This window comes from Paenibacillus lautus (assembly GCF_050482385.1).
GTDB lineage: Bacteria > Bacillota > Bacilli > Paenibacillales > Paenibacillaceae > Paenibacillus_AQ > Paenibacillus_AQ lautus_B.
In genome coordinates, this window is record NZ_JBCNHV010000003.1 from 1 (window position 1) to 115,343 (window position 115,343).

The 115,343-nt window shown below is 47.4% G+C and carries 106 protein-coding genes and 1 other RNA gene (1 of these 107 running past the window's edge); 83 read left to right on the forward strand and 24 right to left on the reverse strand.

Going from position 1 to position 115,343, the window contains the following annotated elements:
* Positions 1-241: 241 nt before the first annotated feature.
* Entirely contained in the window at positions 242-1,006 is a 765-nt protein-coding gene (locus ABEW73_RS05510; RefSeq protein ID WP_430162275.1) for a DeoR/GlpR family DNA-binding transcription regulator, read from the reverse strand.
* A gap of 252 nt (positions 1,007-1,258) precedes the next feature.
* Here ABEW73_RS05510 and ABEW73_RS05515 point away from each other — a divergent pair, with 252 nt between their 5' ends.
* From ABEW73_RS05515 to phnX, 5 genes are all read left to right on the forward strand, one after another.
* Positions 1,259-2,011, forward strand: coding sequence for an ABC transporter ATP-binding protein (locus ABEW73_RS05515; RefSeq protein WP_098741400.1), 753 nt, complete (start codon positions 1,259-1,261; stop codon positions 2,009-2,011).
* Entirely contained in the window at positions 2,004-3,620 is a 1,617-nt protein-coding gene (locus tag ABEW73_RS05520) for an ABC transporter permease subunit (protein WP_430162277.1), read from the forward strand. Before ABEW73_RS05515 ends, ABEW73_RS05520 begins: the two co-directional genes overlap by 8 nt.
* Before the next feature lie 298 nt (positions 3,621-3,918).
* Positions 3,919-4,914, forward strand: a complete 996-nt coding sequence (locus ABEW73_RS05525) for an extracellular solute-binding protein (RefSeq protein WP_430162279.1) — start codon at positions 3,919-3,921, stop codon at positions 4,912-4,914.
* Between the two features lie 22 nt (positions 4,915-4,936).
* A complete protein-coding gene (gene phnW, locus ABEW73_RS05530) occupies positions 4,937-6,031 on the forward strand; it encodes a 2-aminoethylphosphonate--pyruvate transaminase (protein ID WP_430162281.1) in 1,095 nt (364 codons plus the stop codon).
* Complete coding sequence (gene phnX / locus ABEW73_RS05535) at positions 6,028-6,846, forward strand: phosphonoacetaldehyde hydrolase (protein ID WP_430162283.1); 819 nt, start codon at positions 6,028-6,030, stop codon at positions 6,844-6,846. The genes phnW and phnX overlap by 4 nt, the downstream gene beginning before the upstream one ends.
* A gap of 98 nt (positions 6,847-6,944) precedes the next feature.
* Here the strand turns inward: phnX and ABEW73_RS05540 are convergent, their stop codons facing one another.
* Positions 6,945-7,892 carry an alpha/beta hydrolase gene (locus tag ABEW73_RS05540; RefSeq protein ID WP_430162285.1) on the reverse strand — a complete coding sequence of 316 codons (948 nt, stop codon included), beginning with the start codon at positions 7,890-7,892 and terminating at the stop codon, positions 6,945-6,947.
* A gap of 210 nt (positions 7,893-8,102) precedes the next feature.
* Between ABEW73_RS05540 and ABEW73_RS05545 the strand changes: the two genes are divergently transcribed.
* Positions 8,103-8,546: a DUF3888 domain-containing protein gene (locus ABEW73_RS05545; RefSeq protein ID WP_430162287.1), complete on the forward strand. Its 444-nt coding sequence runs from the start codon at positions 8,103-8,105 to the stop codon at positions 8,544-8,546.
* Between the two features lie 143 nt (positions 8,547-8,689).
* Here the strand turns inward: ABEW73_RS05545 and ABEW73_RS05550 are convergent, their stop codons facing one another.
* Together ABEW73_RS05550 and ABEW73_RS05555 are read right to left on the reverse strand one after the other, a co-directional pair.
* On the reverse strand, positions 8,690-10,438 hold the full coding sequence (locus ABEW73_RS05550) for a M28 family peptidase (RefSeq protein WP_430162289.1): 1,749 nt from the start codon (positions 10,436-10,438) through the stop codon (positions 8,690-8,692).
* A gap of 167 nt (positions 10,439-10,605) precedes the next feature.
* Complete coding sequence (locus ABEW73_RS05555; RefSeq protein ID WP_430162291.1) at positions 10,606-11,367, reverse strand: kanamycin nucleotidyltransferase C-terminal domain-containing protein; 762 nt, start codon at positions 11,365-11,367, stop codon at positions 10,606-10,608.
* 192 nt (positions 11,368-11,559) lie between these two features.
* Between ABEW73_RS05555 and ABEW73_RS05560 the strand changes: the two genes are divergently transcribed.
* Positions 11,560-12,273: an SAM-dependent methyltransferase gene (locus ABEW73_RS05560; RefSeq protein WP_430162293.1), complete on the forward strand. Its 714-nt coding sequence runs from the start codon at positions 11,560-11,562 to the stop codon at positions 12,271-12,273.
* A 126-nt stretch (positions 12,274-12,399) separates the two neighbouring features.
* Here ABEW73_RS05560 and ABEW73_RS05565 read toward each other — a convergent pair whose 3' ends face one another.
* Entirely contained in the window at positions 12,400-13,017 is a 618-nt protein-coding gene (locus tag ABEW73_RS05565; RefSeq protein WP_430162295.1) for a GyrI-like domain-containing protein, read from the reverse strand.
* 88 nt (positions 13,018-13,105) lie between these two features.
* The gene (locus ABEW73_RS05570) at positions 13,106-14,083 is read right to left on the reverse strand and encodes a helix-turn-helix transcriptional regulator (RefSeq protein ID WP_430162297.1); all 978 of its coding nucleotides are present in this window, start codon (positions 14,081-14,083) and stop codon (positions 13,106-13,108) included.
* A gap of 218 nt (positions 14,084-14,301) precedes the next feature.
* Here ABEW73_RS05570 and ABEW73_RS05575 point away from each other — a divergent pair, with 218 nt between their 5' ends.
* Both ABEW73_RS05575 and ABEW73_RS05580 read left to right on the forward strand, forming a co-directional pair.
* Positions 14,302-14,904 (forward strand): TetR family transcriptional regulator, encoded by a 603-nt coding sequence (locus ABEW73_RS05575; protein WP_430162299.1) that lies wholly within the window; start codon positions 14,302-14,304, stop codon positions 14,902-14,904.
* Positions 14,905-15,215: 311 nt separating this feature from the next.
* Positions 15,216-15,959 (forward strand): SDR family oxidoreductase, encoded by a 744-nt coding sequence (locus ABEW73_RS05580; protein WP_430162301.1) that lies wholly within the window; start codon positions 15,216-15,218, stop codon positions 15,957-15,959.
* 168 nt (positions 15,960-16,127) lie between these two features.
* Here ABEW73_RS05580 and ABEW73_RS05585 read toward each other — a convergent pair whose 3' ends face one another.
* Positions 16,128-16,706 carry a TIGR00730 family Rossman fold protein gene (locus ABEW73_RS05585; protein ID WP_430162303.1) on the reverse strand — a complete coding sequence of 193 codons (579 nt, stop codon included), beginning with the start codon at positions 16,704-16,706 and terminating at the stop codon, positions 16,128-16,130.
* Between the two features lie 219 nt (positions 16,707-16,925).
* Here ABEW73_RS05585 and ABEW73_RS05590 point away from each other — a divergent pair, with 219 nt between their 5' ends.
* Positions 16,926-17,243: a MazG nucleotide pyrophosphohydrolase domain-containing protein gene (locus tag ABEW73_RS05590; RefSeq protein ID WP_430162305.1), complete on the forward strand. Its 318-nt coding sequence runs from the start codon at positions 16,926-16,928 to the stop codon at positions 17,241-17,243.
* 179 nt (positions 17,244-17,422) lie between these two features.
* Here the strand turns inward: ABEW73_RS05590 and ABEW73_RS05595 are convergent, their stop codons facing one another.
* From ABEW73_RS05595 to ABEW73_RS05605, 3 genes are all read right to left on the reverse strand, one after another.
* Positions 17,423-18,400, reverse strand: a complete 978-nt coding sequence (locus ABEW73_RS05595; protein ID WP_430162307.1) for an electron transfer flavoprotein subunit alpha/FixB family protein — start codon at positions 18,398-18,400, stop codon at positions 17,423-17,425.
* A 201-nt stretch (positions 18,401-18,601) separates the two neighbouring features.
* Positions 18,602-19,369, reverse strand: coding sequence for an electron transfer flavoprotein subunit beta/FixA family protein (locus ABEW73_RS05600; protein WP_430162309.1), 768 nt, complete (start codon positions 19,367-19,369; stop codon positions 18,602-18,604).
* A gap of 38 nt (positions 19,370-19,407) precedes the next feature.
* Positions 19,408-19,998 carry a TetR/AcrR family transcriptional regulator gene (locus ABEW73_RS05605; protein WP_430162311.1) on the reverse strand — a complete coding sequence of 197 codons (591 nt, stop codon included), beginning with the start codon at positions 19,996-19,998 and terminating at the stop codon, positions 19,408-19,410.
* Positions 19,999-20,476: 478 nt separating this feature from the next.
* Between ABEW73_RS05605 and ABEW73_RS05610 the strand changes: the two genes are divergently transcribed.
* The 19 genes from ABEW73_RS05610 (at position 20,477) to ABEW73_RS05700 (ending at position 42,528) form a co-directional block, all read left to right on the forward strand.
* Positions 20,477-22,657 carry a heterodisulfide reductase-related iron-sulfur binding cluster gene (locus tag ABEW73_RS05610; RefSeq protein ID WP_430162313.1) on the forward strand — a complete coding sequence of 727 codons (2,181 nt, stop codon included), beginning with the start codon at positions 20,477-20,479 and terminating at the stop codon, positions 22,655-22,657.
* Entirely contained in the window at positions 22,654-25,095 is a 2,442-nt protein-coding gene (locus ABEW73_RS05615) for a 3-hydroxyacyl-CoA dehydrogenase NAD-binding domain-containing protein (protein WP_430162315.1), read from the forward strand. Before ABEW73_RS05610 ends, ABEW73_RS05615 begins: the two co-directional genes overlap by 4 nt.
* Before the next feature lie 236 nt (positions 25,096-25,331).
* Complete coding sequence (locus ABEW73_RS05620; protein ID WP_430162317.1) at positions 25,332-26,522, forward strand: acetyl-CoA C-acyltransferase; 1,191 nt, start codon at positions 25,332-25,334, stop codon at positions 26,520-26,522.
* Between the two features lie 625 nt (positions 26,523-27,147).
* Complete coding sequence (locus tag ABEW73_RS05625) at positions 27,148-28,938, forward strand: acyl-CoA dehydrogenase family protein (protein ID WP_430162319.1); 1,791 nt, start codon at positions 27,148-27,150, stop codon at positions 28,936-28,938.
* A 99-nt stretch (positions 28,939-29,037) separates the two neighbouring features.
* Positions 29,038-30,714, forward strand: coding sequence for a long-chain-fatty-acid--CoA ligase (locus ABEW73_RS05630; RefSeq protein ID WP_430162321.1), 1,677 nt, complete (start codon positions 29,038-29,040; stop codon positions 30,712-30,714).
* Positions 30,715-30,811: 97 nt separating this feature from the next.
* Complete coding sequence (locus tag ABEW73_RS05635) at positions 30,812-31,261, forward strand: PaaI family thioesterase (protein ID WP_430162323.1); 450 nt, start codon at positions 30,812-30,814, stop codon at positions 31,259-31,261.
* Between the two features lie 447 nt (positions 31,262-31,708).
* Positions 31,709-31,939, forward strand: a complete 231-nt coding sequence (gene secG / locus ABEW73_RS05640; RefSeq protein ID WP_009593367.1) for a preprotein translocase subunit SecG — start codon at positions 31,709-31,711, stop codon at positions 31,937-31,939.
* 195 nt (positions 31,940-32,134) lie between these two features.
* Positions 32,135-34,783 (forward strand): ribonuclease R, encoded by a 2,649-nt coding sequence (rnr, locus tag ABEW73_RS05645; RefSeq protein ID WP_430162325.1) that lies wholly within the window; start codon positions 32,135-32,137, stop codon positions 34,781-34,783.
* Between the two features lie 151 nt (positions 34,784-34,934).
* Entirely contained in the window at positions 34,935-35,414 is a 480-nt protein-coding gene (smpB, locus tag ABEW73_RS05650) for an SsrA-binding protein SmpB (RefSeq protein ID WP_009593386.1), read from the forward strand.
* 264 nt (positions 35,415-35,678) lie between these two features.
* Positions 35,679-36,043, forward strand: a transfer-messenger RNA (tmRNA) gene (ssrA, locus tag ABEW73_RS05655).
* Positions 36,044-36,137: 94 nt separating this feature from the next.
* Positions 36,138-36,335, forward strand: coding sequence for a hypothetical protein (locus ABEW73_RS05660; RefSeq protein WP_430162327.1), 198 nt, complete (start codon positions 36,138-36,140; stop codon positions 36,333-36,335).
* A complete protein-coding gene (locus ABEW73_RS05665) occupies positions 36,328-36,906 on the forward strand; it encodes a zeta toxin family protein (RefSeq protein ID WP_430162329.1) in 579 nt (192 codons plus the stop codon). Before ABEW73_RS05660 ends, ABEW73_RS05665 begins: the two co-directional genes overlap by 8 nt.
* A gap of 401 nt (positions 36,907-37,307) precedes the next feature.
* Positions 37,308-37,763, forward strand: a complete 456-nt coding sequence (locus tag ABEW73_RS05670) for an HNH endonuclease (protein WP_430162331.1) — start codon at positions 37,308-37,310, stop codon at positions 37,761-37,763.
* 126 nt (positions 37,764-37,889) lie between these two features.
* A complete protein-coding gene (locus ABEW73_RS05675) occupies positions 37,890-38,123 on the forward strand; it encodes a DUF6809 family protein (RefSeq protein WP_430163023.1) in 234 nt (77 codons plus the stop codon).
* 112 nt (positions 38,124-38,235) lie between these two features.
* Positions 38,236-38,400 (forward strand): hypothetical protein, encoded by a 165-nt coding sequence (locus tag ABEW73_RS05680; protein ID WP_430162333.1) that lies wholly within the window; start codon positions 38,236-38,238, stop codon positions 38,398-38,400.
* A 226-nt stretch (positions 38,401-38,626) separates the two neighbouring features.
* Positions 38,627-39,055, forward strand: coding sequence for a hypothetical protein (locus ABEW73_RS05685; RefSeq protein ID WP_430162335.1), 429 nt, complete (start codon positions 38,627-38,629; stop codon positions 39,053-39,055).
* 150 nt (positions 39,056-39,205) lie between these two features.
* Positions 39,206-40,159, forward strand: coding sequence for an AAA domain-containing protein (locus ABEW73_RS05690; protein WP_430162337.1), 954 nt, complete (start codon positions 39,206-39,208; stop codon positions 40,157-40,159).
* A 12-nt stretch (positions 40,160-40,171) separates the two neighbouring features.
* Positions 40,172-40,468, forward strand: coding sequence for a DUF2726 domain-containing protein (locus ABEW73_RS05695; protein WP_430162339.1), 297 nt, complete (start codon positions 40,172-40,174; stop codon positions 40,466-40,468).
* Positions 40,469-40,833: 365 nt separating this feature from the next.
* Positions 40,834-42,528 (forward strand): methyl-accepting chemotaxis protein, encoded by a 1,695-nt coding sequence (locus ABEW73_RS05700; RefSeq protein ID WP_430162341.1) that lies wholly within the window; start codon positions 40,834-40,836, stop codon positions 42,526-42,528.
* Between the two features lie 166 nt (positions 42,529-42,694).
* On the opposite strand, the gene ABEW73_RS05705 is transcribed toward ABEW73_RS05700, so the two are convergent.
* A complete protein-coding gene (locus tag ABEW73_RS05705; RefSeq protein ID WP_430162343.1) occupies positions 42,695-43,045 on the reverse strand; it encodes a hypothetical protein in 351 nt (116 codons plus the stop codon).
* A 339-nt stretch (positions 43,046-43,384) separates the two neighbouring features.
* On the opposite strand from ABEW73_RS05705, the gene ABEW73_RS05710 reads away from it, so the two are divergent.
* The 8 genes from ABEW73_RS05710 (at position 43,385) to ABEW73_RS05745 (ending at position 50,739) form a co-directional block, all read left to right on the forward strand.
* Positions 43,385-43,747: a hypothetical protein gene (locus ABEW73_RS05710; protein WP_076322596.1), complete on the forward strand. Its 363-nt coding sequence runs from the start codon at positions 43,385-43,387 to the stop codon at positions 43,745-43,747.
* A 69-nt stretch (positions 43,748-43,816) separates the two neighbouring features.
* Positions 43,817-44,623: a sugar phosphate isomerase/epimerase family protein gene (locus tag ABEW73_RS05715; RefSeq protein ID WP_430162345.1), complete on the forward strand. Its 807-nt coding sequence runs from the start codon at positions 43,817-43,819 to the stop codon at positions 44,621-44,623.
* Between the two features lie 444 nt (positions 44,624-45,067).
* The gene (locus tag ABEW73_RS05720; protein WP_430162347.1) at positions 45,068-45,976 is read left to right on the forward strand and encodes an ABC transporter ATP-binding protein; all 909 of its coding nucleotides are present in this window, start codon (positions 45,068-45,070) and stop codon (positions 45,974-45,976) included.
* Positions 45,977-46,002: 26 nt separating this feature from the next.
* Positions 46,003-46,746, forward strand: coding sequence for an ABC transporter permease (locus tag ABEW73_RS05725; RefSeq protein ID WP_430162349.1), 744 nt, complete (start codon positions 46,003-46,005; stop codon positions 46,744-46,746).
* The gene (locus ABEW73_RS05730) at positions 46,747-47,919 is read left to right on the forward strand and encodes a sensor histidine kinase (protein WP_430162351.1); all 1,173 of its coding nucleotides are present in this window, start codon (positions 46,747-46,749) and stop codon (positions 47,917-47,919) included.
* A complete protein-coding gene (locus ABEW73_RS05735; protein ID WP_430162353.1) occupies positions 47,920-48,525 on the forward strand; it encodes a response regulator in 606 nt (201 codons plus the stop codon).
* Between the two features lie 591 nt (positions 48,526-49,116).
* Entirely contained in the window at positions 49,117-49,977 is an 861-nt protein-coding gene (locus tag ABEW73_RS05740) for a hypothetical protein (RefSeq protein ID WP_430162355.1), read from the forward strand.
* A 165-nt stretch (positions 49,978-50,142) separates the two neighbouring features.
* Entirely contained in the window at positions 50,143-50,739 is a 597-nt protein-coding gene (locus tag ABEW73_RS05745; RefSeq protein WP_430162357.1) for a hypothetical protein, read from the forward strand.
* 568 nt (positions 50,740-51,307) lie between these two features.
* On the opposite strand, the gene ABEW73_RS05750 is transcribed toward ABEW73_RS05745, so the two are convergent.
* Positions 51,308-51,922: a DUF1796 family putative cysteine peptidase gene (locus ABEW73_RS05750; protein WP_430162359.1), complete on the reverse strand. Its 615-nt coding sequence runs from the start codon at positions 51,920-51,922 to the stop codon at positions 51,308-51,310.
* Positions 51,923-52,652: 730 nt separating this feature from the next.
* Here ABEW73_RS05750 and ABEW73_RS05755 point away from each other — a divergent pair.
* The 3 genes from ABEW73_RS05755 to ABEW73_RS05765 all read left to right on the forward strand — a co-directional run bounded on the left by ABEW73_RS05755 (position 52,653) and on the right by ABEW73_RS05765 (position 54,002).
* Positions 52,653-52,817, forward strand: coding sequence for a hypothetical protein (locus tag ABEW73_RS05755; protein WP_430162361.1), 165 nt, complete (start codon positions 52,653-52,655; stop codon positions 52,815-52,817).
* A gap of 119 nt (positions 52,818-52,936) precedes the next feature.
* Positions 52,937-53,161, forward strand: a complete 225-nt coding sequence (locus ABEW73_RS05760; RefSeq protein ID WP_430162363.1) for a hypothetical protein — start codon at positions 52,937-52,939, stop codon at positions 53,159-53,161.
* Positions 53,162-53,546: 385 nt separating this feature from the next.
* The gene (locus ABEW73_RS05765; protein WP_430162365.1) at positions 53,547-54,002 is read left to right on the forward strand and encodes a hypothetical protein; all 456 of its coding nucleotides are present in this window, start codon (positions 53,547-53,549) and stop codon (positions 54,000-54,002) included.
* Between the two features lie 265 nt (positions 54,003-54,267).
* Here the strand turns inward: ABEW73_RS05765 and ABEW73_RS05770 are convergent, their stop codons facing one another.
* Positions 54,268-55,203, reverse strand: a complete 936-nt coding sequence (locus ABEW73_RS05770) for an NAD(P)/FAD-dependent oxidoreductase (RefSeq protein WP_430162367.1) — start codon at positions 55,201-55,203, stop codon at positions 54,268-54,270.
* 588 nt (positions 55,204-55,791) lie between these two features.
* Between ABEW73_RS05770 and ABEW73_RS05775 the strand changes: the two genes are divergently transcribed.
* Together ABEW73_RS05775 and ABEW73_RS05780 are read left to right on the forward strand one after the other, a co-directional pair.
* A complete protein-coding gene (locus ABEW73_RS05775) occupies positions 55,792-56,586 on the forward strand; it encodes a sensor domain-containing protein (protein WP_430162369.1) in 795 nt (264 codons plus the stop codon).
* Positions 56,587-57,050: 464 nt separating this feature from the next.
* Positions 57,051-58,118, forward strand: coding sequence for an AI-2E family transporter (locus ABEW73_RS05780; RefSeq protein ID WP_430162371.1), 1,068 nt, complete (start codon positions 57,051-57,053; stop codon positions 58,116-58,118).
* 81 nt (positions 58,119-58,199) lie between these two features.
* Here the strand turns inward: ABEW73_RS05780 and ABEW73_RS05785 are convergent, their stop codons facing one another.
* Positions 58,200-59,540 (reverse strand): lytic polysaccharide monooxygenase, encoded by a 1,341-nt coding sequence (locus ABEW73_RS05785; RefSeq protein ID WP_430162373.1) that lies wholly within the window; start codon positions 59,538-59,540, stop codon positions 58,200-58,202.
* Positions 59,541-60,180: 640 nt separating this feature from the next.
* Between ABEW73_RS05785 and ABEW73_RS05790 the strand changes: the two genes are divergently transcribed.
* The 7 genes from ABEW73_RS05790 to ABEW73_RS05820 all read left to right on the forward strand — a co-directional run bounded on the left by ABEW73_RS05790 (position 60,181) and on the right by ABEW73_RS05820 (position 67,629).
* Complete coding sequence (locus tag ABEW73_RS05790) at positions 60,181-61,437, forward strand: DUF438 domain-containing protein (RefSeq protein WP_430162375.1); 1,257 nt, start codon at positions 60,181-60,183, stop codon at positions 61,435-61,437.
* Between the two features lie 403 nt (positions 61,438-61,840).
* On the forward strand, positions 61,841-62,872 hold the full coding sequence (locus ABEW73_RS05795; RefSeq protein ID WP_430162377.1) for a WXG100 family type VII secretion target: 1,032 nt from the start codon (positions 61,841-61,843) through the stop codon (positions 62,870-62,872).
* Between the two features lie 20 nt (positions 62,873-62,892).
* On the forward strand, positions 62,893-63,366 hold the full coding sequence (locus ABEW73_RS05800; RefSeq protein ID WP_430162379.1) for a DUF5381 family protein: 474 nt from the start codon (positions 62,893-62,895) through the stop codon (positions 63,364-63,366).
* Between the two features lie 24 nt (positions 63,367-63,390).
* Positions 63,391-64,200 (forward strand): hypothetical protein, encoded by an 810-nt coding sequence (locus ABEW73_RS05805; protein WP_430162381.1) that lies wholly within the window; start codon positions 63,391-63,393, stop codon positions 64,198-64,200.
* A 253-nt stretch (positions 64,201-64,453) separates the two neighbouring features.
* Positions 64,454-65,707, forward strand: coding sequence for a mechanosensitive ion channel family protein (locus tag ABEW73_RS05810; protein ID WP_430162383.1), 1,254 nt, complete (start codon positions 64,454-64,456; stop codon positions 65,705-65,707).
* Between the two features lie 176 nt (positions 65,708-65,883).
* The gene (locus ABEW73_RS05815) at positions 65,884-66,768 is read left to right on the forward strand and encodes a glycoside hydrolase family 43 protein (protein WP_430162385.1); all 885 of its coding nucleotides are present in this window, start codon (positions 65,884-65,886) and stop codon (positions 66,766-66,768) included.
* Between the two features lie 186 nt (positions 66,769-66,954).
* Positions 66,955-67,629, forward strand: coding sequence for a uracil-DNA glycosylase (locus ABEW73_RS05820; protein ID WP_430162387.1), 675 nt, complete (start codon positions 66,955-66,957; stop codon positions 67,627-67,629).
* A gap of 150 nt (positions 67,630-67,779) precedes the next feature.
* Here ABEW73_RS05820 and ABEW73_RS05825 read toward each other — a convergent pair whose 3' ends face one another.
* Positions 67,780-68,550: a response regulator gene (locus ABEW73_RS05825; RefSeq protein ID WP_430162389.1), complete on the reverse strand. Its 771-nt coding sequence runs from the start codon at positions 68,548-68,550 to the stop codon at positions 67,780-67,782.
* Entirely contained in the window at positions 68,522-71,488 is a 2,967-nt protein-coding gene (locus ABEW73_RS05830; protein WP_430162391.1) for a histidine kinase, read from the reverse strand. The genes ABEW73_RS05825 and ABEW73_RS05830 overlap by 29 nt, the downstream gene beginning before the upstream one ends.
* Before the next feature lie 231 nt (positions 71,489-71,719).
* Here ABEW73_RS05830 and ABEW73_RS05835 point away from each other — a divergent pair, with 231 nt between their 5' ends.
* The 3 genes from ABEW73_RS05835 to ABEW73_RS05845 all read left to right on the forward strand — a co-directional run bounded on the left by ABEW73_RS05835 (position 71,720) and on the right by ABEW73_RS05845 (position 76,499).
* Entirely contained in the window at positions 71,720-75,373 is a 3,654-nt protein-coding gene (locus tag ABEW73_RS05835; protein ID WP_430162393.1) for an S-layer homology domain-containing protein, read from the forward strand.
* Positions 75,374-75,602: 229 nt separating this feature from the next.
* Positions 75,603-76,022, forward strand: coding sequence for a DUF1259 domain-containing protein (locus ABEW73_RS05840; protein ID WP_215162800.1), 420 nt, complete (start codon positions 75,603-75,605; stop codon positions 76,020-76,022).
* Between the two features lie 54 nt (positions 76,023-76,076).
* Positions 76,077-76,499, forward strand: coding sequence for a DUF1259 domain-containing protein (locus ABEW73_RS05845; RefSeq protein WP_430162395.1), 423 nt, complete (start codon positions 76,077-76,079; stop codon positions 76,497-76,499).
* A gap of 182 nt (positions 76,500-76,681) precedes the next feature.
* Here ABEW73_RS05845 and ABEW73_RS05850 read toward each other — a convergent pair whose 3' ends face one another.
* Positions 76,682-76,858 carry a hypothetical protein gene (locus tag ABEW73_RS05850; RefSeq protein ID WP_430162397.1) on the reverse strand — a complete coding sequence of 59 codons (177 nt, stop codon included), beginning with the start codon at positions 76,856-76,858 and terminating at the stop codon, positions 76,682-76,684.
* A gap of 640 nt (positions 76,859-77,498) precedes the next feature.
* Here ABEW73_RS05850 and ABEW73_RS05855 point away from each other — a divergent pair.
* Positions 77,499-80,270: a glycoside hydrolase family 3 C-terminal domain-containing protein gene (locus ABEW73_RS05855; RefSeq protein WP_430163026.1), complete on the forward strand. Its 2,772-nt coding sequence runs from the start codon at positions 77,499-77,501 to the stop codon at positions 80,268-80,270.
* 184 nt (positions 80,271-80,454) lie between these two features.
* Entirely contained in the window at positions 80,455-80,685 is a 231-nt protein-coding gene (locus ABEW73_RS05860) for a hypothetical protein (protein ID WP_430162399.1), read from the forward strand.
* A gap of 229 nt (positions 80,686-80,914) precedes the next feature.
* Here ABEW73_RS05860 and ABEW73_RS05865 read toward each other — a convergent pair whose 3' ends face one another.
* The 7 genes from ABEW73_RS05865 to ABEW73_RS05895 all read right to left on the reverse strand — a co-directional run bounded on the left by ABEW73_RS05865 (position 80,915) and on the right by ABEW73_RS05895 (position 86,181).
* On the reverse strand, positions 80,915-81,304 hold the full coding sequence (locus tag ABEW73_RS05865) for a carboxymuconolactone decarboxylase family protein (protein WP_430162401.1): 390 nt from the start codon (positions 81,302-81,304) through the stop codon (positions 80,915-80,917).
* On the reverse strand, positions 81,301-81,534 hold the full coding sequence (locus tag ABEW73_RS05870) for a YgaP family membrane protein (RefSeq protein WP_430162403.1): 234 nt from the start codon (positions 81,532-81,534) through the stop codon (positions 81,301-81,303). Before ABEW73_RS05870 ends, ABEW73_RS05865 begins: the two co-directional genes overlap by 4 nt.
* A 49-nt stretch (positions 81,535-81,583) precedes the next feature.
* Positions 81,584-82,258, reverse strand: coding sequence for a Crp/Fnr family transcriptional regulator (locus tag ABEW73_RS05875; protein ID WP_430162405.1), 675 nt, complete (start codon positions 82,256-82,258; stop codon positions 81,584-81,586).
* A gap of 251 nt (positions 82,259-82,509) precedes the next feature.
* Positions 82,510-83,433: an aldolase gene (locus ABEW73_RS05880; RefSeq protein ID WP_430162407.1), complete on the reverse strand. Its 924-nt coding sequence runs from the start codon at positions 83,431-83,433 to the stop codon at positions 82,510-82,512.
* Between the two features lie 101 nt (positions 83,434-83,534).
* The gene (locus tag ABEW73_RS05885; protein ID WP_114149298.1) at positions 83,535-83,660 is read right to left on the reverse strand and encodes a paeninodin family lasso peptide; all 126 of its coding nucleotides are present in this window, start codon (positions 83,658-83,660) and stop codon (positions 83,535-83,537) included.
* Between the two features lie 16 nt (positions 83,661-83,676).
* Positions 83,677-85,626, reverse strand: a complete 1,950-nt coding sequence (locus ABEW73_RS05890; RefSeq protein ID WP_430162410.1) for an asparagine synthase-related protein — start codon at positions 85,624-85,626, stop codon at positions 83,677-83,679.
* Between the two features lie 84 nt (positions 85,627-85,710).
* Complete coding sequence (locus ABEW73_RS05895; protein WP_430162412.1) at positions 85,711-86,181, reverse strand: VanZ family protein; 471 nt, start codon at positions 86,179-86,181, stop codon at positions 85,711-85,713.
* Between the two features lie 244 nt (positions 86,182-86,425).
* Between ABEW73_RS05895 and ABEW73_RS05900 the strand changes: the two genes are divergently transcribed.
* From ABEW73_RS05900 to ABEW73_RS06040, 29 genes are all read left to right on the forward strand, one after another.
* The gene (locus ABEW73_RS05900) at positions 86,426-88,393 is read left to right on the forward strand and encodes a glycosyl hydrolase family 28-related protein (RefSeq protein WP_430162414.1); all 1,968 of its coding nucleotides are present in this window, start codon (positions 86,426-86,428) and stop codon (positions 88,391-88,393) included.
* 357 nt (positions 88,394-88,750) lie between these two features.
* Positions 88,751-89,503, forward strand: a complete 753-nt coding sequence (locus ABEW73_RS05905; RefSeq protein ID WP_215162813.1) for a YveK family protein — start codon at positions 88,751-88,753, stop codon at positions 89,501-89,503.
* Positions 89,484-90,125, forward strand: a complete 642-nt coding sequence (locus tag ABEW73_RS05910) for a CpsD/CapB family tyrosine-protein kinase (protein WP_215162814.1) — start codon at positions 89,484-89,486, stop codon at positions 90,123-90,125. Before ABEW73_RS05905 ends, ABEW73_RS05910 begins: the two co-directional genes overlap by 20 nt.
* Before the next feature lie 295 nt (positions 90,126-90,420).
* Positions 90,421-91,317 (forward strand): UTP--glucose-1-phosphate uridylyltransferase GalU, encoded by an 897-nt coding sequence (gene galU / locus ABEW73_RS05915; RefSeq protein WP_430163029.1) that lies wholly within the window; start codon positions 90,421-90,423, stop codon positions 91,315-91,317.
* A 7-nt stretch (positions 91,318-91,324) separates the two neighbouring features.
* Entirely contained in the window at positions 91,325-92,023 is a 699-nt protein-coding gene (locus ABEW73_RS05920) for a sugar transferase (protein ID WP_430162417.1), read from the forward strand.
* Between the two features lie 20 nt (positions 92,024-92,043).
* The gene (locus tag ABEW73_RS05925; RefSeq protein WP_430162419.1) at positions 92,044-92,973 is read left to right on the forward strand and encodes a glycosyltransferase family 2 protein; all 930 of its coding nucleotides are present in this window, start codon (positions 92,044-92,046) and stop codon (positions 92,971-92,973) included.
* Entirely contained in the window at positions 92,952-94,376 is a 1,425-nt protein-coding gene (locus ABEW73_RS05930) for an O-antigen ligase family protein (protein WP_430162421.1), read from the forward strand. The genes ABEW73_RS05925 and ABEW73_RS05930 overlap by 22 nt, the downstream gene beginning before the upstream one ends.
* Position 94,377: 1 nt before the next feature.
* Positions 94,378-95,163, forward strand: coding sequence for an SGNH/GDSL hydrolase family protein (locus tag ABEW73_RS05935; protein ID WP_430162423.1), 786 nt, complete (start codon positions 94,378-94,380; stop codon positions 95,161-95,163).
* Positions 95,160-96,311, forward strand: coding sequence for a glycosyltransferase family 4 protein (locus ABEW73_RS05940; protein ID WP_430162425.1), 1,152 nt, complete (start codon positions 95,160-95,162; stop codon positions 96,309-96,311). Before ABEW73_RS05935 ends, ABEW73_RS05940 begins: the two co-directional genes overlap by 4 nt.
* 32 nt (positions 96,312-96,343) lie before the next feature.
* Complete coding sequence (locus ABEW73_RS05945) at positions 96,344-97,669, forward strand: lipopolysaccharide biosynthesis protein (protein ID WP_430163032.1); 1,326 nt, start codon at positions 96,344-96,346, stop codon at positions 97,667-97,669.
* 30 nt (positions 97,670-97,699) lie between these two features.
* Positions 97,700-98,797 carry a glycosyltransferase family 4 protein gene (locus tag ABEW73_RS05950; protein WP_430162427.1) on the forward strand — a complete coding sequence of 366 codons (1,098 nt, stop codon included), beginning with the start codon at positions 97,700-97,702 and terminating at the stop codon, positions 98,795-98,797.
* Positions 98,798-98,825: 28 nt separating this feature from the next.
* Entirely contained in the window at positions 98,826-99,959 is a 1,134-nt protein-coding gene (locus tag ABEW73_RS05955; protein ID WP_430162429.1) for a glycosyltransferase family 4 protein, read from the forward strand.
* Entirely contained in the window at positions 99,956-101,143 is a 1,188-nt protein-coding gene (locus tag ABEW73_RS05960; protein WP_430162431.1) for a glycosyltransferase family 4 protein, read from the forward strand. Before ABEW73_RS05955 ends, ABEW73_RS05960 begins: the two co-directional genes overlap by 4 nt.
* The gene (locus ABEW73_RS05965; protein ID WP_430162433.1) at positions 101,140-102,336 is read left to right on the forward strand and encodes a glycosyltransferase family 4 protein; all 1,197 of its coding nucleotides are present in this window, start codon (positions 101,140-101,142) and stop codon (positions 102,334-102,336) included. The genes ABEW73_RS05960 and ABEW73_RS05965 overlap by 4 nt, the downstream gene beginning before the upstream one ends.
* The gene (locus ABEW73_RS05970; RefSeq protein WP_430162435.1) at positions 102,336-103,475 is read left to right on the forward strand and encodes a glycosyltransferase; all 1,140 of its coding nucleotides are present in this window, start codon (positions 102,336-102,338) and stop codon (positions 103,473-103,475) included. The genes ABEW73_RS05965 and ABEW73_RS05970 overlap by 1 nt, the downstream gene beginning before the upstream one ends.
* A 2-nt stretch (positions 103,476-103,477) precedes the next feature.
* Complete coding sequence (locus ABEW73_RS05975; protein WP_430162437.1) at positions 103,478-104,857, forward strand: sugar phosphate nucleotidyltransferase; 1,380 nt, start codon at positions 103,478-103,480, stop codon at positions 104,855-104,857.
* Positions 104,858-104,894: 37 nt separating this feature from the next.
* Positions 104,895-106,232: a UDP-glucose dehydrogenase family protein gene (locus tag ABEW73_RS05980; protein WP_430162439.1), complete on the forward strand. Its 1,338-nt coding sequence runs from the start codon at positions 104,895-104,897 to the stop codon at positions 106,230-106,232.
* 23 nt (positions 106,233-106,255) lie between these two features.
* Positions 106,256-107,428, forward strand: coding sequence for a nucleotidyltransferase domain-containing protein (locus ABEW73_RS05985; protein WP_430162441.1), 1,173 nt, complete (start codon positions 106,256-106,258; stop codon positions 107,426-107,428).
* 115 nt (positions 107,429-107,543) lie between these two features.
* Positions 107,544-107,834 (forward strand): lasso peptide biosynthesis PqqD family chaperone, encoded by a 291-nt coding sequence (locus ABEW73_RS05990; protein ID WP_430162443.1) that lies wholly within the window; start codon positions 107,544-107,546, stop codon positions 107,832-107,834.
* Between the two features lie 2 nt (positions 107,835-107,836).
* Complete coding sequence (locus tag ABEW73_RS05995; RefSeq protein WP_430162445.1) at positions 107,837-108,340, forward strand: lasso peptide biosynthesis B2 protein; 504 nt, start codon at positions 107,837-107,839, stop codon at positions 108,338-108,340.
* The gene (locus tag ABEW73_RS06000; RefSeq protein WP_430162447.1) at positions 108,337-110,142 is read left to right on the forward strand and encodes an ABC transporter ATP-binding protein; all 1,806 of its coding nucleotides are present in this window, start codon (positions 108,337-108,339) and stop codon (positions 110,140-110,142) included. Before ABEW73_RS05995 ends, ABEW73_RS06000 begins: the two co-directional genes overlap by 4 nt.
* Before the next feature lie 404 nt (positions 110,143-110,546).
* Positions 110,547-110,747 carry a cold-shock protein gene (locus ABEW73_RS06005; protein ID WP_006207692.1) on the forward strand — a complete coding sequence of 67 codons (201 nt, stop codon included), beginning with the start codon at positions 110,547-110,549 and terminating at the stop codon, positions 110,745-110,747.
* A gap of 100 nt (positions 110,748-110,847) precedes the next feature.
* The gene (locus ABEW73_RS06010; RefSeq protein WP_076322548.1) at positions 110,848-111,090 is read left to right on the forward strand and encodes a cold-shock protein; all 243 of its coding nucleotides are present in this window, start codon (positions 110,848-110,850) and stop codon (positions 111,088-111,090) included.
* Positions 111,091-111,157: 67 nt separating this feature from the next.
* On the forward strand, positions 111,158-111,406 hold the full coding sequence (locus ABEW73_RS06015) for a helix-turn-helix domain-containing protein (protein ID WP_430162449.1): 249 nt from the start codon (positions 111,158-111,160) through the stop codon (positions 111,404-111,406).
* Positions 111,407-111,656: 250 nt separating this feature from the next.
* Complete coding sequence (locus ABEW73_RS06020; protein ID WP_430162451.1) at positions 111,657-112,115, forward strand: Hsp20/alpha crystallin family protein; 459 nt, start codon at positions 111,657-111,659, stop codon at positions 112,113-112,115.
* A gap of 156 nt (positions 112,116-112,271) precedes the next feature.
* Positions 112,272-112,976, forward strand: a complete 705-nt coding sequence (locus tag ABEW73_RS06025) for a PspA/IM30 family protein (RefSeq protein ID WP_430163034.1) — start codon at positions 112,272-112,274, stop codon at positions 112,974-112,976.
* A 27-nt stretch (positions 112,977-113,003) separates the two neighbouring features.
* Positions 113,004-114,035, forward strand: coding sequence for a TFIIB-type zinc ribbon-containing protein (locus tag ABEW73_RS06030; protein WP_430162453.1), 1,032 nt, complete (start codon positions 113,004-113,006; stop codon positions 114,033-114,035).
* Positions 114,032-114,820, forward strand: a complete 789-nt coding sequence (locus ABEW73_RS06035) for a TPM domain-containing protein (protein ID WP_430162455.1) — start codon at positions 114,032-114,034, stop codon at positions 114,818-114,820. The genes ABEW73_RS06030 and ABEW73_RS06035 overlap by 4 nt, the downstream gene beginning before the upstream one ends.
* 21 nt (positions 114,821-114,841) lie before the next feature.
* Positions 114,842-115,343 carry the 5' portion of an SPFH domain-containing protein gene (locus tag ABEW73_RS06040; RefSeq protein ID WP_430162457.1) on the forward strand. Its footprint extends 533 nt past the window's final position, so only the first 502 of its 1,035 coding nucleotides appear in the window; it begins with the start codon at positions 114,842-114,844; its stop codon lies off the right edge, out of view.

The following is a 115,343-nucleotide window of genomic DNA, read 5'->3' on the forward strand; positions in this document are numbered from 1 at the left end:
CATCGAATCTTGAATTCAGCCCGGCCTAAGTAGAAGCTTCCGAAGCATGTTTCCTGCGGAAACATTTCAGGTGCTCACGTACCCAAAACAGCAGATGCTTTCGAAGGCGTTTTCTGCGAAAACGTGTAGCTCCACTCCTGACGTCCCTAGCTTCATCCAACTGAAGCGTTTTGAAAAAACGCACATCGGAAGCAGTAGCTTCGGTGCTGAAAATCGACCTTTTTGAACACGCACTTTTATTCTATTCATCTGCAATCACAAGCGTTGTATTGGTTCTCTTGAATTTTGGAATGAAGCTTGCATGGAGGTTCGCATCGGTCACGATCGTATCGATTTTGTCGAGCGACGCGATGGAAATGGTGACATCTTTGCCGAACTTGGTGCTGTCCGCCATGACAACCACCTCTTTGGACAGCTCGATCATTTTTTTGCGCGTAATGGCTTCTTCCAGGTTATAGTCGGAGATGCCTTTTTCAATCGTAATGCCGCTGCAGCAGATGAAGGCTTTCAGCACATTCAGCTCGTGAAAGTTGAAGATGTATTCATACGCGACGACGGATTGTTCCTCCCGCCGGATTTTGCCGCCGATCATAATTAGCTCCACATCGCTGTCCATCAGCTCGATCGCAACCGGCAGCGAGTTGGTAACGACCGTCAGCTTCTTCTTATGCTTCACGTATTTGGCCATCTGATACGTGGTCGAGCCGCTGTCGATATAGATGCAATCGCCGTCATGAATGAATTCGCTGCATTTGCGGGCGATCCGGTCCTTCTCTTCCAACTGGCTGACCATGCGCTCGTCCATGGAGGATTCGCCGAACCGGGACTCCACGAGCTTAACCCCGCCATATATCTTCTCGATCCGCCCCTGCTTGGTCAGGGTGTTCAAATCCCGGCGCAGCGTATCCACCGAAACGTTCAGCTCTTCCGTTAGCTCCGTGATCTTCAGTACTTTTCGAATCGTAAGCAGCTCAAGTATTTTCTTCTGCCTCTCCAGTGGAAACATTCGCTCACCCATTCAATCTGCATTAGTAGTTGATGCCTGTATTCATGTCTAGTCTACCGATTCGTCCGGCCATGTTCAATAGAGTTACCTATATTATTCGTAAGTTAGGCATAAATTAGGGATTAATATGGTCAATAGTTGGTATTGATATATGAATGATATATGCAAAATTTACTTACATTTAACAGTTTCCATGATTCTTATTTACATATGGTTTCTATACTGAGGATGTGTTTAAAGGAGGTGAGCCGTTTGCTGAAGCTAGAGCATATTAGCAAACAATTCGACGATAAAGTGGTTTTGGATGACATCAACGTAGAAATCGGTTCGGGCGAAATCGTGTCACTGCTCGGTCCGAGCGGCAGCGGGAAGACCACATTACTGAATATTATTTTGGGACTCACCCGGATGGATCAGGGAAAAATCGTGTTCCATGACCAAGATCTGAGCAACGTACCGATGAAGAAGCGCGGGTTTAATATCGTTTTTCAGGATTATGCCTTATTCCCCAATCTGAATGCCTACGACAATATCGTATATGGCCTGCGCAACAAGAAGGGGAGCGTGAGTCAGCAGGAGGTACAGGAATATATCGACTTTCTGGAGCTTCAGCCTCATGTGAACAAGCGGATCGGCGAACTGTCAGGGGGGCAGAAGCAGAGAGTGGCTCTGGCCAGAACGCTGGTTACGAAACCGAAAATCCTGCTGCTCGATGAGCCGCTCAGCGCTCTGGACGGTGTGATCAAAGAGTCGATCAAGCAGCGGATTCAATCGATTGCCAGAGAGTTCAAACTGACCACGATTATTGTGACGCATGACCCGGAGGAGGCGCTGACGCTCTCGGACAAAATCCTGATTATCCATCAGGGGCAGATCGCCCAATTCGGCACACCCCAGGAGATTGTCCATCATCCGAGCAATGATTTTGTGAAGCAGTTTATTATCAAGCAGCTGCACATCAAAAGGCAGAACATCTACAATCTGTTCGGTGAGCAGTATGCATAACGTGAAACCGGAAATGCGGATCATCTTTACCGTCATCCTGTCATTGTTCGCCGTGTTTCTGTTCTTTCCGCTGCTCATCTTGTTGGTCCGTTCCTTCGAATCCGATCAAGGGTTTACCTTCGGGCATTATGTATCCATAGGATCGAATCGGGAATTCATCGCAGCGATTGGCAACAGTGTGAAGATATCGGGCATCACGGCGGTAATCACAACCGTCCTGGGGTTTATACTCGCATATTCCATTCATTGCACCAAAATATACCGGCCCGTCAAAGGCCTGCTGAAAACCGTCATCATCATCCCCATGCTGCTCCCGACCATTACATATGGGTTCGCCATTATGTATTCGTTCGGTAATCAGGGATTGATCACCCGGCTTGCCGGGCGCAACTTGTTTGAAATCTACGGATGGAACGGTCTGCTCATAGGCTACGTCATTTACACGCTGCCTCCAGTATTCCTGTTGATCCATAACGCGTTTAAATATATTGATAAAAAATTCATCATCGTCTCCAAGTTAATGGGTGACGGAACGATGAGAAGTTTCCTGAATACGATTTTGCGTCCCTTGGCCGGAGCGCTTGGCGGAGCCTTTGTGCTTTCCTTTATCTTAAGCTTTACGGATTTTGGGATTCCGGCTTCCGTTGGCGGTACCTATCCGGTCGTGGCAACGCAGCTGTATCAGGTGATGCTGGGCTCCATTCCGGACTTCAAACAAGGCGCCGTCATTGCGGTGATGATGCTGATTCCCGCCGTGTTCGGCATCTGGCTGCTGAATTACTTGGAAAAATGGAATTTCCATTATGACAAGCTGTCGGATATCGAGCTGCCACGGCAGCGCGTTCGCGATATCGCCTTTGGTGTGATGTCATCGATCATCGTGCTTGGCATGCTTTCCGTTTTTGCCGTGATGTTCATTGCGCCATGGCTGAGCAGTTACCCCTATGACCTGACGTTTACGCTTAAGCATGTACGGGACGTCGTTCAATCGAGTGATTTAACGGGGGTATACCGAAACTCTCTCTGGGTCGCCTTCTTGACGGCGCTGTTCGGCACCTTGATGGCATACGGATCAGCACTGCTGAATGTGCGTACATCGTTAAAAGCCCGATCTACGGTGGATATGGTATCGATGATCACGAATACGGTGCCTGGCATGGTGCTGGGGATATCCTACCTGCTCTTCTTTAATGGAAGCAGTTTGAAAGGAACCTTCATTATTATCGTTCTGTGCAATATCGTTCATTTCTTTACGACGCCGTATCTGATGGCCAAGAACTCCCTGACCAAGATGAATTCTTCTTGGGAAACCACGGGGGAACTGCTAGGTGACAGCTGGTTCAAGACCGTTTATCGGGTGATCCTGCCCAACTCGGCTTCAACCGTCATTGAGATGTTCAGCTACTATTTCATCAACGCCATGGTGACGATCAGCGGCATCATCTTTCTCGTATCCGCCCAGACGTCGCTCGTAGCCAGCAAGATCAAGGAGCTGCAGCATTTCGCTAAGTTTAACGAGATTTTCGTGCTGTCGATGCTGATCTTCTTCACGAATCTGATTGTCAAGCTGGTTTGCGACGCATTGCAGAGGAGAACGGCTCAGCGCTAAAGCTGCCCCATTACGTTCATGTCCGCTGCGATGCCGGATCGTATTTCCGATCGCTGTTGTCCTCGAACGAATAGAGTGGCTGTGAACATCTTACGAAGACACCCAGCGGAGAGGACGTATCGTACTGGAGAAGCGAATGCGTTCGCCTTTGTCTGCGGATTTCTACAATGGATTCATACCAATCAGAAGAAATCTGAAGACAACAGCGATCGGAGGTACAATACGGTATCACAGCGGGCATCAAGCACAGTAACTTATTTATTCAATACAAATAAAAAAACAAGGAGTGGAGTTAATCATGATGAAGACGCTTAAGGGAATGCTGCTGTCATTGATCGCAATCAGTATGGTGTTTGCTCTGGCCGCTTGCGGCAGCGGAAGCGCGGGGGAAGCGAAGAAGGTGGTCATCTACACCAACGGGGATGAAGAGGCCGTCGCCGCAATGGAAACCTCGTTGAAGAACGCCGGATACGAAGGAAAGTATCTCGTGCAATCCCTGGGAACATCCGAACTTGGCGGCAAACTGATGGCTGAGGGGAACAAAATCGAGGCTGATCTCATCACGATGAGCTCGTACTTTATCGAAAGCTCGCAGACCAAGCATTCCATGTTTAAGGATTTGGCTTTTGATACAGGCGCTGTCGGAACTTATCCGAAATACTATACGCCGATTCTGGCGAATACCGGCTCTATCTTCGTGAATACACAAGTGCTGAAAGACAAAGGCTTGCCAATGCCAACCTCCATCACTGATCTGACCAAACCGGAATTCAGCGGACTTGTATCGATTCCGAACATTATGGATTCCTCCACCGGTTGGCTGCTGGTTCAGGCGATTATCAACCAATACGGCGAAGATGCGGGACGTAAAGTGCTCCATGACCTGATCGCTAATGTGGGACCGCATCTGGAGAGCTCGGGTTCTGGTCCGATCAAGAAAGTGCAGGCTGGAGAAGTGGCTGCGGGCTTCGGACTCCGCCATCAGGCGGTAGCGGCCAAAGCTGACGGTGCACCGATCGATTACGTGGATCCGGTTGAAGGAAACTTCTCGCTGACCGAGTCGGTTGCGGTGGTGGACAAGAAGAATGCCACGACGGATTTAGCGTTGAAAATGGCCGAGACCATCGTGAAGGATGCCAGAAAAGACCTGATCGTGAACTATCCGGTGGCCCTATACGAAGGGGAGACCGTGGATGAAGTCAACAAACCTGCCTACTCGATGACCTTCGAGAAGCCACTGACCGTGGAGCTGCTGGAAAAGCACCAGCAATTCTTCAACGGATCTAAAGAATAAGCCAGCATAGGAGCGATGCGAAATGAATACCTATAAGCTTTTGACACCAGGACCTTTGACGACAACCAAGACGGTAAAAGAGGAGATGCTCTTTGACCGCTGTACATGGGATGATGAGTATAAATCGATTACGCAAAAAATCAGGTCGCAGCTCCTGGCGCTCGCCGGGGCCGATGCGGCACAATACACAGCCGTGCTGATGCAGGGAAGCGGAACGTTTGCCGTCGAAGCGGTGATGACATCCACCATATCGAATGACGATAAAGTGCTGATCGTAACGAACGGCGCTTATGGTGAGCGGATCGTCAAAATGGCAAAGTATATCGGATTGAATTACGTGGAGTACCAAGTGAATTACGATGAACATCCAAGCGAGGATGAACTGCGAGCCATACTGCATAAGGATGAGCACATTACGCATATCGCGATGGTACATTGCGAGACGACAACCGGGATTCTGAATCCGCTGGAGATGGTCTCGTCGTTGTCCAGAGAATATGGCAAAACCCTCATTATCGATGCGATGAGCAGCTTTGGCGGCATGGAAATCGATGTTCAGGGACTTGGCATCGATTATCTGATCAGCAGTGCGAATAAATGCATTCAGGGCGTTCCGGGGTTTGGATTCGTAATCGCCAAGCTGGACAAGCTGGTAGCCTGCGAAGGGATTGCCCGCAGCTTGGCGCTCGATTTGTATGATCAGTGGAAAGGCATGGATCAGGACGGAAAATGGCGATATACTTCGCCGACCCATGTCGTGGCCGCCTTCTCCAAAGCGTTGGATGAGCTGAACGAAGAAGGCGGTGTATCAGCGAGATTCAGCCGTTACCGGAATAACAATCGCCTGTTGCGAGAGAGATTGGCGCAGATCGGCATCCAGGCTTATATTACCGATGACAAGCAATCTCCGATCATCACCACATTCTTATTCCCGAGTGAAGGGTTTAGTTTCGAGCACTTTTACGCTTATATTAAAGAAAGAGGCTATGTGATATATCCCGGCAAGCTGACCGACGTGGATACTTTCCGCATTGGAAATATTGGAGAAATCTATGGGCAGGATATCGAGCAGTTATGTCATATCATCGAAGAGTATAGGGGAGTGATGGCACAATGAACCGAATTGAAGGCGTTATATTGGACTGGGCCGGAACGGCTGTGGATTTTGGATGCTTTGCACCTGTGAACGTGTTTGTCGATATTTTTAAGAATGCGGGCATTGAAGTGACGATGGATGAAGCCAGAGCGCCGATGGGGATGCTGAAGATCGATCATATTCGTGCGATGCTGTCCATGCCGAGAGTGTCGGCGCTGTGGGAAGCGAAGTACGGAAAATCTTTCGATGAGCAGGACGTGGAGCGGCTGTATGCAGAATTCGAGCCGGCCTTGATGGCTTCCTTATCCGAGTACACGGACCCGATTCCGGGTGTTATTGAGACGGTTGAGGCATTGAAGAGTCAAGGCTTGAAGATCGGTTCCACAACAGGTTATACGAGCAGCATGATGGAGGTCGTGGTCGCCAATGCCCGGCAAAAGGGCTACAGCCCGGATGTTTATTTCACGCCAGATGACACACACTCCCAAGGAAGACCTTATCCGTTCATGATTTATCGGAATATGGAGTCTCTCCGGTTATCGGCTTCCTGGAAAGTCGTTAAGGTGGGGGATACCGTCTCGGACGTGAAGGAAGGCGTGAACGCAGGCGTATGGTCGGTTGGCGTTATCATTGGCAGTTCGGAAATGGGCCTGAGTGCAGAAGAGTTCAATGCGCTGTCAGAATCGGACCGGGAAGCCGCGATCTCGAAAACCGAACAGACGTTTATCCGAAACGGGGCGGATTTTACGATTCGGACGATGAACGAGCTGCCGCAGTTAATCGAGAGAATTAACGACATGCTGGCTGAGGGACAAAGACCGGGGATTCAACGCTAGGAAACCATTGAGGTCTATCAATATGCGGGTGAAGAGGTTTCCACTCACCTCGCTAAAAAAGAGCAGTCCGCATGGACTGCTCTTTTTCTTCATTTCACTTATTGCACGTACGTGCCAATAAACTCCGTTACTTCGCGGTCATATCCCTCGGGGTCGAATTGGCGCGCCATGCCGTGGCCTGCTTCGGGGACGATGAACAGCTTCTTTTGCTCCGGACCATTCTCGTACAGCTCATACACCATCTCGGTAGGTACGAATAAATCGCCGCCGCCATGAATGAACAGCATCGGGGTCTTGGATTTCTTGACCTGCTCTAATGCGGATGCTTCACCGAAGGAGTATCCGGCGCGGATCTTGGTCAACAGGCTTGTGGATTGAAGCAGCGGGAAGGACGGAAGCTTATACATGCGCTTCAGCTGATAGGTCAGCTCATCCGTGACCGAGGTATACCCGCAGTCCTCGACAATGGCTTTTACCTGAGAAGGGAGCTCTTCGCCGCTGGTCATCATGACCGTTGCACCGCCCATGGATACGCCATGAAGGACGACTTGAGCATCTTCGCCTGTATGCCCAATGACTTGATCAATCCATTTCAGATAATCCTTGCGCTCCGGCCAGCCGAAGCCGATGTAATCGCCCTCGCTTCGTCCGTGACCTCGCGCGTCGGGTAGAAGCACGTTATAACCCAGATCCTCATGGTACCATTGGGCGAATTCGCTCATCAGCTCGGAATGACCGGAGTAGCCGTGCGCAATGATGACGGTTTTACCCGTCGATACCTTGGCAGGTAGATAGTAAGCATGCAGCTTCAGACCGTCGTCTGAAGTAAGGTTCCATTCCTCTAAGCTCTGCTGGGCCCACCATTCCTTGCTGTCCGCAAAGGGGTTGTCGATATTCGAGTTGGCTTCCAGGTCTGGGTTGCCGTTCAGAAAGCCCTTGTCGGCCCGGGCAATAGCGACATTATAGAAGTAGAAGCTTGCTGCGATAATAATGACAACCAGTAGTGCGATGATAGCTGCTGACATGATCATAATCCTTTTTTTCATATTGATGGTTAGCCTCCCCGTATCATGGAACACGATGAATGTGACAAGGAAGGCATATGCCGATGCGATATCGTTCCTTCCACCTATCATATCGCACGTCCTCTGATTAATCTATATTGCGGATCACGTTCGTTTCGCGGGTATTACATCGATCCTATCGGTTGGGGTAGCCTAAAAATAAAGAGCTGCAGCAGGAGGCGAGAGAGAAATATGCACAAACGCTTCATCAGTCTAATGCTTGCCGTCGTTACGGTTATCGGTTTACCGCTGCCGTCCTATGCCGAGGGGACCTATTCTTCACCGAAGAAGGATAGTGCGCAACTGCAATATCAGGATATGCTGATGCTATTTCTGCTTCCTCATATCGATGAGGCGGTTCGCGGGCATTATATCCATACGTTGAAGGAGCAGCCGTTTGTCTATCCCTATTTTGTAGATGTGACCGGAGTGAAGAGGGTGAACGGATTCCGCGGTTTTCATTTCATCATTACGCTTGAGGCCAGCCCGACGGTCGGTCCCCATATTGCGGTGGGAAAGGACCGGTTTGTGTTTGAAGTGGCACCGACGATTCCCGGCGGTATGGTCAAGCTGGTGGAATACAAACATCTGGAGACGTATGAACTGCCCGCGCATTGGCAAGATATCGTGAAGTAACAGCGGCGAAACCGATCCAATGTCACGTCAAAAAAACAAGCAAACGCAGTTCGCGCGTTTGCTTGTTTGGCATGGGTATAACGGTGTGTTTATCGGGTGTCACACCCTCAAGCATTGAGCCGCAGGCAGGGTGCCTGCAATGATTACCGCATCTCGTAAATCGGTCGATCCGGTCCAGGATCGGCCAGGATCCAGCCGATGGCGAGCAGAACGACGATGGCGATGAAGGCAGCCGGCAGTACCCATTTCCAGGCATAGGCGAGCATTCGTACAGCCGGGGACATCATGGCAAGTATCAGCCCGATCAGTACAACGCTGAATAGGTGAATCCCTGGCGGCAGCATGAGGAACACAATATGAAAGACCGAAGTGAATATCAGAACAGGGATAAGGGACGTTCCCAGTACAACAGCCGGATGGTTTAAGGATTCGATTGGGTCCCGGGTAAATGCCGCCCATGTCAATGCCGCGAACTGGACCAGCAGCGGAATCGCAAATAAATAGCTTGCGCCCGGCAGGAAACAGGTTGAACCGACAAGCAGCAGCAGGAACAGGAATGCGCCCGCCAGCAGCATCTCCAATTCATTCACTTTCCGCACGATCCAGCGGGTGAGCGCAACATGAATGATGAAGGTTACCAGTATGAAGCTGACACTGTACAGAAGCGAATCATAGGTTGCGCCTGAGGGCTGCGTCATTTTGCCGGCCCATAACGCATCAATGAGCGACCACAAACCAAAGCTTAGCGCTGCCGAGAGCACGACGGCCAGAATCGGGGTTAGCAAGCTAATCAAACTTCCCCTAAGGGAGAGTCTAGAGATGCGGGCATACAATACCGCGAAAGCCAGCCCTATCGCTGCGAACACCACGGTGATCGGGATCGCCCATTTTGCAGGGTAATGAACCAGCAGGCCAAATAAATTGAAATAAATACGGTCGTCTGTTGAAGTCAGGTCAGTCAAGTCGAGATTGCCAAAATGCTTGGCCACGGCGAGTGCATTCTCGCCTTGATGCTGCATGGTTTCAAGGGAGACGTTCTCCGTGTTGTCCATCGGGGTATGATAGGCTACCCACCCATCGCCATAGGCAAAGTTCAGTCCCGGGAGACCATGCTTCAGCGCCACCGTCAGATCGGTATCGTTCGGCAGTTGTTTGTAGAGGTCCACCAAGAGCGAGTTGCTGACTGGATTGGGTACGGCCCGGGCATATTCTTCAATGATCCGACTATTGCTGTCGCTGGTCTGGAACATGAGGGAGGAGCCTTTAGATCCTCGGGCTTCAAAATTCGCAATCATGCCAACCTCACGATGCTGTGGGTCACGGAAGAACACTTCAGCCCCCAGCAGGCCGTTCTCCTCCCCGTCTGTCAGCAGAATCCATATGTCATTCTGCGGTGGAGGTCCGGCTTGTATCGCTCTTGTCGTCTCCAGCAATGAAGCTACGCTTACCGAAGCATCATTCGCTCCGGGTCCGGTAGGGACCGAGTCATAATGGGACATAAGCAGAAGCGGTTTGCCCGATCCGGTGCCTTTCATGATGCCCAAAATGTTCGTTAGCTTAGTATCGGTGTCGCTGTTCTGGGTTTTCAGGCGATAATTAAATTCTTGAACGTCCGGGTTCAAGCCGAGCAACTTCATCTGTTCCACCAAGTAAGCTCTGACTTCCGCATTGGCAGGCGAACCCATCGGATGGGGCTGCTGTGCGATTTGCTCGACATGCGTCATCGCGCGTTCGGCAGAGAATTCGGTTGCGGGTGTATCGATGCTACTGGCCTGCGGCGGCTTCTCGAACCACAGCATGAGGGAGATAAAGAGTATGACGGTGAGGATGGTTGTAAGCGGCAGCCAATAAGGAGGTTTATAGTCCGGCGGTCTACTCAATTGAATTTGCATGATAAATACTCACTTCCTTTATGATCATTCAGGCGTTTCGTAAAGCGATCTTTCATCGTATGTAAGAAACGTGCTCTTACACAGCGTAGTTCCAGAATATGACATGTGTCAATATAAGATTGAGAATGATCAGCTTTTCATGCATAAACACAAAGCAAGAGCCTCCATCAGAATGGAAGCTCTTTAGATTTATATTCAATATTCATTGTTTCATACCATGCGTTCAGTCCGGTCCAGAGCTGTTCACAAAGCTCATATACATGATCGATCTGGAGAAGCTGACCCCGCATGACCAATTGCGCCAGTTCATCGTATCCGGAAGGCCTGGATTTCAGGGACAGTGATTCCTCCAATGTCTTGGCTCTTGTATTGTAAAATGTTCGGTTGGCAAGTCCAATCAGCTTGGCCGTCTGCCAGGTCAGATCCTTGGCGCCAAGCGGGAGGTAGCTAAAGTTACCGGATTGGACGTTGTTTCGTATTTTGCCCATCGTTTCGTAGGGTTCCCAGATCATGAATCCTCGCATCGTTTCTTTGATGGCTTCGTCTGAAACCTGGAGGGGCAGCTTCCGAATCTCAGCGAGCAGGTTCGCCGGATCGTAGATTTCCTGTAGATGGACATAAGCGCCGGCTGTAATCGCCCATGAGTCGTCCACAGACGCGGCAGCCTTCAGTATGTCCTGTTTTTGTTCCATACCGATTTCGATTTTGAAAGGGGGGTATATGAATTCGTGTCCGGTCAGGGAGACTCCGTCTTGTGTAACAACTTGAAGTTCAATGTCCGAGTAAGGGCCATCAATCCCTTGCGCGATTGAGCCGTACAGGCCAATGGCTAGAATGTCATCGCCGTGCAAGTGAAGCAGCCGGTTTTTGATTTGATGAATGATGTTCATTTTCTCTTCTCTGGTCGTAGCCGCAGGATAAGGCAACATAAGGAAATCCCCTCCGAAATAAGTTAGTTACCCATATTATAATATAACTGTTGAAAGCGGAGTGGAGTTTGGGATTCTGTGAATAAATATAAGGGCTACCCGGCATTCCACCATATGGTAATATATACTTGCGGATGTGGGGAGTAGTTGTGTCGCACCCACACCCACAATAAGTAGCTGAGGTGAGAAGAGATGAGTAGAGCTGAGCAGAGTCAAGGCAAGACCAAACAGGAATTGGACCGGGTTGTATTTATTGGCCGTACGTTTGAAGAGTACACGTATATGTTTGATTTGGAAATGTCAGAGCTTACCGGCAAAAGCATATTGGATTGCCCCTCCGGAGCGTGTTCGTTCACCGCTTACGGTTCGAAGCATGGTCTTGATATTACGGCCAGTGATATTGCCTATGATCACAAGCCGGATGACCTGGAGGCCAAGGGACTGCAGGATATCGGGCATGCGATGGAAACGATGGAGCAGGCGAAGAGTAATTATGTTTGGGACTATTACGGAGATGTGCAGGGACTTCGTCGGCATCGCGAGCAAGCGCTCCGCGATTGCGTCCAGGATATGAGGGAGTTTCCAGAACGCTATGTCGCTGCAGTACTGCCTGAGCTTCCTTTTGCTAACGAACAGTTTCACCTGGTGCTGTCCGCCCATTTTCTGTTTATGTACAGTGACCGATTGGATTATGACTTTCATGTCCAGGCGATTCGGGAGCTGCTGAGGGTTGCCTCGGAGGAGGTACGCATTTTTCCATTGACCGATTTAGCGGGGAGTCGATACGCCCACCTGGATCGTTTGACTCAGGAGCTGGAGGCAGAAGGCTTTCGGGTAACGGAAATCAAGGTGCCCTATGAGTTTATGAAGAATGGGAACTCTCTGCTAAGCATTCGTAAGAGATAGACAGACGTATAAAATTAAGATATAGAATGAGTGTAAACTAAGGGAGGGAGCCGGCAATCAGCTAAGCTCCCTCTTTTGGTTGGGAGGGTTTTTGCAGAGAGGACGTGCTCTAATCCTCTATTCGTTCTAATTCTCCTGTCTTACAGGAGCACGGAGAATCGTTTTCATGGAGGCGGAGGCTGCCTTTCGTGGATCGGACAAATAAATCTCATGATGCAGCCCGTCCTGTACGTAATGATGCTGTTTCATGTAGGCATACATTTTCGCCAGCGTATCAGGCTCTGTGCTGTAGGGACCGATATGCATGATTTGGATGCATAATCCCTCATGGATCGTTTCCAATACCACTTGCTGAATGGGCTCCAGATGATTTTTCTTGGAGAAGGCTTTGTTCCGCGCGGAATCTACAATTTCCGGGGTGACGAACGCCGGCATCCGAATAAGCAGCTTCCAATGCCATTCCTCTTTCGGAACATCCAAACCATACCGATCCGAGTTAACCCACCATTGTCCTTCAAGTTTAGGAACCGTAAAATCCTGAATTTCCGCCTTGCAATGTCCCTTAACGCCATAGGCAACCGTATACAGCGCCTCGGTAGCATCCTCGAACATGGAGCTTTCGGGCGCACCTTGACCTTCGAATGACAGATAGAGCAAGGGGTCGAACTGCACAAGCTCAGGGGTGTCCCCGGCTGTGTAATAGGTTTTATCGCTTTTGGCTAGATCGAGCTTAGGAAGCGTCATACGTAAATCTCTCCTTTTTGGTCATGATTTATGGCTATCATATACCAACTTCACTGACTTCATAGGAGTCAGTGAAGTTATCGAAGGATCAATTCTCGTAATATGCGGCCAGGTCTCGGGCCGTCTCGGAGAGAACGGTTCGCAGCTGCTTAGGCTCAAGTACGTTGATCCCTTTGCCAAAAGAAAGCAGCAGATATGGCATGTATTGCAGCATCCAATCCGGTTGCATACGGAACTCGGCTTCATCGTCGGTTCTTCTTGTGACAAGATAAGGCTGCAGGAACCACTGGTTGCATATCGCGTCCAGGATCTCGGTGTGACCTTGAAGGCGAACGGTTACCAACGTCGGTTCCTTCGCCTTCGTATTCTGATCCTGATACTCATGAATACGGCTCATGTAGTCATGTACCGAGAAATGCTCCGGCATTTCAAATGTGCGGCCTGTTAACGATAGGTTATTCATTCGGTCTGCTCGGAATACACGGAGGGCCTCCCGTTGATGGCAATAGGCAATCAAATACCATTTGCCGAGCCGGTAGATCAGCCCATAGGGATCAATGCGGCGCTCCTCCGCGGAGCCGCTGAAGGACTTCGCATATTGAAGGATCAGGGTTTCCCGACTGGCAATGGCTTGTTCTAACTCGCGTAACATGGGGTGAAGCAAGGCACTCTGTGATGGCGAGGGGATATGGATGCTGCCGACATGACGCCTCAAGTCTTCCAATTGGGATTCCTGAAGACGGTGTTCAATTTTAGTTCGTGCTTTTTCAAGAGCATCCGTAAACGGATAGTCCGCTTGCCGGGCAAGAAGCACACTGTGTTCCATGGCTTTAAGCTCGGTTAGTTCGAAGAACAGCGGCACGCTTAAAAAAGAATCGGGCAGCCTGAACCCCCCGCCATGCCCGGATTCGGATATGATGGGGACCCCGCTCATACCGAGCGTGTCGATGTATCGGTAAACCGTTCGGACACTTAGCTCAAGTCTCTCCGCCAATTGCTCGGCTGTCATTTTTTTATGTGATCGAAGCAGCCATATTATGGATAACAAATAGTCCAGCTTAGCCATGGACAGCACTCGCTTTCTTCATGTTATTTAGGTTAAATCCGGATCAATGAAGCTATTATAACAATCCATGAGGGGGTGTGATCAAGGGGATAAAGTGGGGATTCCAGGTATAACAAATAACAAAAGTTCAATATTGATAATGAATGATGGTTTGTTATAATGTGTTCAACAGAGAGGGGGCGTGAAGATGGGCATTAGGGCTATAATGGAAAGCCCCAGTGCTCATTGAATCTATGTCACATGAACAGCCATTAACGAAAGAAGCCATATTGGACGCTGCCGAGCAGACGCTTCGGCGCTATGGCCCCGACAAGACCTCGGTTGTCGATGTTGCGAAGGCGCTTCAAGTGAGCCATGGATCTCTATACCGGCATTTTCCCAGCAAGGCCGCTCTGAGAGAAGCTGTAACGGAACGGTGGCTGCAGCGGATTGCGGATCCGTTACAGAAGATTGCAGACGGAACGGAAGGGAGCGCCACCGATCGCTTGCGGTTATGGACGGATACCCTCATCCGGGCCAAACGGGCTTATGTCCTCGAGGATCCCGAGATGTTTGCCATGTATACAACCGTGACGCTGGAAGCCGTCAAGGTGATTGATACGCATGTGAAGCTGTTAATCGGGCAGATTGCCCAGATCATCGATCATGGGATGCATGCCGGTGAATTTAAGCCCGGTCAGTCGGAGTCGGTGGCAAAAGCCTTTTTCATGGCAACGTCCCTGTTCCACCATCCGGCGCATGCCTCTCAGTGGACCTCGAAGGAGATTGAAGCCGATTTTGACTCGGTGTGGGCGCTATTGTTATCTGGAATCACGAAATAGTTAACAGGCTAGAATCATAGCAAGAGGGAATAAGGATGTGCTCGAGTCCGCCGTTATACGACACCACATAGCACGTCGGGATCTAGCGCGGTGAGATCACCCCTACGTTAAAATGATGCTATTCTTGGCGATACTCGCATGGGATAGCGTCTTTTTTATTCTCATTCCATTACAAATGACAAAAATATAAAATTGTCATTTGTAATTTGTTATGAGGAGACATATAATCAAATTACAAAAAAGACGTACAGATCAGAGGATCCATCTGATGTGATATTCGTGCACCTATTTCCAATGTGGGGGGTTGTATCATGACAAAGAGTTTATCGGGCAAGGTAGCTATTGTAACGGGGGCATCAAGAGGCATCGGGCGTGAAATGGCGGAGAGGCTTGCGGAGAACGGGGCTAAGGTGGTTGTAAACTATGCGAGCAGCCCCGCTAAAGCTGAGGAAGTGGTGAGCGCCATTAAGCAAGGCGGCGGCGAAGCTCGGGCCATTCAAGCCGATATAAGTCAGGTAGCAGCTATTGAACGACTGTTTAGTGAAACGATCGAGGCTTATGGCGGAATCGATATTCTCGTGAACAATGCCGGAATCATGACAACCAAGCCGATTGCGGCCATGACGGAGGAAGATTTCGATCAGCAGTTTGCGATCAACGTGAAGGGGACTTATTTCGCGATCCAGCAGGCTTTTCACCTTATGAATTCGGGCGGCCGCATTATCAATTTCTCGACGTCGGTAGCTGGACAGATGTTCCCGGCATACAGCGTATATGCAGGCACGAAGGGCGCTGTGGAGCAATTTACGCGTCAGTTAGCCAAAGAATTCGGGCCCAAAGGAATTACAATTAACGCGGTGGCGCCGGGGCCGATTAATACGGAACTCTTTACCGTAGGTAAGTCGGAGGAACAGATTGCGGGGATCGTGAGCATGAACTCCTTCGGACGCCTAGGCGAACCGGATGATATTGCAAGGGTCGTGCTGTTTCTCGCAAGTGAAGAATCGAAATGGATCACAGGTCAAACGCTCCGCGTGAACGGCGGGTTTGTATAATATCACCACCATCGCTATTGTAAGATAAAAAGGCACCGGGAGTCCGGTGCCTTTCCTTGCGAATACGGTAGATCCGTGGTAGAGAGTCTTAAATACGCATTATCCTACTTGTGGGTACAAGACTTCCCTTGAATGTGGGGAATGATCGCTATTCTCCGTAAGCGCCCCTTAATCCAGGTCCTTCCACTTCAAGTCCAGCGTCGGAGGCGTGTAGCTATCCATGAGCTCAAGCAGCTTGAGCGGGTCATCGGAGATGTTGATCAGGTTTAAGTGGGAGGCATTGGAGAAACCTTCCGTGATACTGTACTGAATCAGCTTCATGAACGGTTCATAATACTCCCGGACATTCAGCAGTCCGATTGGTTTCTGATGAATTCCGATTTGCGACCAGCACAATACCTCGAACAATTCTTCAAAGGTTCCAAAACCGCCCGGCATGGCGATAAACCCGTCGGACAGTTTCGACATCGTCGCTTTGCGCTCATGCATATCCGCTACTTCAATGAGCTGGGTCAGCTCGGTATGTACAATCTCACCTTTAAACAGCCCGCTCGGCATCACACCGATAACTTCACCGCCATGCTGAAGAACGGCGTTAGCTACTTCACCCATCAATCCGATTTTGGAGCCGCCGTATACGAGTTTGTATTGGTTGTGGGCAATGTGTCTGCCGAGCTCGGCAGCTTTCGCTTGATAGTCTGGGTGTTCTCCCATGTTCGATCCTGCAAATACACATATAGATTTCAATTCGCACACTCCTTGACAAGATGTTGATATTTCATTCGAGTAATTATACTATATATAGTGATTTGTGTCATGGCATCGATGAACTATATTGTTAATGATCATCAGATGGCACCCTCTTATCTTATGGCGTACATGTTAGCATTATCATGAGTTTGTTCTTGAATTATGTAAAAAAATAATGGTTAAGTCATCCCAGGGAATTGCGGAGGTAGGACAAGCATGGATATGAATGAAGCGCAGCAATGGATTAAACAGTTTTACGGGGAGCGAGGCTGGACCGAGTACGGGCCCTTTATTCGGGTTGGCTTTTTGATGGAGGAGACAGGGGAAACGGCGCGTGCCGTCCGCGCTTATGAGATCGGCAGGGACCGCCCCGACGAGGAGGTTCAATCCAGAGAACAGCTCAAGCAGGATTTGGTGGAGGAGATCGGCGACGTGCTCGGCAACATTTCTCTGTTGGCGGATCTTTATGGCATTTCGCTGGAAGAAGCATTTACGGCCCATCAGCAGAAGCTGTTGAAGCGGTTTGGTTCTTAATGTTGATACGCTAGAGCCTGTTTTGCATCCAATTGACGAGGCTGCCCCAGGAACGGTTCATGGTCGAAGGGGCATTGTTATGGCAAAACTTGCGAAGTAAAAGGCTGCCCCAGGTCCCTTGGACCTTTTGGAGCAGCCTTTTTTTGACATGTTATTGTGGGATAAACCGTTAGGAAGTCTTACGATACCAGTACTTTGCGGAATTCCTGCGTCAGCAGCGGAACGATGTCGAACAGATCGCCGACGATACCGTAATCGGCTACCTTAAAGATCGGTGCCTCGGGGTCCTTGTTGATGGCGATAATGACCCGGGATTGGCTCATGCCGGCCAGATGCTGGATGGCGCCGCTAATGCCGCAGGCAATATAGATCTCGGGCGTAACGACTTTGCCGGTTTGCCCGATCTGGAGCGCGTAATCGCAGTAGCCGGCATCACAGGCGCCACGCGATGCGCCAACGGCGCCGCCGAGCAGGTCCGCGAGCTCCTCCAGCGGCTGGAAGCCTTCCGCGCTCTTCACGCCGCGACCGCCGGAGATGACGATTTTGGCTTCCGAGAGGTCGATTTTTCCCGTGGTTTTGCGGACGACGTCCTTTACCACGGAACGAAGGGAGGGAGCCGGATAAGCGATATCCTCAATGCTGGCGCCGGCGCCTTCGATGGCTTCTGCAGCAGCAATATTGTTAGGACGCACCGTTACCACCCACGGTCCGTTCTGGAATACGCGCTTCTCAAAAGCTTTACCCGCATAGAGCGGGCGAGTGAACACCGCTTCTCCATCTTCGGTCTCAATCGCGGTTACGTCGGAAATTTGTCCGGCATTCAGGGAGGCGGCTACCAGCGGGGCTAAATCACGGCCAATGGCCGTATGGCCGAAGAGAACCGCATCCGGCTGGGCCTGACGGATAACCGATTCAATGGCGGCCATATAAGCTTCGGGATTATAGTTCTCCAGATCATCATGTTCGACCGTATAGATCGTGTCGGCACCATAACCGTTCAGGGCCGATACGGCTTCCGTAATATTCGAACCCGCAACCAGAATGCGGATGCTGTCACCGTCACCCGCAATCAAACGGGCCGCGCCAAGCGTCTCGAGGGCAACCTGACGCAGCTTCCCGTCCCGGTTCTCGGCATACACTAATATCGTTTTGCTCATATCATAACCTCCTAAGATCCATTTGAGATTGAAGTGAAGAGAGTTTTACGATTTCGACCAGCCTGAGCATCCCAAGCGAATGCGGATGATTCTTCCGATCGCTGCTGCTCCGGATTCACTATACTTATCAAGCGAAAGCGTGCATGACGGACATCCCGTCAACCATACAATCAGAATACATAAGGAATGATGATACGTTCATTAGATCACTTTCGACTGGGTGCGGAGCAAGGATACCAACTCATGTGCCACTTCTGCAGGCTCGCCCTTCAGAATGCGTCCGGCACTCCGCTCCGGCGGTAAGGACAGCTCACTTTGCTTCGTTGCTGGCTGGATATCGGCTTCCGATATTCCGAGATCGTCAAGGGTTAACGTCTGAAAAGGCTTCTTCTTCGCCTTCATGATACCTGGCAGCGATGGATAGCGGGGTTCGTTCAATCCCTGCTGTGCGGTGAAGACGGCTGGCAGCTGAACTTCCAGCACTTCAAGATCGCCTTCCGCGTCCCGATGCACTTCAGCCGTGGTACCGTTCAGTGTTAGCTTGGTAATGGACCCGGTATGTGAAATTCCGAGAAGGTTTGCCAGACGAATGGCCACTTGGCCTGAACCGCGGTCCACGGAGAAGTTGCCGCCAAGGATCAGATCGGGGCTTTCTTTGGACAAATACGCATGCAGCACCTTCGATACCGCATATTCATCGTCCGGAATCCGCTCATCGGAGATGAGCACGGCATCATCCGCACCCATTGCGAGCGCAGTCCGCAAGGCTTCTGCTGTACGATCCGGTCCGACGGACAGGAGTGTCACGCTGCCGCCATGGTCATCCCGAAGCTTCACGGCTTCTTCCACAGCATATTCGTCATACGGATTGATTACGAATTTCACCCCATCCTCGGCAATCGATCCGTTCTCAATCGTAATTTTTTCCTCCGTGTCAAAGGTCTGTTTAAGCAATACCACAATCTTCATCGGTTAAACGCTCCCTTCAATATGAATATCAGCAGAACTTATTGTCCGCTGGAAACACCGTTCAGGAAAAAGCTAAGCGTCTCCTCCGCCTGATCGGACAGAGAATATTTGCGGCCGGAGATCAGCCAAGAGGTTACCGCTTCGTCCATCGCGCCAAAAATCAGGTTGCGCACCAGCTTGACGTTCAGATCGGAACGGAATTTCTGTTCTTGGATGCCCTGTTCCAGGATATTCTCGATCAGCACAATATATGGCTTCAATGCGCTGCCGATTTCCTTGCGCAGCTCCAGATCGCTCTGCCGCAGCTCAATCTGCGTGACATAAGCGAGTTCAGGATTGCTCTCCAGCTCCGAGAAATGGATGCTGCACACCGTCCGCAGCGCTTCCACGGCGTCCGTGGTTCCTTCCACGCTTTCGTGGAATTTGCCGACCAGCTCGCCAAGCTTCTCCTGGAATAGACGAATGAGGATATCCTCCTTCCTCTTAAAGTACAAATAGATAGTGCCGTCAGCTACGCCGGCGGCCTTGGCAATCTTGGATACCTGAGAGCGGTGATAGCCGTTCTCGGCGAATACTTTCAGGGCGCCCTGGAGAATAAGGTAATATTTTTCATTTTTTTTACTTGTCATATGCTCACCCCGGTGTTAGAATACAGTTAAAATTATGAATGAATACTCATTCATTTCTTGTATCCATCATAAAATACGTTCATGTCGTTGTCAACGATGGGTTATGAAGAAGCGTGAAATGGATGAAGCAGACTATCAGAGCAGCAAAATAAGGCGTTCATATCAGAGCAATAGACGGCAGTTCAACCGGAAGAAACAAGTCACTGGGTATCCGCAGGCAAGTACACGAGTACAGATGTAGCGTTGTACAGAGTAAGAGATGCAGCCAGAAACGATGAAATTCGGTTTAGCGTGTTCGGCACGGCACGATGTGGAGGTCTATTTTTGCACCCCTAATGAAAGCGCTTCATATGTTGTCCCAATATGGACACAACGACGACGAGCGGGTTTTGGAAGGAGTGACAGTAACTTCGGAAAATGGACGCGGCACCAGACTACCAGAAGAAAGAAGGATTTTTAACGCAAGGGGCTGAGAGAGATGATTCTACCATTAATCAACGCGCTGCTCTTTGTCTTAATCACCGGTTGGGCGGTGTATATGTTCGTCACCGTGGTGTATCGTCGGTACCTGTATATCCGTTTGGGCAAGCCAGCGAATCTGAAAAAGGATCTGAAGGAACGCCTGAGCCAATTCGCCATCCAGGTATTCGGACAGAGCAAGCTGTTTAAGGACCGCAAGAGCGGCATCATGCACTTTATCGTTTTTTATGGATTTATCATTTTGCAGTTTGGAGCGCTCGACATCATCTGGAAAGGGCTGTCGGGTCACAGCTTGCCGATTCCGGGCCATGCCGGCTTTATCCTCATGCAGGAGATTACGGTTACGCTGATCCTGCTGGCGATTGGTTATGCGGCTTATCGTCGCTACGGCGAGAAGCTGAAACGGCTCAAGCGGGGCTGGAAGCCAAGCATTGTTGTGTTTTTCATCACCACGCTGATGGCTTCGGTACTGCTGACAATGGCTTTTGAACGGCTCATGGAAGGACTGGCGTGGTCGGCCATGGCACCGATCTCATCAAGTATTGCGGCCATATTTGCCTGGATGCCGCCGATGGCGGTTACGATTTGTTATTTTGTGTTCTGGTGGCTCCACCTGTTGATTCTGTTGTCGTTCCTCATCTATGTACCGCAATCGAAGCATTTTCACCTCATTACGGCGCCGATCAACATTCTGGTCCGCCGCACCGATCCCCCGGGCAAGCTCAGCAAGCTGGATCTGGAGGATGAAGAGGCCGAGGCATTCGGGGTGGGCAAGATTGAGGACTTTACACAGAAGCAGATGCTCGATTTCTATGCATGCGTTGAATGTGGAAGGTGCACCAACGTGTGCCCGGCATCGAATACAGGCAAGCTGCTGTCGCCGATGCACATGATTGTGAAGCTAAGGGATCATCTGACGGAAAAAGGTTCCGCGCTCACCTCCAAATCAGCGTGGATGCCAGCCTCGGTGTTTGGATCGCCCGGTGTTCACTCCATGGCTGCTACGGATCTGGCGCTTGTCGGCTGGAAGGGGGAGGGCGTCACCGATATCGGTCCGACGATGGACGTGCAGAAGCGCTCTTGGCATCAAGTCGAGGGGGTAGACCCGAAGGATGTTCAATTGATAGGCGGTGTCATGACAGAAGAAGAGATTTGGGCGTGCACAACCTGCCGCAACTGTGAGGATCAATGTCCGGTAGCCAACGAGCATGTCGACAAAATCGTGGACCTTCGGCGTCACCTCGTTCTGATGGAGGGCAGCGTGCCGCAGGAAGGCCAGCGCGCGATGCAAAACATCGAGCGACAAGGCAACCCTTGGGGAATCAGCCGCGCGGACCGGAGCAAGTGGGTGAAGGAGGTCGATCCGGAGGGGGCTTTAGATCTGAAGATTCCGACCGTGAAGGAAAATCCGGATTTCGACGTGCTGTTCTTTGTCGGCTCCATGGGCTCTTACGATAATCGCAGCCGCAAGATCACCAAGGCTTTTGTCCGGCTTATGAATGAAGCCGGCGTCAACTTTGCCATTCTCGGCAACGAGGAGAAGAATTCGGGTGATACGCCGCGCCGCATGGGCAATGAATTTCTGTTCCAGCAGCTGTGTATGGGGAACATCGAGACGTTCCAGAAGTACGATGTGAAACGAATCGTCACAGCTTGTCCGCATACCTTCAATATTTTGAAGAACGAGTACCCCGAGTTTGGGCTTGAAGCGGAGGTCATTCATCATACGGAGCTGCTGGACCAGCTGGTGAAGGAGAGGCGTCTTCAGCCTAAATACCAGGTTCAAGAGAAAATCACCTATCATGACTCCTGCTACCTGGGACGGTATAACGACGTGTATGATCAGCCGCGCAGTGTGCTTCGCGCCATTCCTGGCGTCGAGCTGCTGGAGATGGAGCGGAATCGCGAAAATGGCATGTGCTGCGGGGCCGGCGGCGGGCAGATGTGGATGGAGGAAGATGCGGGCAAGCGCGTGAATCTGGCGCGTACCGAGCAGGCGCTGGCCGTATCCCCGACGATGATCAGTTCAGCCTGTCCGTTCTGTCTGACGATGCTGGAGGACGGCACGAAGCTGAAGGAAGTGGAAGAAAGCGTAAAAACGCGAGATATCGCAGAAATCCTGGAGTTATCCGTATTCGGTCTATCCGAAATCCATGAACAGGAGGTCGTTGTGCAATGAGTAATACCATTACTAAGGAATCCGTCAGCGGTTCCGGTATCGCAAGTCGAAACATAACCAAAGCCGCCGTGATCGGCTCGGGCGTCATGGGGTCGGGAATCGCCGCCCATCTCGCCAATGCAGGCATTCCCTGCCTGCTGCTCGACATCGTTCCTAAATCCTTAACCGCGGAAGAGGAAAAAGCCGGATTGACGCTGGATCATCCTAAGGTGCGGAACAAGCTTGCCTCCAAAGCCATTGCGGCTCTGCCTAAATCCAGCACGGCTCCGCTGTACAGCGCCGATTTTGTGGGTCGGATCACCCCGGGCAATACCGAGGATCATCTAAGCCAGCTGAAGGATGTGGACTGGATCATTGAGGTGGTTACGGAGCGCCTGGAAATCAAGAAAAGCATCTTCAAACAGATTGAGAGCGTGCGTAAAGAAGGGGCAATTGTCAGCACGAATACCTCCGGTATTTCCGTTAATGCGATGGTCGAGGACTGCAGCGAGGAATTCCGCAGCCACTTCCTGGGGACCCATTTCTTCAATCCACCGCGCCATATGAAGCTGCTGGAGATTATCCCGGGTTATGATACCGATCCGGACATTACGAAATTTATGGTTGAATTTTGCACGAAGCGCCTTGGTAAAGGGGTTGTGCTTGCGAAGGACACGCCGAATTTCATTTCAAACCGGATCGGCACCTACGGTCTCCTGGTCACATTGCAAGAGATGGTGAAGAACAGTTATACCGTGGAGGAAGTGGATGCAGCTACCGGGCCTGTTCTGGGGCGTCCGAAAAGCGCCACCTTCCGTACGCTGGATTTGGTCGGCATTGATACGTTTGTCCATGTGGCCAGAAATGTGTACGACTCCGTGCCGGAAGGGAACGAGAAGGATGTGTTCACGGTTCCCGATGTCATGAATGAACTAGTCTCCCGCGGCTGGATCGGTGAGAAGGGCGGCCAGGGCTTTTATAAAAAAGTAAAGAGCGAACAAGGCAGCAAAATCTTATCGCTTAACCTGTCCACGATGGAGTACAATCCGAGCGCCAAAGTGAGCTCCACTTCCATCGAAGCCGCCAAAGCGGTGAAGGGGGCTAAGCGAAAGATCAAGGCATTCCTGGGTACGCAGGACCGATACTCGGAACTGGCTTGGAATGTATTGAAGCAAGTGCTTGTCTATGCGGCCGACAAACTGGGAGAGATCGCCGATTCCATTCAGGACATCGACGACGCGATGAAATGGGGCTTCAACTGGGAGCTCGGTCCATTTGAGACCTGGGATCTGATCGGACTGCCTGAATCCGTGCAGCGCATGGAAGCGGAGGGGATGACGGTTCCAGCTTGGGTGAAGGATTGGATTGCCGCCGGCAACAAGTCCTTCTATCAGCAGAAGGACGGCGAGGTGTTCCATTATTTCAAAGGCGAGTATAAGGGCGTTGAGGTTCAGCCTGAGCTGATCTCGCTGCAAGCGCTCAAATCGCAAAACCGGATCATTCGCTCGAACACGGGGGCGAACCTGATCGACATTGGCGATGGCGTAGCCTGTCTTGAATTCACTTCCCCGAACAACGCAATTGGTGCCGATATTCTGGTCATGATCCAGCAGAGCGTAGAGGAGATTCGGGCGAATTACCGCGGGCTGGTGCTGGCGAATGAAGGCCGCAATTTCTGCGTCGGCGCCAACCTGATGCTCATGCTGATGGAAGCGCAGAGCGGCGACTGGGATGAGGTAGATGACATCATAAGTCTGTTCCAGGGCAGCATGATGAAACTGAAAGCGCTGGAGAAGCCGGTTGTGGCAGCACCTCACCGCATGACACTAGGCGGCGGTGTGGAAGCATGCCTTCCGGCCGACCGGATCATCTTCTCGGCAGAGACCTACTTCGGTCTGGTGGAGACGGGGGTCGGCCTCATTCCGGCAGGCGGCGGCTGCAAGGAGCTGGCGCTCATGACCAGCAACCGCCATCCCGACAAGGACAGTGACCTCCAACCGGAGATCAACAAAATCTTCGAGATGGTGGCGATGGCGAAGGCGTCGACCAGCGGACATGAAGCGATCCGCATGGGTTATGGGCGCAGCGGGGATTCGGTGGTCATGAACCAAGACTACCGGATCTATGAAGCGAAGCATGCGGTATTAGAGATGGACCGGGCAGGCTATGTTCCGCCGCAGCCGGGCAAAGCCCGCGTTGTCGGACGTGATGGCCGAGCCGTGCTCCAGATGGGCGCCATCGACATGAAGCGCAGCGGTTATATCAGCGATCACGATCTGTTGATCGCGAAGAAGCTGGCGCACATCCTGACGGGCGGCGATGTTCCTGCGGGAACCGTGGTGAGCGAGCAGCATTTGCTCGACCTGGAGCGCGAAGCGTTCCTCAGCCTGCTCGGAGAGGTCAAAACCCAGCAGCGCATGCAGCATATGCTGGCAAAAGGCAAGCCGCTGCGGAATTAGGGCGTTAAGAGAGCTGCTTCAGCTAAGAGATACACCATCTTTCGCAACGTGCGATGCGCCAAATCGACGCTGCATACAGCACATGGTGGCAGGTTATCCATGCTGGCGAAGTTTGAAGCTGGCGACTCACTCATTAATCTGTTCCACCCGTTACGAATTCATTTCACGGTCGATTAGCGGCCCGCAATCATAAACGGTATTGGATCCAACCATTTCAAGTTGATGAGGTGAATGGCATGAGAGAAGCAGTGATAGTATCCCTTGCCCGTACTCCGGTGGGGAAGGCGAAGAAGGGCAGTTTCGCCCAGACGCGCGTAGAGGATCTCGGCAAAGCCGTACTGGAAGCCGTCATTGAGCGCGCGCCGGGCCTGAAAAAAGAGGACGTTGAGGACATCATCCTCGGCTGCGCGATGCCGGAAGGCGAGCAAGGCCTGAATGTCGCGCGGATTATCTCGCTGTATGCGGGATATCCCGTGACGGTACCCGCGCTGACCGTCAATCGTTTCTGTTCCTCGGGACTTCAGGCGATTGCTTTTGCGGCAGAGCGCATTATGCTCGGCCATGCCGAGGTGATCGTCGCCGGCGGCGTCGAGAGCATGAGCCATGTGCCGATGACCGGCTTCAAGCCGGCACCGCATCCGACCATCGTCGAAGAGATGTCGGAGGTTTACATCGGCATGGGCCACACGGCGGAAGAGGTGGCCCGCCGCTTCGGCATCACCCGCGAGGCGCAGGATGCCTTCGCGGCCAGCAGTCACCGCAAGGCCGCTGCCGCCATCGCGGAAGGCAAGTTCCGGGACGAGATCGTACCGGTGAATGTAACCCTGGCTGCGGCCGATGAGCAGGGCAAAGTGCGCAGCAAAACCTTTGCCTTCGATACGGATGAAGGGGTCCGGCCGGATACAACCCCGGATGTGCTGGCCAGACTGAAGCCGGCCTTTGCCCTTGGCGGCTCGGTTACCGCGGGAAACGCGTCACAGACGAGTGACGGAGCGGCGGCCGTAGCCGTCATGAGCCGCGAGAAAGCGGAGCAGTTGGGTCTTACCCCGCTGGCTACCTTCAAATCGTTTGCCCTGGCAGGCGTAGAGCCGGAGATTATGGGCGTCGGCCCCGTTGAAGCGATCCCGAAGGCGCTGCGCATGGCGGGCATCGAACTGGATCAAGTGGATGTGTTCGAGATTAACGAAGCGTTCGCTTCGCAATGCCTCCACATCATCCGCGCGCTTAATATCGATGAGAGCAAGGTCAACGTCAACGGCGGCGCCATTGCGCTCGGCCATCCGCTCGGCTGTACCGGCGCCAAGCTGACCGTCAGCCTCCTCTCCGAGCTCGCGCGCCGCGGCGGCGGCTACGGCATCGTGAGCATGTGCATCGGCGGCGGCATGGGCGCCGCGGGGGTGTTCGAGGTGCACGCCGCCGGAGCTTAAGGAGTAGGTAGTGGCAAGAAGGAAATTCCTTCTATACCCCAGAGGGGTTTGGGAAGGGGATTCTCGCATTAGTCCTTGCAGTTGCTCAGCGTGGTTCGATTCGCGCTATAAGTCCTCAAGGGGCTAGTAGCTCCCAAGCAAGGACTATGGAAAGTTAGCTCAGCAATGCCTCTGATTGTATTCGATGAACCAGATCGAGGTTTTCGATATCTAAGTTCAATGATCTTCTAATGATGCATGACTAGCCAATTCACACTGAGATGTAGTCTTAGTGGGGTGTCCGTTCCGTACTCGGACCGGACACCGCACAACTCACTCCAACCACAGGGGAGTGCAAGGATAGCCCGGAGGCAGGGGTTTTAACTTAGGGGATTTACCAATGTGCGCCAGCCCAGCGGAGAGGGCGGAATTGTACTGGAGAAGCGGTAGCGGTCGCCTTTGAGTTTGGATTTCTACTATTAATAGATCCATTCCTTGAAATCCAAACTCAACAGCGATCGGAAGTAAAATCCGCACGCGGAGCGGCCACTATTGCGAAGTAGTGAGAGATTTCATATAGCTTCCCAGCAACACCAAGGCAGTCCTTGCACTCCAATATTCCACATTCCGAAAGGGGAAACCAATCATGAGCGATAACCAAACCAAAGAACCGAAAATCAAAGGCGGCAGCTTTGTCATCGATAATCCCGATATGCAGCGCATCCTGACACCGGAGGATTTCACGGAAGAGCATCGCATGATCGGCGAGACGGTGCGTGATTTTATCGATGGGGAAGTCGTGCCGCACGATGAAGAGCTGGAGAAGCTGAACTATGAAATGACGGTAGACCTGCTTCGCAAAGCAGGCGAGCTGGGCCTGCTCGGAGCTGATGTGCCGGAGCCGTTCGGCGGGATCGGGCTAGATAAGGTCAGCTCCACGATTATTAACGAAGCGTTGGCCAAGGGTTCGTCCTTCGCGCTTTCTTTCGGGGCACATGTCGGGATCGGAACGCTGCCGATCGTGTTCTTCGGCACGACCGAGCAGAAACAGAAATACCTGCCGGATCTCTCGACCGGCGCTAAAATTGCGGCTTATTGTTTGACGGAGCCGACCTCGGGCTCGGATGCACTGGGTGCCAAAACAACGGCACGCTTGTCGGATGACGGAGACTATTATATTTTGAACGGATCGAAGCTATATATAACTAACGCCGGATTTGCGGATATTTTTATCGTCTACGCCAAGATTGATGGGGAGCATTTTACCGCGTTCATTGTCGAGAAGGAGATGGAGGGCTTCACGCTCGGACCGGAAGAGAAGAAGATGGGCATCAAGGGCTCGTCGACGCGTCCGCTCTTTTTCGAAGACGTTAAGGTGCCGAAGGAGAACCTGCTCGGCGAGATCGGTAAAGGCCACCGGATTGCCTTTAACATCCTGAACATCGGCAGGTACAAATTGGCAGCTGGCACGGTTGGTGCGGCGAAGGAATCGATCGAGCTGAGCGCGAAATATGCTAACACCCGTAAACAGTTCGATACGCCAATCTCGCAATTCCCGCTTATGCGCAAGAAGCTGGCCGAGATGAACATCACCACCTTCGTGATGGAGAGTATGGTGTACCGTACGGCAGGACTGCTGGACGAAGCGATGCAGGATATCGATTACAACAGCGAGGATGCCGGAATCCAATCGGCTGCCGCGATCTCCGACTATGCCATTGAATGCTCGATCAACAAGGTGTTCTGTTCGGAAGGACTGGATAACGTAGCAGACGAAGCGGTGCAGATTCATGGGGGCTATGGGTATATCCAAGAGTACAAAGTGGAACGCGTCTATCGGGACTCCCGCATCAACCGCATCTTTGAAGGCACGAACGAGATCAACCGGCTCCTGATACCGGGCACGCTCGTGAAGAAGGCCATGAAGGGCGAGATCGCGCTCCTGCAAAAAGCGCAAGGCCTCCAAGGGGAACTGCTGCAACTTGTACCTGGCCAAACTTTCGAAGGCACACTGGAACAGGAAGCGCACTTCCTGGACATGAGCAAGAAGATTTTCCTCCTCGCAGGCGGTCTGGCGGTTCAGAAGTTCGGCACGAAGCTGGAGAAAGAGCAGGAGGCCTTATCCAATCTGGCGGATATGATGATTGATATTTATGCCCTCGAAAGCGCATTGTTGCGCACCCGCAAGCAAATCGAACGCACCTCGGAGGAAAAAGCGGCGAGCATGATCGAGATGACGCAGGTTTTTGCTTACGAAGCGTTCCAGCGCATTGAAGCACTCGCGAAAGAGACGCTGGCCTCGGTGGAAACCGGCGACATGCTGCGGATGCAGCTGTCGGTGCTCAAGAAACTGACGCGTTGCACGCCGGTCGATACGGTGGCCCTCAAGCGCAGCATCGCCGCCCGTGTCGTCAAGAACGAACGGTACACCGTGTAGCATCCGACACCGTAAAAGATGCGAATGTAGCCTGAAAAGAGAGAGATTTTTCTTGGAGTAGGAAAGAAGGAGCATTCCTTAGGAAAGGGTTGGTTTTGTATGGATACAAAGCCTTGGCTGCCGTTTTATCCGCCCGAAGTAGCCCCCGCTTTTGATTATCCGAAACAGAATTTGGCATCATTTCTCGTGACGTCGGCACAGAAGTTTCCGAATCGGCCGGCCATGTATTTCATGGGCAAAACGATCAACTATAGGAGTCTGCTGGAGTCGTCCTATCGTATGGCGAACGCGCTCCGCAGCAAAGGGATTAAGAAGGGCGACCGGGTAGCGATTATGCTGCCCAACTGCCCGCAGGTGGTTATTTCGTATTATGGCGTGCTGCTCACAGGAGCCGTGGCCGTCATGACCAACCCGCTCTATATGGAGCGGGAAATTGCGCATCAGATGAAGGATTCCGGTGCCAAGATCATCATTACGATGGATATGTTCGTGTCCCGCGTTGAAAAAGTCATCGAGGAGACGGAACTGGAGCATATGATCGTCACTTCCGTGGCGGATTATCTTCCATTCCCCAAGAATCTCCTCTACCCGATCAAAGCCAAGAAGGAGGGCCCCCTTCCGGTCGTCAATTATGGAAGCCGCGTCCATGCCTTCAAAAAGCTGCTTGCGAACTCACCGAATGACCCGATCTGCGAATCTGTAAAGGCGGAGAAGGACTTGGCCCTTCTCCAGTATACCGGTGGCACGACCGGTGTCCCCAAAGGCGTCATGCTGACGCATATGAATCTGATCGCCAATACTGTGCAGTCCGCGAACTGGTGCTTTCAGGTGGAGGATGGGAAGGAGCGTTATTTGGCGGTGCTCCCCTGTTTTCACGTATTTGGGTTGACTGTGCTGCTTAACCAGGCGATCTACCGTGCCGGCATGCTGATATTGGTACCGAAATTCGAAGTGACGATGATTCTGAACCTGATCAAAAAAATGAAGCCGACGCTCTTCCCGGGTGCGCCGACCATGTACATCGCGCTGATTAATCACCCACGGATCAAGGAATATGATCTGTCTTCGATCAATGCTTGCGTCAGCGGCTCTGCGGGGCTTCCGGTCGAGGTGCAGGATAAGTTCGAGGAGCTGACCAAAGGGCGGCTGATCGAAGGCTACGGCCTGACCGAAGCTTCCCCGGTTACCCATGTGAACCCGATCTGGGGTAGGCGCAAGGTCGGCACCATCGGCGTACCGGTTCCGGATACGGATGCCAAGGTGGTGGACCCCGACACGGGCGAAGAAATGCCCATCGGCGAGCCTGGCGAGCTAATTGTGAAAGGGCCGCAAGTGATGATAGGGTACTGGAACCGGCCGGAGGACACGTTCGACACGCTGCGCAATGGCTGGCTGTTCACGGGCGATATGGCAACGATGGACGAAGAGGGGTATTTTACGATCATCGACCGCAAGAAAGACATGATCATTGCAAGCGGTTTCAATATTTACCCTCGGGAGATCGAGGAAGTGCTGTATGAGCATCCTTCCGTAAAGGAAGTCGTCGTGGTCGGAACGAAGGACGATTATCGCGGCGAAACCGTGAGAGCTTATATTGTGCTGAAGGATGGCGCGTCTCCGGACCCTTCGGGCCTTGAGAAGTTTTGCCGCAGTCAGCTGGCAGCCTATAAGGTGCCGCGCGAGTACGTGTTCCGCGATTCGCTGCCGAAGACGATGGTAGGCAAGGTGCTTCGCCGCAAGCTGCTGGAGGAGGAAGAGGAAGGCAGAACAGGTTGAATGCACAGAATAGTGGTGTATGCATGATAAGCGATTCATGTTATCCCGCTGGAATGGATACAGTACTAACGACGTCATAAGAAAAGGAGGCGGCCTGATGAATCATATCAATGCCAATCCGGAGACGAAGGCCGGACAGCCGGAATTCGACCGGGAGGCGTACATTGAGACCATGACCCAAGCGGCGGAGTCCACTTTCTGGGGATATCTCGGCTGCAAGCTTGCGTCTGCCAGCTCGGAGGCGGTTGTTGTGACGCTGGATGCCCAGCCTCATCATATGAATATGGCGGGCATCGTGCATGGCGGCGTACTCTCCTCACTGATGGATAACGCCATGGGTATTGCCGTCATGCTGGAGCGCCCGGGCGAATCAACGGTGACGAGTAATCTGAACGTGCATTTTGTCATGCCGGCCAGAGCAGGTGTCCTCACCGTAACGGCAAGCATCGTGCATCAGACGCACCGTTCGGTCACAACGGAATGCAGAATTACGAACGAGAAGGGCGAGCTTGTGGCGATCAGCACTGGATCCTTCCGAGTGAAATAATGCAGCCTTGGCTGCTATGAAACAGGTGGTCTGCCAACGCTGGAGGGGCAGGCCATTTATTTTTTGGGTGGGCAGAAAATGGGTCGGTGGGTCGTATGAGTAACATCGGTCAGTAGCTTCCAATCCATTGAGCTTATGACCAAGATCATCGAGTAGGAGGGCGGCTAACCATCGTCCTTTCACACCACCGTACATGCGGGTCCGCATACGGCGGTTCCAAAAGGTTAACAAAGCTCCAGATCCACCCAGTACGGGGTCCACTTCATGGTATTAACACCGAGAAGCAGGGATGGCAGGATCTTGGTCGGAGTTATGGAGCGAATCCCCCTTACTCCTTGTCAGGTCGATAAAGCTGTGGTACAATAAAAATGCTGTTTTTCATGTAGAATCTAGAATGTCTCTTAAGATAATAAATTTAGATGTTTACATACGTAGGAGGTGGAAGTCATGGTTGTATTTTTTGAAGTGTTGCTTGTTATTTTCTCCATCGGGTTGATTACTGTCGTTCTTCTCCAAAAAGGGAAAAGCGCAGGTCTTGCCGGTGCCATCTCCGGCGGTGCGGAACATCTTTTTGGTAAAACAAAGGCTCGCGGTATGGATCTCGTACTGCAGCGTACAACGGTAGGTCTTGCAGCAGGATTTATGATTTTGGCCATCGTTGTTGCTATGTTGAAATAACAATGAACGTTACCCTCGCTTTTTCACTCTTGGAAGAGCGGGGGTTTTTTATTGCCTGAATTTCGGAATACATAGGTTAAGGCGGTGTTCGGAAGGATACCGGGGATTAAATTCGTGTATACTAGGGTATGAGTATATGAAGGTAAAGAATGGATAGCGGAACGATGAAATTGCAGGTTCCCCGAGGTGATAATGATGATAACTGAAGAAATATTACTGAATTTTATGCGGGAAACTGCATACAAACCGATGACGTACCAGGAATTGGAGCAACACTTTGCCATTAAGGATGCCCATGAATTCAGGGAATTCTTGAAGCTGCTGAATGAGCTTGAGCAATCCGGAAAAATCATTCTGACCAGCACCCAGCGTTATGGCGTGCCGGAACGGATGAATTTGCTGCGCGGACGGCTGCAGGCTCATGCGAAGGGTTTTGCTTTTCTGATTCCTGATGATCGCGAGCACCCGGATGTGTACATTCATGCCAATGACTTGAAGAGTGCGATGAATGGAGATATCGTGCTCATCCGGATCAGTTCTAAAAGCAGCGACGGTGGCAAAATGGAAGGCGAAGTGGTCCGTATCGTGACACGCGCCGTCACCCAAGTCGTGGGTGTATTCCAGAACCACGAAGCCTATGGCTTCGTGCTGCCGGATGACAAACGGATTAACCGGGATATTTTTATTCCGAAGCATGCGATCAACGGAGCTGTTGATGGTGTGAAGGTCGTGGTGAAGCTGGTCAGCTATCCGGAAGGAAGAGCTGCGGCAGAGGGCGAAGTGGTGGAGATTCTGGGTCACAAGGATGATCCGGGCGTCGACATCCTGTCCATCATCCGCAAGCATCAGCTGCCGGAAGGCTTTCCGGAGGAAGTGCTGGCCGAGGCGGATACAGCGCCGGACGCCATTACGGAAGATGAGATTGTGCAGCAGGGCCGCCGCGATCTGCGCGGCTTGAACATTGTGACGATTGACGGCGAAGATGCCAAGGATCTCGATGATGCGGTGAATGTGGAACGTCTGCCGAACGGGAACTACCGTCTGGGCGTTCACATTGCCGATGTCAGCTATTACGTACGCGAGCGCTCCGAGCTGGATAAGGAAGCTTACGATCGCGGCTGCAGCGTGTATTTGGTGGATCGGGTCATTCCGATGCTGCCGCATCGTCTGTCCAACGGGATTTGCAGCTTGAATCCGCAGGTGGATCGTCTGACGATGTCTTGTGAGATGGAATTCAACGAGCAGATGAAAGTCGTGAAGCACGATATCTTCACCAGTGTTATTCGTACGAAAGAACGGATGACGTACAACAATGTGCGCAAAATTCTCGTTGATGAGGACCCAGAGCTGATCGAGCGTTACAGCGACCTCGTGGAGGATTTCCGCTTGATGCGCGAGCTGGCTCTGAAGCTGCGGAATCGCCGGATGCGCCGTGGCGCGGTGGATTTTGATTTTGTGGAATCCAAGGTCATCGTGGACGAGAACGGCAAAGCCGTGGATATCGTCAAAAGAGAACGTTCCATTGCGGAGCAGATCATTGAGGAATTCATGCTGGCAGCCAACGAAACCGTGGCAGAGCATTTCCACTGGCTGAAAGTACCGTTCATTTACCGGATCCATGAGGACCCGGATCAGGAGAAGCTGCAGAACTTTATGGCATTCGCGGCCAATTTCGGGCATCAGGTGAAGGGACGGGGCAACTCGATCCATCCGCGCGCCCTGCAAAACCTGCTGGAAGCCATTCAAGGCACGAAGGAGCAAACGGTGCTCAGTACGATGATGCTCCGTTCGATGAAGCAGGCGAAATATGATGCGGAGAGCACGGGCCACTTCGGTCTTGCTGCGGAATATTACTCCCACTTCACGTCTCCGATTCGGCGTTATCCCGATCTGGTCATTCATCGGGTCATCCGGGAAGTACTGGAGAGCGGCGGTGCGCTTGATGAGAAGCGTCATGAGCATCTGGCGGGCCGGATGGCTGATATCGCTCGGCAATCCTCCGAGCGTGAGCGCGTGGCTGTGGATGCGGAGCGGGATACGGAAGCGCTCAAGAAAGCCGAGTTCATGCTGGATAAGGTCGGCGAAGAGTTCGAAGGCATTATCAGCAGCGTGACCAGTTTCGGTATGTTCATTGAGCTGGAGAACACGGTCGAAGGCTTGATTCGTCTCAGCGCGATGACCGACGATTATTATCACTTCGATGAGGGCCATATGGCGCTGATCGGGGAGCGGACCTCGAAGGTATACCGCATCGGTGATGATGTGAAGGTTCGCGTGGCGAAGGTGAACATGGACGATCACACCATCGATTTTGAGATGGTGGATATGAAGCCGCGCCGTCAAGGGCGCGGCGAAGGCGAACGCGGCGGCAACGGCGGCCGCGGATTTGGTGCCCGCGATGGCGCAGCCCGCGGGGGCAAGGGCCGCGGCGGTAAGCGCGGCGCGGCTGAAGGCGGCGCGCCAGGCGGGCGCCGCAGTGACAGCGCCGGCGGCCAGGGTGGCCGCGGCAAGCGCAGCGGCGAGGCGCCAGCTGGAGCGGGCGCTGGTGCTGCTGCTGCTGGTGCAGACGAGCAGCAGGCGTCGAACTTCGCCTTTGGCTCCGGCAAAGGCGGATACAATTCCGTAGGCGGCGGCGCACTAGGCTTCGATCGCAACGCCCGCAGCTCTGGCGGTGCCGGCGGGAAGAGCCGGCGCAAGAAGACGGCGGGCAGCGGCATTTTCATCGGCGAAGGTCCAACTCCAGGCGGCAATGCTGGAGGCACCTCCGGCGGCGGCGGTGGCCGCAAACGGAAGAGCAAGGGCGGAAACGGCACGGCCGCTTTTGTCCGCAAGAAGAAAAAGTAAGCTTTTCCTCCTGATGTAACGCTCGAGGCACTTGCCCCACCTTGCTTTTGGAGGCTGACGTTTGATACAATGGACTTCTGGTGAGATTGCAATTGGCGGTCTGCCGGAAGTCCTTTTTCCATTATCATTGTTGATGACAAGGGGTGAGACCATGGGTAAGAAAAGTGACGGGAAGGTTCTGGCCCAGAACAAAAAAGCTTCCCATGATTACTTCATCGAGGATACGTATGAAGCCGGGATGGTGCTGACCGGAACGGAGATCAAATCCATACGGAACGGCCGTGCCAATATTGGAGACGCGTTCGCAACCATTCGGAATGGCGAGATTCATATCCATAACATGCATATCAGCCCGTTCGAGCAGGGGAACCGCAACAACCCAACGGACCCTACACGGACACGGAAGCTGCTGCTGCATAAGGAGCAGATCCGCAAGCTGCTGGGCCTGTCCAAGCAGGATGGCTACGCGATTGTACCGCTTAAGATTTACATCCGTAACGGCTATGCGAAGTTACTGCTGGGCCTCGGTAAAGGTAAGCGTCAGTACGACAAGCGTGCCGATGCCGCGAAGAAGGATGCACAACGCGATATTCAGCGTGCGCTGCGCGAGAAGCAGAAGATTGCAAGGTAATGGAGCAACTAGCAGGATGGCAGCTTTTAGCTGTGTTACCTGCAATGTATATATCATTTTGATGTAAAATGTGATATACTAAGTGATGTAAGAGAGATCAATAAGATCTTTGACAATCAGCATACAGCCTGCGTTTTCCTTTCTTGGAGGGAAAGAATGCGCAATAGATGGACTGCTATGACTGAATACATTCTTTGATTTAATCCGATAGCCCTTTTTGGCAGGAACGCCAAGGTGCGAAACACCGGCATTTCTCCAATTTAAGGGGGCGTTTTTGGATTCGACGGGGATAGTTCGGGCATGAGTAGCGGGTAGTGGGGACGCGTCCACTTCATCAACGCTAAAGCCAATTAAACGGCAAACAACAAAACAACTACGCTTTCGCAGCTTAATAACCTGTGAGCGTGCTCTCGCTCTGTATCGCCCATGTACCGGGATGAGGGCTCAACTTTAGTGGGATACGCTGTCTAGTCTCCGCCTGGGGCTAGCTGAAGAAGACAATCAGGCTGACCTGAAGGGAATCCGGTGACAGGGAGTTCCTAGGGTGACATCAAATCTGTCACTACACCCGTAGAAGCTTGTGTTGTCGTTATCTTCGGACAGGGGTTCGACTCCCCTCGCCTCCATACATAACAATGATAGAGCCATCAGCCAGTGATCTGGTTGGTGGCTCTTCTGTTTATGATATAATAAGCGTAATTAGAAAACTGGAGGGGACTCAGGATGGTTGCCAATCGAGAGCAGCTCCAAGAAATTCTGAAAAAAGCGAATCAACATGCACGCAAGCAGGCCAGAGAGTCAGGGGCATCCATTTACTATATCAAGAATAATAAACGAATACGTGAGGATGCTAACGGTAATAAGTTCGAAATCATTTATGATGCAACCGGAAAACGACATGAGTTCGAATATCATGAATAAGCTAAAACCAATTATGACGGTTTTTGCAGGAACAAACGGGGCGGGGAAAAGCACGCTCAGTATGCAGATGAGAGCATGGTTGGGCGAGCTGGTTGACCCTGATCAGATTGCCCGTGAACTAAAACCAGATGATCCAAGAAGTGTCGATCTTTCAGCGGGAAGAGAAGCGGTCAAAAGAATCAGATCGTTGATAAAAAGACAGGAGCATTTTGCAATTGAAACTACACTATCAGGTACATTTGTTCTTAAGCATATGCAAATTGCTAAAGAAAGCGGTTATGACATCGTCATTTACTATATTGGACTTCAAGATGTGCAAATGCATATTGACCGTGTGGCCTCTCGTGTCGAGCAGGGTGGACATTGGATTGCAGAAGAGGATATTCGTTTTCGATACGGTCAGTCATTGCAAAATTTAAAGCCTGCACTAGCCATTGCAGATCAGGTTTTTATTATAGATAACACAAATCAACCAACGATTGTTGCTGAAATCGCAGAACGTAAGCTGATATATTGTATAGAGAATATACCTGCTTGGTCTGCGAATGTTATTAGGGATCATAGTTGGTAGTGCGTTTTGGGGTGTAGTTATGGCAATTAGCTTAATAACCTTGTACGTGTACTCTCGCTCTGTACCGCCCGTGTACCAGGATAAGGGCTCAACTTTAGTGGGATACGCTTTTTTCTAGTCTCTGCTTGAAGCTAGCAGAAGAAGACAATCAGGCTGACCTGAGGGGAGTCCGGTAACAGGGAGTCCGAGTATCGCTTACGATGCTAGCATTGCTTCGCAATGCTTTTAGGTGACATCAAATCTGTCACCACACCTATAGAAGCTTGTGCTGTCGTTATCTTCGGACAGGGGTTCGACTCCCCTCGCCTCCACCATGATGAACACCATCCGCATGAGGATGGTGTTTTTGTTTTATATTAATACTATAAGTTAGAACATGTCGTACAGATGGAGTGAAATCGATGAATCATAGTCATGATGGAGAGGAACCATTGATAACGGTACTCAATATGGATGGTCAACAACTAACACCATGTTTACCCCATCGGGCTTGGCGGGAAGTTGAGCGAGCGCGAGCTGTCTGGATTGATGAGCAGACGATCCAATTGCTTTATAATCCGTTCTTATTTCGGGACTATCGAAAAGCTGCACTGAAACGAGATCATCACACTTGTTTGTGGTGCGGACGACACGCCACGACAGTGGACCATATTATCCCCTCAAGCAAAGGCGGCTCGGATCTTCCGCTAAACCTGATAGCTTCATGCAGCGAATGCAATACGAAACGAGGAAACCGTTCTGCATTGTCCTATCTCAAAGAAAACGCACACTCTGTTCCAAATCTTATGAAGCTTTGCTGGCATATCTTTATAGCTAAATACAGACATCGTCAAATGAAAAAAGGGACACTTTGGTAAAGGCTTAGATTTATGATTTGGGAATCGTGATGCAGTGAGCCAATGTAGGGTCATCTATAGCCCATGTGCCGGGATGAGGGCTCAACCTTTAGTGGGATACGCTGTCTAGCCTCCGCCTGCGGCTAGCTGAAGAATCGCCAATTAAGCCGGCAAATATCCGAGTCCATGGATGCATGGAAGAAGAGGCTTTCCGATGATGATTTTCATGAACTTGAGGAGTTATTAGATTTATATCAACAAGTCCAGGGGTTGGAAATGGCAGCTGCTTTTACTGATGGTTTTAGGCTGGGAGCAACAATGATCATCGAGGTGTACTCTGAAGAGCGTAATTTAGTAAGAACAATCATAGAACTGCCGTAAAGACACGAATCGTGTCTTTTTAATACCGTAAAATAGTGAATATCAGCCTTTACTTCCCACGCCCTTACAAAGGAATTTCACACTAACCCGCCTTAAATAAGGGGGGGTAGAAATGAAGCCGTCAAGGTCGGGGCGATCTTTCCCGCCGCAGGGAAACCTTGACGAGGGGTGGCCTACCGCCGACCGTCAGAAAGCCCCTTCGAACCTTGTGTTCGGAGGGCTGGCACCGCCGAGGGCGGGATTGCACAAGGGCAGCGCCCTTTGCGCTTCCCCGTAGGGGACGGGACGGGAGGTCTACGTTCTTGGTGCAGATTATGAAAAAGATTTAAATACAGCATATGAAAGATTAAAAGATATACTGGCCATTTTCAGCGCTCACCCGTGATTTCGCTTTCGTGGATCCTTATGATTATAAAAATGTTTTATTTTTTTAATTATATGTATTATAATGGGAATGCAAAACTATTTCAGGGATAGTTAACAAAAACTAGGAGATTCAAATTATGAGGCATAAAAAGGCGTTATCTGTATTACTTTTAGGAGCAGCATTAAGTATAACTGCAACTAGTGTTTTTGCCAGCGATTATTCCACCCCTACTACTGTTTCTAGTGAATCAATTACTTTTAAAGAAAATTTAGTTATTAGTGATAAAGGAATTTCACAGAGCGGTGGTACATATGAAAGAAGTTGGAATCAACCCGCAGGATGGAGTTATTATAGATTTAATGTTAATAATACTACATCGACAAAAGTAACGATTACTATTTCAGAGCATGGGAGGTCTAATTCTTATTCTTTAGCTGCTAACTCACAGGACACATGGGTACGCGCAGGTGTTCCTGCTGGTGATCATACAATAACTGTATCAACATCTGATGGAAGAAGATTTACAGGGGATGTTGCTGTAAGAATTTCCGATGTTCCCTTTTAAAATCTAGTAAAAAAGACATGAAGCCACCGGATGCATATCCGGTGGCTTTTGCTACCCTCGTTTTAACAATCATCCATAAGGCAGGAATACATGCCCAATTTATAGAAGACTTTGTATATAACATCGATTACAGATACAAAAGAGGCTGCTATGGACCAAGAGAGATTTATGATGATTGTTAAAGGTGATGACAAAACACAGGATGTATCTTCAAACGAAAAAGATCCTCCAATAGTAAGGAAGTCGAGTGATATACAGTTACTAACGCCGACCGTTCAGGATATAACGGAGGATATGGCTGTTTTTCATGATGGGTATCCCTTTTATAATGTAGTGCGGGTGCTAGATTTGGGTCCAAAGATTCGGGTGTGTTTCAACAATGGAAGTATTCGTACATATGATAGGGAGCGTATTCAAGTTAGAAGCAGTAGTACCCAAAATGCTGAAGGACGTCAGATTCTGGACTATTGGCGTGCGATTTCAAAATGTGCAAAGAGTGAGGATGAACAGGGGAACAAGGAAGCTTTTTTGGCAAAGCAATTTGCAAAACTAAACTATATAGATCCGGATAGTGCTTTGAGCCATTATCTTCTGAAAAAACCTATAAAGAGCGATATCCCGGTTACAAGCGAACCGATTTTCCCGTTCAGGTACAATTTGAGTCAAAGGGCCGCGCTTGAGCAGGCTTTAAAAAGCCCTATCAGTATTATCGAAGGTCCTCCGGGCACAGGTAAAACCCAGACGATCTTAAACATTCTTGCGAATCTGGCGGTTATGCAAGGGAAAAAGGTAGCGATTGTTTCCGGTAACAACGCTGCAGTTCTGAATGTGCAAGAAAAGATGGAACGGCAAGGGTATCACTTTTTTGTAGCTAGTTTGGGCAACCAAGAGAACAAGAAAAAGTTTTTTGCCAATTTACCAAATTGGGATGTATCTGAATGGTCAAGTGACGTGCCAGAGGGCGAATTAAACGCTAAACTACAAGATTTGGATCAACGAATTCACCGCTTGATGGAATTGGATCGGGAGAAGGCACAGCTTATGCAGAAGCTGTCGGCCTATTTACTTGAACAGGAGCATTTTGAGCATTATTATGCCAGGTAGGATGTTCAGCCTATGTTTAAGGATTTTGAGTTTACCGACCTGAAACGGTTAAATGAGAAAGAGCGCAGATTCGTGAAACAGCGTTCTTCTGTTGATTTTGTGATTTATCATAAACTGGACAGATCGCTAGCGCTGGCGATCGAAGTCGATGGATTTGCCTTTCACGAGAACAATCCTGAACAACTAAAGCGAGATGAGAAAAAAGGAGAGATTTTCAAGAAATTTGGAATGGAATTAGCAAGGTTCCGTACAAACGAGAGCGGGGAAGAACAAAGGATTAGGGAGCTGTTAAGCTCTATGTTGTATTAGGTGGAATGATCTAAGTAGAGGTAATCATCACCGATTTCAATTTATTAGTTAAAGTTTTCTCTTTTAACGCTCAACTCCCCTCGCCTCCATACATAAAATTTTAAAATCCACAACCGCCTGAGGTTGTGGATTTTGCTTTTCCGGCATCTACAACTTTACGATAAGCCCCGCATGTTCATTGAACTTGGATAGCAGTTGACGTAGACTACTTCTGCATGAGACACACACGTGTTTGTTATGAAAATGGTGAGTATGCTTTAAAACCACATCCTTAGAAATAGATATAAAGACCTATCTTGCTGTCGAATTAAGTCGACCGATAAGTCTTATATGGGCTTTTCTATAAAAAAGGAGTGGGGTTCATCATGAGGATTTCTACTTGGATTAAAACGATGAGCGGAGTGTTTATTTTACTTACAGTTCTGAACGGAGTTAGTGTCTATTATCTTCAAAAGAGCGTAGCGCTTGAACGCGAAACAGTAAAAATGCAAGCAGAATTCAAGCAATTAGGTATTGATTTAGCCAGCTCCTCGGATTATTTGAGTAATGAAGTAAGAGCTTATGTGCAGTTCGGAGAAAAAGTTCACTATGACAACTACTGGAAGGAAGTAAACGAGACCAAAACGAGAGATCATGTAGTGGAGAGTTTAACTGCATTGGGCGCGCCTAAAGAAGAGCTGGATCTTATAGAAGAGTCAAAACAAATTTCGGATACCCTTGTCGAGCTAGAAAATGTGGCAATGAAAGCTGCGGAGGACAAAGATTTTACCAAAGCTCGGGAACTCATGTTTGGCAGCGAATACGATACTATTAAAGAGAACATTATGGAGCCGCTGCAGCAGTTTCAGGAAAAGATGGATACTAGGACGGAAAATGAAGCAAACGCTGCAAAGCAAAAAGCGAGCCTGATGCTTACGGGAACTATTGTTTTGCTTGTAATTACATTCGGGGCATTACTTGTGATTTTTGCTGTTATTTTCATCAAGTTGAAGCCACTTAAATTAGTCAATGAAAAGATCGCCGAAATTGCACAGAGTGGAGGCGATCTTACCGGACGACTGGATTACTCCGGCAAGGATGAAATAGGAGAAATTTCAAAATCCTTAAATGCCATGTTTGAGACTCTGCAATCCATTATTAAAGATGTCCGTAACGCTTCCCACAGTGTATTGAATTCGTCAAGTAAATTGGTTGAAAATACGAAAGAAACTGCAAGCGCGACAGAGGAAATTACGAGACAGGGGGCCAGTATTGAGCAAGGGGCGACCACCTCAGTGCAGAGCACACTTGATGCTTCGCATGCAATCAATGAAATGTCCATAGGTGTGCAGCGTATCGCCGTATCTGCGGAGGATCTTGCTACTGTCGCAACTGAGACGGAGCGAGAGGCAGCAAGCGGTGTGAACTTTATACAGCAAGTTAGCAAGCAGATGGTCCAAATTAGCGATTCTGTCGGGTCTACAGTAGAAATCGTATCCAATTTGAAAGAACGCTCTTCTCATATCGAGGAAATTGTAAATGCAATTACTGAAATTTCGAATCAAACGAGTCTGCTTTCGTTAAATGCATCAATTGAAGCGGCAAGAGCGGGCGAGCACGGAAGAGGCTTTTCTGTAGTGGCCAGCGAAATCCGGAAATTGGCAGATCATTCCTCTGCTTCAGCGGGGCAAATATTCGGATTGCTGCAAGATATTACGAAAGACTCTCAAGAAACAGAACATGCGATGCAGCAAGTGACGAGTGAAGTATTGACGGGGCAAAAGAAGATGGAAGAAGCAATTGAATCGTTTGAGAACATATTGAAATCCGCTCAGAAAGTGGCCTGGAAAGTTCAGGAGGTCTCCGCTGTTAGCGAACAAATGGCGGCAGGCTCTGAAGAAATTGCAGCATCTGTTTCCGAAATGGCAACTATAGCTGAAGATTCGCTTTCAGGAGTTAAGGCAGTGAACGATATGACTGCAAAGCAGAGCTCTTTAGTTCAGGAGGTTGCTTCAGTTACGGACTTGATTAGCAAAAATTCTCGAAGCTTGGAAGCACTTGTTATGAAGTTTAAAGTCTAAAATGAATAGAATGCGATTCATATGGTACCTAGGGTCATTACCCGAAATAATCTCAGCAATATGCGTCGGCGAATTGTGAATTTGCCAAGCCACGGTTCGCCTCCATACATAAAACCCGCTCATTGAGCGGGTTTTTACATTTATATCTGAAATAAAGTATTGAGTATTAGATCTCCGAATTGGATTGATGCATCAGCTCTTTGATTTCAAGAAACTGTGAATTCGTTATTTGTTGGGATTGATGAAGGGCGTTCAGCTTATCTTCTATTCTTTCCATTCGAAGTTGCGTTTCTTTTTGGAGTTTCTCGGTCTGTTTTTGTGTTTTGGAGTTATCCATGACGACTAAGATGGTCAGACCCGCACTAAAGATCGTTAACCCTCTAGCGATTTGATTTAAATCGATTGAATTCATGGCAATCAGGCAGTCGGCAAATCCTGCTCCTATAAGTAGACCGCCAATCGTGACAATCCCCGTTCTTTTCCATTGTTCTGGGATGATATTTAATGGCTGTTTCATGTAGAGATCTCCTTCAGTTAGGTAGTAAACGTGAAATTAGGATAGCTTCATTCTATATTAAATAAAACACAAATCCTGGAACAATAAAAGGAAATACATAGAAGCTTATTGCGTAAACATTAAGGATTCAGTTTGTGGAAATCTAGTGATCAGCGGTCAGGTATTATTTGGAATGACTTGAAAGAGGAGGTAGGACTGATACTCAAAGCAAGAAGGAATTAGGAGACTTACGGAGAAATTTTCTAGTGGACATTATTTATATGAGATTAACCTGGGTCGACGGATCTTCGCTCACGCGATCAGGTTAAATATGAACTGTAGATTGGCTGGTGATCTGGAATGAGTGAACAATTCTGGTTAGTGGTACAGTATCCTCTGAAAAGTGCAAAAGGCAGCCAACGTGATCACTGGTTAAGAGAAAAAGTAATGGAATATTTAGAAATATCTCTTGCAGATGCTGGTTTAGGCTATGTAGATGGGTTTGACATGGGGAAATGCATTTCCGACCCGAAGAAATATGCGCTTAATATATTTTGTGTTGTTACGGAAGAAGAACGAAGTATTGCCTTGGTGAAAAGAGTGTTAAGAGAGGGTCGACTTGATTATACTCGAATAAAAATCGCTACAATGTCCTATGGGAATGAAGAAACATATACTCTGAAATATGCCTATAAGAAGGGTGTTACGGAATTTTCGCTATAGCATGTATTATATTTTTGGTGTCGCTTTTGTAACAGTCTAGTTTTAGGAAAACAAGAAGGGAAGAGGTTTATGATTACCATTTATGACTGGTTTGGCTGTGAATTGCCCAATCAAGAGCGTTATCAGTTAATAAAAGAAGCTGGATTTGATGGCGTTTTAATATGGTGGAGTGATGGCTTTGGTCGTGACTGCTTTGGCCGAAACGATTATCGCAACGGGCCGCAAATCGCACGAGAAGCGGGTCTATTTACAGAAAATATCCACACACCAATCCAAAATGAAAACAACCTCTGGCTTGACAATCTGGATGGTGAAGCGGCAGCTGAATGCTATCTGCAATGTGTTGCAGATTGTGCTGAATTTGAGATTCCGACAATGGTCGTGCACTTGCCGGGCGAAGACAATCCATATAACGAATTGGGACTGGATAGAATCAAGAGAATCGCTGACAAAGCTGAACAGCTTGGTGTCAATGTTGCAATGGAGAATTTATGGAACTTTTCCAATTTGGCATATGTGCTGGAGCAAGTGGATTCCCTGCGTATCGGATTCTGTTATGACAGCGGACATCACTACCGCCATTACCCGGAGAAAGATTTATTATCCATGTACGGGTCTCGGCTGATGGCACTACACTTACATGATAATAACGGAAGTTATGCCCAGCACGGGTTACCCCTTGATGGCACGATTGATTGGTCTACAACCATGAAAAAAATTGCGAAAACGAACTATTCAGGCCCGATTGCAATCGAGGCCATGAATTGGGATTATGAGGATTTATCGGCACAAGAGTTTTTACATAGAGCGTTTGAGCAAGCCAAAAGACTGGAAGCGTTAAAAACTGATTCCTCAAAGACGACTGTAACAGAATGAAATTACTATAAAACTAGGCACTCTACATCCATCATGCAGAGTGCCTAGTTCATTTATGTCCTTATCCATCTTCCCAAATGGCGTTGAACCAGAAACTGTAGCTACTAATGCCGCGCCTTCCGAACACCTGATAGCCTGTACACCCATATTGTCCGTTGAATCATTAATGGGGTCACTTCAGAGATTGTGGTTTTTTGCTGTGTTCGATTAAAAGTGTAAAATCCTTAGCTATAAGTTTGCAAAGCAAGACACCTCACTCAAAGAGTGTTAAATGCACGTTATGTTGAAGAAGGGGCTAGAGCTCCTTCTTTTTTTGCTTTCGGTCTTTTTTCTGACATTTGTCATAACCGGCTTGTGACAACCCACACTAATTGAATCTCGCGCTTTTTCAATATAATGAGGACATCAAGTAACGAAGAAGAAATTAGCGGAGGTTAGTACAAAATGACAAAGGCGATTGAGTGTATAAATCTAGTGAAAAAATTCGGCGACTACTGTGCCGTTGATCATATGAATCTATCTTTTGAGAAAGGCCAAATAACAGCATTGCTCGGACCGAATGGGGCAGGCAAGACAACAACCATTTCCATGATACTCGGAATGATCAAGCCAACATCAGGAGAAGTCAGGGTCTTGGGGATGCCGTCTGGAACAAAAGAATTACGGCAATGCGTCGGAGCGCTTTTGCAGGATGTTAAAGCAGCAGATGGACTTACGGTGAAAGAAGTGCTTCAATTGTTCCGCAGTTATTATCGTAATCCGATGTCGCTAGAGCGATTGTTAGACATTTCGGGTCTCCACGCGGATCAGAAACGACGCGCATCCTCGCTGTCTGGAGGACAACGCCGTAGATTAGCCTTCGCTCAGAGTTTGGCGGGAAACCCAGAGCTTCTCCTGCTTGATGAACCAACTGTCGGAATGGATATCGAGGCGCGTGGCCGCTTTTGGGACACCATCCAAGCGCTGGCAAGTGACGGACGTACTGTGCTCTTGACTACACATCATTTAGATGAAGCTGATGCTGTCGCAGATCACATCGCCGTAGTCGCTAGAGGACAGGTTGTTGCGGAAGGGACTCCGGAACGTTTAAAGGCTCAAACAGCACTTAGAACCGTTTCATTTCGAGCGGCGAACGCGCCAGCTGAGCAGGAATGGCTCACATTACCTGGTGGTGTAGAAAAGGCAGAGTGCAACGGCGAGCGAATTCGTCTTTATGCCCAAGAGACCGATGTATTGTTATTTACACTGATGCAGTCTGAATGGGGAATTTCAGATATTGATATACAATCTGCCAGCTTAGAAGATACATTCCGAAGTCTTACAGGCTCAAATAAACAAACAATTATACGATAATAAACATTTTTAGGAGGAAAATAGCCATGTTACATATGTTTGTTGCCCAAACCAAAGCAGAAAGTATACGAATTATCCGCAGTCCATTTTTCTTACTCTTCTCCATTGCGATGCCGCTTGCTTTCTACTTTTTATTTGCGAGTATGAATGGGGTAGATAAATCGATTCAATCGACAACTTGGGGTGTCTTTTCATTAATGTCGATGACTGCATTCAGTTTGATTGGTACAGCCGTATCTCAATTCGGTATCCGTCTATCGTTCGAGCATCAAGATGGGTGGGTACGCTTGTTGAAGCTAACTCCACTATCTCCTGCAGTCTGGATTGGCAGCAAAATTGTATCGCAAATGGCTGTTCACTTGATCGTCATTGTAGTTATATTTTTATCTGCTGGCCTTGTTCATGATATACAATTGACAGCCGGGCAATGGATTTTATGCGGATTATGGTTATGGATTGGGAGCATATCTTTTCTGGCGCTTGGTGCCTTGTTAGGAACGCTTAGAAATGCGAATACCTCCGTTGCCATCGGAAATGTACTACAGATGGGACTTGCAATTGTGGGGGGGCTTTGGATGCCGCTTAGTACTTTGCCAAGTTGGATGGGCTCGGTCGGGGAATGGCTTCCATCTCACCGTTATGCCAATGGGGCATGGAATATGATCGCTGGAAAAACTCCAGCAAGTATTGATTTCATAATTTTGACAGGATGCGGTCTCCTCTTTATGCTACTATCAATCTATATATATAATCGACGGGATGCGGTCTAATTGAATAGAGAAAAGTGGCGTCTCTTTCCAAAATCGGAAGGAGTCGCTCCTTATATTTTGTTAACAAATTTAATGATACCCATGTACTTTTTACTTTATGAGCCATCAAGTATACAGTGGCTTGGCTTTGTTCTGTTAGGCATATTCGTTCTATCGTTTCGACAATCTTACTTTTATGCAAAGTGGGCCACGCCAATATTGATCGTTCAGGTGGGAATACTTTTAATTTTAGCAGCTTTATTTCACCCTATGTATACGTTTATGGGTTTTATGATAGCTGCTCCGCTGAGCAAACAAAAGCTGCCGATATTACTCTCTATAACGATCGTTTTCACTGTAGCTATGGGATTTATCGCTGTTCCTTACTTGGATCGGATGGGCAGCCTAGTATGGATAGGGCTGGTGCCAATGTTTGGCATCTGTATTCTGCCTTATATTATTCGAACTTCGACCAGGTTTCAACAGAAGTCTGCGCGGCTGCGGGCAGAAACAGCTGAACGAATGGCACAGCAGGAGGAGCGCCAGCGGATCGCACGTGAATTGCATGATACGTTGGGACATACGCTGTCATTAATCGCATTAAAAGGGGAGGTCGTTGAGAAATTGGTCAATCGTCAACCCGAGAGAGCGATAGAAGAGGCTCGTGAAATACGAGAAACGGCACGCGCAGCCTTGAAACAAATGCGAGAATTGGTTACGGAGATGAAAGTTACATATCTCGCTGACGAATATAAGCATGCTGTATCGTTATGTTCAGCTGCGGGCATACCGCTTTTTTTCCAATATCAATCGATTTCAGATCCCAGACCTTCTCATGTAGGGACGGAAGACGCATTAGTGAACAATCCGCTTCCGTTAACACCCTTGCAGGAGACGATTTTGGCGATGTGTTTTCGCGAGACGATTACAAATGTGGTTCGACATAGCCGAGCAACAAAGTGCAACGTTCTTCTCGACATTCAGGAAGGGGAAGTTCGTGTATCTGTACGTGATGACGGTATTGGGGCAGATACGGAACAATTCTATACTAGCAGTAATGGCCTCGCCGGATTGCGGCAACGGTTGGTTATGATCGACGGACGTATGTCGCTGTCTTCGTCCTCAGGCAAGGGGACGGAAGTGACCTTACATATACCTAGGGTAATACGAAATGAAAAGGTAGGTAGAGCTTAGATGATTCGTATTGTTTTGGCAGAAGATCAAAAGTTATTAAGGGGAGCACTGGCAACTTTACTCTCGTTAGAAGATGATATTGAAGTAGTCGGTCAAGCTGAACATGGGGAAGAAGTGATGTCCATGATTCAGCAATATGAACCCGATGTAGCTGTTCTGGATATTGAGATGCCGCTGAAAACGGGGTTAGATATTGCGGAATTGGTTCAAAAAAATAAGTTAGCTTGTCGTGTCATCATCTTGACGACATTCGCGCGTCCTGGATATTTCCAGCGGGCGATGCAGGCAGGAGTTTATGGATATCTTCTTAAAGATACGGGCAGCGAGGAACTGGCTGATGCGATTCGTCGGGTCTATGATGGGAAACGTGTCATCAATTCAGAATTGTCGCTCGCGGTATGGGATGATCCATGTCCATTATCACCCAGGGAGCGTGAAGTCATGAAGTTGGCTGCCCAAGGCTTAGTTCTTCAAGATATTGGAGCACAGTTGTTTCTATCCTATGGAACGGTACGGAACTATATGTCAGAAGCGATTGGGAAGCTCGGGGCGAATACACGGATTGAGGCGATAGATATCGCACGTAGCAAGGGATGGTTGGATTGAGGAGAACTCCGAAGTATGGAGGTAAGCGGATCACCCCTCTCAAGAGATGATGCAGCCAGCCCATAGAGAGCTTTAGAAGCTCTCTTTTTTTAAAATCTACTACCATCAGAAAATCGACCGATTTAGGTCGTTTTTTTGCTGTGAGGGAGTAATGTCTCCAAGCTCCCAAATACTGAATGTGCTCTCGATCTTCGTTGTACATGTGCCAAGTAGTTTTCTTTGGTGACATCGAAACTGTCATTACACTCGTAGAAGCCTATGTGATGTTTCCCTCCATACATACCATAAAAACCCGCTCATTGAGCGGGTTTTACCTCGTTGTATTCATGGTTCCGACAAGTAATTTAAAAGAAAAAACGTCTTTCATAGGCATTCTTTAATTTGATATGAATTTAAACAAAAAAGCTTTAGGGAAAATATACCAATTTCGCTAAAATAGTATATACTAAAAAACAGGAGGTGAACCATATTATGGAATAATATAGCGAGTCTTTTCAGCTATTTAAACGAGAAGACTCTGGTAACTGACTCTCAAATCAGTCAATACATTGGTAGATGAAAAGTTTAAATTTTAAACTAGGAGGAACGCATGTGAAAAAAAGTTTAAAGGCACTTTCTGTTCTGTTGGCGCTTGTCATACTATTCATTTCTTTTATACCGACAACCCAGGCGGCCAATGCCGACAGTAATCCGGTTGCAATCGAAAAGCTGACGCAATTAGACGGTGAAGCAATTTTAAATACTCTTTTAGAAAACGGGCTCGTATTGCCTGAAGCATTTGAACAGGACGAATATACAGTAAATGCTGTGAAAACTATTGTTGCTGATATTGAGCGTGGAGTAACAACGGTAGATCGCATTCCATATAACTATACGGAGTTAGCCGAGTTAGCCAAGAGAATCCTGGAAGTATCCTCGCAAAATAACATCTCTGCTTTAGCGAGTTATACGTTAAAAGATAGCACAGTAATAGGAACATGGTCGAACAGCTATACAGGATATAATTGCTACGGGTATTCCATAGGCGTGCATGTCTTTCAAAATCCGGGCTATCATTCCAATCAGAGCTTCAACATGAATCTATCGATTGCAAGTATGGCAGATTTAGTCGTTGATGATCTAGCGGCTCTTGGATATTGGGGATATAAGACATCGACTAAACCATCGTCGTTGGCTAATTATGAACGTGTGGTGGCGATCCGAAAAGGAAGTGTCGATTACCATTTTATGAAAGGAACGACAACAGCTTCGGATTGGACCCATAAGCCAGGAGGGACGAATCCTTTGAGATGGAATTATTCTTCGCCTGGGTATAAAACTTGGACAAATGAATATTCCTACAATAATGTAAGTTATCAAGGAGACATCACCTACGATAGTTCCATTTATTACATCATCTACTGGCCTAAAAACGTCGGTCCACAGCCAGATAAGATTGATTTTGCAAGTTAAGAAAAAAAGGTGATTCATTTTCAGTAGTTGCCTGCGCCAAGAGCTAATCTTAGGAATAGGAATCCCTTTTCTTGGAGGTTTTGGATTCAAAGAAACTTCCCTTTCAATTTTTCGGTGATTTGAAGTTGATTTTATCCTTATTTGTACACAGGAGGTGCCGGGTTGATGTCCAACATAATCAAAGTCGGCGGACTTACATTACTATTCATCTGTGCGGGCCTGGGATTGATTCTGCTTGGCGCCGGGTGCGCTCCGAAGACGGGAGAAGATATGAAGCCGGAGGTTGTAAACGTACCTGCGGAAGAAATGATCGCTATACTTTGGAATAAAGGATGGTCACCGGCTATAAGCGTCACTCGGGGCATTCCGTTTGAACTGAGCGGCAGTGATGAAATTTCGTATGATATATCAGGCAATACGGACTACTTATGCATGGAATTCGAGGGCAGGCTTGAAAGCATGAGCAAGACGGGAACCTCAAGGAAAGCGGGGGAGCATTTTTACTGGAGCCCCCTCTGCGGGGACCCTCCAGCTGATCTCACCGAAATTGGAATCTCATGGGTCACCGCCGTTCGAAAACAGGATGGGTATCCGACCGGAATGGTTCTGGTCAGGATCTCGCCAGAGCAAGACAACGGGAATGGAGGATTGACATTCAAGGCAGACATTATCGCGAGCATGGCTTTTCCCCAACAAGACGGGGCTTACCAAGACATTTCCGACGAGGATTTAAAGGTACTTGAAGCCACCTACAAAAATTGAAGAGACAGAGGCTTCATCCCCAGATCATTCATATTCATTCATCAAACTCAAAGATTATTTTGCTGATTCAGTAGTATCCTATACTCTGAAGAATGCATATAAGAAGGGCGTTACCGATTTTTTATAATAGTTTCTATTATGCTAGTATTTTGGATGCACCCTTAGAAGCTTGTGTTGTCGTTATCTTCGGACAGGGGTTCGACTCCCCTCGCCTCCATAGTCAAATCCACAACCGAATCTGGTTGTGGATTTTGCGTTTTTGGGATGTGAAGCTTCAATATCAACTCGACATGCTCTTTGTAAATAATCACTTTTTCTACGTAACTGGTGACGAATTTCTTGATTTCAGGAAGTGCAGGAACCTCGGAAGAAGCCTGGTTTCTTCATCCAAGACGGTCATTGAAAATTGGGGAACTTAGTGTGTCGATGCAACCAAAGCTGGAATCAGAAACTGAAGAACAGAAGCATTTCCTTTCACCAGCATTCTTAGCATATCGGTAGTCTCCCTCAAAAAATGTTAAACCCATGTTTAGTCCATACGTGTAAGCAGTAAGTTAAATGCATGTCATCATTTTAAATTAAACCCTTTCATAATGAGATCCCAATGATGGTCTGAGCCTCTCCAATCCCTGCCTGATGGAATTGTGACAGAAGAAATGCGCTGCAATCCCCAATCTTCATAAATGACGCCCTTTTCCCACTGATTATGGAGATTAACGATGAGTATCCTGAAATCTTTGTGCGAGATGTCATATAAAGCTTGTTCCAGAAGTCGTGCCTCCGAGCTTGAAGTGTGTGTACGCACGAAACAAACAGGGCCGGTTTTTATCTTTTTTAAAAATCGGGATATCCTACGGTCGACTTGCTCTTTAAACTGGGGGTACAGTTGGTTGATATTATAAGGAACGGGGAAATCATGATAGGAATCTACCTGGTATGTCATATCACGTAAAACATAATGATTATCGACTATGTTTATAAGACGCGAATTGTTTAATTCCATAAATCCATTGAACCTTGTCTTGAGAAGATGGGAAACTTTCGGGGAAGAAGCGGAAATAAACCAATCAAGTGGACCACTAAATCTGCGGAGTCCCAATCTACGTAATTGATGCGCAGTCTGGCACATTGCTCCAAGGCTGATAAAGGCGTGGTAAGTTCCTCTGTTCTGATTCCAATCCAAAGCTCTTCACCTCAAATTTATGAAATTAGGAAAATACACGCAAATATATAGCATTTACCTATTCTTTTCTTATTGTATGGGTATCTAGGAATTTAGCCTGTTCAAATGCCTAATAGATGATAATTTTTCGCTACGCCGAAAAAAACGGCGAGTACCCAAATCATTTTAAGGCTTATTCATACGTTGTATAAAAAGGAGGTGCAGTAATGCAATTGCTCGCGCAGTATCCAGTTTCCGCTGATATTTGTGAGGATTATAAAGGTCTTCAAAAAATTTGGAATGGAATGGTTCCGTACAAACGAGAGCGGGGAAGAACAGAGGATTAGGGAGCTGTTAATCCACCATGTAAAGTTATAGCATGATTCGCGATTTCGAGCTCGCTCGCACTTAAAAAGCGTTTGACTGGCGGGAGTTTAAGGTAGACCTACACAGTTTTGGTTTTATATATAATTTATCAATAAGAGGGAAACATAAATTTGTTCAGGAATTTAAATCGGAGGGAAATATTTTTGAGAAAGTTGTTAATTCCTAACACGGACAATCTAAGACCAAAACAACCTAAAAAATGTGAGCAGTGTATATGGGGATTTGGGATGGATATAAACAGTTTTGTCCGAAAGTCGTTGCGTAAAAATAATTATGCACGAGAAAATTAGGGGCATTAGTTCAATAACAAGTTGCTAAACTAACCATTAAAACATGTAAGTCTTAAAAGGAGAGTAGAATGCGTATGAGTGAAAACCAACAATCAGAATACAGCCAACCTCAGGACTCTGAAATCGGGGAGCAAACCAATTCGGAACTTGAACAACCAACGACTCATCCCGGCAGAAACAGTACCCGCGTAAAGTCGGAAGAGATTCGCTATCCCAATGCAGATCAATTGTATAAATAGAATAAAAGGTTTCGGAAAGATACGTTAGATATATATTTAAACCTAATAATCGGCGGCCAGCATGTATTCATGAATATTGAATTTAATTCAATTCGAATACGAAGGAGTTGAAGTAAAGTATGATCCATCCCAAAGACGACTACGAGGTATTAGGTAATAAAATGGAAGTTGATTCAGATGTGAACGAGGATCGTAATCGAGAGGAGCAGTTGGATGACTCCTTTGAGGCCTGGTATGGGAATATCAATGAACAAGTGAAGCTAAAGCTAGATCTCACGAAAGTTCCGCAGGATAGTGTATTTGATTCAGCCGTCGGCATGGATGAGGATTTATCCCAGGATTAAGAGCTCAACAACCATAAACAAGCGGCTATCAGAGAATGAAGTTGTTCCCGTCAAGTAGACATCTAAAAAAATCCTTTAAGCCACAGCCTACGTTCGGTATTCTACTGGGCTGAGGTGAAAAAGGGCAGGGTTTCTCAACAATATGAAGCCCTTGCAATTTGCAAGGGCTTGTTCGTTTTAACTTTGGGATGGTTGATGGAAATCGCACCAGTCCCGCGGGTCCTCTATGGCTTCGTAAGGGCACTATTCTCGATAAACTGTTATAGAATGGTTGGATAACTCACGGACCCTGTATTCTGTATTTTTCCTAAATTGCAATGGTCAAGTATCATGTTTTATTAGTTCTGAATAAGCTACAATCATAGATCAGATTGGAGGCTTATTAATGATAATTAACCCCTATTTATGCTCATATTGTCGATCCCCTCAACCAGCTTATTATCCATATCCTGAACCATATTATGGCGTTTATCCTTCTAATGGCAATTATTCCGGACATGGCATTGGTGTTCATGCTGGTGGACAGCTTGGGGGTGATTATGGAGCAGGTATGTTTGTCGGTGGTCATCTCGGGGGTGGCCATGGAATAGGAGCTCATGTTGGCAGCCATCTCGGCGGTGACTATGGAGTAGGAGTTCATGCTGGCGGCCAACTCGGTGGTGGTCATGGGATGGGAGTTCATGCAGGTGGATATCTTGGTGGAAAATATGGTGTCGGTGGTTATACCGGTGCACATCTTGGTGGGGGACATGGTTTTGGCTTCGATGCCGGTGGCCATTTAGGCGGTTATAGTGGTCAACTCGGTTTCCAATTTGGCGGACACAAGGATGAGTTCCGGTAATAGAAAACGGTTTTAAAAAGGAAAAATCGGAAATAGATTTGATTTCACAATACCCTAATATAGAAAAGCATCGTTTAAGCTTTTACAGAGGCTTAAGCGATGCTTTTATCTTTTTATTTGTTTGTGTCGCAGCGCCGTATTCACATAGTTAGAGACTCGATTCATTTCACCATTGATGCTGGTCCATGTCTCCAAAATACGCAGCCGACAGCCGATTCACCGTCAGCGCCTGGGCGCGCGAAAAAGAAATTTCGGTCATCCGTGCCTATTCTTTCTTCTTCGGATTCAGGGATGTTTCAAGCAAATAGTCAACGACCCAAGGTCCAATATTCGCACCGGAGGCGGCTGAATGAACGAGATGGGCAAGGTGATCCGTAGCATTCCCGATCGCCCATACTCCTGGTCGGCTCGTTCTTCCGTACGTATCGGTAACTGCGAAACCGGCTTCGTCTACTTCACAGAGAGAGGCAGCCAGTTCAGACGCAGCTTTGAAAGGGGCCGCCACAAAAACTGCTTCACATGGCACTTCCGTGCCGCTCGCTGTGGCGATGGAGACGAGTTGGTCCCCTTCCGTTACCAGACCGGTCACCTCGTCTTGAACGGTTTTAACCCCGAATCCATCAAGCCTTGTCAGCGTTTCGGAGTCGAACTCTTGTGGGCTTACGACCGTTACGTCTGAAGACCATGCGGTCAGGAACTTTCCAAGCTGGGCAAGGCGCTCCGGTAGTCCAAAGGCTACGAAAGGTTTGTCCCGAACTTCATATCCGCTGAAGCATGGGCACAGATGAACGTACTTGCCCAACCCCTCTTTTAAGCCAGGTACCATGGGGAGCACATCGACTAGCCCTGTGGCCAGCACTACGGCCCGAGCCGTGATCTTCATTTTGCTGCCCCAGACATCAAAGAGCCCATCGGGCCTTCCTTCGATCTTCAATACGGTCTCACTGCGAATTTCTCCGCCGTAGCTTACCACCTCGGAACGCCCACGTTCCAGGAATTCTGCCGGTGTACTTCCTTCATGCCCAAGGTATTCATGAATCTTAGAAATCATTGAATTACGAACGGGTCCTCCGTCATAAATGACCGTTCGGCGACGGGCTCGAGTGAGAAACAGTGCTGCACTTAGCCCTGCAGCTCCTGCCCCTACCACCGCCACATCGAAGATATCACCATGGTCTTCTGAGGTATTGCGATTCATCATGTTCTTTCCTCCTTATAACGATCTCTTAGTGAAATGAGTACGCTTATATAATGGATATTATAGGTCTATAATAACTGTGAAAAATGAAAGCTGTCAAGAATGTTTTTCTTTAAGGGGTAGCGTCAGGCAAACGACGGAAAACTTTAGAGTGTATGGGAGCCGAGCTAACATCGTTCATGAAAATAACCCTTACCTGAAGCACGACACCTGAAAAAAATTGTCACATGGAAGGTTCGTGTGAAGGCGGAGATTCAACCGAGAATATAATTTGATCAGAGAGAGCAGGCTTAATTATACTCGGATAAAAATCGCTACCATGCCCTATGGAAAAGAAGAAACCTATACTCTGAAATATGCCTATAAGAAAGACGTTACCGATTTTTCACTATAGTTTATATTGTGTTTAAATGTCGTTCGGCGACTTTAACATCGTGTCTTTGCTTCAATAAGTTCATGTGACTTGGACTAGTCCTAGTCTAAAGTCTAGGTTCAGATACCCCCTAAGACGGTTATGTTAGCCAGATAAGGCGGATATAATGGATTTATAACTCGGAGCGTGACTTATGAAGCTATAAGGGGTGTTTGAATATGAAGGCAACAGAAGCGACTGCAACGGCGCGGGCAGGCAAGGTGAATTGGGTGCTTTTTAATCCAAAAACCTATGCAACAATCCTCTATTTCTTGCTATCTCTCCCGTTAGGGATTATTTATTTTACAGTAGCGATAACGGGAATTGTACTCTCCATCGGTTTGACTCCAATATTTATCGGAATACCGCTGTTTTTTGGAGTAGCCAAGCTGTTGAATGGGATTGTGAATTTTGAACAAAGCATGATTAGACAAATTTTAGGCTTACCTAATCCTTCTGAATCGTATACCTACAATCAACAACCTGAAGCTGGGGAGAATTGGTTGAAGCGAATGGTGAGAGGTTTTGACGGTGGGTTATTTATTCGAAATTTGCTGCTCGTATTACTAAGATTTGTAACTGGCATAGTGTTCTTTGTTATTATGGTAACGGTGATTTCGCTAGGACTCGGATTGATTGCTCTTCCAGTCGTCCATATCATTTTGATGAATGAAATGCAGCTTGATATTTTAGAGAATAGCGTTTTTAGTTATTTTCATATAGATTGGACTTATAATCAGCAATATCTGTTGTACGTAGGCGTTGGCCTTATCCTTTTCTGGGTCGCGCTGCGCGTCGTGAATGGGCTCATGCAAATTCTGCGTAGAATCATGTATGTGGATGAGCCATATCAGCAGCCGTCAGTGCCGCCAATGGAAGCACAAATGCATGCGCCCGTTCAGTCGCAATATTACGAGTATCCAGAGGATCACCCCACTCAAGGGATGATGCAGCCAGCCCAAAGAGAGCTTTAGAAGCTCTCTTTTTTTAACTCCACTACTTGAAGCGTGATTTATTTGGACAACTGAAGAGCTTAACGAAATTCGTCTGACAGGTTTATAAGATACCATGAAAAGCCCGACCGTGTGAGGCCGGGTTTTTGTCTATGCGATTGTATAACGATCCGTGTGAAATAATTGAATTTGATGCGTAGCAAAGGCACGGGCTACTAGAGCCACATTCTTTTTAATCGACGAATACACAGATGTAGTGCCATCTGTTTGGAGCGTTAGAAATGGCGTGTGTTTTATTTATTCATTATGGAGCTGTTGATGAGATTTTCGAATGTAACAATTTCATATATAATTGAACTGTCTAAGTTGAACTGAAGTAATGTCATGCTGTCAACAGCGGTCGGAAGTCAAGTCTTTCGTATTGACTCTCCAGGTTCTTCCGTAAATCTTTAGATCACTAAAATATAATTAAATGAGGGAAGCGAATGAATTTTTTGCGGGAGTTTTTTGCTAACAATATAGTAAGAAGAATTCTGTTCCTCTTACTTGTTGTTTTATTGCTGTATAGCTTAAGAGGCATGCTCAATTTGCTGTTATTGCTGTTTCTTGTTACCTTCGTCATGGGACGCCTAGAGCACTTTATTACGAAAAAAATATCTAAGCTGTTTCCTATTTCGCCTATTGTCGTTAATACGATATTGTATGCGGCTTTAATATTTGGGCTTGTATACGGAATTGTCAATTATGTTCCGAAGCTCATTAGTCAAATTTCCGATTTATATTTTTCCATTGTCAAATTCGTGAATACACCTCAGTCGGATGAAATTGCTGAGCTTGTCTCCTCCGCGCTTGGTAAGCTGGAAATAGAGCAATACGGAAGCCAGGCATTAAATTATATTCTGAAGCTAGGCAAATGGGCCGAGGTTATCATTTTTGTTATTGTATTGAGCTATTTCTACTTAATCCAGAAGAAAACAGTCAATGACTTTACAGATAAGTTGAGCAAAAGCAAAATAAGCTGGGCTTACAATGAGTTTAAATATTTCGGCAAAAAATTCACCTCTTCCTTCGGTAAAGTGATCGAGGTTCAACTGATGATCGCCTTGTTCAACACGATTCTAACGACGATCGGTTTGTGGATTTTGGGCTACCCTTATTTGTTCGCTCTAACGATTATGGTATTTTTACTAAGCCTTGTGCCGGTAGTCGGTGTTGTTATTTCCCTCATTCCAATCAGTATTATCGGTTACCAGATTGGCGGTATCTCATCCGTCATTTGGGCGATTGTCATGATTTTGCTCATCCATGCAGTTGAGACATACTTCTTAAATCCGAAGCTGTATGCTCACAAAACGAAGCTGCCGATGTTCTACACCTTTATTGTTCTTATTTTCTCCCAGCACTACATGGGGATCTGGGGGCTTATTATCGGGATTCCGATCTTTATGTTCCTGCTCGATATTTTTGAAGTCGATCAAAGTAACGGGGGATCATCAAAAAAAGAAGCTGCACAGCTTTCAGGAGAAAACGCAAGTCCTAGGAGTAATCATTGAACCATCAATAAAGCATAAATATAAGATAAGAAAAATGACTACAGAAAAATTCTGTAGTCATTTTTTATAGAAGTCAGAATATTAAGGAATGACTTTCCACACGTCTGCACTTCCTGGAGTTTCACCTAACGTCCACCATTTCGCTTCATAGTTCACACCGTTATGGGTTACTTTGCTGCCACCAACATAAACCGTGGATGCATCCCAGGCTGGGTATGTGACAGGTGCGTTAGGTGTCGTTACATTGACCATATTGCTAGCAGCGGATACATTACCGGCGGCATCAACTGCCTTAACCGTAAAGGAGTAAGCCGTATTTGGCGACAGACCCGTAACCTTGTATTCAAGCGTTGAACCCGAAACCGTAGCGACTAATGTCGAGCCTTGGAACACTTGATAGCCTGTTACACCCACATTGTCCGTTGAAGCATTCCACATTAAAGGAACTGAAGTAGATGTAGTTGTACCCATGACATGCAAGCTTGTAGGAGCTGAAGGAGCCTCCGTATCAGGACCTACTACAGCTAGTGTGGTGAAGGATGCAGGATTGCTGGCCGGTGATACGTTCCCAGCAGCATCTACGGCTTTAACGGTAATGTTATAGGTTGTATTTGGTGTTAGGCCTGTTAGATTGTAATTCAATGCACTTGTGGAACCGATTTGGGTTGAACCGTTAAAAATACGATAATTCGTCACGCCAACATTATCTGTAGCAGCATTCCAGGAAATTGTTGCACTAGTGGTTGCGACATTGGAAGCTGTTACTCCTGTAGGAGCAGTTGGCGCTGTTGTATCTGGATTTCCACCACCGGTGAAGTTCACATCGATAACGTTATAGAATGCATTTCCTGTGTCCGCAATTTCCCAGACAGCGAGGATGACTTGATATCCCGTTCTGCTCGGTACGTTACAAGTGTCGGAATAAGTATTGGACGGCATGCCTTTATACGGTACATTACAGAAAGGAGTTAAGTCGAAGGATGCACGAGTTAATGGTGCATTCGGGTCCCAATCCTGCTTGGTAATGTAGTATTTCCAGCTAGCTGTTGCATGAGGTACTTTTAACTTCCAGTCAAAAGTCGTTTGTCCAGGTGAAATGTTTACTTTTGTCCAACGCGTTGCGGATTGCTGATCAAGTGGAGCGAACAAGCCGTTAGCACTTGCGATTTTACCATCGGCTGGACCTGCTGCCGGGAATCCTTTGGCTGCTTCCAAGCTATACGGTTCATAAATAATAAGTCCACAATTCGTATTGATTCCTCTTGCACATAAATCCGCACGGCTGGAAGGATTACTTACATACCCGTGAGCGGATGCTTTGGACTCGAATAAGAATAGAGCCATAACAGCGAGCATCATCAATAGACCGCCGGCCAAAACCTTCTTAATGAGTCCAGAATTAGGCAAACTTAGGGTTAGCATCAAAAAAACTCCTCCTCTTTTCGATAAACTATGCACGAAGAACCAAGCGATCATTCGCGCCTTGATTGCATAACGACGTGCTTCCTCACCTCCTTCCAGGTCAATATGTATGTTCAATAAGAGAACATAAATAACTAATGTTTTGTGTAATACATGATGGTATTGGTGATTAAGAGGGGATTGCTGACGTAGGTGGTAAAATAAGCGGTGATGTTGGATAATGTGGTATTTCGAATGGATCTACACTAAGATGCGAAGTGAGAAAATATTCGATTAATTAAAAACGCTTTTATCTAGAGTGAATCACATTTTAGATCAATTATGGAATTAAAAGGAATTTAATGCCATTTTAAATTAGACTCCTTCATACTGCAATAGTTATTGAGAACTATTAAGAGCGTGAACTGTTGGATACCCTTTGAGAAAGCGAGCTCGTATTGCCTGTACCATTTGAACTCGATTTATTACATGATCTACTGGTATTTTTCGAAGGAGAAAGATCACCTTTTTTTTGTTCAATGAATTTTCATTGTTTTTGTGCTTTTAATCACAAGCCATGGGGCATGAGGATGCTAATTTAGAGAAGTAAACAGAATAGAATTTAATCTCTATATATTGAAACAAAACAGAGGTGATGAACATGAGTGAATTAATTAATAACCGTGAGGAAGGAATTTCTGCTCATCGAACCGCCCGTATACATTTGCTCAAGGATATCATTAAAGAGCTGCACCATGGAAAAAGCGTGGAGGAAGTAAAGTCAAAATTCAACCAAGCCGTAGGCGAAATATCGGTTGATGAAATTTCGGAGCTGGAGCAAGTGCTGATGCAGGAGGAAGGAATACCGGTAACCGAAGTACAGCGACTGTGCAGCGTGCATGCTGCTGTATTCAAAGGTTCCATCCAAGACATTCATAGAGATCATAAACCTGAAGAGCAGCCTGGACATCCTGTGTTTACCTTTAAGATGGAGAACCAGGAAATCGATCGACTGGCAAATTTCAAAATCGCGCTGCATCTGGATCAATTTCTGAAGGATCAGGGGGAGGCAAATCGACTCAAATTGCTGGAGGATTTCAGTCTCCTCTATGATGTAGATAAACACTACAGCCGCAAAGAAAATTTACTGTTTCCTTTTCTCGAGAAATACGGAATCTTTGGACCGACCAAGGTGATGTGGGCAGTAGATGACGGTATCCGACTTGGCATCAAAGAAGTGAAATCCAAACTCACTCATTTTGATGGCAATGCCGAAATCGTAGTGGATCTGGCAAAACGTGTCCTAAACGAAGTAACAGAAATGATCTATAAAGAGGAACATATTTTATTACCCATGGCTCTGGAAAAGTTGACGGAAGATGAATGGCTTCAAATTGCTGCCCAAAGCGAAGAAGTCGGTTATTGCTTGATTGCGCCGGATCAACAATGGATGCCTGAAAGAGCAGCTGAACCTGGCTCCGATAAGGGATTGGAGTCTTCTCCGCTGCAAGAGGGGTATATCCGAATGAGTACAGGCATTTTATCGGTCAGACAGATGGAATCCATTTTAAATCATTTACCGGTCGACCTAACCTTTATAGATGAAAATGATATCGTACGATATTTTTCACAGGGAAAAGAAAGAATCTTCGTTCGTACCAAAGCGGTTATCGGCCGAAGTGTTCAGAACTGCCATCCTCCGCAAAGCGTTCATGTCGTCAATCAGCTGCTTGCTGATTTCAAAGCAGGGGTCAAAGATGCAGAAGATTTCTGGATCCCGGTTAAAGATAAATTTGTCTACATTCGCTATTTTGCCGTAAGGGATGAAGAAGGAACCTATTTAGGTACGCTTGAATTCACTCAAAACATTAAGCCGATTCAGGAGCTCACAGGTCAAAAACGGATACTCTCTCCGTAAAGTCGACAACGGGCGTTATGACAAAACAACGGATACGTAGACATGCGCTGCCGGGAGAAATACTCTTTTTCAAAATACGTCCTTTCCATAAAAGAGGGCTGTCCTTCAAGTAGAATATCTACTTGAAGGACAGCCTTTGTTGTCCATGCGAGACAGATTTCCTGCTAATGATGAACGGTACGGTTAGTCATGATTTAGTCCATTTGGCACAAGGCACTTTACTTTTGACTGAAGGATATGGGTTTGAATTCGTAATCGGCTCTGTCCTCCGACTATGGGGAAAAGGGAAATGGTTCCAAGGACCTAACGATTTTTTACTATTCTGCTACTTGTTCCTTTTGTGAAGATGGATGACCTTTACTACAATAATTACATTAATCTGTATATTGTTGAGGTGAGTGCCATGGGTAAAATATTAGTTCCTCCGGAAAGACTTATGGAGATATCCCAACAATTTGCACAGGCCAGGGAGATTGGGGTGCAAATTTGCAGCCACCTTACCCAGCAGATTCAAATCCTTGAAAGTGGATGGGAAGGTACGACAAGGCAACAATTCTATCAAAATTTCCAGCTGGCCCGTCAGCAAATGGATAATTTCACCACAGCGGTGGGTTCAGTCAGCACGGAATTACATACGATTGTCAACCGTTTTAAAGAGGCCGATTCCACTCAAGTTTCTTTACAGGAAAGGACGGCCGCCGATCCGATTGATCAAACCCAGAACGTGTTAGACAGCTCGCTTGAAGCAAGAGATAATCTGGAAAAGTGGGGAACTCTCCTTTACAGCTCTGTGGGCGCTTCCTTGGTCTTAACGAAGACGGTACAATTCAGAGTAGATCCCAGAAATCCGTCCCGAGCCAAAATTCATAATGCGCCATGGGTTAAAGGCAAAGGTAACAATACGTTCTTGAAGAACCTGGCAAGAGGCATAAATCGCCAGATTGTGAACCCAGGCTTCATGATGAAAGGAATCAAAGGCTTTGATAGAGTGGCAAGCAAATTCGGTCTCAATTTTGGGTTAGGCTTTAGTCAAGCTAAGAATTTTCCTCAATGGACTAGACAGGTCATAGCCGGTGTAGAAAAAGGTAGATATGGGATGGCTACCAAGAAAATCCCAGGTATGATCGCCAAAAAGATATTCCCGATTAACGCAACCTTTAATGTGATTGGTGAGGCGTCCGGCCTTGTCAGTAAGTATCGTGAAGGCAAGCTTAACGGGGAAGAGGTAGCTGTAGCCGCATCGAACGTTGTTGTAAAAACAGCCGCGACCTATGGCGGGGCTGTAGCAGGCGGAGCCGTCGGTGCGATGATTGGCGGTCCGGTTGGTGCGGCCATCGGTTCCTATGTAGGCGGTACGGTTGGAGCCTTTGTCGGTGATGGCGCAGCTAAAGTGGCCGAAAAAGGAGTTCGCTGGATTAGCGGACTGTTCAAATAATTTCAGGAAGGCGCTAAATCATGAACGCAATATCATATCGGAAATCCGTGGCATGGGGCAAATCACTTGGCAGTTTACTGTTTGTGCTGGCCTGCCTGTTTCTGCTGTACGCGGCTTTTTTTATGGATACTTCCTTTATTCGCAAGTTTTTTTGTATCACATCAGCCATAATAGGGATTCCGTTTTTTGGAGGATATTTGGTTGTCAGCTTGCCAAAGGCGCTGAAATCAGACACGCGGCTGCTCACCTACGATCAAAATTCCATTTCGGATGGTACGCGGACCGTAGCCTGGGTGGAGATTACAAGCATCAGCTACAGCGGCCCTTCCATTCGGAAGTGGCTGCTTCCGAAATTTCCTGTGCTGATTTTTCATTTGAAAAATAGAGAGACCTGGACCGTGAATACGTATTATTTGTTGACCGATACCGAAATTCAGTCTGTCATGAAGCGCCTGCGGGGGCTGATCAGCCGTAACGGAAAGGAATCGAAATAGATTTGTATTGGAGGATTTGCTTACATGAGCGAGCATACCTATATATTTTCATTAGAAGAGCTGGGTTACGCCTTGGCCGTTCATCAAGGGGAGGAAATGGCTGCAGGACTTATGAAGGCATACTATGGAGACCTGTCTGAAGACAGATGGGAGCTTTTGTTTCAGGCAGCTACACATAGCTTGATGTCCAAAGGTTTTATAGAATCGATTGATGAAGAGAACGGAGAGGTTCGTTTTCCTTCCGAAATTACGCACATGATTCAGCATTTGCTGCACAGCAATTATATGCTGAGAGGCATCACGGATCGGAATTCTAACAAAGTACTGACGATACACGAGCTGCAGCAGCGGTATTTGTATCACTTGTCTGACAATCATACGCTTCATTTTCTATCCTGGACAGAGCCGGCGGATTGGGAAGAGGAGCTTGTACGTTTCTATGGAGTGAAGCCTTCGAAAGCTGAAGGGACGACTTTATCCGAATCCAAGGTTGTGATCACTGAAGAATTGTGGAACCGGCTGACATCTGGTGAATCCCCTGCCTCCCGTCTTTATGATGAGCTTTCATCAGAACAGCAGCAGCTGATTGCAACATGGCAGCAGGATTTTCAAACCAATGCCCGTACCATGGACAATCTAAGCACGATAAGAATTGGCAGCGGAAATCAGACGGCAATCGAGGATATTTTATTTGTGCTTCCTGCTAATGAAGGGGTCTGGATTGTACGTAATCAGGAAGCGGACAGAAATGAGGAACCACAGATTTGCATTGAGCTGCAATCCTTCTCTGCATGCAGAAAGACGCTCGGCTCTTTTGCTGCAACTTTGGCTTAGGTCAAACGGTAAGTTTAGTACTGCTCATCTTGAAAGGTCTTCTATGCGAATCAATAATCTTAGAATCCTTCGGACATATCAAATCAGGCTAAAAGAGCACCGATTCCGGTGCTCTTTTTTTGTTTTTCAAACAGACAGTCTTACACCAAGCATCTCCCAAATCAACCCAGCGATGTCTTATCTTGAACTTTGCGTAGTACTAGAATCTCCTCTATAATAATAGGCTAATCTTAAACTGCGTCAGGAGGAAACAATGGACTTTATTAAAAATCAACTAGACGGATATGGCATGAGCGAACAAACCATTGGATATCTCTCGAATATGATCATGGTCGTTTTTATCGCAGTGGTCTCCATACTGGCCAATTTTATTACCAAAAAAATCGTGCTGAAGACGATTATTCATATCGTCAACAACAATCGTTACAAGTGGGACAAAATCATCGTGGAGAAAAAAGTGTTCCACAAGCTGTCGCATCTCGTGCCGGCAATCATTATTTATTTTTCGGCATCCATCTTTCCGGCGTACCAGATTCTGATTGAAAAAGCGGCAATGACGTACATGATTGTTGTCACCATCACGGTGTTGAATGCGCTGCTTAATGCTTTTGATGACATTTATCGATCATTTGAGGTTTCCAAGATCAGACCGATTAAGGGATACATTCAGGTGGTGAAGATCGTTCTCTTCATCATCGGCGGCATTGTGATGATCTCGAACCTCATCGGTCAGAATCCTTTGATCATTCTCAGTGGGCTCGGTGCCTTATCGGCCGTGCTGATGTTGGTGTTCAAGGACTCCATACTGGGTCTGGTGGCAGGCGTTCAATTATCATCGAATGATATGGTGCGCGTCGGCGACTGGATTGAGATGCCTAAATACGATGCGAACGGCGACGTGATTGACATTACGCTAAACACGGTCAAGGTGATGAATTTCGATAAAACGATCACGATGATTCCGAGCTACGCCCTCATCTCGGATTCGTTCAAGAATTGGAGAGGCATGCAAGTATCCGGCGGCCGAAGGATTAAGCGAAGCTTCTATGTCGATACGAGCAGCATCTGCTTTTGCACCAAGGAAATGATTGAGGAATTTCAGAAGATTCACTATCTTACCGATTATGTCACGACCCGAATTCATGAAATTAACGCATACAACATCGAGCACCAGATCAATATGGAAAGCAACGTGAACGGTAGACAGCTTACGAATGTGGGCATATTCAGGGAATACATCCATCGGTATCTGCAGAATCATCCGAAAATCCATAAGGATATGACGCTGATTGTCAGACAGTTAGCGCCAGGAGATAACGGACTGCCGTTGGAAATCTACGCTTTCAGTAATGATACCGCCTGGGGAGTGTATGAATCGATTCAAGCGGATATCTTTGATCATATCTTTGCCGTTGCGCCGACGTTTGGGCTGCGTGCCTTCCAAAATCCAACCGGCCATGATATCGTTCATCTCAAAGAAAGCCCGGAATATTCGCGAGGATATTGAGATCGGATCGGAGGTCAGTTGAACGAGTTACAAGGATTTCACGCGGGAGGAGAATGGCTATCAGGTGTAGAAGCAATGGTAGAACGAGGCTTTTTTTCAATCGAGCGCCATTAGTCGGCGGGCGATACCATAATGCTCAAACTCGACATGCCCAGCACAGGAGAGGAGTGTCTACCTTGAACATCAACAATCCGATCATACCCGGCTGGTATGCAGATCCCGAAGCCAGAACGTATGAGGGGAAGCACTGGATTTATGCGACGCGGTCCATCACGGAATATACGATGCAGATGAATCTGGACGCATTCAGTTCCGACGATCTGATCCATTGGGAGAAACACGAAGGCATTATCGAAATGGCGGATTTTCCATGGATATGGAGGGCGGTTTGGGCACCGACCCATATCGAGCACCAAGGGAAATATTATCTCATGTTTGCATCGAACGATATCCAATCGAACGAGGAAACCGGCGGCTTGGAAATCGCCGTTGCGGACCGTCCGGAAGGGCCGTACAGAGGCTACTTAGGGAAGCCGCTCGTGGATAAGTTCATTCATCAGGCACAGCCGATCGATGCGCATCTATTCAAGGACGCAGACGGAACGATCTATCTGTATTATGGCGGATGGGGGCACTGCAACGTTGCACGGATGAACGAAGAGATGACGGGATTCGTTCCATTGGCAGACGACGGCAATGAAATTTTCCGTTCCATTACGCCAGAGGGATATGTGGAGGGTCCTTGCATGATTAAGAAGGACGGACTTTATTATCTGATGTGGTCCATGGGGGGATGGACGAATGGAACCTACCGCGTAGCCTATGGCGTAAGCGACAGCCCGCTCGGTCCATTCAAGAATGAAGGCACGATTCTGGAGCGACAGGAGCCGATTGCTGAAGGACCCGGCCACCATGGCTACTTGCATTTGCAGGAGAGAGATGAATGGCTTATCGTATACCACCGCCGAATCATTGGAGACACCGAGCCGGGCCATCGCCAGCTATGCATGGATCGGATGCGGATCGGCAACGGCAAGATTGAGCCGGTCATCATGACTTAACAAAGGGAATCAATCAACATCAGTGGCTGAAGGTGGATCTGCTGAGCTATGATTCGCCTCCATATAAGCGACCCGTAATCGGTCGCTTTTTTTGCGTGTTCGTAAGGGTTAGGAAAATACCAGAAAGGAACCGTATGATATAATCTAGTTATATCTTTTGACCATGGCAGGAGGAAAGAACCCGAAATGGCGATATTGAAGAATGACTGGGCGACATATTTAGAGCAGGAATTTACGAAGCCATACTACTTACAGCTGCGGGAATTTCTCATTGAGGAATATCGGACGAAGACCATTTTTCCCGATAAATACGATATTTTTAATGCGCTGCACTATACGTCGCTGGCCGACACCAAAGTGGTCATATTGGGCCAGGATCCTTATCATGGACCGGGACAGGCCCACGGCTTAAGCTTCTCTGTCAAAGAGGGCGTCAGCACGCCTCCTTCCTTACAAAACATGTACAAGGAGCTTCAGGATGATCTGGGCTGCTTCATTCCCAATAACGGTCATCTGCTTACATGGGCGCAGCAAGGGGTACTGCTTCTAAATACGGTGCTCACCGTGAGGGCGCATGAAGCAAATTCTCATAAAAACAGAGGATGGGAAAACTTTACGGATAAAGTCATTGAGACGATCAATCGGAAAGATGAGCCTGTCGTGTTCCTGTTATGGGGAAGCCACGCCCAGAAGAAGGCCGAGCTGATTACGAATCGGCAGCATAAACTGATTCGTTCGCCGCATCCGAGTCCGTTGTCTGCGCATCGAGGTTTTTTTGGTAGCAAGCCGTTTTCTCGCGCTAACGAATTTCTACGCAATATGGGGCTTCAAGAAATCGATTGGCAAATTCCTAACTTGTAAGCGGAAGGAGAGTGGCCATAGCGAAACCTCTTCATCCCGCAAGCGATTGTATCTGGACAATGAAAAACCACATCCGCACGAGGATGTGGTTTTTGCTTACCATCAGGATGGACATTTGCGTTTTTACGGCTCGATCAGATAGCAAGGTGCTTAACGGCTCGATTCGCTAGCATAGGCCCACAGATATCCTTTCGATTCCAACAGAAGGGCATCCGGTCTTTCTTTTGGTTTCATCACGATGCTGCTGTTCGCATTCATGATATAACCTTCATTTATTCGTTCGATGACGATGGGAATATCGAGTTCCATAAACAGCTGACGCATCCGATAAATCGTATTATACAGATTAGAAAGGGCTCGTTTTTCCTCCACGTTCGTCCAGAGATCATCGATGATTCTCCACTTCGGGCACAATTTATTCTCATGCAGCAGCAAATAATAAAACAGCTCCTCCGTGATGCGGGTAGGCCATTTTACAAGCTGCTCGCTTTTCATAACGGATGCTTCTCCATATAACTGGACATCGAGCTCTTTCTTATGTGCCAGCTTTGGTCTCTGGCCGTAATATTTCTGAAGGCGTTCATCCAGCTGCTTCACCATCTTCATGGTCATCGGTTTCAACAGATAATCCAGGGCTTGCACGCGAAAGGCTTGCACGGCATATTGCTGGTGAGCGGTCGTGAAGATCACTGGCACGTCGATCCCGTTCTCCACCAAGTTCTGAGCCAGCTGAAGTCCCGTCATTCTCGGCATTTCAATGTCGAGCACAAGCGCATCCAGTTCCAGCTTCGGTATTTCCTGCAGCGCATCGAATGGCGATTCGTAGCAGCCTACAACTTGAAACGGGCCATACGTTTCAAGCATTCGGGCATGCAGGCCCAGAATCGGTTTCTCATCCTCCACGATGATGATTTTCCACATCACCTTGTTCCTCCTTCACGGGAATCGTTATTTGAATGGTTGTTCCATTGCCTGGCGACGAATGAATATCCAGGCTTCCTTGGGTGAGATCATGCACGCGCCGACGTACATTCGTGAATCCGATCCCGGCATTGGCGGCCGTTCCTCCCATTAACTGAGCGCACTGCGTGGCTGACATGCCTACACCGTCATCATCGACGCGTATGTTCAGGAAGGAGCCGTGCAAGGAAATAGTGACCTGAACATGTCCGGGGCCTTCCTTGTTGAATAGGCCGTGGCGAATCGCATTCTCGACTAAAGGCTGCAGGAGCAGGCTGGGAATGAGAACATGCTCCGGGGCAATGGACGGATCGATGTCATAAGCGAAGGTTAACCGTTCGCCAAATCTAGCTTTTTCCACCTCGACATAGGCCACGATAATTTCCAGCTCCTTCTGCAGGGTAGAGAATTGTCCATCCCGGCTCGTCTCAAATATATAACGCAGGAAAGAACTAAGCATCGTTAGAAGATAAGCTGCACGCTCTCCGTCCGTATAGCAGAAGGCAATGATGTTGCTCAGCGCGTTGTATAGAAAGTGCGGTTTGATTTGGGTCTGCAGAAATGCCATTTCGTACTCAATCGCCTTCAGCATCGATTGCTTCGTTTGTTCCGCGGCATTCAAGCGGGCCATCAAGGTCTCTTTGGAAAAGGGCTTCAGCAAATAATCATTAGCGCCGGCTGCAAAAATCATTTCAATATGTCTGGGATATTCGGAGGAAATCATCATCAAGATCGGCAGGTCCATTAAGGATGCCTGCGTACGGATTTGCCGAAGCAATTCCAGACTATCCATGTCGCCTGGAATGATGTCATCCGTGATCATCATCGCGATTTCCGGATGATTCCTGTAATAGTCAAGCGCTTCTTGAGCCGTATAAGCGATTCGTACCTTGTAGGCGTCCCCCAGCATATCCCTCATGACTTCCGCATGCATTGCATCATCATCGACAATCAAGAGCGTTCCCAGATCCCGATCTTCTGCGTGTGCCGCAGATTCCAAGTTGTATTCATATTCGGCTGCGGTAACCGGCTCTTTAAATTCGCTGAAAGCCAGGGTGACCGTAAAGCGAATACCACCTTTCATCCGTTCATATGCGATGCCCCCGTTCATCTGTTGGATGAGTTCCTCCGTCATCATGAGCCCCGAGGAATGCGGGCGGTCCCGATTCACTTTCGTTGATTCGCCGGTTGACGTCACTATAAGCAGGATATCCGTGCCCACCTGTACAGCTTCAATGGTCAGCCGATCTTCTGCGTTGTCATGAGAGATCTCGGTCATGATCCGGATGAATACCTGCGTCAAGCGCTGCTCATCGGCCCATACGTAAAGCTGCTTCGGAATCTGTTCGTTGATTGCGATCTTCTTCTTCGTAAAGGTAAACTGCATCAGCTGAATGACATGAAGCATGACCATCCGAACATTGGTGGACTTGAGCTGGATTGCGTAATCATCGAATCGAATGCGGGTAAAATCGTGCAGATCCCTCAATAAATACACCATGTTCCCCATCAGTTGTTCCGCCAAGTACAATTGCTCGCCTTGCTTTTCGCGATTGGGCTCCCGGGTGATGGACCCCAATAGATGAACGGCATCATGCAGAGGCCTCTGCATGTCCTGCGTCGTGACTTTCAAGAAGGCATCCTTCGCATCGTTAGCCTTCTGCAGCCTGGTGTTCAATTGCTCCGACTCCTCGGCCCGGTTCATTAGGCGTATGCCGAGAAAAACATTCATTGACATGACAAACCCGACCAGTCCGATACGGTTCATATAATTGCGCCCGGTGAAGAATAAGCTGTCCGAAGAAGCGCTTATAGCGAATACGGCTAGAAATAGAAGCATCGACATGAGAATGACGGCTTCATTTTTACGTATATTGATGCGCTTTTTAAGCGTCAGATAGAAGATGCGAATAATAATGCCCAGGATTAATCCATCGTTGTAGTAGAAGAGCGGATACTGCGTAACCGATATGGTTCTGGCCGGGAGAACCGCATTCAAGAAAGCATAAGCCAGGATTGGTAGAAATAGCAGATACATCGTCTTTCGGCTCATGATGGAAGGGATCATTTTTACGATAAAGACAATCAGTAAGATGGAGGCCAAGAAGGTAAAGGTGTCCTGCAGGCGAAAATAGAGCTCAAAGGGAAATGACGGAAATTCCCGAATGAATAGCCGTTCTCCTCGCAGCACAATGACCATTGCCAATAGTAGAAAGTGCAGACCGCTGTACAAGAAGGCTTCGTCCTTCGTTCGCAGCAAGTAAATCGTCATATGGAACATGCTGAACAACAGCAAACATAAGGTAGCCGTCCATTCCAGGGAAAGATCCCGCTGCACGTCTTCCTTCATCTGCTCGGCGTCGCCGAAATCGATCGGCAGGACGATACCGCCTCTCGTGTTGTAGAAGTTGGAGGCATGAACGGTAATCAGGAGCTGCCGGCTCCCCGGTTTAAAATACGCTTCATAGGCAGGATTGTCCGGGGATGTCGCTTGTTTGGTTGCTGCCACGCTTCCTATTTTCGATAGGGGTACGCCATCAATATAGATGGTATGGGCAGACCAGATATTTCGTACACGGAGGCCGATCTCATCGGACCAGTAGTCGGGCAGGTATACGATTAACTGATAGGATCCCCATTCGACATCCGATGCCCAGGGACCGGGTACAGGCAGATGATCGGCTTCGCTTGAAAAGTCGGCCGGGTCGACAAAATCTTCGGCGGTGAATTTCCAATCGCCGGCTAGCGATACAAACGGTGAATCCTTGAGCTCTCGCAGGTCAAGCACGCCGTTTACGGCTTTGATGTTGACGGCACTTGTGTCCTGGTCGCTAAAAATCATATAGAGAATGGCGATTAAGGCGCATATAGCGCCCAGATAACCAACCCATTTCTTCATGTATAGTCACACCCCTATGGACTCTATCATATGGCAAGGATCTCTCAAAAATCTACCTGTCGACAGAAGTCGAATTTGAGAGATTTTTGAGAGATGCTTTTGATATGTTGAAAATAACAATTTTTACAATCTGATTCGTTGGAGGGTGTTATCCGCACAAATTATTTATGAATGGGACAAGGGGTCAAGGGTCGTTGTTGGACGTCACACGGTTACTAACTTACAGGATGGGTGAAAAAGTTGAAGAAAAAAATAATTTCAATGATCGTGGCAACGCTGTTAATTGTTACGAATATGCCGATGGCATATGCGCTCGCGCCGGTAGCAGAGGTTTACTATAATGCCGGAACGAGCATCTATGATTCCAGTGATTTTGAGAGTCAGTTGAATGATGCGATTAAGGCCAAGCTGATGGCGGAAGGCGTAAATCCCAAATATGTGTCGATCATGGACGCGAGTGCAGACCGGGCAACGGTAACGGATACGACTTATGTGCATGAGGGTTATGATAGCTGGTATATAGATCCTTATGGTTTTGGTGCCACGCCCCCGGCGGTTGAAACCGCCGATTATAATCATGTTCAGATTACCAACGGCGGCAGCACGTTAACCTTCTATGGTTATACCTCGCCTGCTTATAAGGATTTCATGCTGACGCAGGGAAGCCCTTCGGGCAAAAAGATCATCACCTTCGACATGGATGAATCCAAAGTGGATTACCACAGCATGGAAGGCGGCGGTTTTCTATTTAATACCCAGATCGACAGCAGCGGGAAATTAAGCGGTTATACGATTTTATATGTTCAAGGCGCTGTCAAAGTATATAAAATCAATGGGGTGGACGCCACCGCGCTACACAATGAGACGGGAAGTGCTTTGAGTTCCATGTCAGGCGTTACCTCAATCGGAAGTTTTCCGAAAGGGGCATCCACTCACCACAGCATTAAAATCGTCGTAACGGATACGACGCTGAGCATGTGGGATAATGGCGACCAAATCATTCGGAATTTAGCCCTCCCGGACGTTTACGGAAATGAATTTGGTCCGATCGTTAGCCATATAGGCCATGGCTGCGAGATCATCTCGATTTTTGCATTCGATAATATGAAGTTGTATTCAACTTCGAGCAAGACATTGGATGTAGCCGTGGATAATATCCTTTGGGGGACGTCGCCGCTGCGCTATGTCGTGAACATTAATGATGATCCTCGCGGAGATTTAGACGGGGGATCGAATCAATCCAATCTGACGGACTCATTCAATAACAGCGGCGCGCAATATGTCGGCGTAACCAGCGCCACCTATGAGGATATCGACCAAACGTTTATCGACGGTATTTCAAAGGGAGGACTGCATGTCCATTCCGATAAAACCAGCGCCGATATCATTCAAGAAATTGCCGATCGAATTGCGGACCAACTCATTTCGGATTATAAAGCTGCAATTCTAGCCATTGAAACGGCAGAGAATCAGACCGATATCCGGTATCATTCCGGTGATACGAAAAACTCGGTAAAAAACAATATTACGCTGCAACAAGACGATGGCGTAACCACTGTCTGGTCCTCCGACCAGCCGTCGGTCATTGCCCCCGACGGAACCGTGACGAGACCGGTTATCGCCCAATCGGGAACTTACGTGACCTTGACGGCAACTATCACCAAAGACGGGCTGACAAGCGAGAAGACGTTTACCGTCTATGTTCTTGCCGCAGATCCGGCTCCTTTAAGCACGTTGACCGCTGTTGCCGGCAATGAGCAAGCGACATTGGAATTCCCGGCTCTCACAGGGGCAACGAGCATCGTGGTGGAACAGTCTGCCGACGGGACCAACTTTACGCCGGTAAGTCCATTGGAGACGCTGGATGCTGCTTCAACAAGCGCAACCGTAACCGGATTAACGAACGGGGAAACCTACTATTTCCGATTGAACGTCGAATCCGGACTATATGACGGGGTATCCAACGTAGTCCAAGCTTCGCCTTCGAAATCGTTAACCACGTTGTCGGCTGTTGCAGGCAATGGGCAAGTGACATTGAATTTCCCTGTTCTAACAGGGGCAACGAGCATTGTTGTTGAACAATCTTCCGATGGAACCACCTTTACGCCGGTTAGCCCATTGGAGACGCTGGATGCTGCCTCAACAAGTGCAACCGTAACCGGATTAACGAACGGCGAAACCTATCATTTCCGGTTGAACGTCAAATCGGGTCAGTATGCAGGCTTGTCCAATGTGGTTCAGGTCTCGCCTTCGGAACCGATCACCACGTTGTCAGCTGTTCCAGGGATAGGACGAGTAACATTGAATTTCCCTGCATTAACGGGGGCATCGAACATCACGGTTGAAAAATCCACGGATGGCACTATCTTCACACCAGTTAGCCCATTGGAGGCGCTGGAAGCCGGCTCAACGAGTGCAACCGTAGCCGGTTTATCGAGCCGTGAAACCTACTATTTCCGACTAAACGTCGAATCGGGTCCATTTGCAGGCTTGTCCAATGTGGTTAGTGTCAAGCCCATTGTACCTGCGGTACCGGCAGAAAATCCACCTGCAGGGAATACGAACGTTGTACAACAACCTGCACCTATTATGAAAACGGACGTCGTTGTTTCCGACCAAGCCAACGGGGGGAAAGTCGTTCAGGACAAAATTACGAAGCTCGTCGGCGACAACTTGAAAGTTACAGGGAAAATAAAATCGGCAACCGGGCAAGAACTGAATCTGCCGAATATCGTAATGAACCAAGACGGCAGCTTTACGCTTCCGAAAGTTGCGCCTGGCGAATATACGTTGTCACTGAACGTGATCGCGCCTAACGGGGACAAGCTGGCTGGTCCTGCCGGCAAGCTAAGCGTCGATAGCAAAGGAAATGCCAAGTTATCGGTTGATTTGGTCGATCCATACGGTACGATCCTCGATAAGGTGACAGGCCAGCCTGTTGCAGGCGTGAATATGCAATTGTATTGGGCGGACACGGAACTGAATCGTTCCAAAGGCAGAGTTCCGGGTAAGCTTGTCAATTTGCCTGAGCTTCCGGATTTCTCACCGAACAAAAACCACAACCCGCAGATTAGCTCAGACAGCGGCCAATACGGCTGGATGGTTTATGCGGATGGCGATTACTACTTCTTGGGCGAGAAGAATGGATACGTTGTTTTTGACAGCCGTACCGATAAGCGTGAAGAGCGCTTCGGGATTGACAGCTACATTAAGGACGGCGTCATCCATGTCGGTGACACGATCGTGAAATTCAGCTTCTCCCAGGAGCCGAAAGTGAAGGCCGCAGGGGATCATCGGGCATACATGGTCGGATATCCCGACGGAACGTTCCAAGCAGATCGTGGAATTGTCCGCTCGGAAATGGCTGCGATCCTGTCCCGCTTGTATACATCCGCAGCCAACTCGAAGAAAGTATCGTATTCGGATGTGGGTGCGAAACATTGGGCAACGAACGCGATTACGACCGCAACCAACAATAAATGGATGGTCGGATTCGGCGACAATACGTTCAAACCGAAGAAACAGATTACGCGAGCGGAATTCGCACAGATACTCATGAATTTGCATAAATGGGACGCCGCCCAGGAGAGCACATACACGGACGTAGCTGGACACTGGGCTGAAAAAGCCATCGCAACAGCCCAAGAGCAAGGTCTGCTGTTCGATTTCACGGAGGAGACGTTCCATCCGAATCAACCGATTACGAGATTAGAGGTTGTCCGCATCCTTAACCAACTGCTGGATCGTAAACCTTGGGAAATCAAGGTTGAGCCGAAGTGGAGCGATGTTCCGGAAAACCACGACTATTATTCAGACATTATGGAAGCTTCGATTCCGCATGCATTCGAGCAGCTCGAGACCGGAATTGAAGATTGGAAGGAATAGGGGGGGCAGCGAAATGTGGCTTTAAGTAGTCACGGTTCGCCTCCTCGCATACTCAGAAGACCACCTTTTTAAGGTGGTCTTTTTCCACTGGAATGTCTGCTTGTGATAGGCTCGGGATGCTACATTCGCTAGTTTATTCGTATAATTTCGTATAAATGAGTTGATGGTCCAATACTATTTTCTCCTTCGATCATAAGATACATAGAATACGATTAAAGGAGGATTTATCATGGCTGAACAAGTTAGAGTGAGCCCGCAATTCAAAAGGCTCTGTACCCAATTTGCAAGAATTCTGGGAGGCCAATCGGAAATCGAGGAGGGTCCGGTTTGTTTTGTCACGCGTATGACGAACTTAAGGGAATCCATCTTGGGAAGAAGAACGCGCTCCCCTTTGGTTCAGATGCAAATGTTTTCCTTTGAATCGCTTGATAAATCGGGCCGCGCGCTTTGTTTGGGTGAAACTGCAGTACACCAAAATCAGGTGAATCGATTGATGTCGAATCTCCGCAAACGCGGGATAAAAGTAACAGCGGTTCATAATCACTGGCTAAAAGAACAACCTCGCTTAATGTATATGCATTGGGAATCTATTGACAACCCTGTTGCGTTTGCAAGAAAAACAAAAGAATCCATTGCATTCTTGGGTTAATGCAGCCTGGATTATAAAGTTGATTCATATCATTTAATGAGAGGATGATTTTGTATGGCGGCACAAGTGGCAGTAAGTCCTCGCTTTAAAAGACTATGTAACCAGTTCTCAGCCATTTTAGGTGGAACGGAGCATGAAATTACAAAAGGCCCGGTTTGTTTTGTCTCCAGAAATCGGAGAATAAGAGCATCTATTTTAGGAAGAAAGACGACTTCGCCTTTGATCCGTTATCAATTATTCTCGTTTGAATCCCTGGACAGTTCCGGTCGCGCACTTTGTTTAGGGGAAACCGCTCTCTTACAAAGTCAAGTCAATCAATTGCTGACCAATCTTCGCAAAAATGGGATTAAAGTGACGGCGGTTCACAATCACTGGCTGTTTGAGAACCCGCGTTTGATGTATATTCACTGGGAGTCGATCGACAACCCCATTGCGTTTGCTAGAAAGACAAAAGAATCCATTGCTTTCTTGGGTTAATGTGTGAGCAAGAAGCAAGGCTTTCCATATAGACAATTGAGTTGGTAAATATCTGGGGTAATGGTGGATATTATTCAATGGGTACCATTAGAAAGCGACCGTGATCGGTCGCTTTTCTACGTTTTCACACTGAAAGGAAGATGGACAACGCGTGTAATGGAGTTCAGACGTTGCTAACGATCCTAATGATAGTTCTTGGATTCATTTTCTTTGTATTTGTCATCGCTGTCATGCAGCGCTTGTTTCCGGCGATCGTTGCGGGCCTGCTGCTGTTGCTGGGCCTCCTGGCTGTTCACGGGTGTCTCTGCCAGCTGTTCCACCGTGTTGATTAGGTTCTTGTCCGGTTGGTTTGAGCTCAATTGAAAAATCCTCCTTGTATACTGGTATGGGTTGTAAATTCTATTATGTGCTGGCCGTTGTGTGGATATACGTGTCGTAGATCTACAAAGGGCGTTTGATGGCCGATTCGTGAATGTATGGATCAAGATTATGTTATTGAGCACATAGAGCAGCGATTTCATTTGCACGGTATGATGACATCCTTCAAATAGTATTTGAGAGGATTGTAACCAACCTCCGAAAGGAGGTGATGCGATGAACATTTCGTTTGGTGAAGTGCTTACCTTCGGGTTATTCCTGTTGGTCTTGCTAACTTACATCGACAAACGAAAGTAACCCACTCTTAGGTTGTCGCCGAAGTGGGTTACTTTCTGATCACACATGATCTTGGAGGGGATTCCACTCAAGATGTTGTACTGAGGACGGTTGGCACACCGTCCTTATTTCTATTCTTATCTTATCATACCCGTTTTTAGTCCTCAACGATTGTGTTTATTCAAGACTTTTTTACATATTCCTATACGGAATTTGTTACTATGATAGTACAGGGATGCCTTATACCGAATACTGGAATCAGCGGGGCATTTACATATCTTTCTTCATATCCATTGGATACATGGAGAACAACCAACAGGAGGGAATATATTGAGTACACAGAGAATGGGAGCTCCTTTGGAAGGCTTTGCGGAATTCAGCCGAAAAGTCGCTGCCGAAGGTGCCGTACTGTTAAAGAATGAAGGACTGGTTCTTCCCCTTCAAGCAAACGAAACCGTTTCCGTTTTCGGCAGAACTCAGATTAATTATTACCGCAGTGGTACAGGTTCGGGCGGAAGCGTTCATGTTTCCCATACAACGAATCTGCTCGGCGGTCTTCGGAATAAGAAGAACATTACGGTCAACGAACAATTGGCGGCTGCCTATGAACAGTGGATCGAACAAAACCCTTTCGATAATGGCGGAGGCGGCTGGGCGGCTGAACCGTGGCATCAGAAGGAAATGCTTTTGACAGATGAGCTGGTGTCCGCAGCAAGACAGGCATCCGATAAGGCGATTGTTGTCATTGGGCGAACAGCCGGTGAAGACCAGGATAATGCCAATGAACCTGGCAGTTACCAGTTAACGTCCGAAGAAAAAGCAATGCTGCAGCAGGTGACAACGTACTTCGAGGACACGATTGTAGTGCTGAATGTATCCAACATCATCGATATGAGCTGGATGCGCGATGACCGTTATGTACATCCGATTTCTTCTGTCATTTATGCATGGCATGGCGGCATGGAAGGCGGCAACGCGATTGCGGACGTACTGGTCGGCGAGGTGACGCCAAGCGGCAAATTAACCGATACGATTGCTTATTCGATCGAGGATTATCCATCGACCCGTAATTACGGCAACGAGCTAAAGAATGTTTATCAAGAAGATATTTATGTCGGCTACCGTTTTTTCGAAACGTTTCGACCGGATGCCGTCCAGTATGAATTCGGCTTCGGGTTGTCGTATACGCCGTTTGAAATCGAGCCGCAAGAAGCCAGGTTGATGGTTAGAGGGGGAGCCCAATACGTTGAAATCGACGTAAACGTAAAAAATATCGGGACCACCTATACAGGTAAGGAAGTTGTGCAAGTTTATTACGAAGCGCCGCAAGGCGTGCTGGGCAAGCCTGCCAAAGTGTTGGCCGCATTCGGTAAGACACGAGAGCTTGGAACCGGCGATTCGCAGTCGCTCACGATCAGCTTCCCGGTTCACGCCATGGCTTCCTATGATGACGCCGGTGTGACAGGACAGGCTTCCGCTTATGTTTTGGAGTCCGGAACCTACCGTTTGTATGTTGGAACCAGCGTGAAGAATGTGAAGCCTATCGGTTTGGATGGCCAAGAAGGCTATGTTGTCGAAACGCTGCAAGTTGTGGAGCAGCTGCAGGAAGCAGTGGCACCAACGGAAAGCTTCACCCGAATGAAGCCGGGCCTTCGTAAGGAAGACGGCTCATACGAACTGACATATGCAGAAGTGCCACAGCGCAAGATGAACATGGAGGAACGCATTCACCAAAACCTGCCGCTTACCTTGGAGCAAACGGGCAATCGAGGTTATACCTTAAGGGATGTTTATGAAGGAAAGGTCAGCATGGAAGCATTTATCGCTCAACTAAGCGATCAAGATCTGGCGGTCATCGTCAGAGGAGAAGGCATGAGCAGTCCGCTGGTTACGGCGGGAACGGCCTCGGCTTTTGGCGGTGTGAGCGACAGCTTGCTCGACTACGGGATTCCCGTGGCTTGTACGGCGGATGGGCCGTCCGGGATTCGGATGGACAGCGGACAGCAAGCAACGCAGGTGGCTATTGGAACTCTGCTTGCGGCGACCTGGAACACCGAGCTGGTCGAAGAGCTTTATGTTATGGAAGGCCGAGAGTTACTCAGCTACAACATTGATACTTTACTTGGACCGGGTCTGAACATTCGGCGCAGCCCGCTGAATGGACGCAATTTTGAATATTTTTCGGAAGATCCGCTGATCTCGGGAGTATTTGCTGCGGCATGCACGCGCGGGATTATGAAGGGCGGCTCCAATGCCACCCTGAAGCATTTTGCCTGCAACAACCAAGAGAAGCATCGCAGTAAAGTCGACGCTGTTGTATCCGAACGCGCCCTTCGTGAAATTTATCTGAAAGGCTTTGAAATCGCGGTGAAGCAGGGCGGGGCCAACTCCATCATGACCTCGTATAACCCGATCAATGGACACTGGGCGGCTTCCAATTATGATTTGAATACCACTATTCTACGGGGAGAGTGGGGATTCCAGGGTATCGTGATGACCGACTGGTGGGCCATTATGAACGACGTGGTCAACGGAGGCCCAGCCGATCGCAAAAACACGAACTGGATGGTCCGCGCCCAAAATGATCTGTACATGGTGGTTATGAACTACGGTGCGGAAATCAATGCATGGGAAGATAATACCTTGGCATCTTTGGAAAATGGTACGCTGACTCGTGGAGAGCTGCAGCGCAGCGCCATGAACATTTGCCGGTTCCTGATGCATGCGCCGGTATTTTCAAGAAAACAGGGGATCGAGGAAGCCGTTGGTACTTTTAAATCCGCTCCTTCACTCGCGCCGGAACAGGCACAAACTTTATCGGAGAGCACGCAAGTAAAGCCGGCTGCAGCGGGGTCGACTTATGTGAAGGTCGAAGAATCCGGTGAGTACCGGATCATTGTGCGCATTATGTCTCCGGAATCCGAGCTAGCCCAAAGCGCGTGCAACGTAACGCTGAACGACCAACCGGTGACCACGATTCAAACGAATGGTACCGACGGCAGATGGATTAGGCAGAAGCTTGTCAAAGTGGAGCTGGAAGCAGGTTATTATGAGATGAAGCTGGATTTCGTCAAGCCGGGCTTGCAGATCGACTGGATTGAATTTAAACGGGTTTAAATCCAGAAACACAGGGGTGATCAGATAGATCTAAGATCTTTCGGACGCCCCTTTTTCATCCATAACAATATAAATATACCAATTGTACGCCGCTGATATCCCATATATGTGACGAATGTCATCGAAAATATATTTGAAATTTGAATAATAAGGATGATGCAAGAACTTAAAGAGATGAAAGGGTGTGAGACGTTTGGCAGCAGCCATCCGTGAATGTGTGGAACAGGACTATGTAATTGAGCATGTGATTCAACGATTTCATTGTACGGTATTATGGTGTGAAGGGCGTGCATGCCTGGAATATAACGGCGAGGAAGAGCTAGCGCGAATATCGGATTATGTAAAACAAACGTTTGACAAAGAGCTGCTGGACATATTTTTCACAGCCATTGAAAGCCTTCCGCTGGATGCTTAAAGTGTGATTATCTCATGCACTCCCTTAGCTGTCTTCGGACAGGGGAGCGACTCCCCTCGTTTCCATACCCTAAACACGCTCAAAGAGCGGCTTCTTTTATATGAACATTTAAATGAGACAGATTATAAGATTTCCAATAGAGTAAAAGACACTGACCTGTGGGCAGTGTCTTCTTCATGTTTCTGAAGCAGCAGCATACCATGAATATGTCCAGCCGTCAGGAACAGCGCTAACAAAAACACTCTGGTTGATCCGGAGGTTCATTTTGCTCCGCGTCGTCTTGGGAAGTTGTGGTGGTGTCGTATGCAACTAATGCATGGGTCGCGTGACTAAGGATGGCACCTGCGCGAGTAGTCGTTGCTACGAATACAGCTTCAAGAATTTCTTCTCGTGTACCGCCTAATTGTTTGAATTTCTTCACATGAACGTCGATGCAATAAGGGCAACCTGTAACATGGGCAATGGCCACGGCAATCAGTTCTTTAGTTTTTAACGGGATGTGATTGAGTGTATGGTAGACGTCCTTTTCAAAGGCAAGAAAAGAGGCGGAAGCCTCGGGGGCAAGCTGCATGAGTTCGGGAATTCTCTTTAAATTGGATGAGTTGTAATAATGGGTCATAGCGGTCTCTCACCTGTCCCTCTCTTAATCTGGCAGGAATTGATCCCGAATATACGGTTGATGAAGCAGATTCGAGTCAAGGTATTAAACAATAAGACAAGTCCGATCAGACCGACATACCTCCAGTTACTATCTAGATAAAAAAGAACAAACAGGAGAGGGAAGCTCAGAATAAAACGGAATAACCGGTCGATACCACCGACATTTTTCATATCATACCTCCGCATCATTGGAGTAACTCCATCTTAGCGGGATATCGATTCCTTTTCCGTGACTAAGTCACGATAAGTATTGCTGGATGATCTCTTCCAGAGCCAATCGGTCGGTGAGACGGATATTCCCTCTGGATAGCGACAGGATTCCTTGGTTTTGAAAGTCCTTCAGCATGCGGCTAATGACTTCACGGGCTGTTCCTAGCTCTACGGCTAACTGCTCATGCGTGATCTTCAATGCTGTTAGATCGTCATTCGTATTTGTATATAAAAAATGGGCAAGTCGATAGTTCATCGGTTTAAATGCAATGTCCTCGAGAAGGTTCGTGACAGCCGTTATTCTCTGCATAAATTGCTGATAGATAAATTGTCTAAGAGGTTTGTAATGATCCATCCATTCTTTAAATACGCCTACCGGAATAAGCAAAACCTCGCTTTCAACTTCAATTGAAGCCGTGGCTTCATATTCGCAATCTCCCAGAATACTTGCCATCATGAGCACGCAGCTTTGCCCGCCTTGGACTCGATATAAGGTGATTTCTCTTCCTTGCTCACTAATCCTATGAATTCGGACGCTTCCCTTCACCATGAACATCGCATGCTGCAGCATATGGCCTTCTTGAATCCTATGCGGAGTAGAGGGGCCTACGGAGACGAGCTCAGCGTGATGCCAATCATGATGTGAAACCGTGGAGAGACAAGGGAGAATATCGGTTATTCGTTTAATTTCAGAGGGATTCATAAGGGGCTCCTTTTTACAATTCAATTCAGCGCGTAAACTTGGAAGTGTTAATTCTCATTATAGGCCTAATTAGTATTAGGTGGTAATTGGGCGTAAGCAGGAACAGTGAAAAAAGGGTTTGACGGAGACAAAGACTTTAGCTTGTCGAGGCTGAGCTGGAATCGTGAAAACATCCCCAAACCTGTCGTTTGGGGATGTTTAATAGAGGGGGCATATGTAATTGCGGCGATAAACGACCCATGAAGTTCATTTCATTCGCGAATGGCATCTAAGACCAGGGCCGTTAGCTGATGCACGGTATGTTCGTTTAATGGACGCTGAATCTGGTACATAGCCATACTGCCGGATATGCGCGCTGTGATGTCAAAATGCCACTTCGTTAATCCGCTGCCGGATAGAAGTTGGTTTCGATAGGTATGACGATGCAACAGCGGCAGCTTTTCTAATTTATCAACCGCACGTATATGCAGTTGACGGCAATCCGTTTTAACGAGCTCAAAGATACCAGCCAGCGGCAGGGGCTTATTGGAGAATTGGGATGAGACGGGGATGGCGTATTTGGTTTCACGGTCGAACAAAGGCCGGAAATGACGGGAGTCCATTCCAAAAACTTCAAGGCTTTCCTGCCAAAGCTTTTGTTGAGGGTAAGCTGGCGTTACATAAGGAGTATTTTGCTGATCCAGCGTCACAGCGATGACGTCATCCGTTACCAATTGGTAGCCTTTCTGCAGAAAGGCTGAGGCCAGCGTCGACTTCCCGTGTCCGGAGTGGCCGATGAAAGCATAAGCTTTGTCGTCAATGACTACCGCGCTGCCGTGCAGGGGGAGTATTTTATGCTGCAGTAAAAGGGCACCCATGCAAGATCCAAGCACGTACAGCCGGATTTTATCCTCTGCGGCGCCCTTCTCAGGGGAGACAGAAATGGTCGTCCCGCCCTCTATTGCAAAAACAGCGAGTTCAGGTACTCTGAACATGACCATATCTTCGGTGCATATGAATGTTTTATTTGACGTATCAGGTCTTCCAAGCCATCTTTCGGTCAGATCAGCATAACGGATGACAATATCGGCGAAAGCATCCGGGAGGACGACGGGCTGTAACTCAGGCAGGGGAATGTCGCTGTAGATGGAAAACCCGAAGGCCTTATAAGCGGTTGGCTTTAACGTTTGAAGCATGGTCCTCACTCCAATGATTAATATGCGAATAAAAAAGATAGCCCATATACCCAATCAGGCGTATAGGGGCTCTTTTTATCAGAACATGATGACTTTATATGTTAGCTGGTGTGAACCATTTCATCCGGATCCGGTTGCACTGCATCCGGAATCGCACTACCAGGACCAGCCATGGTCATTTTGATGTCAAGAACCTCCAAAGCAGGTACGCTCCATTCCTTTTTCATATAGATTCACCTCCTTTCAGAAATTTTTTTGTAGGAATCGATACAAAATTACGCTGCGCATAAGCAGTTTAATGGAGGGATTGTAGGCTTGATTCGGGCTGATCCCTTGGCGGGCTTCTGCTAAGGCATCGTGTATGACAGGCATGTTGATGATCTGCTGCATTCGGGAATCGTGGTACACACGGTCCAGTTCTGCTAAAAACACAGGCCAGTCACTTCGCATTCGGTGGATTGAATCTGCTGCTTGAATCCCTCTTGTTCGATGGTTGAGACGGATGGAATCAGGGAGCCAGCCTTTCGTAGAACGACGAATTAAAGCACGGTCCATCCCTTTCTGAACGAATTGTTCCATGGGAGTTGATAAACAGAAACGGATAACCCTTAGATCATTCGAGGGATCATGGCTCCATAAAGAGTAACGAAGAGAAAGTTTACAATTACTTGTACCGGTTGCGCTCCACATGTTGACTCTTTCGAAATGCACTCTTCTCGCTTCCAAGGGGTCGTCAGGCAGATCGTCTGTCGAGCCGATTCCCGTAAACGTAAGGTCATGGAGTTTCTCATCAATACCCACTCGTTTGGCGTAGTCGGAATTGATTAATTGTGGGAAATCGCCGGAAGCGATTGAAGAGCTTCGCTGTTTCAATACCGGGATAGCTTTACGACCGACAATGGAATATAGCCGTCTGCGACCCACTCCGACGTTCCTGCTATATCGTTTAATTTCCTGCGTTAGCTGAAGCCACTTGAGGTTCTTCAGAAGTTTGGTGAAATATTCGATCGCAGGTCCCCAAGAGATGCTGTAATTTCCTCTGGCTCCATTAAGCAGAATCCCGATATCTCGTTGTTCTGCATGCTCGAAAATGCCCCTAAGCCAAAACGAATTATCAAAAAACTTATATGGAGACTCCAGGATGTCAAGCCAATCATCGATTTCCGTGAAAGCACTTCTTCCGGAGAAGTCCAAATATTGTGCGTTAATGTTCCCCACGAATTGTACTGTTTGCTTAATGAGAGGTCTCTCGTCTGCAAGTCTGTGCTTCGGCGTCCAATCCACAAATCCGGTTTCTGGCACGTAACTGAAGGTATGTAGCGAGCGGTTTTCATGCTCTAACGCTCTGGCCGCAAAACTAACCACCGAACCTGAATCCAATCCTCCGCTAAGGTGAGCTCCGACATTTCGATTCGTTCGCCGAAGCCGTGCGGTTACGGCTTTGTTGAATACTTCCCGGAAAGCCTCTTCATACTCTTCTGATGATGCTAATTGCAAAGGAATGACATCCGAGAGGCTATGGTATCGGGTAACCGATACGTTATCATTCTTAATGATGATTTTATGAGATGGCGGTAGCTGAAGGATATTGTTGTAAATCGTAGTGGATACGTCTGGTGGTTCAAAAACGCCATGGATCGCCAGAAACTCAGCCAACCATGTTTCATTGATCTCTTTATGTATGAAAGGTAATGAAAATAAAGGATTGATGGCCGTACAGAAGCAGATCTGCTGCTCATTATGATGGTAATAGAGCGTCCTTGCGCCTGAGAAGTCCCTAGCTCCGAAAAGGAGCTGCTTTCTCTCGTCCCAAATGATGAAAGCAAAGTCCCCGACCAACCGTTCCGGCATTCGTTCGGACCATTTCTCATAAGCGAGGAGCAGAACTTCACTGTCTGTCATATGTTGCCTCGAGTGATGCGGAACTTGCAATTGATCCATTAATTCATCGCGATTGTCGATAATGGCGTCAGCCGTTATGGCAAGCCCCCGGTTCGAATCGTAGTAAGGTAAACATTCCTGGACGGATTGCTCCATAATCCACTGTGCATGACAACCCAACATGATGTGATTCATGTTCCATAACCTGCTTTGGTTGGCCGGATATTGCCTCAAAGCCTCCATGATAAGTCCGCCGTGTTCCGACTGGACCGCTTCCCCATTAAAACGATAAATACCGGCAATAGCACTCATTTGAATTTCCTCCAATTGGACCAGAACAATCACTACTTGATACCTATTGTATCGTAGTCATTATATAACATGATACAATACGTATCAATGTTTTTTTTCTTCGTGTTTTGGATGATTGGAATGGGTTGAAATAACAAGATTAACGTTTCGTTTCTGCCTGGAGCTTTTACGGAACAGGATGAGACAGCAAAAATAAGCCAGGAGAACACCGAGGGCGTCGTTAATCACATCATAGATCCGGCCACCCCGGAAGAAGAAGAGCTGGAGGATTTCCGTTAAGGCGGCGTAGATGATACACAAATAAAAAGCCGACTTATATTTACCGAAATTCGAAGCGAGCAGAGTAAGAATAAAGAAACCGATGAAATGACCTATTTTCCGCAAAATCCAGTCGTGGCTAGCCCATTGGAAATCAAGCTTTAACAATTCCGACCAATCGGGATTGGGATTAAGCTGGAAATCAATAATATGATATTGGATCAGCAGATTGAAGTTAACGGAGCAAGTGAAGATAAACAGGGCAAGAGCCCAGATTACTACGAGAACGATGCGCATAGGAGAGCCTCTTTTCATAAAAGCGCTTCAATATTGGGTACTATTCTTATAAATTGTAGGAACAGGAAGGACATTTGATACATAATGTATCTAACTAAGGTTGTATATTATAGCAGCTGTAGATTTATTTCAAGATTAATAACGGCCCGCTTTGATAAAGGGGTAAGGTTACTGTCTTAAGTGGCATCATTGCTAAGCGTTTAGGGAATAGTTATTGCCACTAGTTAGCAAGGAGGAGATCAGTATGGCGAAACAGCAAACGAATTATATAAAGATGAATGCATGGTCACCTACAGATCCGATACTTCCTGAAGAGCTAAGTTCCAATTTTATTATGTTGGATGAGGAAATGAAGAGTCATGGAATCAACGTTAAGTGGTTTGGAGCAGTCGGAGACGGGGAAGCTGATGATACCGCGGCTTTTCAGGCAGCAATGAGTGTGTGCGAAAAGCGGTATAAGATGTTTGTCCCGGCTGGTACCTATCGAATTAGGCAAACCATAGAGAATAACAGTCGAGGGATATTCGGCATCGCTCCTTATGTGGATAGTGGGGAAATGGGAACTAGAATCATTTGGGATCCGATAGACATGTCAACAGATCTGCTTCCTTGCATTAGAATACGCAGTTCCGGCGACAAGGCCGTTTTTGAGGATTTTGCGGTTACCGGTACTGCCGATTACAACTCCAGAAACCTTGCGGCCTGGGTGAATAAAGATCGATTTGACCAAAGCAGCTATAGCATGTTTGCTGTGGGAACCGCTGCAATAGAAGTGGCAGGTAAAGCAACACCTATTTTCAGAAATGTCAGAACCTCGGGTGTAAAAGTCGGTCAGCTGCTTAACAGCGCAAATGGCCATGTTTATTCGTACGATTGCACCTGGAACGGATTAATAGGTGTGTACTGTCGAATTAATTCCGGAGATTATTTTTATCAAGGTGGAGGAGTATCTGGTGCGTTCTGTGGAATCATGCTTGGCACCTTGTTAAATGCAGGTCATCGCGGTGGTTTTGATGCCCACTTGCACCGGACGCATCTTGGTTTCTCTCCTTATGCCATCTATCAATGCATTGACAGCGGACTTGATGAGTACAATCAGGCCTCCTCGGTCCGAGGATTAAGCGGGATCTACATCAGCGCTCAGTTTGAACAATGTGGAGAAGCCGCTATCAAATTGCTGACGAAATCCGCAACCTCTAATTTGCGGATGTTTGGCTTTGGGTTCTCCTGGTCGGTGCCGACGTATTCCGGAAACTTGGGAAACTGGGAGTTTCCGTTACCGGATGAACTGAAAGTGCCCGGCGAGAAGCAGCAGTATGCGGCTTGGTTCGGGACGATTACGGCTCCTGTCACATTCAATGATGATCTTGGAGCATTAAGAAAATCCTCTGCTCCCGGAGCTATCGGCTCGGCGTATATCGATACATTGACGGGTGACAAGGAGTCTGATCTGTGTGGTTTGGTCATCACGGATACGGTTATCCGAAGGAAAGTAACTCCTCTTTATAAAACAGTTGACTTACGAGCACGTATGGAAGAAAGAGAGCATCGAGCGCTTATGCCGGTTTCAGCGCCGAATTTGCTTTTGAATCCGGAAATGCTCTCTAATTGGACGGTGTCAAACGGCGGCTCTCTCAGTCTTGTCACGGTAGATCAGATACCGGTTCCTATTTCGAATGAGATGAAACAGGTGATTGGTAACCAGCCTGTCATTTTGAAGGTAACGCCTGATGGAGTGCATTCTCCAAGCGTAAGAATTAAATTCAATGCTTCGGTCTTACCCTACCAGGGGGACGCGAACAGAAACCTTGCAATGCAATATTTCATATTGGAAACGGAATATGAAAGTGGTTCCCAATATAAGTCGATCGGACGCATTTCAGCTCAGAACGCAGAGTATATTTTTAACGATGCCGTGACATGGAGGACGAAGAGTTGGAAACATCATCGGGGGAGGGAAATGGCAAGTAAAACAGGATTGCTGCATGATTTCAGCATAGGGTTTATTCCGAAATCGGGCGAGACTTATATTGCAGGAGTTATGGTAAATTGGGATCATATCGGTTCCTATTCTCCGTATCCTCATAGCTATATAACCGATTCACTTGAAATCGCTGGATCCGGAAAAGGCATCATTTTAACAGATTCCGTAACTAATGGCAGGTACCGTCTCTCGATTGCCAATGGCAGTTTGCAAATTACGCAAGCATGATGTCAGGCCCTACTTCATAGCAATGCCCCCAGGGAACAGCTCGTTGATAGCCTTATCAACGAGCTGTTTTTATTGGAGGAGATGACAGCTGCCTTCAAGGTTGAAACCATGGAATCTTAATAAATAGTAAGCGCTAACAATGAAATGTTCGTCTTTTTGTCGATACAATATGTGTCTTTGTTCCTGAAAACACATGAAAATTAACCTTGACATGATACAAAGTGTATCGTAAATTATGGAATATAAATTGTATACGAATTGTTGCAATCAAGCTTGAAGACAAGGATGTCATCTTACCCGAAAGGATTCCAATACAAGCAATAAATAAATTCAGAATTAACAGGGGGCAGCGACGGCATGGAACTTAAACAGTATTTTCGAATTGTTCAGAAGAAATGGTGGTTAATCGCGGTTATTGTCATTATCGCAATGGCAGTTGCAGGTGTTAAAAGTTTCTATTTTACGACACCCATCTATGCAGCAAACGCTAAGCTTATTGTTAACCAATCGTCAGGAGATGGAGCAGCTACCCTGAATGCAAGTACCATCCAGACCAGTATATTCCTAATTAATTCTTATAAGGAGATTATCAAGTCGTCCGCCGTTATGAACAAGGTGGTTGAGAAGTATCCGGAATTGGGAGAGAGTCCTGCCCAGTTGGCAGCGAAGATTTCCGTTACCTCCGCCAACAATTCGCAAGTCATGAACCTGGTATATCAGGATACTTCCTATACCAAGGCAGCGAAGGTTGTTAATGGTGTCTCAACCGTGTTCAAGGAGCAAATTCCGAACATCATGAATGTGGATAATATCACGATATTAAGCGAGGCAGATGTAACTGTTACCCCCGCCCCGATCAATTTCAACCCATTCATGAACATGCTGATCAGTTTTGTCGTTTCGCTCATACTGGCGATCGGATTTGTATTTCTTTTGGATTATCTTGACGATACGCTCGAGACAGAAGCTGAAATTGTGGAGATTATGAATGTTCCGGTACTTGCAGTGGTAGGTAAGGTTAGCAAAGGTGACCTGCGGAAATCCGCGAGAGTGAAAGCCGCTCAAAAACAAAAGGTAGGTGAGAATCAATATGCGACGCTCAATCAATGACATAAGTCTTGTTGTGTCCCATAACCCGAAATCGCAGGTTTCGGAAGTATATCGCCTCCTTCGAACGAAAATCCCGTTTTTCTCCAAAGATCAGGAATTAAAGACGGTTATGGTTACATCATCCCAGCCCGGAGAAGGTAAAACCACAACAATAAGCAATTTGGCTGTTACCTACGCGCAGGAAGGCAAGAAGGTGCTCTTGATTGATGCGGATATGCGTAAACCCTCATTACACCGTGTTTTCTCTCAATTGAATCATCAAGGTTTGAGTACACTACTGACGGGTCACGTTAGTATTCAGGATGCCATACAGGAGACAACGATTGATCATTTATCTCTTCTCCCTTCGGGCCCAGTTCCTGCTAATCCATCAGAATTAATTGATTCTTCGGGTATGCGGGAGTTATTGAGTCAATTGAAGGATCAATATGATGTCATTCTCGTGGATACGCCCTCCGTGCTTTCGGTGTCCGACAGCGTGATTGTAGGTTCATTGTGTGATGGTGTCATTATGGTAGCTGCTGCTGGAAAGGTGAAAAAAGACCATCTCAAAAAGGCGAAGGAACAACTGGATCATGTAAACGCCCGGATGCTCGGTATTGTTCTAAATCGGGTCATCTAGGCTTTGAATAATGGGCTGCTCGCTCCAACATAGAAAGGCTGTCAAACCAGAATCAGAAGGTAATGTCTACTGCACCTATATCACTGTAGACACTCGGTCACGCTGTGGGTCTCCCAGGAGACCTTAGACATCATTGTCGAGGGTGTGACGTGAGGACGGGTTGAATGCCCTTATTAGAAGTATTAGTTATGTCCTTTTCAAACCGAAGAGGGCATAGCTAAGTCCTTCTGCTAAAAAGTCACTGTTTCAGGGATTGGTAACCATATTATAAATAGAGTTGGAGAGTGAATGAATGATGAAGAAAGTGAAAAAAGCAATTATCCCTGCAGCAGGGTTGGGTACGCGGTTCTTGCCTGCAACGAAGGCAATGCCGAAAGAAATGCTCCCGATTGTGGATAAGCCCACCATTCAGTACATTGTCGAGGAAGCGGTAGCATCAGGGATCGAGGACATTATCATTGTGACGGGCAAAGGCAAACGGGCCATTGAAGACCATTTTGACCATGCCTTCGAGCTTGAGCATAATTTGTTCAGTAAGGGTAAATTCGATTTACTTGACGAAGTACGTCGATCCTCTAATGTTGATATTCACTACATACGCCAGAAAGAAGCTCGCGGACTTGGGCATGCCGTATGGTGCGCCCGCAATTTCATTGGCAATGAGCCGTTCGCCGTGCTACTTGGGGATGATATTGTGCAATCCCAAACACCTTGCATTCAACAGTTGGCACAGCAGTTTGAACAGATGCAGAAATCCGTAATTGGGGTGCAAATCGTTCCTCACGAACAGACGCATCGTTACGGTATCGTCGCACCTCTGGAGAGAATGGACCGATTATATCAAGTGGATTATTTTGTCGAGAAACCACCAACTGGCCAAGCGCCATCTCGTCTGGCAATTATGGGAAGATACATATTAACTCCTGAAATTTTTGGGTTTCTAGAGAATCAAGAGGAAGGAGCCGGTGGAGAAATTCAGCTGACAGATGCGATACAAAGACTGAACGAGACCCAGGGCGTATATGCTTACGATTTTGAAGGGACGCGGTATGATGTGGGTGAAAAGCTTGGTTTTATAATGACTACCCTTGACTTTGCGCTGCAAAATGATGAGCTTCGCAAACCGCTGCTTCAAGGTATGGAGACGATTCTTGAGAGAGCACTTGAGCAAAATAAACCACTAATGAGGTGAACGAAAGATGTACCCCAGTCCGCAACGGAACGAAGCAGACGCTGTTTTAGAAGGGTCTTCGAAATATGCACAATATGCTGTGGAAGATCAAAAATCCAAAATTCTGTATCTGACGGTTAAGAGAGGGATGGACTTTGTTTTCGCGCTTTTTGGACTTGTTTTGCTATCGCCACTCTTTCTAATCATATCTATACTTATAAAGCTCGAGGACCCAAAGGGGTCTGTTTTTTTTTATCAAACTCGTGTCGGAAAAAACGAAAGGCCGTTTCGAATGTACAAGTTTCGCTCCATGGTGTCCAACGCAGAGGAATTGCTTGATAAACTGCTTGAACGGAATGAAATTAATGGTGCCATGTTTAAGATGAGGGAAGATCCCCGGATTACAAAAATTGGGAAGTTTATTCGCAAGACGAGTATCGACGAGTTGCCGCAGCTATGGAATGTCGTTCGCGGGGAGATGTCACTGGTAGGTCCAAGGCCAGCATTGCCTAGAGAAGTAATGCAGTACAGCAGCTACGATAAGCTGCGATTGAAGGTAAGCCCCGGTTGTACGGGCTTGTGGCAGGTAAGTGGACGAAATAACTTAAGTTTTCATGAAATGCTGGCTTTGGATTTGGAATATATCGAACGCCGAGGAATTTGGCTGGATGTGAAGGTCATGTTCCGAACAGTAAAAGTTATGATATTTCCGAATTCGGCCTATTAAAATGATGGAGTGTCTTGAGAATGAACATAACGATTAGCATCATCATTCCGACTTATAAACGGGTAGAAGCTCTTCATAAATGCCTGGAAGGAATTCAGCGGCAGACGAGGTACCCTGACGAAATCATTCTTATTATAAGAAATACGGATCATCAGACATTGCATCATCTTTCCTTGATGAATATTAAGAACGTCAAAATGGTGCTCATTGAACAAACCGGTGTGATTGCTGCATTGAATGCCGGAACTCGGCAAAGCACTGGCACGATAGTGGTATTAACTGATGACGACACGGTTCCCCATGCCGATTGGCTTGAAAAGCTGGAACATCATTATCTGTCGAAACCTGATATAGGAGGTGTTGGGGGTAGGGACGTCGTGCATTTCCGGGGTACCCCTATTCCGGCCGGGAAAAGACAGGTAGGCATTATCAAACCTTACGGGCGAATCATCGGAAATCATCACATAGGCATAGGAGAGGTACGGGAAGTTGATATTCTGAAAGGCGCCAATATGAGTTTTCGAAGAGAGGCTATTCAAGGCTTGAGGTTTGACGAGAAATTGAAGGGAACAGGTGCTCAAGTCCATAACGAGCTAGAGTTTAGCTTGGCTGTTAAGAAGAAGGGCTGGAAATTGATATATGATCCTCAAGTATGTGTTGATCATTTTCCGGCTGAACGATTTGATGAGGATCAGCGGAACAACTTTAATGAAACCGCCTTTATAAATGCGGTACATAATGAAACTTATTCGGTGTTAAAGCATGTGGGCATGATCAACCGGGCGCTATATTTATTTTGGGTGGTTACTGTAGGGAGCAAAGCTACACCTGGTGTCTTCCAATGCATACGACTATTACCCCTTCAAAAAAACATGGCGTTGAAAAAAGTAAGGTTGGCCTTTAAAGGCAGATGGGATGGTTGGAGAACATGGAGAGAATCTTTGGAATAAGTGGTACGCGAACCGCTATGGGACGATTGCTTTATCGCCTCTTAGTGCTGGCGTGTGTCATTGTTCTTGGAGCCATGGTTGGAATTGTTGGCTCAATCGGATCGCTCCATATAAGGCTCCTAGAATTTACGCTGCTTTTTCTTAGTGTGATGATGGCGCTGCACATTTACTTTAAACGCCCCCATGCATTGGTGCCATACTCGCTCTTGATGTGGGTTATGAGCCCGGAAATGAGGCGATTGCTCGATTGGTCATTTCAGTCCTACACCAACACCTCCATTATCTCGCTAATTCCCTATTGCATAAGCCTAGTTATGTTAATCCCGATTATCAAGAATATCAAGCAATTGGAAAGAAGAATTGGGCTACTCCTGAAAATCATGGGTGTTGCCCTGATTTATGGATTTGGCGTTGGATTCCTAAAATATGGATTTTCATCCGTTTTTGATTTATTGAATTATGTTGTTCCATTCTTGGTTCTGGCTTACGTCAATGTATGCCGCTTCGATCAGGATGTCCGAGATAAATGGCTTAGAAGCTTGGGGTATCTTGCCGTTATCGTTGCCGCATATGGGATTTATCAATACTTGGCTCTTCCTCCCTGGGATAAATTTTGGATGATCAGCTCGGAGATGAAATCAATAGGCCTTCCAGAACCTCAAAAATTTCGCGTGTTTTCATTGTTGAATTCACCTGGGCCAGCGGGTGTGTTTCTCTCTCTGGCGCTTGCCGTCATGACGGTTCAAAAGAGATGGAGAGCGTTCGGAGTAGTTGGAATCTTGATCGTAGCTTTCGCTCTCCTCCTGACGCTGGTTCGTGTAGGTTGGATTGCTTATGCAGTTATGGTTGTTGCCTACTTTATTCGTTCCCATCTAAAGAGCAAAATGCAACTGCTTATGCTGGGGATCGTCATTGTGCTCGCTTACCAGTTTTTACTGCCTGTTCTGCCGGGTTCAAGTCAAGTGACTTCCCGGATTGATACATTTGGTTCCCTGGAAGATGATCACTCATTTAATGAGCGGCTCCTTTTTTCCACCCATATATTCTCGGCAGTTATGGCTAATCCCGTTGGAATGGGGCTCGGGAGCTCGGGACTTGGAGCGAAATTAACCCAAAATTCAGACACGCTGGTGGCGTTTGATAACGGGTACTTGAACATATTTTATACTTTTGGGTTGCCATTGGGGTTAGCGGTGGTTATTTTATTGGTTTATCTCTTTGTGTATCTCTATAAGTCGAGCAGGACCGAAAAGGTCTATTCCCCGCTTTCCTTTGCAGCCATCAGCGCAGTTCTATTTCTATTAATGGCAAGCAATATTTTGAGTGGATTTAGCGGATTTATTTTGTTGCTGATCATTTCGCTTGCCTATGTGCCAACGTCCTCAAATCGGGAGGGAATATGAAATGTTAATCGTATTTTTAGGCGATTCCATTACACAGGGACTCGGTGTCAGTAGGTCTGGGAAGACTTATGCAAACCTATTACAAAAGAAACTGCAGTCCTTGAGTTCACAACCGATAGAAATCATGAATTTTGGAGCTAGTGCCATGCAGGTTCACGAAACCAGAATGAAGTACGAAAATAAATTGTTGGAATTACAACCTGATATTATCGTGTTTGCCCATGGAATTACTGAATCTATCGTAAGAGAGCACAAACATTATCTCAGGTTCATGCCGAAGAGGTGGAGAAAGCCCGGATGGATGGATCCGAGACCATACTATTCGACACGGAGGTCCAGAAGATGGCTGGAAATGTTGGAGTCTGGATTAAGGTGGAGAGTAAAGGTTGCTCTTATTAAAGCTTTGGGCGGCAAGTCATGGATGCGTATAGACGATTTCAAACTCCACACAACGGGGTTTATTCTAAACATGCTTAATCGCAACAAACATACCAAAATCATATTTCTCGCTCCTGGAGATATTGAAGAGAAATACTTTCCGGGGTCTTCCGCTTCGATGCGGGAATATCGATTGGTATTAGAGGATATTTACGAAGACAACAGGTCGACGAAACGAGTTTTTATGTGTGACTCCTCGAGACAACTCCATCAATGGAGCGATTATTTCAAAGATCGCTTCCATCCGAACGAGAAAGGTCATGAAAAAATTGCCGAGGCACTCACGGAGACTATCGTCCAGTATTCGCTACTCGGATATAACCAAGTTTTGAGAGAGGTAAGCCGATGAAGATCTGTTTCGTTACACACAAGGTGAAGAAAGGAGACGGACAGGGAAGAGTCAATTATGAGGTCATTGCCGAAGCCGTGAAGGAAAGACATGACGTTATCATAATATCCTCAGAGTTATCAGAGGAGCTCAGGGCTCATCCGCAAATCACATGGGTAAAGATAGGAACAAGCTGGATTCCAAGTATGCTGCTCAAGTATCAGTGGTTTGCGTTGTACTCCGCGATCTGGATATGGACGCATCAGAGAGGAATAGATCTCATTGTGGTGAACGGTTTTATTACTTACGCCCGCTCTGACATTAACTGCATTCATTTTGTTCATAGTGCATGGATAAGGTCTGAGTATCATCCTTTCCGGGAGCAAAAAAATGCAAAAAGCTTGTACCAGTTCATTTATAACGGTCTAAATGCCTTATTGGAACGTCTTGCCTTACAGCAAACAAGGCAAATTGTAGCGGTATCGGAACAGGTCAAGGAGGAGTTGGTGCAGGATGCCCATATACAAGCACACCGTATCTCCGTGGTTTCAAACGGTGTTGACCTGAACGAGTTCTACCCGCGAACAGTGAATCGAGCCGATTTTAACTTGGCAGTTGAGCGAACCTACGCGCTGTTTGCTGGGGATTTGAAGTCCAAACGAAAAAATTTGGATACGGTGTTGGCAGCCCTGGCCAAGGTTGAGGATATCGAGCTCATCGTACTTGGTTACATCGAGAAAAGTCCATATCCCCAACTAGCACAAGAATTGGGAATTAGCGACCGTGTTCATTTCCTGGGATACCGGCAGGACGTAGCAGATATGATGTCCCTAGCAGATTTATTTATTTTTCCTTCGAGGTACGAGCCGTTTTCGCTCGTTATATTGGAGGCTATGGCCTCGGGATTGCCGGTAATCACAAGCAATCGCTGCGGAGCCGTTGAACTTCTGTCCAATCAATCTGCCGTCATCATCGAGGACCCTGACGATACCTCTGCATTAATACAGGCGCTAAGGGACCTAAGTTCTGACCGAGAGCGGCTGGAATTGATGGCACGGAGGGCAAGGGAGGATGCGCAAAGTAACTCCTGGGAGCTTATGTCCAGCAAATACATGCAGCTGTTTTATAAAACTTCGAATTTAAAATTCAAGACCGGTAACCAGGCCTGAAGGGATAAGAATGAATGGCTATCACTAATTTAATGAAGCAAAGAAGGAATTGGGGCAGTTTAGGAAACGTTGTCCAAATATTTGCGTCCAATGTATTTATCCTTGGATTAAACGTGTTAACAGGGATAATAATCGCACGTTTTTTAGGCCCAGAGGGACGAGGGGAACAAGCTGCCATGATTATGTGGCCCAGATTCTTAGCATACTCCTTAACGCTGGGGATTCCGGCAGCACTTGTGTATTACATGAAGAAAAAGGATGGGAATCAGGGTTCTCTTTACGTAACGGCGTTATACATGTGTGTGCTGCTAGGTTGTGCTGCTATGGGAATCGGTGCGGTCATCATTCCGTTCTGGATGAAAGGGTATTCCGACGAAGTGATTGAATTTGCAGTTTGGGCATTGGTCATGTCGCCCATTGCCATGATTGGAACGGTCAATACGGCGGCCTTGCAATCTAGGGAAGAGTACCATCTCTATAATTTCATGCGATACATTCCGGTACTTGGCACATTAATTTTGCTATGCGTTCTTGTTGTAACAGGGCATGTTACGCCCTTCTTCACATCGGTTGCGTACCTCTTTCCAGTCATTCCGATTGCCGTATGGACAACGTATAAATTGATCTCTCATTACAAGATGAGGCAGAAGAACAAGATTGAGTCGGGAAAGAAATTGCTTGGGTATGGGATTAGATCGTATGGGACGGATGTGGCAGGAACCTTTTCTGGATACATCGATCAGATCTTAGTTGTCGGTTTATTGTCTCCTAGCAGTTTGGGCTTATACGTCGTGTCCCTTAACCTAGCGAAGATGTTGAATACGATTCAGGGTGCCATTACTTCGGTCTTGTTCCCTAAGGCCTCGGGGCTTCAGCAGGAAGAGGCTCTGAGTTTGACTTTTAAGGTCACTCGAATCAGTACGGTCGTAACCTTTGTAGTAGGCGCTGTCGTTTACGTGGTCGCCCCTTATCTTCTGATTCTCTTGTACGGGAAATCGTTTTTGGAGGCTGTTACGGTTTTCCGAATTCTGATCTTTCAAACGGCCGTAACCAGCATATCGTGGATTCTTGCTCAAGGCTTTATGTCCATTGGTAAACCTGGATCGGTAACCATCATTCGTATCACTACGCTTGGAATGAATATTATATTAATGAATCTATTCATTCCGCTTTTAGGAATTCAAGGCGCGGCGATATCCTTACTTGCAACATCATTGATAGAAATGACGGTTATTTTTCTGATCTATACCTTAAAGCATAAAGTTACTTTTCAACATTGGATCATTTCGAAAAGCGATTTCCTTTGGCTGCTTGATCGTATACGTAAACAAAAAGCACGCAGCAGGGGATCTACGTGATAGCGGCAGATCATAAGGAGAGGTGATCATTTGAATATCTTGCATATTGCCAATCATATCAAACAATCGGGGAACGGAATTGTGAATGTTATGATCGACGTGGCATGCGAGCAGTCCAAGCTGGGGCATAAGGTAGCTGTGGCATCTGAGGGCGGCGAATATTTAGCTTTGTTGCGGCAACATAACATAGAGCATTATAACCTGGATCAAACGAGAAAGCCGATGCAAATGCTGCAGGCTTTTTTTCATTTTCAGAACATCGTCAGACGGTTCCAGCCGGATATTATTCACGCGCACATGATGACTGGGGCTTTGCTCTCACGGTATTCCAAAGGGTTCCGTAAATACAAGATCGTTACGCATGTTCATAATGAATTTCAGAAGAGCGCCGATTATATGAAAGTAGGTGATACGGTTATCGCAGTAAGTCAGGCGGTAGCCAAATCGATGGCCAATCGAGGGGTCAACGAAAGAAAACTTCGAGTTGTTCTAAACGGTACGATCGGAAGCAAGAGAAATCAACGAATGGAAGAGGTCTCGCTCAAGGGGCGTTCCATTGTTACGGTTGCTGGGTTGAATGAACGCAAAGGCATAGCCGATCTTATCGAAGCGTTTAATATTGTCTCCAGGCAATGTCCGGAATCGGAATTGTATATTGTGGGGGACGGACCGGAGAAAGAACGATTCAAGACAATGGCTACGCAATCATCGAGCCGGAACAGAATTCACTTTGAGGGGTTTCAGACAGACCCCAAAAAATACATGAGTTCGTCTGAGGTATTCGTCTTGGCCTCCCATAAAGATCCGTTTCCGTTAGTGTTACTCGAGGCTAGGGAATCGGGCTGCGCCATCATCGCAACTGATGTGGATGGTATACCTGAGGCGCTGGACTTCGGCAATTCGGGGATGCTGGTACCACCAAAAACTCCGGATAAGCTGGCAGAGGCTATCTTAGACATGTTGAACGACGAGGAACTCCGTGAAAAATATAAAAGATCTGCCAGGCAGGGGCTGGATTTTTATAAAGTGGAGCGTGTAGCGAAAGAGACGATAGAGATCTATGAGGATCTTCTGAGTGACAAATACCGAATGAGCAGTCGGAGAGAAGAAATGAATGGAATGGAATAAAATCGATTGAATAATTGGAGTGAATCCCGTGAAAGTAGCCATGATTGCAAATTCTAATCATAATATGAACTCGGGTGTATCAGGAACCAGATTGGCGATTGCGGAATCCTTAAGGGATCTAGGCGTGCACGTAGATACTTATTTCATGGACGACTTTAAAGTGTTTAACGGCGGAATCCTGGATAAAATCATCTTTCCATGGAAGCTGGCGTCGAAATTATCGAGCTGGAAAGATTACGACCTTCTGGATATTGCCTCCGGAGACAGCTGGGTACTATCCTATTTCAAAAAACGCCCTGTTATCGTCTCAAGCAGTCATGGACTTGAACACTTGGCTCATAAAGAAATACTGGAAGAGAATCGGCTGGGCAATTTGTCGCTTAGCAAAAAATATTTTATTTACTGGGGCGGGTACCGGATTTGGGAGGTATCGAAATCATTTAGAAGATCGGACTTTTCGATTGTTCTTAATTCCGAAGATAAAATTTTCGTACAGAATCAACTGGGGAAAGAAACGTTCAAAATCAGCGCTATTTTTAACGGGATACCAAGTTATTTGTTAAATCTGCCGCTCGATGATATGGAGATAGAGAACATGCCGGTGATCCGAATTGCCCAGGTAGGCAGTTACATTCATAGGAAGGGGATTTCTTACAGCACCAAGGCCCTAAATGCTATTCTTGGCAAGTTCCCTCAAGTTGAGGCGGCCTTTATGGGGACAGGGTGCGAGAAGGAAGTCGTTCTATCCGATTTCGACGAGGGAGTAAGGGAAAGGGTTAAGGTAATCCCCTCATACAAACATAGTGAGTTACCCAGCATGTTAAAAGGATATCATATTAAGCTATTTCCAACGCTATCGGAAGGATTTGGGAAAACGTTGATCGAATGCATGGCGTGCGGCCTTGCTCCGATCACGACGGACACGGCAGGTCCGGCCGATATTGTGACGGATGGCATGGATGCCCTTGTCATACCGAAGCGAAACGTTGACGAAATGATTCTTGCTCTGGAGAAGTTGATTCAGGATCCGGTATTATTGCGGCACCTTCGCCACAATGCATACCGTACGGCTCAGGTATTTACTTGGGATAATGCAGCGAGAAACCGGCTGGAATGTTATCAGAAAGCAATTCAACATTTAAAGAAAAGAGAGATACCATGAATGTGCTTACAACCGGAATGGGATGGATCGATATCCAGCATGGAGGTTTAAACCGTTATTTTGCAGATTACACCAAAGCCATGAAAGAATTTGGACATTCTGAACTGGGCTTTGTCGTCGCTCCTAAAGGGGTGGAGCTGCCTTCAGACCGGAACATCAGTAACGCAACCAACGAGCTTCGCCTCAACCACTTTCTTCCACGTATGAAATCGGTGCAGAAACATGCGGTTCAAGCGGTCCGAAGCTTTCGTCCGGATGTATTTAATCCACATTTTGCGTTTTACACAACCATGGTTACAAGAAACCATATCCCTGCGCATATTCCCATCGTCACACACTTCCATGGACCATGGGCCATGGAATCCAGAGTAGAGGAAAAGTCAACTGCGGGTGCAATAAAAAATACAAAGTATTGGATCAAAAAGCAAGTGGAGCAATTGACCTACCGCCGTTCCGATAGTTTCATCGTACTTAGTGAATATTTTCGTGATGTATTGACCGAAACCTACGGCGTAGATGAGCGGAAAATACATATCATACCCGGTGCAGTGGATCATAATCGCTTCCGGCCGCATCCAGATCGTAATGAATTAAGACTGCGATTAGGCATCGCCCCCTATCAACCTATACTCTTCTGTATCAGGAGATTGGTTCGCAGGATGGGGATCGACCGACTGATTCATGCCATGGTAGATGTGGTTCGAGTATTCCCTGAGGTCCGATTGTTCATCGGTGGAGACGGACCGATGCGGGCGGAGTATGAAGCGTTAATCCTTCGGCTTGGACTTTCTCCCAATGTGAAGCTGCTTGGCAGAATTTCAAATGAGGAGCTTGTTGAGTACTACCAGGCTGCTGATATCAGTTTAGTGCCGACACTCACGTTAGAGGGGTTCGGTCTTATTACCGTTGAGTCTCTTGCCTGTGGCACGCCGGTACTGGGAACCCCTTATGGGGGAACGAAGGAAATTTTGCATCAAGTATCGGATGATTTGATGTTTGAAGACGGTACTGCTGAATCGATAAGCAAGAAAATCATTGATGTTTTGAATAAAGACTCATTCCTTCCTTCACGGGAAGCGTGCAGGGAACATGTATTGAATCGGTACACATGGAGTCGAGTGGCAGAAGCGGTGACCGCTGTATTCACGGAGGAAGTTGAGAAAAGAAAGGTATTCAGAACATGAAAATCGCCTTTTATAACCATACAAGCACGGTAAGTGGTGCGGAGATCAGTCTCTTGTTAACTGCAAAATATGTAACGGAGGCACATCCGATTATATTTGCCCCCGAAGGGGAACTGCTGCAGAAGGCACGCAATCAAGGAATCGAGGTTGTGACTCTACCCAGTTATCGGGCGCGAATGACCAGAAATCCATTTCTGCTTGTTGTCTATGTGATGGGGATGCTGTGGGCAGGATGGAAGCTTGCTCTTCTCATGAAAAAAAGCCAAGTGGATCTCATCCATGCGAATTCCATCCGAGCAGGTATTATGGCTGGACTATTCAAATGGTACCATCGTCTACCCGTTGTTTGGCATATTCGAGACATGCCTCCCCAAGGTTATATAGGCAATTTAATCAAAAGACTCGCAGGGAGTACGGCTAAAGCGCTGATCTGTATTTCAGAATCTGTCTTGCAAAGTATGCAGCATCCTTCCATAGCTACGCAGTGCCACCTTGTACATAACGGTGTGGAACTAAAGAGCTTTCATGACGAAGAGAAACAAAGGATTCAAGAGTTTATCCGTTCGGAATTACAAACACCACAGAATGCACAGGTGCTGGCTATCATCGGTCAAATTGCTCCCTGGAAGAGACAAGAAGATGCCATAGAAGCATTCGCAAGTCTTATTCGTGAAGAACGGAATGCGGTTTTATGGATCGTTGGGGAAGCCAAGTTCAGGCAAGAGAACGAACGTTATCTGGTCGGATTGCAAGAGATGGTTAAAGCTTTTGGCCTTGAAGACAAAGTCATATTCACCGGATTCCGGGAAGATGTATTGGAGATCTGCTGTGCTGCAGATCTCCTTTTATTATGTTCGGACCATGAACCTTTCGGCAGAGTCATCATTGAAGCCATGTCACAAGGTACTCCGGTTGTGGGAACCAGAGGTGGTGGTGTACCTGAGATTATTGATCATGGGGTAAGCGGGTTCATGTATGAAATCGGAAATACAGATGAACTCGCACAGTATATCCGTCAGGTGCTCGATGATAAAGCTGTATGGTCTTTACTTAGTCAAAAGGGGCAGGAAAGAGTAAGGGAGATGTTCTCCATTAAGCAGACATCTCATAATGTTCAACAGATCTATAAGGAGCTATTGGCGAGACCCGGCGTCGAATCGATAGAGCGTCAGCGGGCAAAGGAGATTGTATAATGCGGAATTTGAAAGTGGCTATCGTACATGATTACCTCAATCAGATGGGAGGAGCCGAACGGGTTGTGGCTGTATTCCACAAGATGTTTCCCGAGGCTCCAATTTATACGACGATCGTCGATGAGAATAAACTGCTTCCCGAATTGAAGGATGCAGTCATTTATACCACATGGATGCAGCGCATACCTGGGATATTGAGCAAATTCAAACTGTTTTTCTGGCTGTATCCTTTTGCTGTTCGATCCATGAACGTAAAAGGCTACGATCTTATTCTAAGCTCCAGCAGTGCTTATGCGAAAGGTGTGCAGAAGGGAAAGCAAAGTGTACACGTATGCTATTGCCATGCTCCCATGCGCTTTGCGTGGAATTTTGAAGCCTATATGGATAGCGTGCAAGTGCCGAATCTCGTGAAGCGGATTGCTAAATGGTTCACCTTCCCCCTTCAAGCATGGGATAAGAACAACTCCAAGCAGGTGGATTACCTTATTGCCAACTCCACCATCGTGAAACAGAGAATCAGGCAATGGTATGGAATAAATGCCTCTGTTATATTTCCCCCCGTAGAAATTAGCCGTTTTAGCATCGATGAAGAGAAGCCGGAGGATTATTTCCTCGTTGTCTCCAGACTAGTATCTTACAAAAAAATTGACCTCGCCGTAGAGGCCTGCACTCGACTGGGCCGGCGGCTGCTCGTCGTTGGAGATGGACCGGATCGCCAGAGGCTTGAGCAGTTAGCAGGTGATACCATTACTTTTCTCGGCAGAAAAAGTGATGAAGAGGTTGTCCGTTATATGCAGCATTGCCAAGCGCTTATCTTTCCGGGGATTGAGGATTTTGGGATTACACCGCTTGAAGTGAATGCATGCGGTCGCCCGATCATTGCGTACCGTGAAGGCGGAGCTTTGGACACGGTCGTAGCGGAGAGGACCGGACTGTTTTTCGACAAACAATCGATAGACTCGCTTTCCGAAACGATTAGGCGCTTTGACCAATATGATTGGGATTCGGAATGTATTCGGGAGCATGCTGAAAAATTTAGCGAGGATGTATTTGTAAAACGACTGCAGTCCAGCATCGATGGTCTGATCAGGGCAAGAGAGATCAACGCTAAGCTTATGGAAGTGGAAGGGAGCTATTAATCATGCATATTGTTCTATTGTCTGGGGGCAGCGGCAACCGATTATGGCCATTGTCCAATGAGACACGTTCCAAGCAATTTCTGAAGATATTAGACGGGGAGTCAGGACGACGCCAGTCGATGGTTCAGAGAGTATGGAATCAGTTAGGACAAATGGACCTTCAGCAATCGACGATTGTGGCAACCGGGAAATCCCAGGTAGAACTACTTCAAAATCAGCTTGGTTATGAGGTAGAAATTATCGTAGAACCGGAACGGAGAGATACTTTTCCGGCGATTGCTTTATCAGCGGGATATCTGTATTCCATTAAAGGTATCAGTCTCAATGAGGTTGTGATCGTACTTCCGGTTGATCCGTTTGTCGAGGATCATTTCTTCGAGAAGGTAAAGGAATTAGAGGAGTTAATGCTGGAAAGCGGCGCTGATCTCGGGTTGATGGGGGTATCGCCTGATCATCCATCCTCGAAGTTTGGTTACATCGTCCCTCGGTCGGCATCGAATTTAGCGAATGGGACGGAATTCTTCAAGGTGAGTCACTTTGTAGAGAAGCCTGAAAAAGAGCATGCGCTTCGGCTGATAGAACAAACAGCATTTTGGAACTGTGGCGTGTTCGCTTTTCGGCTTGAGTATCTCATTCATTATCTGATGGAGCGATCGCTTCCTATTCAATATGATGAATTGCTTCAGCAATATCGCCGTATAAACAAAACAAGCTTTGATTATGCCGTGGTTGAGAAAGCGAAGAACATTGTCGTAATGCCTTATAAAGGAATGTGGAAGGATTTGGGCACTTGGGATGCATTGACCGAAGAAATTCATACCCCTTTGATTGGAAAAGGAACCTTAACCGACGATTCCTCCAATACGCATGTCATCAATGAGTTGGATATTCCCATAACGGTCATCGGAGCACCTAATCTAATTGTTGCCGCTAGCCCCGATGGTATTCTGGTCTCTGAGAAGAGCGCCAGTATGCGGATAAAGGAAGTGCTCCAATTCGGAGACCAACGGCCTATGTATGAAGAGCGCCGCTGGGGACGATATCGCGTGCTGGATTATACCAAGTATCCAAACGGCAATGAAGTGTTGACAAAACGGATATGCATTTTAGAAGGAAAGAATTTAAGTTACCAATATCATTTGCTGCGCAGCGAAGTATGGACGGTGATATCCGGTCAAGGCGAAATGATATTGGACGGCAACGTTCGAACGATTGGTAAGGGGGATGTTATCGTCATCTCGGCTGAAGCAAGGCATAGTCTACGTGCTATCACCGATATTGAAATCATTGAGGTGCAAACGGGCAGCGAATTGATTGAGGACGATATTGTAAGATTGGCGATGAATTGGGATGAAATCAAATTTAGTGTTTTAACTTCATAATGAATATCGAAATCTGCTCTAAGAGGAGTGAAAAAGGATGAAAATCACGGTCATTGGTACCGGCTACGTTGGCCTGGTCTCAGGCGTATGCTTCTCCGAGCTTGGAAACGAGGTCATCTGCGTAGATAAAATAGAGGCTAAGATTGAACAGCTTCAACGTGGAGAGATTCCCATTTACGAGCCTGGTCTTCAGTCGTTGATCACCGTTAATAAGGAAGCAGGGAATCTTCGTTTTACCACCGATTTGATGGCTTCAGTCAAGCAATCGGACATCATCATCATCGCGGTGGGAACACCGTCTATGCCGAATGGGGAAGCCAATTTGAGTTATATCGAGATGGCAGCCCAAGAGATCGGGCAGGCGATGAACGGTTATAAGATTATCGTAACGAAGAGTACAGTTCCGGTAGGAACGAACGAAAAAATCAAAGAAATCATTGCTCAGCATACACATGAATCCTTTGATATCGCTTCGGTGCCTGAATTCTTGCGGGAAGGCACGGCGGTTCAAGACACCATGAATCCAGACCGAATCATTATTGGAACGGACAGCAAGAGGGCAGAGGAGCAGCTTGTTGAGTTGCACAAATCTTTGACGGAAAACATGATCATAACGGATGTTCGCAGTGCTGAAATGATTAAATATGCTTCTAATGCTTTTCTTGCTACAAAGATTTCCTTTATTAATGAAATTGCAAATATATGTGAGCGAGTTGGAGCCGATGTGACGAAAGTAGCCTATGGTATGGGTTATGACAAGCGCATCGGCTCTTCTTTTCTGAAAGCGGGTATCGGATACGGCGGTTCCTGTTTCCCTAAAGACACACAAGCTCTTATTCAAATAGCCGGACAGATGGATTACGATTTCAAGCTTCTAAAATCCGTCGTTGAGGTCAATCGAGACCAACGCCTCAATATTATTCGCAAGTTGGGAGCCTTGATGGGTGATCTAACGGGTAGAACGATTGGGGTTTGGGGACTGGCTTTTAAGCCTGAAACCGACGATGTCCGTGATTCGCCGGCATACGAGATTATATCGGAATTAATGGAACGAGGGGCAAAGGTGAAGGCTTACGATCCAGTTGCGACGGATAATTTCAAGAGAAATTATGATATTGCCGGAATTACTTACTGCCGAAATGCCCAGGAAGCAGTTTGGCAAGCGGATGCACTATGTATTCTAACGGAATGGAATGAATTCCAGCAGGTTCCATTATCCGATATCGAGAGTTGGCTGAAATCGCCGTACCTGATCGATGGTCGTAATATATACGATGAGGAACAATTGGCAAAGACGAAGCTTGTCTATTACTCGATCGGTCGGCCAGGAATGAATAAAGGCGTAAGAGAGCAAGTGCCTGCACTCTTGCTATGATCAATTTTTTTGGGGTGGATACCTTGATTATTGAAGATGCCGTTAAGCTGGACCTGAGTGATATCTCCAAAGAGCTGTCTTTTTTACTCTATCTTCTCCGCAATAACACGCATGAAGAAATTCTCATAAAGCAATATGCATCGGATATCGATTGGGATATGTTCATGAAACTCGCGCTGCACCACCGGGTTTATCCGCTTGTATATCTGCAACTTAAAGGAATGGATGAATCCCTCATTCCATCCGAGGTTATGGCGTCTCTCCAACAGCATTATCATAACAACGTGATGAAAATGCTGCATTTAAGCAGGGAAATGAGTCAACTATGTGAGGCGCTCAAGGATTCTGGGGTGCGTACACTTTTGCTTAAAGGCCCTATACTAGCTACGCAGCTCTATGGGGATCTGGCATACAGGACTTCGAAGGATTTGGATATCTTGGTGGATGCGGATGACGTGGAAAGAGTTGAACGGGTGCTGGTACAGCTTGGATACGAATTGCAGGATGAACGTATCTTGGGAAATTGGAAGAAAACAAGCCATCATTTGTCCTACGAGCACAAGAAACATTCGGCGCAGATCGAAGTTCACTGGCGTCTGAATCCTCATTATAACAAGTCATTTTCCTTTGATTTATTGTGGGAGCGCAGGAATGATGTGATGCTGTCCCATCAGATTTATCATTATCTGGGCAATGAGGATTTGCTAAACTATCTGGCCGACCATGGCGCCAGGCATGGTTGGTTCCGGCTGCGTTGGCTGATGGATATTGCAAGGCTGCTTCCCATGATAAACAGCAACGATATGAAGGCCCACTTTGAGCGATATGGGGGACAGCCATATGTAGGGCAGGCCTTCATTCTTTTATCGCGACTGTTCTCAGTTGACATTCCGCACGATTTGACTGTATTGACAATGAACTCCAAAGCCCATCGCTTTGCACAAAGCGCACTCTACTATATAAAAAGGATCGTCAAATTGAACCCGGTGCCGGAGAAAAGCGTGGCATGGCGTTATAACCGTTACCTTTTCTCGTTAATGACGGGAAAACAGAAAGCTTTGTATATATTGAATAAGTTTTTGCCCAATTCGCGGGACGCTTCGGTACTGCCATTACCCAAATCACTGCACTTTCTGTATTATCCGCTACGGCCATTTCTCTGGTTCTGGCGGCGTATGAAACAACCGTCGATTTAAGGGTACATCCTCGCTTTTATCATTGGATTGCAATCACAATCCATTTGAGAGGCGGGTATCATCAGAATATTCTCAGGCCAGCTTATATAGCTTGAAAAAAAGGGGGGTTCTATCCATGACTACTGAATTAATCACGACAGACGCTCTCGTTGTACAATCCGAAGGTTTCCTGGTCAGTGATATGGATGGCGAGAAGGTGATGCTGAGCATCGAAAACGGCAAGTATTATAATCTGGGACGGATTGGCGGGCGGATATGGGAGCTTATTTCGTCTCCCGTCACGATCTCCAATATGGTGGATCAATTGGTATTGGAGTATGAGATCGAACCGGAGCTCTGTGAGCAGCAGGTACGATTATTCCTTAAGCAGTTAGCCACGGAAGGCCTTGTTCGGGTGGATAAATAGCAATGAGCCTGTACCGGAAAGCACGCCGATTTATGTCTTATCCTGTTAGCACGAAACTTATGTTTGCAGAAGCTTACTTGTATTTGGCTTGGGGAAGAGTGTTCAAGCTGCTTCCTTTTCAAAAGGTATCTCCGTCTTTGGGTGAACCTATGAAGGAGACGCCGTATGTGGGCTATACGGAGCAGGAGCTTTCGCTTGTCCGCCAAATCTCAAGAGCTGTACATACCATGAGCCGTGTCACATGGTGGGAAAGCCAGTGCCTGGTTAAAGCCGTTGCCGCGATGAAGATGCTGGAGCGAAGAGGGATTCCGAGTACGCTTTATCTGGGAAGCGGTCGGGACGACAAGGGAATGATGGTTGCCCATGCCTGGCTCCGCTGCGGCTCTTATATTGTAACGGGGAGAGAAGGGCATGAGAGGTATGCCGTCGTCGGGATATTCGGTAAGGATATGGGGGCCGAAGGCTTGAACTTGAAGCGGTCATCCGATAAGGAGTTTTTACATTGAAAGATCTCTTATATTTTATCCGTAAAATGCATGGGATGGCCGGGTTTAAGCTCTACCTCAATATGAGTATGATCTTGCTCATCAGCGTTCTGGACGGCATCGGCATTTATTTGATCGTCCCGCTGCTCGGTATCATTGGCGTATTCCAGACCGATTTGAGCGGGGTGCCGCTCATCTCATCCTTGATAGACCTAGCGGGTTCGTGGTCATTGCAGCTCAATTTGCCGATGGTGCTGGCCCTCTATGTTGTGATTGTCGGCGGGCAAGCCTTGCTGCAGCGCAGCCAGAACCTATTGAACGCAAAAATATTGCAGCGATTCATTCGCAAACTGCGCATGGAAACGTATCAGGGGTTGCTGCATGCCAAGTGGGAGTTCTTCCTGCGCCACCGCAAGTCGGATTTCAACCATGTTATGACCAATGAACTCGGGCGCGTGAATCAGGGCACGTTTCTGTTCTTGCAGATGGTTTCGTCTTTCTTGTTCACGATCATTCAGATCGGGCTTGCCCTATGGCTGGCTCCGATGCTGACCCTCATCGTCCTGACGAGTGGTGGGCTCCTTGCCCTGTTTGGACGCCGATTCATCCGGCGGTCGAAGCGGATCGGCGAGCAGACGACAGAGCTCTCGAAATATTATTTTGCGGGCATCAGCGAACATTTCAACGGCATCAAGGATATCAAGAGCAACCGGTTGGAGCCATTTCATATGAACTGGTTTGACAGGCTGTCGCGAAAAATGGAGCATAACTTCATCCAATTTGGCAAAATCAATTCCTTGTCCCAGCTGATCTATCGGTTCTCGTCTGTATTGCTGGTTGCCGGATTTGTGTATTTGGCGCTGGAAGTGCTGCGTACGCCTGCTGAGCAGTTGCTGATGATCGTTCTTATTTTTTCGCGCCTATGGCCTAGATTTATCAGCATTCAATCGAGCACCGAGCAGCTCGTGTCGAATTTCCCAGCCTTCCGAGCGGTACGCGAGCTGCAGGCGGAATACGAGGTAGACAGGGAGATCGCCGGATCGTTTCCGATGACAGGCGGCGAGCGACTTCAGCTGCAGCATGGAATCGATTGTACTCATGTGGACTATCGGTACGATGGCACTTCCCCCGTCTATGCATTGCAAGATATCAATCTACATATTCCTGCCAATCGGATGACGGCCATCGTCGGCAAATCAGGGGCGGGTAAGAGTACTCTTATTGATCTTCTTATGGGACTGATCCAACCGGAGAGTGGGAAAGTTCTTGTGGACGGCGTGTTCATGGAGGACGAACGTCAGCTGATGTCGCTCCGAGGGGGTATCGGATATGTGGCGCAGGATCCTTTTCTCTTCAATGAGAGCATCCGGGATAACCTGAAGCTGGTTGCTCCCGATGCCTCGGATAACGAGTTGTGGGAAGCGTTGAGGTTTTCAGCCTCCGACGAATTCGTGCACGGGCTTCCGCTAGGCCTCGACACCGTCATTGGTGACCGCGGTATCCGCTTGTCCGGGGGAGAACGCCAGCGTATTGTGCTGGCTAGAGCTATCTTGAAGAAGCCTTCGATTCTGGTGTTGGACGAAGCGACAAGCGCACTCGACAGTGAGAACGAGCAGCGGATACAGGAAGCGTTGGAACAGCTGAAAGGGAGCATGACGATCATCGTGATCGCCCACCGACTGTCCACCATTCGCCATGCCGATCAGGTTATCGTGATGGAGCAAGGGCGGGTTATCCAGCAGGGGGGTTATCAGCAACTGTCCCAGGATCAAAAAGGCACTTTCCGGCAGCTGCTCAGTTATCAGACAGGTGCTCAGATGTAACCCCTGATTGGATCGCATAACACTGCTGTATACGCAAGACGTGATGTTTAAAGCTGCACCCTTCGGCCATTTCCCGGTTTTTTGCCGGGAGATGGCCGTTTTTTTTGTAATAACATTTCTTTAGCTAGCGCAGGTTATACTTACAACCGGCCTCCTTATCCCCACCCCCTTTAGCGGCCATTTGGTTACATTCAGCTTACCCATGTCTTTTTATGAATCGTACCCAAGAAATAAGACGTTTGCTATTTTGGAACGATTGGGGTATAATAAGTTCATTGGGATTTTGACCTGAGATTCACATATTGCAGAGGGTTATTATTTTGATCAGGAACCTTGTGCAATATGTGAATTTTTTGTTTTTTAACCAAAAATGAGAAAATCATATAAATTTAGGAGGTGTTTCTATGCAAACAGGAACAGTGAAATGGTTTAACGCAGAAAAAGGCTTTGGTTTCATCGAGGTTGAAGGTGGCGAAGACGTATTCGTACACTTTAGTGCAATCACAGGTGACGGCTTCAAGTCGCTTGATGAAGGACAACGTGTTGAATTTAACGTAGTCCAAGGCAACCGCGGACAACAAGCTGAGAACGTTGTAAAACTGTAGATTCGTGAAAAGATCCCCAAACGTACCGTTTGGGGTTTTTTTTATAATAGAGCTCAAAACAGCATGAAGGCGTTAAAAATGTAGCTAAGGGGGAAGTTCATTGTCTTATTCTTGGAATAAACCACTGGAAAATCTGCCGGAAGAGATGACTGCGATCTGGTCTTGTACGAAGGAAGGGTGTAACGGTTGGATTCGAGATAGCTTTTCGTTCAAGGAAGTTCCCGTTTGTTCACAGTGCGCGTCGTCCATGGTCAGCAGTAATAAAGTCCTGCCGATCCTTGTTTCGTCGGATCAGCAAATCAAGCTTTACCGTAAGAATCAGCGCAAGGACACCAAATCGTAGGAGGCAGCTCTCACGGCTCCTTAACCATTTTGTTTTAGTCGTTGCGTTAAAGAAAGGTTGAGATCTCATGCAGGTATTCGAAGATTGGAATTTAAAGGTGAAAAAAACGTTTAATGCAACCAGTAATGAAGAAGTATTAACCGTTTCTGAGGCAGGTCAATTGTTAGGTCTGTCCAAAGATCAAATGAAAAGATATGTCGACCAGAATAAGCTGACCAAAGTTCCGATCATGAGAAGCGTGCATCGATACCTTTTGTTAAAGAGTGAAATCGATCATATTGTGAAAAACGGTAGGTCTATCCACCCCAATATATAACTGAAACAGGCACCCATTCGGGTGTCTTTTTTATTGTGCTAAATTTCGCGCGGGAAGCTTGAAAACGAAACAGTCTAAAGGTCAAAAAAGGTCAAATTAAAAGATCGAAACCAATTCATTTGAAAAATCGGCTGAAAACCCGCTATTTTAGTCCTATTTTCTACGTAATCAATTTTGGCATTTATACGTTCAAGGCATATAATAAAGGCGAAAGGTCAAACAAGGTCAAATAAGAAAGGGGAAATCTATGATGTTTGATTTGATGCCATTCGGAAAGCGTAGAGAGGATGCCTTCGGACAGTTGGTGAAGTCATTTCACGATGTCTTTAACGATGCGTTTCAAGATGAGGTGTTTGCACCGTTCAAAGGTTCGTTGATGTCTTTCAAAACGGACGTTAAAGAGACGGAGCGTGCTTATTTGGTTGAGGCGGAGCTTCCAGGTTTTCAAAAAGACGACATCGAAATCAGCTACGCTGACCCTTACTTAACGATCAAAGCCGTTCGCAAGGAAGATAACAGCGTGGAGGATACGAAGCAGCAGATCGTTCGGAAGGAACGCCGTTACGGCGAGTATGTGCGCAGATTCTACGTTCAGAATATAGTGGAGGACCAAATTGCCGCTTCCCTGAAGGACGGAGTCCTCAAGCTTGAAATACCGAAACAGCCGAACCCTGGTAAGAAACGCATCCAGATTCGGGATGACATCTAATAAACGTACCCTCCGATCTATACGGTCGGGGGGATTTTTTTTATGATATTAGTTATATTTTTACATATATTCCATCGAATTTCGGCATTTGAAACCTTTTAGCGGTATGTAGGGTATTATAGGTTAAATGTAAACTTTTCGAGGGGGAAACTCATGGTGGGAATCTTATCGAGGTTTAAGGATGTTATGAAGGTGAATGTGAGCGCACTGTTGGATCGGACGGAAGATCCGGAGAAAACAGTTGACACGTATATGCGCAGCTTGAGTGCGGACTTGGGTCAGGTGAAAGCGGAGACGGCTTCCGTGCTCTCGGATGAGCGAAGAGCGAAGCGGGCGCTTGATGAGTGTTGTGCCGAGATTAAGAAGCTGCAGCGATATGCAGAGAAGGCCGTGGAAGCGGGGAATGAGGACGATGCCCTGAAGTTCCTGGAGAGAAAAGCAGCGCAAACCCAGAAGCTGAACGAACTGCAGGCAGCATACGAATCGGCATCCGCAAACGCCGTCAGGATGAAACAAATGCAGGATAAGCTGGTGTCGGACGTGAGCCAACTGGAAGCTCGCTATGCCGAGTTGAAAGGGAAAATGGCAGCTGCCAAAGCCCAGCAGGATTTAAACGCCGGCCATGTTTCCTCGGGCCGTGCGAATGCGGCATTCAACACGATGGAAGAGAAGGCAAACCGCGCTTTGGATGAAGCGCTGGCCCTGGCCGAGCTTCGCGCCGGAGCGAAGGAAGAAGATCTGGACGATCTGATCGCTGAATTGGAGAAGAATATGGGGAAGGATGGAGCTGCTCCAATGGAGACTCTCCCTGCCCAGGATGAACTGGAAGCAATCAAAGAAAAGCTGAAAAAGAAGGAATAATCATTCCATGGTTATCGAGGTGAGGAAATGCCGGTTATCGAATACAAATGCCCGAACTGCGGCAGCAGCATGGTTTTTGACGGCGATACAGGAATGTTGTCTTGCCTGAGCTGCGGAAGAAAAGATAATATCGAGGAAATTCCCGACCCGCTGAAAAAGCAGGTTTTCGTCGAGAACGAAGTGAAGGAGTATCATTGCAACAGCTGCGGGGCCGTCATCGTGACGGAGCCGGAGACCAGCGCCACGACCTGCAGCTTCTGCGGATCCGCCGTTGTACTCAGCGACCGACTGAGCGGCGAGTTGGCTCCGGTCATGGTCATCCCTTTTTCGATTACCAAGGAAGAGGCGATGAAGGCTTTCAAGAAATGGTGCAGAAATGGCCTCCTGACGCCAAGCGGTTTTATGACGGCGAACCGGATCAAGGACATTACCGGGATATATGTACCCTTTTGGTTATATGAGTTACATAATCGGGTTGAAGTTCATGGCCACGGCACCAAGGTGAGAACCTACACGCAAGGAGATTACCAGTACACGGAGACCCAGCATTTCGATATCTACCGGAAGATTCGCTTGAACTATGTGAAGGTGCCGATCGATGCTTCGGAGAAAATGAATGATGAGCTGATGGATAAGCTGGAGCCTTTTCCCTATCAGCAGCTGAAGGAATTCAAGACGCCTTATCTCGCCGGGTACATTGCCGAAAAATACAGCCATAATGAGGAGCAGCTTCTTCCGCGTGCCAAAGATAAGATCAGCTCTTACATCGATTCGTATATTTCGTCAGCAGTATCAGGGTACACAACCGTGAATTATACCAACAAGCAGATTGATACCACCTTAAAACAGGCGGATTATGTCCTCCTTCCGGTATGGATGGTGCACTATGATTACAATAAATCGGAGCATACCTTTGCGATGAATGGTCAGACGGGGAAAGTGGTCGGCAAGCCCCCGATCAGCAAAGCGAAAGTGGCTGCGTGGTTTGCAGGCATTTCGGGCGTCTCGTTACTGTCATTGAAGCTGATTTCCTGGGCGATGGGAGGAGGTTTCCTGTGAGAAGACGATATGTATTAGGGGCTGTTCTGTTCTTCCTGGTTGCCTACCTGATGGTTCCGGCCTTGATGGTCAAAGCTGCGGATGATAAGCCTTTGATCTTTGATGAAGCCAATCTGCTCAGTCCGGAAGAACGAGAAGAGCTGAATGCGATGGCGAATGAGTATGGTGCTGAACGTGAAACGGACATCATGATACTAACTGCTAACCGCGTTGAAAATGATGCAGTTGAGGCATGGACGGAAAACTTTTACGATGAGTATGCTCCCGGGTATGACAGGCGGCACGGCAATACCGTTATTTTGAGCATAGTATTGGATACCCACGATGTTCATCTGGAAGGTTATTATAAGGCCGAGAAGTATCTGGACGCAGGTAGGCTGACCAAAATACGCAGCAAAATTACTCCGGACTTGTCCAGAGGCAATTATAAGCAGGCTTTTGAAAAATATATCAAAACCGCTCATCGGTATATGGGCTTTGAGCCCGACATGAATCCTGATAATATTCTGTTTAATCTTTGGTTTCAACTGGGAGCTTCCGCTGCCATCGGCGCTATCGCCGTGGGTGTCATGGCTTACCGTTCCGGCGGACGGGTGACGGTCAATTCTCACACCTATGAGGATACCAGTACATCGGGGATATTGAACCAGCAGGATCGTTATGTTAGAACAACTGTAACGAAGCAGAAGATCGAGCGCAACACGAGCAGCGGCTCGGGCGGCGGAGGCGGAGGCGGCGTCAGCAGTGGCGGCCATTCGCATAGCAGCAGCAGCGGGAAATTTTAAGGGAAGGGATGGATCACATCGATGGGATTTTTCAAGAACCAATTCTCCAATGTCGTGGAATGGGAAGAATTTAGGGACGATATGATTTTCTGGAAATGGAGCAACCGGGAGATTAAAAAAGGAAGTAAGCTGGTCATCCGCTCCGGTCAGGACGCGATTTTTGTCAATAACGGCAAGATCGAGGGGATTTTTGAGGATGAAGGCGTATATAACATCGACTCGGATATCATTCCGTTCCTTTCTACTTTAAAGGGATTTAAATTTGGCTTTAACAGTGGCATGCGCGTGGAAGTACTGTTCGTTAACACGAAGGAATTCACCGTCAGATGGGGGACGCAGAATCCGGTCCTCATTCCAACGCCACAGCTTCCTGGCGGGATGCCGATCCGTGCCAACGGCACGTTCAATTTTAAAGTGAATGATTATGTGACGCTGATCGACAAAATCGCCGGGATGAAAGAGAGCTATCTTGTGGACGACGTCAAGATCCGGATCACTTCGGTGCTCGATCAGTTGTTGATGA

What these genes read in the sequence shown, in the direction of transcription:
- ABEW73_RS05510 (WP_430162275.1), bottom strand. Translation starts at nt 1,006, where the DNA reads ATGTTTCCACTGGAGAGGCAGAAGAAAATACTTGAGCTGCTTACGATT.
- ABEW73_RS05520 (WP_430162277.1), top strand. Translation starts at nt 2,004, where the DNA reads ATGCATAACGTGAAACCGGAAATGCGGATCATCTTTACCGTCATCCTG.
- ABEW73_RS05525 (WP_430162279.1), top strand. Translation starts at nt 3,919, where the DNA reads ATGATGAAGACGCTTAAGGGAATGCTGCTGTCATTGATCGCAATCAGT.
- phnW (WP_430162281.1), top strand. Translation starts at nt 4,937, where the DNA reads ATGAATACCTATAAGCTTTTGACACCAGGACCTTTGACGACAACCAAG.
- phnX (WP_430162283.1), top strand. Translation starts at nt 6,028, where the DNA reads ATGAACCGAATTGAAGGCGTTATATTGGACTGGGCCGGAACGGCTGTG.
- ABEW73_RS05540 (WP_430162285.1), bottom strand. Translation starts at nt 7,892, where the DNA reads ATGAAAAAAAGGATTATGATCATGTCAGCAGCTATCATCGCACTACTG.
- ABEW73_RS05545 (WP_430162287.1), top strand. Translation starts at nt 8,103, where the DNA reads ATGCACAAACGCTTCATCAGTCTAATGCTTGCCGTCGTTACGGTTATC.
- ABEW73_RS05550 (WP_430162289.1), bottom strand. Translation starts at nt 10,438, where the DNA reads ATGCAAATTCAATTGAGTAGACCGCCGGACTATAAACCTCCTTATTGG.
- ABEW73_RS05555 (WP_430162291.1), bottom strand. Translation starts at nt 11,367, where the DNA reads ATGTTGCCTTATCCTGCGGCTACGACCAGAGAAGAGAAAATGAACATC.
- ABEW73_RS05560 (WP_430162293.1), top strand. Translation starts at nt 11,560, where the DNA reads ATGAGTAGAGCTGAGCAGAGTCAAGGCAAGACCAAACAGGAATTGGAC.
- ABEW73_RS05565 (WP_430162295.1), bottom strand. Translation starts at nt 13,017, where the DNA reads ATGACGCTTCCTAAGCTCGATCTAGCCAAAAGCGATAAAACCTATTAC.
- ABEW73_RS05570 (WP_430162297.1), bottom strand. Translation starts at nt 14,083, where the DNA reads ATGGCTAAGCTGGACTATTTGTTATCCATAATATGGCTGCTTCGATCA.
- ABEW73_RS05580 (WP_430162301.1), top strand. Translation starts at nt 15,216, where the DNA reads ATGACAAAGAGTTTATCGGGCAAGGTAGCTATTGTAACGGGGGCATCA.
- ABEW73_RS05590 (WP_430162305.1), top strand. Translation starts at nt 16,926, where the DNA reads ATGGATATGAATGAAGCGCAGCAATGGATTAAACAGTTTTACGGGGAG.
- ABEW73_RS05595 (WP_430162307.1), bottom strand. Translation starts at nt 18,400, where the DNA reads ATGAGCAAAACGATATTAGTGTATGCCGAGAACCGGGACGGGAAGCTG.
- ABEW73_RS05600 (WP_430162309.1), bottom strand. Translation starts at nt 19,369, where the DNA reads ATGAAGATTGTGGTATTGCTTAAACAGACCTTTGACACGGAGGAAAAA.
- ABEW73_RS05605 (WP_430162311.1), bottom strand. Translation starts at nt 19,998, where the DNA reads ATGACAAGTAAAAAAAATGAAAAATATTACCTTATTCTCCAGGGCGCC.
- ABEW73_RS05610 (WP_430162313.1), top strand. Translation starts at nt 20,477, where the DNA reads ATGATTCTACCATTAATCAACGCGCTGCTCTTTGTCTTAATCACCGGT.
- ABEW73_RS05615 (WP_430162315.1), top strand. Translation starts at nt 22,654, where the DNA reads ATGAGTAATACCATTACTAAGGAATCCGTCAGCGGTTCCGGTATCGCA.
- ABEW73_RS05620 (WP_430162317.1), top strand. Translation starts at nt 25,332, where the DNA reads ATGAGAGAAGCAGTGATAGTATCCCTTGCCCGTACTCCGGTGGGGAAG.
- ABEW73_RS05625 (WP_430162319.1), top strand. Translation starts at nt 27,148, where the DNA reads ATGAGCGATAACCAAACCAAAGAACCGAAAATCAAAGGCGGCAGCTTT.
- ABEW73_RS05630 (WP_430162321.1), top strand. Translation starts at nt 29,038, where the DNA reads ATGGATACAAAGCCTTGGCTGCCGTTTTATCCGCCCGAAGTAGCCCCC.
- ABEW73_RS05635 (WP_430162323.1), top strand. Translation starts at nt 30,812, where the DNA reads ATGAATCATATCAATGCCAATCCGGAGACGAAGGCCGGACAGCCGGAA.
- secG (WP_009593367.1), top strand. Translation starts at nt 31,709, where the DNA reads ATGGTTGTATTTTTTGAAGTGTTGCTTGTTATTTTCTCCATCGGGTTG.
- rnr (WP_430162325.1), top strand. Translation starts at nt 32,135, where the DNA reads ATGATAACTGAAGAAATATTACTGAATTTTATGCGGGAAACTGCATAC.
- smpB (WP_009593386.1), top strand. Translation starts at nt 34,935, where the DNA reads ATGGGTAAGAAAAGTGACGGGAAGGTTCTGGCCCAGAACAAAAAAGCT.
- ABEW73_RS05660 (WP_430162327.1), top strand. Translation starts at nt 36,138, where the DNA reads ATGGTTGCCAATCGAGAGCAGCTCCAAGAAATTCTGAAAAAAGCGAAT.
- ABEW73_RS05665 (WP_430162329.1), top strand. Translation starts at nt 36,328, where the DNA reads ATGAATAAGCTAAAACCAATTATGACGGTTTTTGCAGGAACAAACGGG.
- ABEW73_RS05670 (WP_430162331.1), top strand. Translation starts at nt 37,308, where the DNA reads ATGAATCATAGTCATGATGGAGAGGAACCATTGATAACGGTACTCAAT.
- ABEW73_RS05680 (WP_430162333.1), top strand. Translation starts at nt 38,236, where the DNA reads ATGAAGCCGTCAAGGTCGGGGCGATCTTTCCCGCCGCAGGGAAACCTT.
- ABEW73_RS05685 (WP_430162335.1), top strand. Translation starts at nt 38,627, where the DNA reads ATGAGGCATAAAAAGGCGTTATCTGTATTACTTTTAGGAGCAGCATTA.
- ABEW73_RS05690 (WP_430162337.1), top strand. Translation starts at nt 39,206, where the DNA reads ATGGACCAAGAGAGATTTATGATGATTGTTAAAGGTGATGACAAAACA.
- ABEW73_RS05695 (WP_430162339.1), top strand. Translation starts at nt 40,172, where the DNA reads ATGTTTAAGGATTTTGAGTTTACCGACCTGAAACGGTTAAATGAGAAA.
- ABEW73_RS05700 (WP_430162341.1), top strand. Translation starts at nt 40,834, where the DNA reads ATGAGGATTTCTACTTGGATTAAAACGATGAGCGGAGTGTTTATTTTA.
- ABEW73_RS05705 (WP_430162343.1), bottom strand. Translation starts at nt 43,045, where the DNA reads ATGAAACAGCCATTAAATATCATCCCAGAACAATGGAAAAGAACGGGG.
- ABEW73_RS05710 (WP_076322596.1), top strand. Translation starts at nt 43,385, where the DNA reads ATGAGTGAACAATTCTGGTTAGTGGTACAGTATCCTCTGAAAAGTGCA.
- ABEW73_RS05715 (WP_430162345.1), top strand. Translation starts at nt 43,817, where the DNA reads ATGATTACCATTTATGACTGGTTTGGCTGTGAATTGCCCAATCAAGAG.
- ABEW73_RS05720 (WP_430162347.1), top strand. Translation starts at nt 45,068, where the DNA reads ATGACAAAGGCGATTGAGTGTATAAATCTAGTGAAAAAATTCGGCGAC.
- ABEW73_RS05725 (WP_430162349.1), top strand. Translation starts at nt 46,003, where the DNA reads ATGTTACATATGTTTGTTGCCCAAACCAAAGCAGAAAGTATACGAATT.
- ABEW73_RS05735 (WP_430162353.1), top strand. Translation starts at nt 47,920, where the DNA reads ATGATTCGTATTGTTTTGGCAGAAGATCAAAAGTTATTAAGGGGAGCA.
- ABEW73_RS05745 (WP_430162357.1), top strand. Translation starts at nt 50,143, where the DNA reads ATGTCCAACATAATCAAAGTCGGCGGACTTACATTACTATTCATCTGT.
- ABEW73_RS05755 (WP_430162361.1), top strand. Translation starts at nt 52,653, where the DNA reads ATGAGTGAAAACCAACAATCAGAATACAGCCAACCTCAGGACTCTGAA.
- ABEW73_RS05760 (WP_430162363.1), top strand. Translation starts at nt 52,937, where the DNA reads ATGATCCATCCCAAAGACGACTACGAGGTATTAGGTAATAAAATGGAA.
- ABEW73_RS05765 (WP_430162365.1), top strand. Translation starts at nt 53,547, where the DNA reads ATGATAATTAACCCCTATTTATGCTCATATTGTCGATCCCCTCAACCA.
- ABEW73_RS05770 (WP_430162367.1), bottom strand. Translation starts at nt 55,203, where the DNA reads ATGATGAATCGCAATACCTCAGAAGACCATGGTGATATCTTCGATGTG.
- ABEW73_RS05775 (WP_430162369.1), top strand. Translation starts at nt 55,792, where the DNA reads ATGAAGGCAACAGAAGCGACTGCAACGGCGCGGGCAGGCAAGGTGAAT.
- ABEW73_RS05780 (WP_430162371.1), top strand. Translation starts at nt 57,051, where the DNA reads ATGAATTTTTTGCGGGAGTTTTTTGCTAACAATATAGTAAGAAGAATT.
- ABEW73_RS05785 (WP_430162373.1), bottom strand. Translation starts at nt 59,540, where the DNA reads ATGCTAACCCTAAGTTTGCCTAATTCTGGACTCATTAAGAAGGTTTTG.
- ABEW73_RS05790 (WP_430162375.1), top strand. Translation starts at nt 60,181, where the DNA reads ATGAGTGAATTAATTAATAACCGTGAGGAAGGAATTTCTGCTCATCGA.
- ABEW73_RS05795 (WP_430162377.1), top strand. Translation starts at nt 61,841, where the DNA reads ATGGGTAAAATATTAGTTCCTCCGGAAAGACTTATGGAGATATCCCAA.
- ABEW73_RS05800 (WP_430162379.1), top strand. Translation starts at nt 62,893, where the DNA reads ATGAACGCAATATCATATCGGAAATCCGTGGCATGGGGCAAATCACTT.
- ABEW73_RS05805 (WP_430162381.1), top strand. Translation starts at nt 63,391, where the DNA reads ATGAGCGAGCATACCTATATATTTTCATTAGAAGAGCTGGGTTACGCC.
- ABEW73_RS05810 (WP_430162383.1), top strand. Translation starts at nt 64,454, where the DNA reads ATGGACTTTATTAAAAATCAACTAGACGGATATGGCATGAGCGAACAA.
- ABEW73_RS05820 (WP_430162387.1), top strand. Translation starts at nt 66,955, where the DNA reads ATGGCGATATTGAAGAATGACTGGGCGACATATTTAGAGCAGGAATTT.
- ABEW73_RS05825 (WP_430162389.1), bottom strand. Translation starts at nt 68,550, where the DNA reads ATGTGGAAAATCATCATCGTGGAGGATGAGAAACCGATTCTGGGCCTG.
- ABEW73_RS05830 (WP_430162391.1), bottom strand. Translation starts at nt 71,488, where the DNA reads ATGAAGAAATGGGTTGGTTATCTGGGCGCTATATGCGCCTTAATCGCC.
- ABEW73_RS05840 (WP_215162800.1), top strand. Translation starts at nt 75,603, where the DNA reads ATGGCTGAACAAGTTAGAGTGAGCCCGCAATTCAAAAGGCTCTGTACC.
- ABEW73_RS05845 (WP_430162395.1), top strand. Translation starts at nt 76,077, where the DNA reads ATGGCGGCACAAGTGGCAGTAAGTCCTCGCTTTAAAAGACTATGTAAC.
- ABEW73_RS05855 (WP_430163026.1), top strand. Translation starts at nt 77,499, where the DNA reads ATGGGAGCTCCTTTGGAAGGCTTTGCGGAATTCAGCCGAAAAGTCGCT.
- ABEW73_RS05865 (WP_430162401.1), bottom strand. Translation starts at nt 81,304, where the DNA reads ATGACCCATTATTACAACTCATCCAATTTAAAGAGAATTCCCGAACTC.
- ABEW73_RS05870 (WP_430162403.1), bottom strand. Translation starts at nt 81,534, where the DNA reads ATGATGCGGAGGTATGATATGAAAAATGTCGGTGGTATCGACCGGTTA.
- ABEW73_RS05875 (WP_430162405.1), bottom strand. Translation starts at nt 82,258, where the DNA reads ATGAATCCCTCTGAAATTAAACGAATAACCGATATTCTCCCTTGTCTC.
- ABEW73_RS05880 (WP_430162407.1), bottom strand. Translation starts at nt 83,433, where the DNA reads ATGCTTCAAACGTTAAAGCCAACCGCTTATAAGGCCTTCGGGTTTTCC.
- ABEW73_RS05885 (WP_114149298.1), bottom strand. Translation starts at nt 83,660, where the DNA reads ATGAAAAAGGAATGGAGCGTACCTGCTTTGGAGGTTCTTGACATCAAA.
- ABEW73_RS05890 (WP_430162410.1), bottom strand. Translation starts at nt 85,626, where the DNA reads ATGAGTGCTATTGCCGGTATTTATCGTTTTAATGGGGAAGCGGTCCAG.
- ABEW73_RS05895 (WP_430162412.1), bottom strand. Translation starts at nt 86,181, where the DNA reads ATGCGCATCGTTCTCGTAGTAATCTGGGCTCTTGCCCTGTTTATCTTC.
- ABEW73_RS05900 (WP_430162414.1), top strand. Translation starts at nt 86,426, where the DNA reads ATGGCGAAACAGCAAACGAATTATATAAAGATGAATGCATGGTCACCT.
- ABEW73_RS05905 (WP_215162813.1), top strand. Translation starts at nt 88,751, where the DNA reads ATGGAACTTAAACAGTATTTTCGAATTGTTCAGAAGAAATGGTGGTTA.
- ABEW73_RS05910 (WP_215162814.1), top strand. Translation starts at nt 89,484, where the DNA reads ATGCGACGCTCAATCAATGACATAAGTCTTGTTGTGTCCCATAACCCG.
- galU (WP_430163029.1), top strand. Translation starts at nt 90,421, where the DNA reads ATGAAGAAAGTGAAAAAAGCAATTATCCCTGCAGCAGGGTTGGGTACG.
- ABEW73_RS05920 (WP_430162417.1), top strand. Translation starts at nt 91,325, where the DNA reads ATGTACCCCAGTCCGCAACGGAACGAAGCAGACGCTGTTTTAGAAGGG.
- ABEW73_RS05925 (WP_430162419.1), top strand. Translation starts at nt 92,044, where the DNA reads ATGAACATAACGATTAGCATCATCATTCCGACTTATAAACGGGTAGAA.
- ABEW73_RS05930 (WP_430162421.1), top strand. Translation starts at nt 92,952, where the DNA reads ATGGAGAGAATCTTTGGAATAAGTGGTACGCGAACCGCTATGGGACGA.
- ABEW73_RS05935 (WP_430162423.1), top strand. Translation starts at nt 94,378, where the DNA reads ATGTTAATCGTATTTTTAGGCGATTCCATTACACAGGGACTCGGTGTC.
- ABEW73_RS05940 (WP_430162425.1), top strand. Translation starts at nt 95,160, where the DNA reads ATGAAGATCTGTTTCGTTACACACAAGGTGAAGAAAGGAGACGGACAG.
- ABEW73_RS05945 (WP_430163032.1), top strand. Translation starts at nt 96,344, where the DNA reads ATGAAGCAAAGAAGGAATTGGGGCAGTTTAGGAAACGTTGTCCAAATA.
- ABEW73_RS05960 (WP_430162431.1), top strand. Translation starts at nt 99,956, where the DNA reads ATGAATGTGCTTACAACCGGAATGGGATGGATCGATATCCAGCATGGA.
- ABEW73_RS05965 (WP_430162433.1), top strand. Translation starts at nt 101,140, where the DNA reads ATGAAAATCGCCTTTTATAACCATACAAGCACGGTAAGTGGTGCGGAG.
- ABEW73_RS05970 (WP_430162435.1), top strand. Translation starts at nt 102,336, where the DNA reads ATGCGGAATTTGAAAGTGGCTATCGTACATGATTACCTCAATCAGATG.
- ABEW73_RS05975 (WP_430162437.1), top strand. Translation starts at nt 103,478, where the DNA reads ATGCATATTGTTCTATTGTCTGGGGGCAGCGGCAACCGATTATGGCCA.
- ABEW73_RS05980 (WP_430162439.1), top strand. Translation starts at nt 104,895, where the DNA reads ATGAAAATCACGGTCATTGGTACCGGCTACGTTGGCCTGGTCTCAGGC.
- ABEW73_RS05990 (WP_430162443.1), top strand. Translation starts at nt 107,544, where the DNA reads ATGACTACTGAATTAATCACGACAGACGCTCTCGTTGTACAATCCGAA.
- ABEW73_RS05995 (WP_430162445.1), top strand. Translation starts at nt 107,837, where the DNA reads ATGAGCCTGTACCGGAAAGCACGCCGATTTATGTCTTATCCTGTTAGC.
- ABEW73_RS06005 (WP_006207692.1), top strand. Translation starts at nt 110,547, where the DNA reads ATGCAAACAGGAACAGTGAAATGGTTTAACGCAGAAAAAGGCTTTGGT.
- ABEW73_RS06015 (WP_430162449.1), top strand. Translation starts at nt 111,158, where the DNA reads ATGCAGGTATTCGAAGATTGGAATTTAAAGGTGAAAAAAACGTTTAAT.
- ABEW73_RS06020 (WP_430162451.1), top strand. Translation starts at nt 111,657, where the DNA reads ATGTTTGATTTGATGCCATTCGGAAAGCGTAGAGAGGATGCCTTCGGA.
- ABEW73_RS06030 (WP_430162453.1), top strand. Translation starts at nt 113,004, where the DNA reads ATGCCGGTTATCGAATACAAATGCCCGAACTGCGGCAGCAGCATGGTT.